We start from the raw sequence: 113,220 nt of genomic DNA on the forward strand, positions 1-113,220 counted from the left end.
GCGGCCCCAAGGAGATCGCGGACAAGCTGGAGGAAATGTTCGTCGAGCGCGGCAGTGACGGCTTTGTCATCGCCGCGACTTACGTGCCCGGCTCCTACGCCGATTTCGTGCAGCATGTCGTGCCGGAGTTGCAGCGCCGCGGCTTGTTCCAGAAAGAATACCGCGGCAAGACGTTGCGGGAGAACCTCGGGCTGAAGCGGCCCGCGGCCGGTGCGTGGAAAGTGCAGCCGCGCGATGCCGCCGAATAACGACGAGGACAAAACATGCGTTGGCTGAAATTCACCACCTCCAGCAAAACATCCTGGGGGATCGTTGAGGGCGACAGGGTGATCGCGGTCGACGGCGATCCCTTTGGCGATTGGCAGCGCACCTCACGCACGCATCCGCTTGGCGAGGTCAAGATAGAGCTGCCGCTGATCCCGCGTACCTTCTATTGCGTCGGCCTGAACTATCTGAAGCATCTGAAGGAAGCCGCCGACAAGGCCGGCACGGTACCCGCCGTGCCTGACCGCCCCGAGATCGGCTATCGCGCCCAGAACGCGCTGATCGCGCATGACGAGGTCGTCGTGATCCCGTCTTTCGCGACGGAGAAGATCCACTACGAGGGTGAGCTCGCCGTCGTCATCGGCAAGAAGGTGAAGCATCTCACCGAAGCGAACGCGATAGATTGCGTGTTCGGCTACACCATCGGCAACGATGTCAGCGAGCGCACCTGGCAGAAGGCCGACCGCGGCCTGTGGCGCTCGAAGAATGCCGACACGTTCAAGCCGATGGGGCCGTGGATCGAGACGGAGGCCGATCTCGCAGCGATGGAAACCATCGTCCGGGTCAACGGCAAGGAGACCAATCGCTTCCACACCAACGACATGATCTTTGGCGTGGTGCCGTTCCTGGTCGAGCTGACGAAGTATTTTACGCTGTGGCCGGGCGACGTGATCTGGATGGGCACCGATGGTGCCTCGCCTGACATCAAGCATGGCGACGTGGTCGAGATCGACATCACTGGTGTCGGCACATTGCGGAACAGGTTTGTGCGAGAGGGGCAGTAGATCAGCTCAAGCCCACCGACCGGCTCTTCACATGGTCGATGAAGGCGCGCAGCTTCGGCATGATTTGCCGATGGCCGGGATAGTAGAGAAACACACCTGGGGTCATCTGCGAGAATTGGTCCAGCACGGGAACGAGTTTTCCCGCCGCGATGGCGCCGGTGGCCAATGGTGCGGGCACTTGCGCAAGACCCACACCCTCGATCGCGGCTCCAAGCATCGTCGGAAAATCGTAGGCGATGAAGGGACCTGACACCACAATCTCGACCGAGCGGCCGTCATCGGTGAGCAACCATGATGCAAGAGCGCCGTTTGATCGTCGCAATCTCAAGCAAGCGTGGGTGCGGAGATCGGCCGGATGTTCGGGCCGGCCGGCACGGCGGAGGTAAGCGGGACTGCCGACGACGATGAGCGGTAGCGGCTTGGTCAGCCGCACCGCAATCATGTCGGGGGTGATGAACTGGCCCATCCTGATGCCGGCATCGAAGCCTCCGGCGGCGAGATCTACAAGTTCCTCGCTGGCAGCGAGCTCGACCTCGATCTCTGGATAAGCCTGGCAGAACGAGGCGATCAGCGGCTCGAGCAGGATCGGAACGACCGAGCGCGGCACGGTCAGACGCAGCAGCCCGGCCGGCCGCTGACCGAGCTCACGTGCAGCCCCGCTGGCCGCGACGAGCTCCTCAAAGGCCGGTCTTGCTCGCGCAAAAAATTTCTCGCCGGCTTCGGTCAGACCAACGCTGCGAGTGGTGCGGATGAAGAGCGCAGCCCCGACACGCGCTTCGAGCGCCCGAACCGCCTGACTGATCGCCGAGGGCGTGACCCCCAGTTCGGCAGCCGCCCGCCTGAAACTGCGGTGCTGGGCGACGCTGAGAAACGCCTCGACACCGTCGAGCGCTCCCTGCCTGACTGTGAAGTTCTGCTTCATGGCCTGTGAACATTATCGCGAATAGTCGCTCACGGAAAGACGCTCTACATCCGGCTTGCAAATGACCGAGCCGGAGAAGCGAAACCGATGAACGCAATCCGCAACGCCGTCCTGACACTCGCCCTCACAATGACAGGGGTTACCGCCATGACTGAACCATCCGCCGCCCAGGCACAAGCGCTGTCACCCACGACCACCGGGGTCATTGTCATCCTGACCGTCAAGGCGGGCATCACGCGCGAGCAAATCATGGCCGTCATGCCTGATGAAGTCAGGCAGACCGTCCAGCTCTATCTCAGCGGAAAAGTCCGTGAATGGTATTCCCGGTCCGATGGGCGGGGCGCCGTCTTCCTGCTGGATGCGAAGGATGATGCCGAAGCGCACGCGATCATGGATGCACTGCCGCTCGCCAGGCAGGATCTCATCGACCACGAATACATCGCCGTCGGCCCACTGATGCCGCTCCGCCTGCTCATGCCGAAACCCTGATCCGTCGCCTGCCTCGCCCTTATTCGACCAGACCAACCATGGCAAGGAGATCCGAACGTGCCACCGGGCTTCAACCTTCCGTTCGTCCTCAGTGTTGCGGGCGCCTTGCTGACCAGTGCTGTCGTGGCCTCGCTCTATGTTTGGCCCTTCGTCCGTGCGATGCCGCGCCATGACGCCCTGAGACTTCTCGCAGCCTTCCATGCGTTCCGTTTCCTGGGGATGAATTTCATGGTCGCCGGGTTCGTTTCCCCGGAATTGAGCCCGGATTTCGCCAGTGAAGTCGGATGGGGAGACCTTACCGCAGCCACTCTCGCACTCATTTCGATGGCGGCGCTCTCCAGGCGATGGTCGATCGCCGTTCCGATGGTCTGGATCTTCAACGTCTGGGGGACGTTCGATCTCCTGAATGCGTATTACGTGGGCGCGACGAAGATTCAAAATCCCGGCCTGTTCGGCGCCGGAATTTATATCCCGGCCCTTTATGTGCCTTTGCTGCTCGTCGGCCACGTTCTCGTCTTCATGCTTCTGCTGAAGCCCGGATCGGAAGCGCAGAGGTCGTGACGCCGCAGGTGTACCAGCGTTGCATCGCGCCCGGCTCAGAACCGCTCAAAACGGCAGCGCTACACCGGTCTTGATTTCCTTCAGCACCACGTTGCTACGGACATGACGGATGCCAGGAATGCGGAACATGAATTCGTCGAGGAAGCGGTTATAGGCGGCCATGTCCTGCACGACGACGCGAAGATGGTAATCGGCATCACCGGTCGTCGCAAAACACTCCAGCACCTCGCGGCGCGTGGTGACGCGCGACACGAACTCGTCGACGAATTTCGTATCGTGCCGCTCCAGCGAGACGTGGAGGATGGCCGACATCGCAAAGCCTGCCTGCTCGCGCGCGACGAGCGCCGCATAGCCGCGGATCACACCACTTTCCTCGAGCGCGCGCACCCGGCGCCAGCAGGCCGACGTCGACATGCCGACCTCGTCAGCAAGCTGCTGGTTAGTGGCACGGCCGTCTGTCTGGAGGTAGGCGAGAATCCGCGTGTCCTGGTCTTCAATCATCGGCTGCCCTCAAATCGATTAAATCTACCAAATTTGCAGCCTCAATGCAAAACTCTACCGTTTCAGCCCTCACATTGGGATGAATAGGTAAGACCTACCAACGCCGCGGGCTTACCCTTGGCCTCCTCGGCAGAATGCCGCGCGAGGTCCGCCATGGACGCCATTTCGTCACTCGACGCCTACGAACTCTCCGACCGCTACGATCGCGAGGAGGGCCGGGTCTTCCTTACGGGCACGCAGGCCATCGTCCGCATCGCACTCGACCAGATCAGGCGCGATCGTGCGAGTGGCTTCAACACCGCAGGCTTCATCTCCGGCTATCGCGGCTCGCCGCTCGGCGGCATCGATCTGGAGCTCTGGCGCATCCAGGAGCGATTGAAGCGCGACCGCATCGAATTCCTCCCGGCCGTGAACGAGGACCTCGCCGCCACCGCCGTGCTCGGCTCGCAGCAGGTCGAGACCCAAGCCGATCGTCAAGTCGATGGCGTGTTCGGGCTCTGGTACGGCAAGGGCCCCGGCGTCGATCGCTCCGGCGACGCGCTCAAGCATGGCAACGCCTACGGCTCCTCGCCGCATGGCGGTGTGCTGGTTGTCGCCGGCGACGACCACGGCTGCGTGTCGTCGTCGATGCCGCACCAATCCGACGTCGCCTTCATGAGCTGGTTCATGCCGACGCTGCACCCCGCCAGCGTCAGCGAATATCTGGAATTCGGCGCGTATGGCTATGCGCTGAGCCGCTTCTCGGGCATGTGGGTCGGCTTCAAGGCCATCTCGGAGATCGTGGAATCAGGCGCCTCCGTCGCACTGCGTTCGCCGCGCCTCTTCAGTACCCCCGACTTCACGCCACCTCCCGGCGGCCTGCACTATCGCTGGCCCGACCTTCCGGGCCCGCAGATCGAGGAGCGGCTGGAGGCAAAGAAGCACGCGGTCTACGCCTTCGCCAAAGCCAATCCGATCGATCGTCACATCTATGACATCCCCAATGCCACCTACGGCATCGTCACCACGGGCAAGGCGCATCTCGATCTGATGGAGGCGCTGCGGCTGATGGGCCTCGACGAAGCGGCCTGCCGCAGCATCGGCATCGATATCTACAAGGTCGGCATGGTCTGGCCGCTGGCGCTGCACGACGCGATGGACTTTGTGAAGGGCAAACGCGAGATCCTCGTGGTTGAGGAAAAGCGCGGCATCATCGAAAGTCAGTTCAAGGAGTACTTTTACGATTATCCCGGCAGCAAGCCCGAGCGCATGGTCGGCAAGCATGACGAAACCGGCGCGCGGCTGATCTCCTGGATCGGCGAATTGTCGCCGCGCGCTCTCGCCTCGGTGTTGGCCCGACGGCTCGATCCGATGTTCCCGGGCCTCAATCTCACTGCGCGTGCAGCCGCGTTGTTGCCGGAAGCCGAGCGCACCATCAATGTCAGCGGCGCGACGCGCACGCCCTATTTCTGCTCGGGGTGTCCGCACAATAGTTCGACGAAGGTGCCCGAAGGCTCGAAAGCGTTGGCCGGCATCGGCTGCCATTTCATGGCGAGCTGGATGGACCGCGAAACATCCTCGCTGATCCAGATGGGCGGCGAAGGGGTAAACTGGGCGGCTTCGTCGCGCTTCACAGGCAACAAGCACATCTTCCAGAACCTCGGCGAAGGCACGTATTACCATTCCGGCTCGATGGCGATCAGGCAGGCGATCGCGGCCAAGGCCAATATCACCTACAAGATCCTGTTCAACGACGCCGTCGCCATGACCGGCGGCCAGCCGGTCGACGGCCCCGTCAGCGTGCATGCCATCGCACACAGCGTCCGCGCCGAGGGCGTAGCGCGCATCGCGCTGGTGTCGGATGATCCCGCGCAATTCCTGCCGGCGGATTTGCCCATTGGCGTCACCATCCATCCGCGCGAGGAGATGGACGCCGTGCAGCGCGAACTGCGCGACGTCAGCGGCGTCTCGGTGCTGATCTATCAGCAGACATGTGCCACCGAAAAGAGGCGCCGGCGCAAGCGCGGACAGATGGCCGATCCCAAACGCTTTGCGTACATCAACGACCTCGTCTGCGAAGGCTGCGGCGATTGCTCGGTCGAGTCCAATTGCCTCAGCGTCGAGCCGAAGGAGACGCCGTTCGGCCGCAAGCGGAAAATCAACCTGTCCGCCTGCAACAAAGACTTCTCCTGCCTCAATGGCTTCTGCCCGAGCTTTGTCACCGTTGAAGGCGCGACGCGTCGCAAGAAGAACGCAAGCGAGATCGATGCGACTGGCCGTGCCGCCACGCTGCCCCTTCCCGCACCTGCAACGCTCGAGCGTCCCTATGATCTGCTCGTGACCGGCGTCGGCGGCACCGGCGTGATCACCGTCGGCGCGTTGATCGGCATGGCCGCGCATCTCGAACGCTGCGGTGTCTCGGTGCTGGACTTTACCGGCTTTGCGCAGAAATTCGGTCCGGTGCTGAGCTACATCCGCCTCGCATCAGGTCCCGATGCGCTGCATCAAGTCCGCATCGACCAGGGCGCGGCCGATGCGCTGATCGGCTGTGATCTCGTCGTCAGCTCTTCTGCAAAGGCGTCCGGCACCTATCGGCGTGGCACGCGCGCGGCCATCAACACCGCGGAGATGCCAACCGGCGACGTCGTCCGCTTCCGTGATGCCGATCTCGCCTCCCCTGCCAGACTGCGTGCGATCCGGCAGGTCATCGGCAATGACAATCTCGACAGTATCAACGCAAACGAACTGGCCGAACGTCTGCTCGGCGACGCCGTCTATGCCAACATCATCATGCTCGGCTTTGCATGGCAACGCGGGCTGGTGCCGGTCTCGCTGCAATCGTTGCTCCGCGCGATCGATCTCAACGGGATAGCGGTCGAGCGCAACAAGCAGGCTTTTGCATGGGGCCGCATCGCCGCTGAAGATCCGGACTTTTTGCCCGGTGTTGCCGCGACGCCGAAGGCCGAGACGCTCGACCAAATCATCAACCGCCGTGCCGAATTCCTCGTCGCCTATCAGGACGAGGCCTACGCGGCTCGCTATCGGGCGCTCGTCGCCAAAGTTCGCGGTGCCGAAGTTGCCCTCAACAGCGAGACGCTCACCGAGGCGGTCGCGCGTGCCCTGTTCAAGCTGATGGCCTACAAGGACGAATACGAAGTCGCGCGCCTGCACATGCAGAGCGGCTTCCGCGATGAGCTGAAGCGCGAGTTCGAGGACGGCTTCAGTCTCCGATATCACATGGCCCCACCGTTCCTGCCGTCCGACCGGGACGCACGCGGCCGCCCGCGCAAACGCGCTTTTGGCCAGTGGATCCAGATGCCGCTCGCGGTCCTTGCACGACTGAAGGTGTTGCGCGGAACGCCGTTCGATCCGTTCGGTACCACCGCTGAACGTCGCGCCGAGCGGGAGCTGATTGCGTGGTACGAAGGCATCATCGCGCAAATGCTTGTTAAGCTCGACAAGGCGCATCTGCCAGATCTCGTCGCCATCGCCAAAGCGCCGATGGAGATCCGCGGTTACGGGCCGGTGAAGGACATCGCGATCGCGAAAGTGAAGCCCGAGGTGGAGCGGCTGTTCGCTGCTCTCACCACACCTGCGCCGGCAAAGATACACGCCACCGGTTGACGCGACGCCGCGGAGGCTTCAGCCTTGCGGATCGAACAGGCTCCCTCGGGGAGCCCTGCAATCGGGTGGCGCATCATGGACTTTGACCAGACGACCCTGACCCAGGCGGCAGCCGAGCTGGCGGCCGGAAAAATCACGAGCCACGCTCTCACCTCCGAGGCGCTCGCCCGCGCCAAGGCCAAGACCGACCTCAACGCCTTCGTCACCCTGGACGAAGAGGGGGCTCTGAAGGCCGCTGTGGCGTTCGATGCGCAGGGTGCAGGCGCGGGGAACAAGCCGCTCGGCGGCGTTCCCATCGTGATCAAGGATAACATCGAGGTTGCCGGCCTGCCCTGCACCGCCGGAACGCCGGGGCTGAAGAGCTTCATTCCGAGCGTTGACGCGCCTGTCGTGGCGAAGCTGCGCGCCGCGGGCGCCGTCATCATCGGCAAGACCAACATGCACGAGCTTGCCTTCGGCATCTCCGGCTACAACACCGCATTCAAGACCGGCGCCGAATTCGGCGTGCGCAACGCCTATGACCGAACACTGATCGCCGGCGGCTCCTCGTCCGGAACGGGGGCCGCGATCGGCGCCCGGATCGTGGCCGGCGGGCTCGGCACCGACACCGGCGGATCGGTGCGCGTCCCCGGCGCGCTGAATGGTTGCGCCTCGCTGCGGCCGACCGTCGGCCGTTATCCGCAAGCCGGCATCGCGCCGATCTCGCATACCCGCGACACCGCAGGCCCGATGGCAGCTATCATGGCGGACGTCGCCCTGCTCGACCGCGTTATCGCGGGTGGTGATGCGATCATGCCAACCGATCTCGGGCAGGTTCGTCTCGGCCTCGTGAAGAGCATGCTGGCGAATCTCGACACAGATACGGAAGCCGCGTTCCACGCCGCGCTCACCCGATTGAAGGCGCAGGGCGTGATCGTGGTCGACATCGAGATGCCGGAGCTCGCCGCCCTCAACGGCCAGGTCGGATTTCCGGTCGCGCTGTTTGAGGCCCATGACGACATGGTCGCTTATCTCGAACGGACCGGCACAGGCGTGACGATCGAGGCGATGGTCGCGCAAATCGCGAGCCCCGACGTCAAGGGCACCTATGAGGGCCTGGTTCTGCCGCGCAAATTGCCCGCGCCCGATGGCAGCTTTGTCGATGCGAAGCCGCTTTACGACCATGCGATCAACGTCGCGAGGCCCGCACTTCAGACGCTCTACGAGCAGACTTTTACAAGCAACAGGATCGACGCCGTCGTCTTTCCGACCACGCCGCAAGTTGCGATTGCTTCCAATCCGGAGTCGAGCAGCCTCGAGAATTTCGGACTGTTCATCCAGAACACCGATCCCGGCAGCAATGCCGGCATTCCCGGGATTCAGATTCCGATTGGATCGGGTGAGACCAGCAAGCTTCCAATCGGGCTCGAACTGGACGGACCAGCGGGGAGTGATGAACGGTTGCTTGCGATTGGCGTAGCGCTTGATGGCGTGTTCGGACGATTACCGCCGCCGCGCTAATGCTCTCGCAGGGTCGGTCTCACGAATACGGATTGATCAGCTTCTGCTGCTCGGCGCTGTGATGCACCAGCATGTCGATGAAGGTTCTCACCTTCGCCGACAGATGATGGCGATGCGGGTAGACCGCGTTCATCGACATCTCGACCGGCCGATATTCCGGCAGCAGCCGCACCAGCCGGCCGGCATCGAGATCCTCGCTCACCAGGAAGCCAGCCGCCAAACTGACGCCTGCGCCTTGCAATGTCGCCTCGCGCAGGGCTTCGCCGCTGTTGGTGATCAGATTGCCCGAGATACGTACCGAGGCTGGCGTTCCCTTGCGATCGAAGAAGCGCCATTCATCGAAGGGGTAGTTGATGTGGCGCACGCAATTATGGCCGGCAAGCTCTTCGAGCGTCTGCACGCGCCCATGCGCCTCGATATAGGAATGCGAACAGCACAGCACGTGCCGCCAGGTCGCAAGGCTCCGCACGATCAGGCTCGAGTCGGGCGGCGCCACCATGCGCAATGCGAGATCAAAACCGTCTTCGATCAGGTCGACATTGGACTCGCCCATGCGCAGGTCGACCTTGACCTCCGGATAGGTCGTAAGGAATTCGACCATCACGGGCGCCACGAACGAAACCATGTGGGTGGCCGTGTGGATACGCAGCGTGCCGCGCGGCGCCGATTGCAGCGCGCCGGCAATGTCGTCGGCCTGTTCGAGATCCGCAAGAATCTGGGTCGAGCGGTCGTAGTAGGCCTTGCCGATTTCGGTGAGGCTCACTTTTCGCGTCGTGCGGTTGAGCAACCGCACGCCAAGCCGGTCCTCCAGGGCCTGGACGTGGTTGCTTACCATGGTCGTCGACATATTGAGACGACGGGCAGCGGCCGAGAAACCCCCGCTTTCGACCACGCGGACGAAGGCCGTGAGGCTGGTGAAGCGGTCCATGGCTTAAGGCTCCGATTATCCGCTATTGCTGGATAATGCTTCCATCAATTCAGGGATTATCACAGCGGCCGGGACAACGCATCTTGCGATGATCAAGCGCGCTCTGCTCGAAACAGGCGCATGGGAATTCCGAGGGCGTCATGTCGAATGCAGCTTATACCACTGAAACAACTGATAAAATCAGCTTGAAGCCGTCCCGGCAGGCGATCAAGCGGGCGGCCTTGGGGCTGGCACTGGCCCTCGGCGTCGCCGCTGCCGGCGACTTTGGCTACAATTACCTGACCACCGGCCGTTACCTGGAAACGACCGATGACGCTTATGTGAAGGCGGATTCCACCATCATCGCACCGAAGGTGTCGGGCTACATCGCCCGGGTGCTGGTCGGCGACAACGAAAAGGTCCGGGCGGGCCAGGTGCTCGCCAGGATCGACGACCGCGATTTCAAGGCCGCTCTCGGCCAGGCTCGCGCCGACGTCGCCGCAGCCGAAGCCTCGGTCCGCAACCTCGATGCCCAGCTCGAGCTGCAACAGCCGATCATCGCGCAGAGCACGGCCGACGTCGCGGCCGCCGATGCAAATCTGAAATTCGCGCAGGAAGAGCGCGCCCGGTACGACGAACTCATGAAGTCGGGCTCCGGCACGATCCAACGCGCGCAACAGACCGATGCGGCACTCCGCGCCAGCAACGCGCAATTGCAACACGCCAAGTCGGGCCTGGTGGCAGCCCAACGCAAGGTCGACGTGCTGACGACCCAGCGCGCCCAGGCCACAGCGCAACTCGATCGCGCCCGCGCTGTCGCCGACCAGGCCGAGCTGAACCTGTCCTATACGGAGATCACCGCGCCGGTGGACGGCACGGTCGGTGCCCGCAGCTTGCGCGTCGGTCAGTTCGTGCAGGCGGGCACGCAACTGATGGCGGTGGTTCCGCTCGACGCGGTCTACGTCGTCGCGAATTTCAAGGAGACCCAGCTCACGCATGTGCGCGCCGGCCAGCCGGTCGAGCTGCATGTCGACAGTTTTCGCAATCGCACGCTGCACGGCCATGTCGACAGCCTTTCGCCGGCCAGCGGACTTGAATTCGCGCTGCTGCCTCCCGACAATGCCACGGGTAACTTCACCAAGATCGTGCAGCGCGTTCCGGTGAAGATTGTGCTCGACGATCACAGCCTCACCGGTCTGTTGCGGCCCGGCATGTCGGCGGTTCCGACCGTTGATACCAAGGCGACCGTGGTGGCCGAGCGCGAGACCACCAAGCGCGTCGCCGACAACGCACCGCGTCCGAACGGGGGCTGACCTCGCGGAGGATCGCGGCAGGATTATCAAGTCCTGCCGGATGATCCTTCCCGGACTTCCCTGGTTACCGAAACCATCCGCCTGACGCATCCTGTCTCCGCATCAGAGACGAGGCTTCCATGAGTACGCTTCAACCGACCCTCAACGCCGCGTCCGCTGCCAATCTCCCCGCGCCGACGGCCGCACCCGCAGCGCCTGTCGTCTCCGCCAAGACCTGGATCGCCGTGATCGGCGCCACGCTCGGCGCCTTCATGGCGGTGCTGAACATCCAGATCGTCAACGCCTCGCTCGCCGACATCCAGGGCGCGATCGGCGCCGGCATCGACGATGGCGGCTGGATCTCGACCTCCTATCTCATTGCCGAGATCGTGGTGATCCCGCTGTCCGGCTGGCTCGCACAGGTGTTTTCGATCCGGATCTATCTGCTCACCAACGCGATCCTGTTCCTGGCTCTCTCCGCAGCCTGTGCGCTGGCGCAGGACCTGCCGCAGATGATCGTGCTGCGCGCCGTGCAGGGTTTTACCGGCGGCGTACTGATCCCGATGGCCTTCACGCTGATCATCACGCTGCTGCCGCGCGCCAAGCAACCGGTCGGTCTTGCGCTGTTCGCGCTGTCGGCGACGTTCGCGCCGGCGATCGGTCCGACCATCGGCGGCTATCTCACCGAAAATCTTGGCTGGCAGTACATTTTCTACGTCAACCTCGTGCCCGGCGCGATCATGGTCGGCATGCTCTGGTATGCGCTCGATGCCAAGCCGATGAAGCTGTCGCTGCTTCGCGAGGGCGACTGGGCCGGCATCATCACCATGGCAATCGGCCTCTCCGCGCTTCAGACCGTGCTGGAGGAAGGCAACAAGGATGACTGGTTCGGCTCGCCCTTCATCGTCAAGCTCAGCGTGATCGCGGCCGTGGCGTTGACTGCGTTCCTGATCATCGAGCTCACCGTGAAGAAGCCGCTGCTCAATTTGCGCCTGCTGGTCCGCCGCAATTTCGGCTTCGGCATGCTCGCCAATTTCCTGCTCGGCATCGCGCTGTACGGATCGGTGTTCATCCTGCCGCAATATCTGTCGCGCATCCAGGGCTACAATGCCGAGCAGATCGGCACCGTGCTGGCCTGGACCGGATTGCCGCAGCTGGTGCTGATCCCGCTGGTGCCGCGCCTGATGCAGAAGTTCGACGCGCGATTCATCATCGGCGTTGGCTTCGTGCTGTTCGCCGGCTCCAACTTCATGAACATATTCATGACCAGCGACTACGCCGCCGATCAGCTGTTATGGCCGAATGTCGTTCGCGCCGTCGGCCAGGCGCTGGTCATGGCGCCGCTGTCGGCGGTCGCGACATCGGGCATCGAGCCGGAGAACGCGGGCTCGGCCTCCGGCCTGTTCAACATGATGCGCAACCTCGGCGGCGCCGTCGGCATCGCGCTGCTGCAGACCGTGCTGACCAAGCGGGAGCAATATCACTCCAACGTGCTGATGCAGTCGGTCTCGGTGTTCGAGCAGGCCACCCGCACGCGGCTGGAGCAGCTCACGCAGTACTTCATCAATCACGGTGTGCTCGATCGTGCCGATGCGTCGCATCGTGCCTATGTCGCGATCGGTCATATCGTGCAGAAGCAGGCCTATATCCTCGCCTTCAGCGACACGTTCTACCTGCTCGGCGTAGCGCTGATCGTGGCCCTGATCGCCGTCCTGTTCCTGAAGAAAGCCGGCCACGCCTCGGCCGGCGGTGCACACTGACCTCAACCCAAGCAAAGGAGAACGACCATGAAGCCCCGCATGAATTTCTACCAAGCCGCCCCCGACACGATGAAGGCGCTGATGGCGCTGGAAGAGCAGATCCAGTCGACCGGCCTCGAGAAGTCGCTGATCGAGCTCGTCAAGATCCGCGCGTCGCAGATCAACGGCTGCGCCTTCTGCATCAACATGCACACCGAGGATGCCCGCAAGCGCGGCGAGACCGAGCAGCGCATCTACCTGCTCAACGCCTGGCGCGAATCCCCGCTCTATACCGATCGCGAGCGCGCCGCGCTGGCCTGGACCGAGTCGGTGACATTGATTGCGGAAACGCGCGCGCCGGACGATGCTTACGAGCAGGTCCGCGCCCAATTCTCCGATGCGGATACGGTGAACCTGACCGCACTGATCGGCGCCATCAATGCCTGGAATAGGCTCGCGATCGCGTTCCGTGCAGTTCATCCGGTGAAGGTGAAGGCGTCGGTGGCGTGAACCACGGGCAGTCTCGTAGGGTGGGCAAAGCGAAGCGTGCCCACCCTTGTCCGCGCATACGCGACGGAAGACGTGGGCACGGCGCAAGCGCGCCTTTTGCCCACCCTACGTTAGCGGAGTTCTTAACTTAAACCGCCGTTGCCTTGGCGAACTCGACGTAAATCTCGCGCAGCCGCGTTGCCATCGGACCGGGCTTGCCGTCGCCGACCTTTTTGCCGTCGATGGCGATCACCGGCTGCACGAACAGCGAAGCCGAGGTGGCGAACGCTTCCTTGGCTGCGAGCGCCTCTTCCACCGTGAAGGAACGCTCCTCGACGCGGAGCTGGCGCTCTTCGGCGAGCGCGACGACAGCCTTGCGGGTGCAGCCCGGCAGGATCGCATTCGAGTTCTTGCGGGTGACGATGACGTCGTCCTTGGTGAGGATAAAGGCCGAGGACGAGCCGCCCTCGGTGACGTAGCCGTCTTCCAGCATCCAGGCCTCGCCGGCGCCGGCCTCGGCCGCAGCTTGCTTCGCCAGCACCTGCGCCAGCAGCGCGACGCTCTTGATGTCGCGCCGTTCCCAGCGGATGTCAGGCACCGTGATCACGTTGATGCCGGTCTTGGCGGAAGCCGCGTTGATGATGTCCTTTTCGGAAGTGAACATCACCAGGCTCGATACGACGTCGCCCTTCGGGAAAGCGAAGTCGCGGCCCTTGTCGGCGCCGCGCGTGACCTGGAGATAGACGAGGCCGTTCGCGACCTTGTTACGGGCGATCAGCTCTTTCTGGATCTCGGTGATGCGCTCGACCGTCTCCGGCAGCCTGAGCTTGATCTCGCCGACCGAGCGCTCCAGCCGCGCCAGATGCGAGGCGTTGTCGACCAGCTTGCCGTCGAGCACGGCCGAGACCTCGTAGATGCCGTCGGCGAACAGGAAGCCGCGATCAAGCACCGAGATTTTCGCGTCCGAGAGCGGGACGAATGAGCCGTTGACGTAGGCGATCGAATCCAAGGCGGGTCTCCTGGCGGGAAAGGGATTAAAGGCGTTATACGCCAGTTGGGGGGAGCGATCACCCCTCGTTTCGTCATTCCGGGGCATTCGCAAAGCGAATGAGCCCGGAATCCATTTAACTCCGGATACTGCCGCCTGATGGATCCCAGGCTCGCGCTACGCGCGCCCCGGGATCATGGTGGGGTCAATGCGACAGGATCTTCGACAGGAACTTCTGAGCGCGGTCGCTGCGGGGCTTGCCGAAAAAGTCGTCCTTCAGCGCGTCCTCGACGATCTCGCCACGGTCCATGAAGATCACGCGGTTGGCGACCTTGCGGGCAAATCCCATCTCGTGGGTCACGACCATCATGGTCATGCCATCACGGGCGAGATCGACCATGACGTCGAGCACCTCGCTGATCATTTCAGGATCGAGCGCCGAGGTCGGCTCGTCGAACAGCATGGCGATCGGGTCCATGGCGAGCGCGCGAGCGATCGCGACGCGCTGCTGCTGGCCGCCGGACAGTTGCGCCGGAAATTTCTGCGCATGCTCCGTCAACCCGACGCGCTCGAGCAGCGCCATGCCCTTGATCTTTGCCTTGTCGTGTGCCCGGCCCAACACCTTCTCCTGGGCGAGGCAGAGATTGTCGATGATCCTGAGATGCGGGAACAACTCGAAATGCTGGAACACCATGCCGACGCGCGAACGCAGCTTCGGTAAATCGGTCTTGGGGTCGTTGACCTTGACGCCGTCGATGCTGATGTCGCCCTTCTGAAACGGCTCCAGCGCGTTGACGCATTTGATCAAGGTCGACTTGCCGGATCCTGAGGGACCGCACACCACCACCACCTCGCCCTTGGCAACGCTGGTGGTGCAATCGGTCAGCACCTGGAAGGTCGGGCTGTACCATTTATCGACGTGACTGATCTCGATCATGACGGGCCCTAGCGAAGGATGGCGATGCGCGCCTGCAGGCGACGGACGCCGAAGGACGCGATACAGGAAATGGTGAAGTAGACGACGGCCGCAAACAGGTACATCTCGACCAGACGACCGTCACGCTGCGCGACCTTGCTGGCCGCCCCGAGGAAATCGGTGATCGACAGCACGTAGACCAGCGAGGTGTCCTGGAACAGCACAATGGTCTGCGTGATCAGCACCGGCAGCATGTTGCGGAAGGCCTGTGGCAGCACGACATAGCGCATGGTCTGCGCGTAGGTCAGGCCGAGCGCGTTGGCCGCAGCCGGTTGTCCCCGCGAGATCGACTGGATGCCGGCACGCATGATCTCGGAGAAGTACGCGGCCTCGAACATGATGAAGGTGATGAGCGAGGATGCGAACGCGCCGACGCTGATGGGGCGCGAAGCCCCCGTCAGCCACTGCCCGATGTAAGGCACCAGGAAGTAGAACCAGAAGATCACCAGCACCAGCGGCAGCGAGCGCATGAAGTCGACATAGAGGCCGGCGATGCGTCCGAGCGTCTTGTAGCCGGAGAGCCGCATCAGCGCGATGGCCGTGCCGAAGATCAGGCCGCCGAGCGCGGACAACGCCGTCAGCAGGATCGTGAAGCTCATGCCCTCGTAAAACAGATAGGGCAGCGCGCGGATGATGACGTCGAAATCAAAATTGCTGAACATGGTGCTATTTCCCCGTGATGTAGCCGGGGATCGCGACGTAACGCTCGAGGAAGCGCATCGCAGTCACGACGACGGCGTTGACGAGGAGATAGAGCAGCGTTGCTGCGGTGAAGGCCTCGAACACCTGGAACGAAAATTCCTGCATCGAGCGCGCCTGTCCGGTCAGCTCCAGCAGGCCAATGGTGATGGCGACCGCGGTGTTCTTGATGGTGTTGAGGAACTCCGATGTCAGCGGGGGCAGGACGATGCGGAAGGCCATCGGCAGCAGCACGTAGCGATAGCCCTGCACCGTGGTCAGCCCGAGCGCGGTCGCGGCCATCTTTTGCCCTCGCGGCAAGGACCCAATGCCGGCTTGCAATTGCACCGCGACGCGCGCCGACATGAAGAAGCCGATGCCGATCGCCGCCGTCCAGAACGGAGCATTCGGCAATTGCTTCAGCCACAGGCCGGCAGACTTCGGCAGCAGCTCCGGCAGCACGAAGAACCACAGGAACAGCTGCACCAGCAGCGGCATGTTCCGGAAGAATTCGACGTAGCAGAAGCCGAACCAGGAGGCCGACTTCGACGGCAGCGTCCGCATCACGCCGACGATCGAGCCGGTGATCAGTGCGATGATCCAGGCCAACACCCCGGTTTCGAGGGTCAGCACCAGTCCCGACAGCAGCAGGTCGAGATAGGTGCCGGTCCCCATCGGGTTCGGCTGGAAAAAGATTCCCCAGTTCCAATGGTAGTTCACGTGTCCCCCGCGCGAACGCGCCAGTCAGAGATGTCCCGGCCCCTATGCAAATGTCCGGCCACTCTGGTGTCAAGAGTGGCCGGACATGATCCCGATCGAAAGATCAGGGTTGTAGCTTACTTGTAATCGTCCGGGTTCGGCGAGTCCGAGGGCTTGGCGAATTCGTGCTTCAGCTCAGCGGAGATCGGAGTGTTGAGATTCAGACCCTTCGGCGGGATCTTCTGGGTGAACCATTTGTCGTAGATCTTCTGGCCTTCACCCGAGGTGTAGAGCGCAGCGGTCGCGGCATCGACCACCTTCTTGAACGGCGCGTCGTCCTTGCGCAGCATGATGCCGTAGGGCTCGGGCTTGGAGAATGCATCCTTGGAGATGACGTAGTCCGACGGCGACTTCGATCCGGCGACGAGGCTCGCCAGCAGGATGTCGTCCATGACGAAGGCCACGGCGCGATCGGTCTCGACCATCAGGAAAGCTTCCGCATGGTCCTTGGCCGGGATGATGTTGGCGCCGAGCTTCTTCTCGACGTTGGCTTCGGTCAGTTGCTTGATGTTGGTGGTGCCGGCGGTGGAGACCACCGTCTTGCCCTTGAGGTCGTCGATCGATTTCAGGCCGCTTGCCTTCTTGAAGACGTAGCGGCTGGCGGTCAGGAAGTGGGTGTTGGTGAAGGCGACCTGCTTCTGGCGCTCGGCATTGTTGGTGGTCGAGCCGCATTCGAGGTCGATGGTGCCGTTCGCCATCAGCGGAATACGCGTCGCCGAGGTCACCGGGTTGAGCTTCACCTCGAGCTTGTCGAGCTTGAGCTCCTTCTTCACGGCGTCGACGATCTTGTAGCAGATGTCCATCGCGAAGCCGACCGGCTTCTGGTTGTCGTCGAGATAGGAGAACGGGATCGAAGAGTCGCGGAAGCCCAGCGTGATGGCGCCGGTGTCCTTGATGTTCTTCAGCGTGCCGGTCAGCTCCTCGGCCCCTGCCTGGCTGACGGCGAAGGTCGCGGCGAGCGCGAGCCCGATGCTACGGAAATGTCTCACTTTTTTGGTCCCCTTTCAGGATGATGCGGGCGGGATGCAAGCACAAATCGGCTTGGATTAGAATGTGACTTTCGACGGGATCGAAGCTCAGGTTAACGGGCGTGGCAATTCCCCGAGATCCCAGAACAGGCCGGCCATCACCGTCAAGGCCTCTTCCGTCAATGGCAGCAGGATGTGCTCATTGGGCGCATGCTGGGAGCAGCCGGGATAGGAGTGCGGGACCCAGATCGTCGGCAGGCCCAGAATCTCGGAAAACACGTCGTTCGGCAGCGAGCCGCCGAAGTTCGGCAGCACCGCCGGCGCCTTGCCGGTGGTGTTTTGGACTGAATCAGCCGCCCATTTGATCCAGGGGCTGTCGAAATCAGTGCGCGATGCGGCAAAGCTCTGGGCCGCCCGCACCTCGACCATCGGAAAGCCCTTTTCGACCAGATGCGCCCTGATCGCATCGATCATGCCATCGACCTTGGTGCCGACCACGAAACGCAGTTGCAGCACGGCACTGGCGTGACCGGGAATGGCGTTGGCCGGCTTCCCGACATTGCCCGACGACATCGCCAGCACTTCCAGCGTGTTCCAGGCGTAGAGCCGTTCGGCCGCGGACAGGCCGTCCTCGCCCCAATTCTCCGCAAGCGCGGGTTCGTCCTCGGTCGGCACCACCTGCACATCAGCCAGATAGCTGCGGATCTGGTTGGTGAGCCGCGGCGGCTTCAGCGCCTCGAGCTGCAGCCGGCCAAGGCCGTCCACCAGCGTCGAGATCGCGTTGACCAGGATGGTCGCGGGATTGGCGAGCACACCGCCCCAATTGCCGGAATGATGGCCGCCATCGCGCAAGTTCACGTCGAGATGGATGCGGATGCCGCCGCGGCATCCCAGGAACAGCGTCGGCCGGTCCGCGGACAGCCGGGGCCCATCGGAGGCCATGAACAGATCGGCCTTGAGCGCGTCGCGATTGAGATCGCAGACCTTGCCGAGATCGGGCGAACCGATCTCCTCGCCCATCTCGACGATGAATTTGGCATTGAAGCCAAGCTTGCCGCCGCGGGCCTCGCGCACCGCGCGGAGCGCGGCCATGTTGATGCTGTGCTGCCCCTTGTTGTCGGCAGTGCCGCGACCGTAGAGACGAATGCCTGCCGCCGTCGTGCGCCAGGGATCGCGACCGTCGCGCCACTCGCCTTCCATGCCGTCGACGACGTCGCCATGGCCGTAGACCAGCACGGTCGGGAGAGACGCGCTCTCATGATGCTCGGCAAACAGGAATGGCGCCTTGTCGCTCGGAGATTCGACCAGGCGGCTGGTGAAATCCAGCGCCGCGAAGGCCGGCATCATCTCCTGTTCCAGATAGGCGCGCAGTTCGGGTCCGCGCGACGGATTCTGGCTTTCGGTCTTGTAGGCGACGCGGCGGTCGAGTTCAGCAAGGAACGCACCGGATTTGAAGTCGTCCCGGGCGCGGGCGATGGCGTCGGCTCTGGTCATGGCTGGTTTTCGAAGCTTTAGGACGAAGGATATTACCCGACACGGGCAAACCTCCGAAAGTGGCGGGGAGCTGGATAGTTCTTCTAGTTCTCTTGTACTTCTCTTGGGATTCCGTTCTTGCGCTCTTGAGATTGGCTTGCCAGGCGCGGGAGCACCGCTGATTTTGGCCTTGCCAATGCCCAACCATATGCAAGAACGTCCGCCAAGTTGGGGCGCACGTCTATCATTCGAAGAGCGCTCAGTACAGGGCGCCGGGGGACCAGCATGGCCAAGCAGATCAGGCTCAACGCATTTGCGATGAATTGCGTCGCGCATCAATCACCGGGCCTGTGGACCCATCCGCGCGACCGCACCGCCGAATATAACCGCCTGCCCTACTGGATTGATCTCGCCAAAACGCTGGAACGCGGCCGTTTCGACGGGCTGTTCCTGGCCGACGTGCTCGGCGTCTACGACGTCTATGGCAACAGCCCTGACGCAGCGTTGCGCAATGCAGCACAGACGCCGTCCAACGAGCCGCTGTTGTTGCTGTCGGCGATGGCCGCGGTGACGAAAAACCTCGGCTTCGGCGTCACCAGCAATCTGTCGTTCGAGCCGCCCTACCCGTTCGCGCGGCGAATGTCGACGCTCGATCATCTCACCGAGGGACGGATCGGCTGGAACGTCGTCACCGGCTATCTCGACAGCGCTGCGCGCGGCGCCGGCAAGGACAAGCAGGCCGGGCACGACGACCGCTACGACATCGCCGACGAATATATGGAGGTCGTCTACAAGCTCTGGGAGGGAAGCTGGGAGGACGAGGCGGTGGTCCGCGACCGCAAGAGCGGCATCTTCACCGATCCCAGCAAGGTTCATCGCGTCAATCACGAGAGCGCAAACTATCGCATCAACAACACCATTCACCTCAGCGAGCCATCGCCGCAACGGACGCCGGTTCTGTACCAGGCCGGCACCTCGCCGCGCGGGCGGCAGTTTGCCGCAAAACATGCCGAATGCGTTTTCATGTCGGGACCGTCGGCCAAGATCATTGCGCCGCGGGTCGCCGCGATCCGCCAGGAGGCCGCGGCCCTCGGCCGCAACCCGGCCGAGATCCTGATGTTCAACATGATGACGATCATCCTCGGCAACACCGAAGCCGAAGCGGCGGCGAAATATGCCGACTATAGGTCGCATATCAATCCGGAAGGCGCGCTCGCGCTGATGTCCGGATGGACCGGCATCGATTTCTCCGGTTACGAGCTCGATCAACAGGTCCGTCACGTCCAGAACGATGCCGGTCGCAGCGCGCTCGACAACGTCACTCGCGGCGACCCCGACCGCGTATGGACCGTGCGCGACGTCATCGAACATGTCGGGATCGGCGGCGCCGGCCCGGTCGTGGTCGGCACGCCCGAGAGCGTCGCGGACAAGATCGAGGACTGGTTCGAGAAGACCGACGTTGATGGTCTCAACGTTGCCTTTGCGATCTCGCCCGGTGATTTCGAGGATATCAGCGACATGCTCGTGCCGGAGTTGACTAGGCGCGGGCGATACAAGCCGGAATACGCCAAGGGCACATTGCGGGAGAAGCTGTTCGGCGACGGCCGCGCCCGGCTCGATGCGCCGCATCCGGCGGCGGGGTATCGGGTGGGGAAGAAGGGGTAGGCTCCCAACTGCCTCCTCCTCGTCATTGCGAGCGAAGCGAAGCAATCCAGGGTCCCGCCGCGGAAGCAGTCTGGATTGCTTCGCCGCTACGCCCCTCGCAAATGACGGCGGCGGCAACCTCCCCTACACCCTCCCATCAACCATCACCTCGATCAGCTTGGTCCCCGGCCGATTGAACGCCGACGCGAGCGTCGCCTTCAGCTCGCGGGGATCGCTGATCTTGATCGCTTCGCAGCCGAGCGCCTTGGCGACACCAGCGAAATCCACCGGCGGATCGACGAAATCCATGCCAACGTAATTGTCGTCACCGTGGAAGGCGAGCAGGCGCTGCTTGATGATGCGGTAGCCACCATTGTTGGCGATGACGACGTTGAGCGGCAGCTTGTGATGCGCCGCGGTCCACAGCGACTGGATCGAATACATCGCGCTGCCATCGCCGGAGAAACACACCACCGGGCGATCCGGGTTGGCGATGCTGGCACCTACGGACGCCGGCAGACCCCAGCCGATGCCGCCGGACGCAAGGCCATGATAGCCATAACGGTCACGGTGCGGACGCAGCGCCGTGACCTGACGGCTGGAGGTGAGGCCTTCGTCGACGAGGATGGCATGATCGGGCATCGCCTCGACCATCTGCAGCACGAGATAGTCGGGATCGATCGGCGCGCGGCTTGCGCTCTGGCCGATCTGCTCGACCAGCGCAGCACGGCGCGAGGTCCAGTTTTTCGGCGCGAGTTCGGCAAGACGCTGTTTCGCGCGGTTCGCGAGTGCGGTGCCGCCCATCTCCTTCAGCACCGGGATCAACGCGCGCAACGTTTCCTTCACATCCGCCTTCAGCGCGATCTCGGCACCGTAGTTCTTGGCGATCTCCCAATCGACAAGGCCGATCTGCACGATGCCGAGCCCATCAGGCAGCGCATCGACCTCGCTGTAGACTGACATCCGCAAGGGATCGCCGCCAAGCGCGATCAGCAGATCATATGGCGCAAGCGTGTCGCGCGCGATCTTCTGAACGCGCGCCAGCGTGCCGACGAAGCTCGGGCTCTCGGAAAGAAAGTGCGAGCCATAGGGCGTCGAAGACTGGTAGGCGGCGGCGCCCAGCAGTTCGGCAAGCTCGGCCGCCTCCTTCAGCGCATCGCTCTTGACCACCTCGTCCATGGTGACGATGACAGGACGCTCTGCCTTCAGCAGCCGCGCGGCAAAAGCTTTGAGCGCCTCTTCCGACGGCTTCGTACGCGCGTCGATCCGGGTGGAGCGGCCGAGATCGATGCCGGCCTCGCTGTTGAGGATGTCGCCGGGCAGCGAGATGAACACCGGCCCGGTCGGCGGCGTCATCGCGACCTTGGCGGCGCGGCGCACGATGCGCGGCAGATCCTCCAGCCGGGTCACCTCGACCGCCCATTTCACCAGCGGCTCGGCCATGCGCACCAGCGGGCCGTAGAGCACCGGCTCCATCAGGCCGTGGCCCTGCTCCTGCTGACCCGCGGTCAAGATCATCGGCGTGCCCGTGAATTGGGCGTTGTAAAGCGAGCCCATGGCGTTGCCGAGGCCAGGTGCGACATGGACATTGCAGGCGACAAGCTTGCCGGAGGCGCGGCTGTAGCCATCGGCGATCGCGACCACCAGGCTCTCCTGCATCGCCATCACATAGGTGAGGTCGGGATGGTCCTTCAGCGCATGCATGATCGGCAGCTCGGTGGTGCCGGGATTGCCGAACAGATGCGTGATGCCCTCGTCCTTGAGCAGCGCGAGAAAGGCGGAACGGCCGGTGATCTTGTTCTTCATGTTTCCTCCGTGCCGCGGACGTTGCCACGGCCGGTCGCATGATGGCCGAAGTCGGAGGCAACGCGCAAGGAAGCGCGGTCATGGCTGCCTTGCGCTGGCGCGCGTAAGCTGGGAACATCGTTTGACCCAGGCGTCAGCCCGCAAGGGGGAAGCACAATGGCGTATGACGAAGTGACTGCGGCACGCGTGCGCAAATTGCTGGCTGGTCAGCGCCACGTGGCCGAGAAGAAGATGATGGGCGGCCTCTGCTTCATGGTTGATAACACCATGTGCTGCACCGTCAGTGGACGCGGCGGGATGCTGATCCGCGTCGGCTCCGAGGCCCATGCGCGCATGCTGGAAGAGCCGCACACAAGCCCTATGGAAATGCGCGGGCGCGTCATGAGCGGATTTGTGCGTGTCGCGCCGGAGGGCTACCGGAGCGATGCCGAGCTGAAACGATGGGTCAAGCGCGGGCTCGACTTCGTTGCATCGATCCCCCGAGAATCCAAACCGAAAAACGCTGCACCGCGCAAAGCGGCTGACAAGACGAAGGCAAAAGCAACCACCAAGGCAAAGCCAACGGCTAAAACTGCTCCTCGCGGCCAAGCTCGAAAGGGTCCTCGCCGCTAGCGCGCTTCTTCTTTTTCGAGCGCTGCCAGACCACGCCGGGAAAACCCTTCAGCGGCACCAGCGGCTCGCCGGTATAGGCCCATTCCTGCAGCTCCTCGATCGCGATGTGATAGAGCGGCTGGCGGCCGGTGCGCTCCTTGAAGAGGGCGCGCGGGATATTGACCATGTGCGGTCCGCGCGGACGTTCGTACGCGATCGGCGTACCGCAATGCGAGCAGAAGCTGCGCGCGGTCTTGGTCGCCTTGTCCTCGTAGCGGGTCAGCGCGGCCTTGCCGGAGGTGATACGAAAACGCTTCTTCCAGCTGCCGACATAGGTTGCGTAGGCCGCGCCATGGGCGCGGCGGCTGGCGGCGGAGTGATCGTGCCATGCCCAGCGTGCGGGGATGTCGATCTCGAAGGTAACCTTGCCGCAGAGGCACTGGCCGGTGGCGGTTCCTGCGGCAACTGCGGCCTTGGCCATGATGCTCTCTCCGTCGTCATTGCGAGGAGGACAATACACGATCGTCATTCCGGGGCGCGACGAAGTCGCGAGCCCGGAATTCATTGGGCGACAAGCCAAAACGTGAGATGGATTCCGGGCTCGACGCGTTGCGTCGTCCCGGAATGACAGAGGGAGCTACGCCGGCGCCAACTCGTCATAAGCAGGATAGTCCGTATATCCCTTCTCCTCGCCGCCATAGAACGTCGCCCTGTTGTACGGCGTGACCGGATAGTCGTGCTCAAGCCGCCGCGGCAGATCGGGGTTGGAGATGAAAATGCGGCCAAAGGCGATGATGTCCGCATGTCCCTCGGCGATCGCGGCATTTGCGGTTTCACCGGTGAAGCCGCCCGCGGTCATCAGCACGCCGCTGTAGTGCGGACGGAACAGCACCATCGCCGAGGGAACGTTCTCCCAATGGACGTCGGCGCGGCCTGCGCCGCTCGAGCGCGGCTCGATGAAATGCAGATAGGCAAGGCCGAGCTTGTCGAGCGCTTTCACCACATGGGTGTAGAGCGGCATCGGTTCAGGCTCGACGGAATCATTGGCGATGCCGTGGGGCGACAGTCGCACAGCGACGCGGTTCGCGCCCCAGACATCAATCGCGGCCTGGGTCACTTCAAGCAGCAGGCGTGTGCGATTCTCGATCGAGCCGCCATATTGATCGGTGCGTTGGTTGCTGCGCGATTGCAGGAACTGCTCGAGCAGATAGCCGTTGGCGCCGTGGATCTCGACACCGTCGAAGCCGGCCGCGAGAGCGTTCTTCGCGCCCTGCCGGAAAGCCTCGACAATGCCCTTGACCTCGTCGGTCTCCAGCGCGCGCGGCGTCTCGTAGTCGGCGAGCTTGCCGTCCGCGGTCATCGCCTTCATGCCTTCGGCCCTGATCGGGATCGCCGACGCCGACACCGGCATTGCGCCGCCGTGATACGAGGAATGCGAGGCCCGGCCGACATGCCAGAGTTGGAGGAAGATGATGCCGCCCTTGGCATGTACGGCGTCAACGACCTTGCGCCAGCCGGCGATCTGCGCCTCCGAATAGATGCCCGGTGTCGCCGGATTGCCGCGGCCCTGCGAGAGCACCGGCGAAGCCTCGGCGATGATCAGGCCATTTTTGGTCGCGCGTTGGCCGTAATATTCGGCGTTGAGTGGACGCGGGGCAAAGCTGTCGCGCTCGGCGCGCATGCGCGTCAGCGGCGCCATCGCGACGCGATGCGCGAGCTTGTACGGACCGACCTGCAACGGTTTGAACAACGCTTCGAATTTCATGTCGGCCCCGATGTCTTTGAAAGGATGCGGATCATATAGCGAGGGGCGGCCGCCGGAAAGGCGCCGCCCCGTAAAAGCAGATATTCCCCCGCGCGGAACGCGGGAGAGATCGGGTCCTAGGCCGTCTTGATCCAGACGGCCTTCACGTTGAGATATTCCTCGACATGCTGCTTGCCGGACTCGCGGCCGTAGCCGCTCATCTTGTAGCCACCGAACGGCACGGCCGGGTCCATCGCCTGGTAGCAATTCACCCACACCGAGCCGGCCCGCAGGCGCTTCGCGACCGCATGCGCCTTGCTGACGTCGCGCGTCCACAGGCCCGAACCGAGGCCGAACGTGGTATTGTTGGCGCGCTTGACCAGCTCATCCATGTCCTTGAATGCGATCGCGGAGATGACGGGACCGAAGATCTCCTCCTGCGCGATGCGCATGTTGTCCTGGACGCCGGCGAACACTGTCGGCGAGACGAAGAAGCCCTTCGACAGCGCACCTTCGGTGACGCGGCCACCACCAACCAGCGCCTTCGCACCTTCCTTCTGGCCGATGTCGAGATAGCCGGTGACGCGCTTGAGTTGCTCCTCGGAAACGAGCGGGCCGATCTGCACGTTGGGATCGAGGCCATTGCCGACTTGCAGCTTCTTGCCGAATTCGGCGACGCGGCCGACGAACTCCTCGTAGACCGACTGCTCGACGAACAGACGGGTGCCGGCGCTGCAGATCTGGCCGGAGTTGGCAAACACCGCCATCGCGGCACCGGGAACCGCCGCATCGAGATCGGCATCGGCGAACACGATGTCCGGCGACTTGCCGCCAAGCTCGAGCGACACACGCTTGAGATTGCCGGCGGAGGCGCGGATGATCGACTGACCCGTCACATGCGAGCCGGTGAACGCGACCTTGTCGACATCATGATGCGAAGCGAGCGCCGCACCCGCGGTCTCGCCATAGCCCGGCACGACGTTGACGACGCCGGGCGGAATGCCGGCTTCCATCGCGAGCTCAGCGATGCGCAGCGAGGTCAGTGGCGCTTCTTCGGCGGGCTTGAGCACCACGGTGCAGCCGGTCGCGATCGCGGGGCCGATCTTCCAGAGTGTCGCGGTGAGCGGGCCGTTCCAGGGGATGATGGCGCCGACGACACCGACGGGCTCCTTCAGCGTGTAGGAGAAGATCTCGCCCGGCAACGAGTTCTCGATGGTCTCGCCGTGGATCGCGGTGGTCTGGCCGGCATAGTAGCGCAGCATGCCGACGGCGCGCAGGCGATAGGCGCGGGTGCGGCTGAGCGGCGCGCCCATGTCGAGCGTGTCGAGCTGCGACAATTCGTCGAAATTCTTCTCGACGAGGTCGGCGAGCTTCAGGAGCAGGTTCTGCCGCTCGAACGGCTTGATCTTGCTCCAGGGGCCTTCGAAGGCGCGGCGGGCAGCAGTGACCGCACGATCGATGTCTTCCTTGTCTCCTTCAGCGACAGTTGCGAGCAGTTCGCCGGTGGCGGGATTGTGGGTCTCGAAGCGCTTGCCTGAGGCAGCGTCCACCCACTTCCCATCGATCAGCATCTGCTTGTAGGACCCGTTCGCAAACGGATGGCGCGTGATCGGAATAGCCTGCGACACAGCCATGGCTGCACTCCCTGGGTAGGTGATTGATTGGGTTCGATCTGGGCGGGATCGTTAGGTCGAGGAGAATACAGCGGCGCCCGGAGGGCGTAAAGTCGGCGCGGAACGAAGACCTCCCATGCCACTTGTGCAGGGTCGAATGGCCGCCATGTTATAGCTCGACCGAGCCCTCCCCCGGAGACGATCCATGCCGCACCCCGCCATCGCCGAAGACAATGTCGCCGTGATCACCGGTGGTGCATCCGGCATCGGATTGGCCGCCGCCATGGCGTTTGCGCGCGCCGGCATGAAAGTGTGCATCGCCGATGTCGACCGGAGACGGCTGGCGGAAGTCGCAACAAAACTGTCATCGATCGCAGGGCCAGCGAATGTGATGACGTCCGCGGTTGACGTCAGCAAGGCCGAGAGCGTGACGGAACTCGAGCACGCCGTGCGCGATCGCTTTGGCGGTACCGACATCCTGATGAACAATGCCGGCATCCAGCCCGGCAGCACGCTGTTCGGCGAGCCCGATAATTGGCAGCGCGTCATCGGCGTCAACATGTGGGGCATCATCAACGGCGCGCGCATCTTCGCACCTCAGATGATCGCGCGCCGCAGGTGCGGCCTCATCATCAACACCGGCTCGAAGCAAGGCATCACCACACCACCCGGCGATCCCGCCTACAACGTATCCAAGGCCGGCGTGAAGGCGTTTACAGAGGCGCTTCAGCACGAGTTGCGCAACACGAAAGACTGCCAGATCAGCGCACATTTGCTGATCCCCGGCTTTGTCTTCACGGGGCTGACAGCCAAGGGCCGCACCGAAAAGCCGGCCGGCGCGTGGACGCCGGAGCAGACCGTGGATTTCATGATCGCGCGGCTCGAGGCCGGCGATTTTTACATTCTCTGCCCGGACAATGATGTGCCCCGCGCCCTCGACGAGAAACGCATGCAATGGGCCGCCGGCGACATCGTCGAAAACCGCCCGCCGCTGTCGCGCTGGCATCCAGGCTACGCGGATGCGTTCGCGAAGTTCGTGAAGGGTGGCTAGGCGATAGCCTAGAGCGTCTCTTGCTTGTGCCCGCAATTCTTGCAGGCGAACTTGACGCGGCTCTGGCCTTTTTCCGCCTGAACCCGGTTTGGCGCGCCGCATTTGCCGCAGACGGCCTCGATACGGGTCGAGCCCTGCTTCACGACGATGGTCTTCTTTTCCATCGATTCGCGGATCAGGCGCTCAGCCTCTTCACGCAGGGATTGTTTCGACAAAGCTCGTCTCCGCCTCTGGAAAGCGCGAGAGCCATATCGCACTTGCGATCGAATCTCAATCGGCAATGCCGGCTCAGACCTCGACAATCACATAGGAGTCTTCGACATGTACCGGAAATGTCTCAGCGACATACGGCCCCTTCTGCAATTCGTCGCCGCGCTCCACCGCAACCGGATAGGACCGGATCTTGAAGCGTTTCGGGTCGAACCAGGACTGGCCGTTACGCATGTCGAATTCCCAGCCATGCCAAGGGCAGCGCAGCATCTCGCCAACGCGTGAGCGCTCATACACGCCGGGCTCGGGCGAAGTCAGCCGCGCCACGCAGGCCGCCTTCTCCAGCGGCGCGCCTTCGTGCGGGCAGCGGTTCAACAGCGCGAAGAACTCGCCGTTGACATGGAACACGACGATATCGCGACCGTCGACATCGACGACCTTGTTGCCGCCGGGCGGAATCTCGCTGGTGCGCGCAACGATATGACGGGCCATGCGCGTCTCAGAACTTGTAGACCGCGCGGGCATTGGTGCTGAAGATCTTCTTCCGCTCAGCCTCGGTCAGCGGCGTCTTGAAGGCGAAGCGCGGGTCGTCGAAATCCCAGTGCGGATAGTCCGACGAAAATAGCAGACGGTCGATGCCGACCCATTCGATCAACGAGCGCAGGTGACGCGCCTCGTCGGGCTCGTCGATCGGCTGGGTCGTGAACCAGAAGCTCTCACGGACATATTCCGATGGCTTGCGCCTGAGATGCGGGACCTCGCTGCGGAATCGCTCGAAATGCTGGTCCATCCGCCAGACCGCAGACGGGATCCAGCCGAAGCCACCCTCGATAAAGACGAATTTCAGCTTTGGAAACCGCTCCGGCACGCCTTCGATCACGAGGCTTGCGAGCTGGGCCGCGATGGTGTGGGCGTTGGACTGGTGTTCCTCGACATAATAAGACGGCCAGCCGCCACCGGTTGGCGCGTGCCCGCCATAGCCGCCAACATGAATGCCGAGCGGCAGGTCGAGCGCCTGGGCGCGCTCGTAGATCGGCCAGTAGCGGCGGCGTCCGAGAGGCTCATTTGCGCGCGGCGAGACGTTGATCTGGATATATTCGCCGATTTTGGCGCAGCGCTCGATCTCGGCGATCGCAAGATCGACCCCATCCTGTCCGACCAGAATTGAAGCCTTCAGGCGCGGATCGCGATGCGACCAGAAGGCCAGCTGCCAGTCGTTGATAGCACGCTGGATCGCCGCGCCGAATTCGAGATTCTGCTGCGAGAAGATGAAGAGATCGAGCACTTGCAGAATGCCGAACTCGACATCGAGCGGATCGAGATGCTGCTTCTGCATAAACGCGAGATCGGAACCGGGCGGCCCGCCGGTCGGCGGCCAGGCATCGCGCCGCGCGATCAGCGGCGAGGAGCGCGGATACGGCGTGGTGAAGAGATAGGGCGTGCGCAGATGGCTGCGGTATTCCTTCAGATGCTGCTGCCATCGCTTCGGCAGGAAGTCGTTGAGATCGTCCGTCGATCTCAGGCTCGGATGCACGTCGCAATCGACGATGCGCAGCCGCGAGGCAGCCGGCTTCTCGTCGTCACGCAGCGGACGGTCGATGACTTCACTCATGCGAACCTCCTGAACTAGTTGAGCGACAGCCGCGGAAACGTCTCCAGCGGATTGTCGACGCACATCTTGTCGATGATGCTCTTCGGCAGATGCGGCGGGATCGGATCGTCACCGTCGAACTGCCAATGCGGATAGTCGGACGCGAACAGGAACATCTTGTCGGAGCCGATCTGGTCGATGATCTCCTCGACGCTTTTGGCATCGCCAGGCGCATCGAACGGTTGCATGGTGACGCGGAAATTGTCGCGGATGATCGCCGCGGGCTCGCGCTCGACCCAGGGCACCTCGACGCGGACGCCGCGCCAGGTCTTGTTGGCGCGCCACATGAAGGCCGGCAGCCAGCTCACGCCGGATTCCATCAGCACGACCTTGAGGTCAGGGTATTTGCCGAACACGCCCTCGTAGATCAGGCTCAATATCTGCGCCTGAAATGCCTGAGCCTCGACGAAATAATACTCGTAGCGGTGCGACGGCCAGCCGGCCGAGCTCGGTGCCTGCCGGTATTGCGTGCCGGCATGGATTGCGAGCGGCAGCTTGTACTTTTCGGCGAGCTGGTAGACCGGCCAGAAGTGGCGCCGGCCCAGCAGCGTCTCGCCTTGCGCCAAGACCAAAATCGAAACGAAGCGATTGTCGCCCGCGCGGCGCTCGATCTCCTCGATCGCCAGATCAGGCGCCTGCATCGGCACGACGATCGAGGCCCGGAGGCGTGGGTCACGCGACAGCCATTCGGCGGCGATCCAGTCGTTGATTGCCTTGCAGAAGTCCGCCGCCATGTAGGAATCGAACACGGCCTGCGCGCCGTAGAGCACGTTGAGAATCGCGTGGCTTGCGCCCAACTGGTCGAAGGCGCCCTTCTGTACCATCGCCAGATCAGAGCCCGGCTTGGCGCCGTTGGATGGCCGCCAGTCGGCGCGGCCCGAGAACGGCATGCTCGGCGGATAGGAGGTAAGATCGAGGCCGTCAATCGCGCGGCTCACCACCTGCTCTTTCCAGTGATCGTTCAGATAAGGCAGCAGCGTCGTGCGCGTGCCACCGACCGCCGGGTGGATATCGCAGTCGATCCGCGTCACCGCCATGGAGCTTCCTCGCACAATCCTTGTTGGCGGCGTTCTTGCCGACCGCCTCGGCAGAGTGCTCCGCCAGGTGCCGACGCGCAAGGGCGCAGGCACGCGCGATCCGTCATGGCTCGGTTGCATTTCGCAGGCGCGATATCAGGTCAGGCGATCATCGCGCGACGTGCAGTATCATCCGCCATGATCAGAAGCCGCTGCACCAGCGCGATCGCAGTCTCGGTGGCGGGATCGGCCGACGTCACGGGAACCGCGAGCGCGAGGATATCGACCGGGTCGGATGAGAGCACCACGAGATGGGTCGCGTTGGCCGCGGCCAGCAGCGACGCCAGCCGCTCCACGGCAGGGTCGATTAGCGGATGGCCCCACGGTGCATCGGCGCGCCGCAGCACGCGGTGGTTCGTGAGACGATTGCGCAACAGAAGCGGATCGTAAGCCGCGAGATCATCCTCGCGATAACGCCTTGCGCTCTCGAACAACGGATGGCGCAGCAATTCCGCGATGAGCTGGTCGCGCGTGGTCGCCGGCGAAATCGCGACTGTGCTCAGCACGCCCGGCGCACGTGATTCGAGGTAGGAGCGCAGAGTATCGGTCATGAGACCGATCGCCAGCACACCTGATACGGCGATGGCGCAGAAGCGCGCGACCTGCGCGGCGTCGACATCAGCGGCAACGAAGGCCGCAGCGAGCCCGAGTAGCGCCGAGCTCACCAGCCGGAGCACGGTGAGCAGCACCGCGTGCCAGCGCGCTTCGCCGCTGCTGCCGGCGATCAGGACTGCGGTGACCACGAGCAGCGCGCCGAGGGCGCCCAGCTTGACCGGCATATCAGGCTTTAGCGCGCTGAAATCGGTAACGATGAAAGGCAGCACGATGACTGCGCCGATGGTCATGCGGTCAATGCCGCGGTTCTCCGAGGCCATCAGCGAAAGACGGTCCCGGCTTGCGAGCAGGATGGCGCAAGCCGCAAAGCCCCCGAGTTGAAACAACGCCAGCGCAACGGCGTAAGGCGTGTCGAAATGCCCGAGGCCCAGGGCGCCGCCGAAGCCGAGCACGACGGCACCGATGATCACCGCAAGCTTGATGGCACGCGGTGCGTGTCGCCGCAGCATGCCCTCGGTCACGATCAATGCGCCGAAAGGAATGGCGGCGGCGGGGATCACAGAGAGGTCATCGAGCAAGCTACTGCCGCTCAGCCACGCCGCGCTTCGTAGCAGGAAGAGCAGCGCGACGATACCGAGCGCAATCAGGAATCGTCCAGTGAGGGGGCTCCGCGCGTCCCGGCGGTGGAGCGCGAGCATCGCAACGACGAGCCCGATGACGCCGCAGACATTGACGATCGTGTTGGCAACCACGGCGGATGTCATCGGCCGCGCTCCTGCCGAGGCCGCAACGTGCCAAAAATCCTGTCATCATCGAGCCAGTGCAAGACCGGCAGTACCAGCCGCTGCAATCCCAGGAGGAGGGAGGCAACCAGCAGGCCGGGCAGCGAGCGGTGCGGAACCTGCTCGAACAGATAGGCGCGCGCAGCGGCGAGATCGATGCGGCCGATCTGGAGAACATCGTCGCCGCGTTCATAGTTCAGCTCACGGGCGCAGAAGTCGGCGTACCGGGAATCGCGATGTTTCGGCGCCTCATCGAACGTCTTCTTCAGCGCATCGGACCCGCCGGTATAGGCAGCCGTGATGACAAAACGGCTCTCGTCGAAACCGGCGTCGTCGCCAACGCCGAACACGCTTCGATGTTGCCGTATGATGCCACGAGCGAGTTGAAGATGCGCAAAACTCTGCCGCGCTTCCGGGCGCGGCGACGGATAAACATCAGAGAAGGTCTCGCTGACCATGCCGACCACGCTTGGCACCTGGGTGACATTGGAGATCCAGCGCGGGCGCAGACCGTCGCGCAGGAAGAGCACCAGCGTGGTCAGGCCGTAGAGCACCCAGGACAACCCCTGCCCGCGCGCATCAGGATCGACCATCACGAGCCCGAGATGGGTCACGTCGGTGGACGCGCCGTCGAGCTCGACCTGCATGACCGACAGCGCGTTGAACGCGATCGGACGTCCGCTGTCTTCCTCGGAGATCAAGGTGACGATCGCGCGGGAGAGACGCTCACGCTCGCCGGAGAAGATGCCGTAGGTCAGTTCGTCCGCCGGAAGCGTCTTGGCCGCGACTGTACGGAGCTGCGCAACCAGATGGTCCAGCTCATCATGCGAAAGCGACAAGCCGGGACTTTCGACGATGCGGGTCACGTGCCCGGGATGGGTGCGTAATGCAAGATCGATGGCCGGCTGCGCAAAAGCCTTGAGCCAGAACGATGCATAACCGGGCAGTCGTCCGGCGACCTCGCGCAGATGTTGCCAGCTTCGTTTGCTCCCAGCCTCTGACATGTCCGCCTGCCCGTGGTCGGAGACGTTTCTCGCGCAAGGCGATTAAAGAGCGATGAGTCTCATTTCGCTCGCCGGTTGCAGGGTAAAGGATATCTTTCGGCCGTCGTGGCAAATGAGCGGAAACGCGGGAGAGCGGCGAATGCTCCTGCATCCGCCGCCCCACTCCGACATGTTCTCCGCTCAAGCGGCCTTGGAGACTTCCATCAGCAACCGCTCGGCCTTGGCGTCCTCGATGCGGTTCACCATCCGGCTGCTTTCGTGATTGTCACGCACAGTTTTGGTCAGGGTGACGCAGGTCTGGATCAGCATCACGATGCCCATGGTGAGGTAGCCCTTCATCCAGAGGTCAATCGGCAGGAAGAAAACGCCGAGGGAAACGAGGAAAGCGGATGCTGCGAAGGACGCATAAGTGAAGGTCACCCAGGCGCCGCTGTGGGGTTGGCCGTTCTGGTTCATGGTTGTCTCCTGTTGGTTTTGATGATGATGAGGTTTGAAATCAGGCAGTCGGTGCGCGCTTGGACTTCAACCGCGCCAAGACATCGTCCGCGGTTGTCTTGAGCCGGGGGCCGAAGCCCTGCTCGGCGAGTTTCTCGGCGGTGGCGAGCGGACCGGTGGCCGCATCGAGTTCGACTAGCGCGTCATCGGCGGCCTGGGCTTCGATCTGACGATCACGCAGGCGCCGCAAGGTGCTCTCGGCTTCCGGCAACGTGGATTCGTAGGGACGGGCTGCCTCGATGCCGCTGCGGCGAAGCGAGCGCACCGCTTCCGAGGCACGGGCGACACGACGACCGCGATCGAGCTCGGTGATACGCGCCTGCGCATTCGCGACATGCCGCTTCAGCCGGGCGATCTCGGTCGCGAACAGCGCGCGTGCCGTCATCGCTGCATCACGATCGGCCTCCAAGCCCGCGATCGCTTCGGCCGCATCCCTGGCGAGATCCTCGCGGCCGCCATCGAGTGCCGAAACCGCGCGGATTTCGAGATCCGCGATGCGGGCGACGGTCGCTTCGAGCCTGCGGCCTTCCTGCTGGTCCTGCGCAATCGCCAGCGCCAGCGTCCGCTTGCTGCGCTCGACGGCAGCGGCCGCATCGCGCATCTGCTGGTCGAGGATCAAAAGGGCAGTGCGGTCCTCCAGCTCCTCGCCGGCGGCGGCCACGCTGCCGCGGAAAAGTGTGACTACGGTCTTGAACATTGGCTGCTCCCTGTTATGAGCATTGCTCACAAACGCTTTGTAGCATATCTTGAGCATCGCTCAAGAAAAATTTGAGCAACGCTCACAATTATGGTTAACGGATGACTAAAGCCTTGGAACGCCGAGAGAAACTTCGGAGCGACCTGATCCTGGCGGCGGAGCAGATGATCGCCACCCGCGGATTGGCTGGCCTGAAAACCCGCGATCTCGCCCGCGAGATCGGTTGCGCCAATGGTGCAGTCTATAATCTCGTCGCTGATGTCGACGAGCTGATCCTGCGGGTCGGCTCGCGCACGCTGCTGCGGCTCGATGCGGCGCTGAGCGCGGCGGAAGGCGCGGACGGGCCTTCCCCGCAGGAGACGCTGGTACGCATCGCGATTGCCTATTGCGATTTCGCCGCGGAAAATCTCGAGCTCTGGCGCGCGCTGTTCGAGCATCGCATGGAAGCCGACAAGATCGTCCCCGACTGGTCGATCGAGGACCAGATGCAGCTGTTCAGGCACATCTATGTGCCGCTCACCGCGCTGTTTCCCAAACGAGGTGCCGAGGAGCTCGGTATCACCGCGCGCAGCCTGTTCTCGGCGGTGCACGGCATGGTGGCGCTCGGACTGGAGCAGAAGCTGGTCGCCGTGCCGCTGCCGGCACTGCGCAAGGAAATCGCGGGCCTCGTGCGCGCGATGATCGACGGATTGATCGCGCGAGCAGCGTGAGCCGGACGACGGTAATCTCTCCGTGTTGCCATCCTTCAATCCGACACGGCCACGGTCGGACTCATCATGCGCCGGGCCGAAAGAGACCGCTCTAGCCGCGCAGCACTCGCGCGGAGCATCGCCGCATCGAGCTTGTCCTGCCGCACCCCGTCGAGCGCGCATCCAAAGATCCGGTAGAATTGCGCACCGTCATAGGCAACCAGCAGCAGATCGACGCCGGCGTTGATGGCCTCGATCACCGCCTTGCAGAGGTCATGCTGGTAGATCGCGCCCATCACGAGGTCGTCGGTCATCACGATGCCCTGGTATTTCCAGGCATCGCGTATGATGCCATCGACGACGCGCTTCGAATGCGAGGCCGCGTGATCGGGATCGACGGCGGTGAGCGTGACATGGCCGACCATGAGCGCGCTGTGTGACTGCGACAGCACTTCGCGAAACGGCAGCCAATCGGTCGCTTCCAGCTCCCTGACCGGTGTGTTGAGGTCGGCGCTGAAATGATGGGTATCCGTGCGCACGCGGCCGATGCCTGGAAAATGCTTGAGCGTTGCGCCGACACCGGACTCTTCGAGTCCACGCACGTAGGCAGTGGCGATCGTGCTGACGACAGCCGGATCGGTGGCAATCGCGCGCTGGCCGATCAACGTGTGGAAATCGAGGCGGTTACGCCGCTGCGGCGGCTTGAGATCGAGCACCGGCGCGAGATTGAGGTTGACGCCAAGGCGAGCGAGCTCGCGACCGTGGATGCGGCCGAACTCTTCCGCCCTGGCCTGCTGGTCGTCAGGCGCAAGTCCGACGAGGGTCGCCAGTGCCGGCACCTTGGTCAGCGGCGGCGAGAGATGCTCGACGATACCTCCCTCCTGGTCCGTAGCAACGATGAGCGGCGGCAGACCGGCGGCGCGCCGCGTGTCCTGAAGCGATGCAATCTCTGCCCGTAGCGCATCGACGCTGCGGCCACGGATGTTGTGGCGGGTGACGTAGATGCCGCCGATCAATCCCTGCCCGGCCAAACGCGCGACCTCGGGAAAGGAGGAATAGCCGACCATGAAGTGCGGCCCGAGCTGGCGCGCTTCGGTCACGCTTGCGCCGAGCACATCGTGCTTGCGCAGTTCGAAGCTGACTTGCGCCACCGCCATCAGCATCGGCGGCAGGCACCAGAGCATGACGAGCAGTTTGCCGGGGAGACTGTGCCAGCGCCCGCGGCGAAGCAGCAGGATAGCAATCGCGATGCTGGCGACGACGAGCGCGATGTTTCCAGCGCCGCGCAGCGGGACCAGATAAGGATCGTTCTTGTTTGCGGCCGCGAATGCAACGAGAGGCGCGGCAGACCAGAGCAGGATGAGGCCGATACGGCGGAGGAATTGCATGATGCATCACGTCCGGGGAGTGGCGGATGCTTCGCACCTATCAAAGCGATTTGCGCTGCGCGAGAGCCAAAGGTGCGCCTGCACGAAATCTGCAAAAGACTCCTGAAACCATGCAGACATTGATCCCGGTTTTTGCACGAGGGCCGTGCAGATTTCGTGGCGCCACCCATCACGAAAGGTCATCTGCACATGACGAGCCTTGCTACGACGATAGCAGCGGACTTCCAGCCGAGCAGGCATTCCTCGATTCCGGCCAAGGTCGGCCTCGCCCTGGCGCTGGCCGCACTCGGCAACTGGTTGTTCTATGGCGAGCGGATCGGGTTATCGTTCTCACTCTTTGCGATCGCGTTGGCCTGCGTGTCGGTGTCGTTCAATCATGCTGCCTTCAATCGCCGACGCGCCGTGATCAGCGCAGCCATCATGGTCGCAGGCCTCGTGCCGGCCATCGAGGAACTCAACACGCTGTCCTTCCTGATCCTCGTCGCCGCATTGCTCGTAGCCCTGCTGATCGCGACCAATCCGGAGACGACCGGCCTCGCGGACAGGCTTCGTGCGCTGCGCAACTTTGTGCTGTTTGGTCCCTTCAGGTTCTTTCTCGAGGCACTCCAGATCTTCAGCATGTCGGCCTTCACCCGCGGCATCGCACTCTGGCTGCTGCCAGCAGCGCTTGGCACCGTTTTCGTCGCACTGTTCGCTGCGGCCAATCCAGTGATCGAGCAGTGGGTGTCCCTGCTCAATCCAAAAGTCATTCTCGACTATGTCAGCATTCCGCGCGTGCTGTTCTGGAGCATGATGCTGGCACTGGTTTGGCCGTTCATCCATGTGCGCTGGCGGCGCAGGAAGGTCGTCACCACAGATGTCGACAATGCCCACGTGCCGCCACCGCTCCCGTCCCTCGTCCCGGCCGAATTCCTCGGGCCGTCGACGATCCTGCGGTCGCTCATCCTGTTCAACCTGCTGTTCGCGGCGCAGTCCGTTCTCGACGGGCTGTACCTCTGGGGCCATGTGGCGCTGCCCGCCAACATGACTTATGCCGCTTACGCTCACCGGGGCGCCTATCCGCTGATCGCAACCACGCTGCTCGCCGCCGCCTTCGTGCTGGTTGCGATGCGCCCGGGCGGTCCGGCCGAGAAGTCGACGGTGATCCGTCCGCTGGTTTATCTCTGGGTGGGGCAGAACGTGCTGCTGGTCGCCTCCTCGATCCTCCGCCTCGACCTTTACGTCGACATTTACATGCTGACCTATTGGCGCATCGCCGCCTTCATCTGGATGGGGCTGGTGGCGTTGGGGTTGATCCTGATCGTCGCCCGTATCGTACTTAGCCGGTCCAACCGGTGGCTTGTCGGCGCCAATCTGTTGGCGTTAACGGTCGTGCTCTATAGCTGCTCGCTGGTGAACTTCGACGCGTTCATTGCAGACTATAATGTTGCCCATAGCCGCGAGATTTCGGGCAAGGGCATGCCGATCGATACCCGCTATCTCGCGCAACTCGGACCGCAGGCCCTACCGGCCATCGAGAGGATGATGCAGATTCGTACCGACAGCGCCCTTGTTGGATGCCACGATCGGCTTATAGAAACTCAACGTCTGGACATGGCCTGGCGTGCCTGGGGCTTTCGGAGCTGGCGGCTGCAACGCAGGCTGGAGGCCGAGGCGAGAGGCCAGGCCAGCAGTCAGCCGGCCGGGTGAGCGGAGAGAGTCTTGGCGCATCGCATTCTCATCGTCGACGACGAGGGCCACATCCGCGAAGTCATCCGCGTTGCGCTGAAGAAGGCCGGCATGGACGTCATCGAGGCGCGCGACGGCAAGGAGGCGCTCAGCCGCTTTGCCGCCGACAAGCCTGATCTGATCGTGCTCGACATCGGCATGCCCGAGTTCGACGGCCTCGATGTCTGCCGCGAGATCCGCAAGACGTCCGACGTCCCCATCCTGTTTCTGTCGGCCCGGGACGATGAGATCGACCGCATTCTCGGCCTCGAGATCGGCGGCGACGACTACGTCACAAAGCCGTTCAGCCCGCGCGAGCTGGTGGCGAGGGTCAATGTCATCCTGCGTCGGCTCGTCCCCCGCAATGGCGAGGCCAAGGCCGGGCCGGGCGCGCTGGCGCAAGGCGGCTTGCTGATCGATCCCGAACAGCATGTCGCAGCCTTCGCCGGCACGCCGCTGAAACTGACCGCGATCGAGTTCGGAATTCTGCGCGCGTTCCTCACCCGCCCGACCTCGGTATTCAACCGCGAGCAACTGATGCGGGCGGCCTATCAGCTCAACATCCAGGTCTCCGACCGCACCATCGACAGTCACATCCGCAACATCCGCGCCAAGCTCGCGGCGCAAAATTGCGAGAACGTGATCGAGACCATCCACGGCGTCGGCTTCAAGCTCGGCCGTTGCGAGAAAGCGGCATGAGCGCCGCACCAGACAAATGGCGGCCGTCGCTCGGACTGGTAATCTTCGCGGTGCTGGCCACCGTCGCCGTGCTGCCGCTGGTCGGCCTGTTCTTCTTCCGCCTCTACGACAATCAGCTGATCCGGCAGACCCAGGCCGAGCTGATCGCGCAGAGCCGCGTGCTGGCGACGATCTACGCGCAGGAGGTCACGGCAAGGCTCGACAGCGGCCTGACGCTCGGCGCCGAGGTAGCGCCCGGCGTGCTGCCCGATCCCGGCGACCAGTTCACGCCGATTCGGCCCGCGCTCGACCTCACTGCCAACGATCTCCTGCGGCGGCGGCCGGATGCGTTGCCTGCGGCCCAGCCGGCACAAACAGCCTATGTCGAGATTGGCGCAAGACTGACGCCGATCATCCGCGAGACGCAGAAGGTAACGCTGGCCGGCTTTCGCATCCTCGATCCGCAGGGCGTGGTGATCGCCGGGCGGCAGGAGGTCGGGCAGTCGCTGGCTCATATCGAGGAGGTGGCCGACGCACTGCATGGGCAGTATCGCGCGACCTTGCGCAACCGCGTGCCGGACAAGCCGCCACCGCCGATCTATTCCTTCAGCCGCGGGCTTGGCGTGCACGTGTTCTCGGCGATGCCCGTCATCGTCAACAACCGCGTCGCAGGCGTGATCTACACCACGCGGACACCAAACAACATCTTTGACCATCTCTACCAGGAGCGGGCCAAGTTCGTGCTGGCCGGGCTTGCCGTGATCCTCGGCACGGTCGCGATTGGGCTCGTGTTCTCCCGCACCATCACGCTGCCGATGCGCGAACTGATCGAGCGCGCCACCAGAATCGGCCGCGGCGATCGCGAGGCGTTCCAGCCGCTGCGGCACTACGGCACGCGCGAGTTCGCCCAGCTCTCGCACAGTTTTCTCGGCATGGCCGAGCAGCTCGCAAGGCGCTCCGACTATATCGCGACATTCTCGGCCCATCTCACCCACGAGCTGAAATCGCCGCTGACCTCGATCAAGGGCGCGGCCGAGCTGTTGCAGGATTCCTTTCAAGGCAAGCCGGAAGGCCTGACGCCATCAGAGCAACGGACGTTCATCGCCAACATCCTCTCCGACACCCAGCGGCTGGAGGCGATGGAGCAGCGGCTGCGCGAGCTCGCCCGTGCCGAAAGCCTGCCACAGAACGAGCGCACCGAGCTTGCGCCCGTCATCGCCGACCTCAGGAGCCTGTTTCCGGCCAGCGCCATCGAGGCCAGCGGCAGCCTCGATCGGGTGATCGGCATGTCCGGCGAGAAGGCGCTGATCGTGCTGTCGCATCTCGCTGACAACGCGATGCGGCACAAGGCAGGGATCATCAGGCTGGAGGCAGTGGACGAGCGGACGACCTTGAGACTGACCGTGAGCAATGACGGCGAGCCGATTTCCGCGCCGAACCGCGACAGGATCTTTGACGCGTTCTTCACGACCCGGCGCGACCAAGGCGGCACCGGCATGGGGCTCGCAATTGCACGTGCGGTGATGGCGAGCCACGGCGGCTCGATCAGGCTCAAGCCGACCGCCGCCGGCGTGGCCTTCGAGCTTCAGTTTCCAGCGGCCTAGATCGCAAACACCCAGGCGGCGACGATGGTGCCGATGGTGACAAGACCGGCGATGGTCCAGCCGGCGGCGTATTCCAGCTCAGGATGACCGGTCGCCCGCATGATCTCTGCCGGATCGGCGGAATGCTTCTCTGCCATGACAGCCTCGCACATTTCTCCCCGCGTCATAGATAAGTCGCAGCACCCGCAATTAGGTTCCATCACGGAAATGCGAGGAATGACGCAGCTTGGTTTGTTCGCCGAACCGGAGGCCGGCCCTGCGGGCCTTCGCCATACTGACAATTTTATCGATGCTGCCACCGAGCAGGAGCTGATCGGCCGCATCGCAGCATTGCCGCTTCAACGCTTCCAGTTCGGCGCCTTCGAGGGCAACCGCCGGGTGGCGTGGTTCGGCTATCGATACGACTATGCGCAGCAGCGGCTGGCCGAGGCCGGTGCGATCCCGGACTGGGTGCAGCCCATCGCGCGACAGGCCGAGGCATGGGCCGGCCTGACCGATGGCAGCGTGCGGCAGGTGCTTTGCACTGAATATGACGCCGGCGTCGGCATCGGCTGGCATCGCGACAAGCCGCACTTCGACAAGGTCTTCGGCCTGTCGCTGGGTTCGGCCTGCAAATTCCGCTTCCGCCGCCGCAGCGGCGACACATGGCAGCGCCACACGCTCGAAGCCCTGCCGCGCTCGCTCTACCTGATGGACGGCGAGGCGCGATCGCAATGGGAGCACAGCATCCCGCCGGTCGAGGCGCGCCGCTATTCCATCACCTTCCGGACGATGAAGCGGACCTGACCAACCAAAACCGCGAAAACAACCCCATGCACAGTAGAACGCCCTATCACGCTTGAGGCGGGGTGGCGCGCGACATCAGTCTGACACAGCGGTGCAAAACGCCCGCTCCGCGCAATCGGCGCGCGGATGGCACCTTGCGTTCCAAATCACCTTGCATGCTAGATTGGCCGCACACCGTTCCGGCAGGAGGGAAGCATGGCCGACAACAAGGCAAAGCGAGGCGGAGCCGATCGCGCCCTGATTGCGCTCACCGAGAAGTATGAAGTCGCCTACTGGTCGAAGAAATTCAAGATCACTCCGGCCAAGCTGAAATACGCCGTCAAGAAGGTCGGCCACTCCGCGCGGAAGGTCGAGGAATACATCAAGCTGCAGAAGCACCGCGCCGCCGACAAGAGCCGGATCGCGCTCAGCGAGCCGTACGAGGTCCGCTACTGGTCGAAGAAATTCAAGATCACGCCGGCCAAGCTGAGGCTCGTCGTGGGGGCCGCCGGCCATTCCTCCAGGAAGGTCGAGGCCTATCTCGCGGCACAGAAGGCAGCGAAGAAGAAAAAGGCCAAAAAGACGACGAAGAAGGCCACCAGGAAGGTCGCTGCGCGCAAGAAAGCCGCCTGAGACGCCGCTCTCCCGGCGAGCGCACCCGGCCGTTCAACGGCCGGGTGGCCTGATCCGCATCAATGCCCCATGCCGGGCTCCACCTTGCCGTCGAAAATTTCCGTGTTTGGCTGTCCTTCGACATGCAGGATGCCCGCGAGCCCCCGCTCGGCCCGCGCCAGTGCGTGGTCAACGAGGGTGTAGTTGCCGGGATAGTCGACCTTGAACTCGGTGATGACAGCGCCGCCCGCAGGAACCGATACGGTCTGGATACCCCGCAACGGCTCGCTGGTCGCGCCGCCGAGGTTATAGACCTTGTCGAAGATCTCTCCGATCACATGAAATGAGGAGGTGAAGTTCGGACCACCGACGCCAAAGAAGATGCGGACGGTCTCGCCCACCTTCGCCTGAAGCGGATGGAAGGTGGACAATGCGCCGACCGATCCGTTGAACACAAAGTATTCCGGACGTTCGTTCAGCAGCTTCTCGACGTTGAACTCCTGGCTGCCGTGCTGGCCGAATGCCCCATCGGTGTAGATCTCTCCCTGCATCACGTAATATTCGTGATCGACCGGCGGCAGACCGCCCTCCGGTTCGACCAGGATCATCCCGTACATGCCGTTGGCGATGTGGTGGGCCACCATCGGCGTGGCGCAGTGATAGACGAACAGGCCCGGGGTCAGCGCCTTGAACCTGAAGCTCTTCTCGTCGCCCGGATTGGTCTGGGTCGAGGCGGCGCCGCCGCCCGGACCGGTGGCCGCGTGGAAATCGACCGAGTGCAGCATCGAGCTGCTGTCGGAGTTTTTCAGGTGCACCTCGACCGTGTCGCCGACCCGCACACGCAGCATTGGACCCGGGACCTTTCCATTGAAGGTCCAGTAACCAAACGTGGTCCCCTCCGCGAGACGCGCTTCGAGTTCGACGGTGACGAGGTCGACGCGCACGGTCTGGGGAGCTCGATTGCCGACCGGCGGCGGCACGTCACTTGGTTTCTGCGAAATATCGGCCTCCACCACGGTCTGCGGCGGTGGCTGAGGCGTCACCAGGAATTTTCCTTCCATGCCCGAGAGACGGTGTCCGGGCACGCTGCAGAAATACGCGTAGTCGCCGGCCTTGGCGGCGGGAAACGCGATGCTGGTGCTCGCGCCCTTCCCGACGATGTGCGCCGAGCTTCCTGCAGGCCCCTGATTGTCAAAAACGACGTCATGCTCGGCGCCCTCGCCGTTGATCAGCGTCACCTGAACGACCTGGCCTTCGGCTGCGGACAGCACGGGGTTGACCTGCTCGTCGATCGTGCCACCGACACCGATGAACACCATGCGACCTTCCGCGATTCCGGTGCGGAGCGTGTAGCGCAATCCCGGCAGATAGCTTGCTCCCGGAACCGCCGCCGAGGCCGAAGGTACCGGTTCGTTCGTCGGCGACACCGGGGCCTGCGCATTCTGCCCTGCCGGTGCAGGCGTGGCCGCCGCCCCGCCCGATTTCGAGGTTTGGGTCAGCAAAGCGATCACGGCGTTGCGTTCGCGCTCCGTCTTCAATCCAGGAAACGGCATCTTGTTGCCGGGCACGACCTTTTGCGGATCGGTGAGATAGGCATCCAGCGTCGCCGCATCCCAGACCAGGTTGCTGGCCTTCATGGCGGGCGAGAAATTATATCCCGGCGCATCGCCAGCCTTCTCGCCGACGATCCTGGCGAGCGAAGGCCCAACCCCGTTCTTGCCTGCATCGAGCGAATGGCAGGCCTGGCACTTCCTGAACACCTGGCGACCTTCTGCGACATCGCCTGTCATCGCGGGCTGAGACACCGCGGCGGGTATGACCTTTGCGCTGGCCGGCGGTGCCGGTGCGTGATCGTGCACCATCGGTGCAGCCGGCGGCGCCATTTGAGCCGTATGAACCGGTGACGGCACCGGAGCCGGCAGTGGTGCAGGCGCAGCCGCAGACGTCTGGTCCGTCCGCGCCGCGGGAGCAGCAGCAGCAACCTTGGCCTTTGCGTCGGAGGCTTGCTTGCTGTCCGGCGTTGCGGCCGGGGCATGCGAGGCCGCCGGCTTGGGCTTGTCATCCTGCCTGGCAGCGGCGACCGCAACTGGCGCCGGCGGCGCCGGGACCGACTGGAACATGGCGGCGACACCGATCACGACCGCAATGACTGCAAGGCCGACGATCAGAACCCCCCATTGCTGAAAAATCTCCCGAATCCATCGCGCCATGTCACTCGCCCCTATTGGGCCGGCTGTCGGCGCAAGCAGTCCGCCACCGGCCGATGCGTCGTGGGATAGATTCGTCCCTCAGTCGTTCAACACTGTCCAAGCACTCGCGACAGCACGCCACCTGCTGAAGCCAGCTCCGGCCGCACGAACCATCGGGCGCTGCGAACTTTTTGTATTTGATCTGGATCAAGCTCCAGTGCGCTCCTGTCGTCTTGACCGGCCCCTTCACAGAAGCCGCGAATGGTGCCTTCCCCCGGATGGGACATCTGTCATAGGCTCAGCGCGCCCCGCGGCTGCGAAGCCGTGACCAGAGAGACAACCATGAAGCTTTCGATGTCGGCCTGCCTCGCCGGTGCCATGCTTGTGGCCGGCGCCACTCATGTCGCGGCTGCCTCCGCCACGCCCGCAAAAGTCTCGGGCTCGACCGCGCTGGCGCTCGCGGGCGTGATCGCACCGCTGTCGCCGATCCTCTCGGGCGCCGAGAAGAAGGCGGTGGCGATGCTGTTCGCCGCCAACGCCGACATTCCCTACAAGAAGCCGGTCGTGGTGACCGCGGACAGAATCGTCTGCCGTACCAGCAATGTCGACATCACGTTACGCAACTGCGAGGTCACCTTCGGCAAGAAGGTCAAGACGGTGAACGGCTCCACGGCCAACGAGATCTTCACAACCGAGGCCCTGGCGGGCATTCCGCCCGATGGCGCGGCGGGATCGAACTTCGAAAGCCTGAGCAAGCTGAGTTGCACGATCGATCCCAACGCCATCAGGCAGAAGGACGGCAGCGGGGCGGATTGCACGTTCCAGCCGGCAAATTGAACTGAAATCGACAGACCACCCCAGGTGCCGCGAAATCGCCGCAACAAGAACCAACAACACCACGTCACAAGGCGAATTGAAAAGACAGGCCAAACCGGCGCTCCAATATGGAGCGCACAAGGCCGGCACCCATGATCATGAAGAGATATCTCGCATTTTTGCTTGCTCTGACCGTGACGGCAGCCTCCGCGCATGGCCCCGTGCCGGCGCGACCGACCGCCCCGTCCGATCTGGTCCTGGCAGGCCTTACCGATAACGACACCACCGCCGGCGGCGTCGCACGGCTCTGCGAGCAGGTCACCTTCGCGCGCGGCCTGCGCTATGGCGACAACGAGGCCAATGTGCTCGACGTCGCGACCAGCGAGACCACTAAGGCAGACACGCCGCGGCCGGTGCTGCTGTTCGTGGCGGGCGACACGTTCACCGGAGACCGCGGCGCACCGGAGCTGTCCCGCGACATCCAGGACGAGGCGATGTGCTTTGCCGCGCGCAACGGCATGATCGGCGTGCGTGTAAGCTATCGGCTGGCGCCGGTCGCCACCTGGCCAATGGGTTCAACCGACGTGGCGGCGGCGCTGTCCTGGATCCACGGCAATATCGACCTGTTCAATGGTGACGCCCGCGAGATCGTCGCGGTCGGCTACGGCGCCGGCGCCTTCCATGTCGCGAGCCTCCTGGCGCATCCCGAACTCCAGGCCGACCGCGCCGATGTCGCCGCCGTGGTGCTGGTGTCCGGCATCTACCGCGCCGGCAAGGACGCTGGAGACAGCGAGAAGGCCTATTTCGGCACCGACACCGCTCAATATGACAAGCGCTCGGTGTTTCCCGGCATCCTCAATGTCGACGCACCGATCCTGCTCGCCTGGGCCACGAACGATCCCCCGAACCTGGTCGCCCAGGGCGAGACGCTGAAGAAGACCCTTTGCGGCGCCGGCCACTGCCCGCGCACCACGCTGCTGCGCAGCCATGACGGCATCGCGGCCGCGTTCGGGCTCGACGGCTCCGGCGACAGTCTTGCCGAGCCGACGCTGTTGCTGGTGCATCAGTTGGAGGCGCGCGGGCTGCCGTAGAGGCTTCGCGGGCAACCACTCGCACTATTTGCTGGGCCACCCCTCTCCCCGCCCTCCCCCGCAAGGGGGAGGGAGCGCAGCGGAGTGCGGGGCTACACTGCTGGCTCATTCCTCGCGCGCTGTCGGATCGAGTCACTCACCCCAAGGAAGGTCTGTTCCCTCCCCCTTGCGGGGGAGGGTTAGGGAGAGGGCTACCGCTCGGGGATTCTCTCCAATAGCCCGTCAATACGTCTGCCGTTTCCGTCGGGCGGCCATGCGCCGCCTCAATGCGCAGCCACAGGATTGCCAAACGCTTGACGTAGATCAACTCGCCTTGATGCAGATCGAGCCGTCCTTTCCGGGGGCCAACGACAAGGTATCGAGCATGGGCGTCATCGGGAGACTGCTGTTCGTTTCGATCGCCGCGCTCGCTTCACTGGGGGCGATGTCGGAGCAGCGTGCGGATCAGCCGACGCCAGACAAGGAAATCCGCATCGGCAACATCGTGCCCTATTCGGGGCCGCTGTCGGAGTTCGGCGCGATCGGCAAGGCCGAGGCCGCCTATTTCGACATGGTCAACGATCGCGGCGGCATCAATGGCCGCAAAATCCGCTTCATCACCCGCGACGATAATTCCGATCCCGCCGCCGCGCTGAACCTGACCCGCGATCTCGTCGAGAAAGACGACGTGCATCTGATGTTCGGGTCGTTCGGCACGCCAGGCAATATCGCCACGCGCTGGTACCTGAACGAGAAGAAAATCCCGCAGCTGTTCGTCGCCTCCGGCGACGAGGAGCTCAGCCAGGCCAAGGCATTTCCCTGGACCATGGGCTGGCAACCGCCGTTCCGCTCGGAGGGGCGCATCTACGCCAACTACATCCAGGCCTATTATCCCCGCAAGAAGATCGTCGTGCTCTGGCAGAATGACCAGTTCGGCCGCATGCTCTACAAGGGCATTCAGGAAGGGCTCGGCGACCTGAACCGTCAGGTCCTCGTCGACGTCGCCTTCGACATCTCGGACGAGCATCTCGAGGGGCACGTCTCGATCCTGAAGCGTGCGGGCGCGGATATCTTCGTCTTTCTCGGCGTGCCCTCGACCGCGTCCAAGGTGATCCAGCTCGCGGCGGCGCTGAACTGGCACCCGGTCTTCATCGTCAACGATGCCTCCGCCTCGATCGCCAATGCGATGGCGCCTGCGGGGCTGGAGAATTCGGTCGGCGTGATCTCGGCGGCCTTCCTGAAGGATCCGAGCGATCCCGCCTGGAAGGACGATCCGTCCATGAAGGACTGGTTCGCCTTTATGGACAGGTACCACAGGGTCGAAAGCACCAACAACAGCGCCGCACTCTACGGCTACGCCGCGGCAGAAGCGTTGACCAAGGTGCTGAGGCAATGTGGCGACGACCTTTCGCGCGAGAACATCATGCGCCAGGCGGCGTCACTGAAGGATTATCACCCGTCGGTCGCGCTGCCCAATATCCGGATGAACACCTCGGCCGACAGCTACCTGCCGATCAGGCAGATGCGGCTGGTGCAGTTCGATGGGCGCTCGTGGCAGCCGTTTGGGGCGGTGATCGAGACCGCGTTCACGGAGGGCGCGGCGCGGTGAGCGTTCTCATCAGCACCATTTGCTAAGCCAGCCTCCCCCGCTGTCGCCAAGGCTACGGCGGACTCGCGCGCGCAGAAAAGCGGTTATGCAGGTTCGCACGGTCACGTTGGCTTCAGCGAGGCGACGGGTCGCGACAGACGCTTTTCGTTTCATGACGAATGTTTATGATCGCGCGTGAACATGCATTTGTCCCGCCGGGAGATCCCATGAACGACACCATCCGCATCAAGCGCTTCAACGCGCGCCCCGTGATCGCGCCGATGAACTTGCCGCTGAAGACCTCGACCGGCGCGGTGGCAAAGGCGCCGCTGGTGCTGATCGACTGCGAGACCAACCAGGGCGCCGTGGGGCATGCCTATCTATTCACGATCACGCCGTCGGCCCTGAAGCCGCTGACCGCGATGGTCACGGAAATGTCAGAGCTGCTTGCCGGCGACGAGCTGCTGCCGTTCGAGATCGAACGCAAGCTGACCCAGCGTTTCACGCTGCTCGGCCTCGCCGGCCTGCAACGACTGGCGCAATCCGGCATCGACATGGCGGCGTGGGATGCGCTGGCGCGAGCCCGCGGCCTGCCGCTGGCGCGACTGCTCGGCGGCGCACCAAAACCGGTGAAGGCCTACAATTCGAAGGGGCTCGGCATCATGCCCGCGGGCGCTGCGGTGGAGGAAGCCCACAAGCTGCTGGCCGAGGGCTTTCACGCCGCCAAGATCCGCCTCGGTCGTCCCGATGCGCGCGACGATCTCGCCGTGGTTCGCGCGGTACGCAAGGCTGTCGGCGACGAGGTCACGCTGATGTGCGACTACAACCAGGCGCTGACGGTGACGGAAGCCATTCGCCGCGGCGAGATGCTCGACGACGAGGGGCTGAGCTGGATCGAGGAGCCGATCCGCCACGACGACTATGCGGGCAATGCGCGCATTGCGGACGCGCTGCGCACACCGGTCCAGATCGGCGAGAATTTCGACAGCGCGTTTTCGATGCAATCCGCGCTGGCAGCGGAAGCCTGCGACTACGTGATGCCCGACGTGCAGCGCATCGGCGGCGTCACCGGCTGGCTCCGGGCCGCCGCGCTCGCGCATGCCGCCGGCATCGAGATGTCGACGCATCTGTTCTCGGAAGTGAGCGCGCACCTGCTCTGCGTGACGCCGACTGGGCATTGGCTGGAATATGTCGATTGGGCGGACGCAGTGCTGGCAACACGACTGAAGATCAAGGATGGGTTTGCGCTGCCGGCCGAGGAGCCGGGCAACGGGATTGAATGGGACGAGGCGGCGGTGAAGAAATATCTGGTTGGGTGATTGTGAAGGCGCGAGCTAGTTGCTTCGCCCCAAACCCTCCGCATCGTCATGGCCGGGCTTGACCCGGCCATCCAGGTCTTAACTTGCGGGACAACGTGGATGCCCGGGACATCTCGCGCGAAGAGGCGCTTCGCGCTTTTGCCCGGGCATGACGACCTCCCGTGGTAAGCGCCCTCACCGCGCCGCGGCGTTGAGGTCCATCGTCTCCAGCAGGCTGTTCTGCCGCCAGTCGATGAAGGCGTCCTTGAGACGGCCCACCTCGCCGGCGTGCTCGGGGATGCCCCAGAGATTGTGCTGCTCGAGCGGGTCGGTCGCGAGATCGAACAACTGCCCGTCCTCGGCACCGTGGATGAACACGACCTTCCACCTGTTATCCCGCACCATGGTGATCAGCCGCGCGCCGGTCATGGCGACGTCGCCGGCCTGCTCGCTGAAGACGAAGTCACGGCCGGTCCAGTCCTCGCCCTTCAGCGCCGGCAGCAGGCTGCGGGCCTGGAACGGCTTGGGATGCTCCGCGCCGGCGAGATCGAGAATGGTGGGCGCGAGATCGAACAGCTGGCACTTCTCGCGGATGCGGCGTCCGTCGGAGAACAGGCCCGGCGACCAGAACAGCAGCGGAATGCGGGTGACGGGCTCATACATCGACCATTTCTGACTGAGGCCATGCTCGCCGAGATTGTCGCCATGGTCCGACATGAAGATGACGACGCAATTGTCGAGATAACCCTTGTTGTCGAGCACCTCGATCAGCCGGCCGATCTGCTCGTCGATCATGGTGACGTTGGCATAGTAATGCGCGCGCAGGCGGCGCATCTCTTCATGCGTGGGCGCGAGCTTCCATGACACGGCGTCGTGGTCGACCTCGGTGTCGTGGCGGCGCTTCTCCTTCAGGTAGGCCGGCAATCCCTCGATCTCGGCTTCGGTCGGCTGCGGCACCGGCAGGTCGTTGCGGGCGAGATAGTGCTCCAGATATTCCGGCAGGGGATCGTAGGGCGGATGCGGACCAGGCAGGCCGATCTGCATGAACAGCGCCTCGGGCTTGGGCCGTGTTTCAAGCCACCACATCGCGGTCTCGGCGACGAAGATGTCCGGATGCAGCGATTTCGGCATGTCCCAGGTGAACGCGCCCATGCGGTCGCCATAATCGGGCAGGCTGCGATAGCCGGCGCGCGACGGCTTGGTCAGCTTGTGCGCGGCGAAGGCCTTGTCCAGCTCGTCGGCAAACCAGCGTCCTTCGAGGAAGCGATCCTTGTTCTCGACCACGAAGCGTTCGTGAAAGCCGGCCTTCGCGTCATAGGGGATGGTGTGCATCTTGCCGACATTGACGCAGTGATAGCCGGCGTCGCCGAGATTGCTCACCCAGGTCTTCTGCCAGTGCTGCCCGTTCCTGAGCACGCCCGAGGCGTGCGGATAGAGGCCGGAAAACAGCGCGGCGCGCGAGGGCACGCAGCTCGGCGCGTTGATGAAGCAATTGTCGAAATAGACGCCCTCGCGCACCAGGCGGTCGAGATTCGGCGTCTTCATGTAGGGGTGGCCCGTCGCCGCGATCGTGTCGAAACGTTGCTGGTCGGTCATGACCAGGATGATGTGGGGCTTTGTCACGGTTGTTTTGTCCTGCGCGGCGTTGAGTCAATAGAAAATATGTCTGACATAATAATTCTTGTCAAACCAGTCCGGATTTGATTATCTGCGATCGGAAGCGCAATTCAGTGCGAATTCCTGTCCTCATCCGCAATAAATCAGACATTTTATTCCACGAATCCGGGATCACCGTGGCAAAATCTCCCAGCAAGGACAGCCAGCAGTCGAGCGCCCATGTCGCCCGTGAAGTGGCGCGGATGATCCTGACCGGCGTCTGGCGCGAGGGCACGACCTTGCCGCGCGAGATCGAGCTCGCGTCCCGCTTCAATGTCAGCCGCGCCTCGATCCGGGAGGCGCTGTCGCTGCTCAAGGCCAAGGGGCTGATCGCCTCGAAGCAGAAGGCCGGCACGCATGTGCGGGCGCGGTTCGACTGGAACATGCTCGACGAAGAGCTGCTGAACTGGACCCTGTCGGCGCTGCCGACGCAGGAGTTCGCCAAGCAGATCCTGGAAGTCCGCCGCATCGTCGAGCCGGAAGCCTGCGCGATCTGCGCGGTGCGCGGCACCGACGAGGACTTTGCGCGGATCGAGCGCGCCTATCGCGGCATGGATGCCGCCGGCATGGACCGCGTCGCCTATGCCGAGCCGGACTTGCAATTCCACCGCGGCATTCTCATCGCCACCGGCAATGATTTCCTGATCGCATTCGGCGCGACGGTCGCGGCCGCGCTACGGATGTCGTTCGACCTGTCGAGCACCAATCCGGGCGCACCGCGCAAGAGCCTACCCTATCACCGCGCCGTGCTCGACGAGATCTGGGCGCGCAATGCCGACGGCGCGCGCCAGGCCATGCACAAGCTGATGGATCTCACCGAACAGAACATCGTCTCGGCGATGTCGCGCCAGAAGAAGAAAGACGTCGAGGACGAGAACGTCCGCACCAGACGGGCGCGTTGAAACCTGCAAACCACGAGTAGAGGGAGAGACAAATGAAGACCGCATCGCGCGTGAGCTCGATCAACCGCCGCACACTGCTCAAGGCGAGCGCCGCAGGCGCAGCACTGGCCGCATTCCCGGCGCCGCTGATCGCACAGACCAAGCCGTTTGCCGGCGTGACGCTGCACGGCGCCTCGTTCCAGCATCGCTTCTTCACGCTGCTGCAGAAGTACATCCCCGAGTTCGAGGAAAAGACCGGCATGAAGGTCGACCTCCAGCTCTCGTCCCTGCCCGTCTACAACCAGCAGGCCAACCTCGAACTGTCCTCGGGCGGCTCGGCCTATGATTTCGTCAACGTCACCTTCACGCTGGCGACGCGCTGGATCGCCGCCGGCCTGCTCGCCAATCTCGACGAATTCACGGGCGACGCCAATCTGACGCCGGCCGAATGGAATCCCAAGGACTTCGTCGACGGCGCGCAGGTGACCTATCGCGATCCCAAGGGCGGCACCTACGGCTTCGCCTGGGAAGGCGGCGCGATGCTGATGGGTCTGTCGCGCATGGATCTGATGGAGAAGAAGGGGTTGAAAATCCCCAAGACCTTCGACGAGCTCCAGCACGTGTGCGCCGAGATCAACGGCACCGATGGCGTCAGCGGCCTGGTGTCGTGGTTCCTGCACAACTGGAATCTGCCGCCCTACATCCAGGGCTTTGGCGGCAACGTCTTCCGTAATCCGCCCGGCGATCCGATGCCGGCGCTGAATACACCCGAAGCGATCCAGGGCGTCGAGTTCTATGCGAAGCTCCTGAAGAGCGCGCCGACTGGCGTTCTGACCTACACCGAAGACCAGGCGCGTCAGGCGATGCTCACCGGCCGCGCCAACATCTTCATCCATTCCAGCGCCTGGGTGACGCCGATCCTGCTCTCCGAGGAGAGCAAGGTGAAGGAGACCTCGCGCGTGGTGCGGTCGCCCGCAGGCCCCGTGCACGACTATCCGGCCTCGAACAGCCAGGGCATCGGCATCCCCAAGAACGCCAAGAACAAGAAGGCGGCGTGGGAGTTCATCAAATGGGCGCTCAGCAAGGAAATCTCGATGAGGCTGGTCAAGGAGCACGGCCACTCCTCGATCTGCCGCCGCTCGATCATCACCAGCGACGATTATCGCAAGCTCAACACGGTGAACGGCCAGGACCTCGGCGCGCTGTATCTCGAGGTGCTCGAGATGCCGGGCAAGGGCGACAACTACATGGCCTATCGGACGACCAAGGAGTTTCCGATCGTCGGCGACATCCTCAACAAGGCGTTCGAACAGGTTGCCACCGGCCAGCTGCCGGCCAAGGACGCGATGAACGCGGCCCAGGACCAGGCCATCGCCGCACTCCGCCGCGCCGGGACGAAGCTTTGAGCGAGAGCGGAATTGACGTTGAGCGCCGCAGGTTCATTGCCTGGGCGCTCACACCAAGCCTGATCGTGCTGTTCGCGGTCGCCGTGCTGCCGGCGATCTATCTCGTCGTGACGAGCCTGACGCCGTTCCAGTTGACGACGCCGGGCTCGGCCACCGATTTCAGCGAGCCGTTCCGCAACTACAGCCTGCTGCCCGGCGATCCCCGCTTCGTCAACTCGCTGGTCGTGCAGGCCAAGCTGTCGGTCGCGAGCGTGCTGTTCCAGGTACTGCTCGGCACGCTGCTGGCGCTGCTTCTCAACGTGCCGTCGCGTTTCGTCGAATTCGCGCGCACCTTCTTTTTGATCCCGATGGTGCTGCCCCCGATCGTGGTTGCGGTGATCTGGAAGCTGATCTACGCGCCCGACATCAGCCCGCTCTATTACGCAGCCCAGGCGCTGCACTTCACGCTACCGGCGCTGACATCGAATGTGGATTTCGCGCTGACCTCGATCATCATCGCCGACACCTGGGAGTGGCTGCCCTTCACCTTCCTGATGGTGCTGGCGGCGCTGCAGACCATCCCGGACGAATATTCGGAAGCCGCCCTCGTCGACGGCGCCAACAAGCTGCAGATCTTCTGGTACGTGACGCTGCCATTCATCACGCCGATCCTGGTCATCTCAGGCATGTTCCGCCTGATCGACAGCGTGAAGGCATTCCCGCTGATCTTCCTCTTGACCGGCGGCGGACCCGGCACCCTCACCGAAGTCACGAACTACTATGCGTATCTGCTCGCCTTCGACACTAACGAGATCGGCTATTCCAGCGCGGTCACCGTGGTGATGCTGCTCCTGGTCTGCGGCATCAGCCTGGGATTGGTCTGGATGGGCCGCCGCAAGGAGGCGCTGGCATGAACGAATCCTCCCTGCGCAAGGCCACGCCTGGCCGGCTGATCGCGATCACGGTCACGCTGCTCATCCTGCTGTCGCCGTTCCTGTGGCTGCTGCAGATGAGCTTCAAGACCAACGACCAGATCCTGCAATTCCCGCCGCCGCTGATCTTCACGCCGACGCTGGAGAATTACATCGCGCTCTGGCACAGCGCGTTCTCGGCGTCCTTCGTCAACAGCCTTCTCAGCGCCTCGCTCTCGACCGCGCTGGCGCTGCTGTTCGGGGTGCCGGCGGCCTATGCGCTCTCGCGCTGGTCCGGCCGCGGCAAGCACGGCTTGAGCTTCGCGATCCTGGTGACGCGCATGGCGCCGCCGATCGCGTTCACGATCCCCTTCTTCCTGTTCTATCGCTGGATCGGGCTGCTCGACACCATCACCGGCCTCGTGCTGGTCTATACCAGCTTCAACCTGCCGCTGGTGATCTGGATGATGCAGCCGTTCTTCGACACGATCCCTTTGTCGCTGGAAGAAGCGGCCCTCGTCGACGGCGCGCGGACGCGCACCGTGTTCACCAAGATCGTGCTGCCGATGGTGACGCCCGGCATCGCCGCGACCGCGATCCTGTGCTTCCTCTACGCCTGGAACGATTTCTTCTTCGCGCTGATCCTGACCCGCACCAATGCGCGCACCGCACCGGTGGCCGTCGTCAACTTCATGAACTACGAGGGCTGGGAATGGGGTAAGATCGCCGCCGGCGGCTCACTGGTGATGGCGCCCGTGCTGATCTTCTCGCTCGCAGTGCGCCGCTATCTCGTCTCAGGACTCACGGCGGGCGCCGTCAAAGGCTGATACCATGAAGTTCCCGACCGGCGCCTCGCGCACCGTCTTCATCTTCGCCCATCCGGCCGGTCATGTCGCCGCGCCGCGCTACTACACGCCCTATTTTTGGGAGCAGGGCCTCGACTGGCACATGACGGCGATGGAGGTCGCGCCGAAGCATCTCGCCGAGACCATCCGTACCCTGGCGAAGTCGCCGAGCACCGCCGGCTTCAATCTGACCATCCCGCACAAGCCTGATGCGTTCGAGCTCTGCGACGAGGTCGGACCTGCCGCCGCGTTTGAGGGCGTGGTCAACACGATCCGCATCGAGGCGGGCGGAAAGCTCGTCGGCGAGTCCTTCGATGGCGAAGGCTTCCTGAACGCCGCGCGCGAGGCCGGCATCTTCGACCCCGATCGCCGCACGGTCGTGATCGGCGCGGGCGGCGCCGGCCGCGCGATCTGCCATGGGCTGGCGGCAGGCGGTTTGAAGCGGCTGCGCATCCTCAACGAGGTTCCCGGTCCGGTCGAGACGCTCGCCGCAAAGCTGCGCGGACAATTTCCTGATCTCGACATCGACCTCGAGGCGCGCTTCGACGATGCCGGACTCTGCGTGAATGCGACCTCGCTCGGCCTGAAGGCGACCGATGCACTGCCGATGGACCCGGCGAAACTCCCGAAGGATTGCGCGGTGTTCGACATCATCGCTGCCCGGCGCACCGGCTTCATGGAAGCCTGTGCAGCCCGCGGGCTGAAGGTCCTCGACGGTGTCGCGATGATCCGGCAGCAACTGCCGCTGCAAACGGCGTTCTGGCGGGGCGACTGAGACAGTCCCGCCTACCAATTCTCCGCGCCGGGGATTTTCTTGCGTACCGCCATGCGCTGGATCCAGATGCAGCGACGGACGGATCTGTTGGAACGGCCGACGGCGGATATGCCTTCGCCGGCCTGAAGCAGCGGCGCCACGCTCCCGCGGAGCTCGCGGCAGCGCTGCAACTCGGCCTGCCAGTCGATGATCGCAGCACCAGCGCTTGATGCCATCAGCGCCGAGATCGCCAAACTAAGACAAATCGTCCGCATCATCCGCATTCCCCTCATCGCGCTCCATCCGTATCACGGCGGTAGCGAAAATCGCAATGATCGGCGCCTTGCATGATGGTCTGCGTGCGCATGAGCCTGATGTCCGGGCCGAACCCTGCCGCGGTCGCAAAGTCGGCGGTGCAGACCATGAGGAAGCCAAGCTCGGGCTCGCCCAGCGCCTTGTAGAACTCGGCGTACGCACATCGCTTGACGTCGAACGCGAATGCGTCCTGCGTCTGCTCGATCACGTCGTATTCAAGCGCGCCGTCGCGCGCATAGGTCTTGAACGCCGACGCGACGGCCTTGCCGAGATCGCTCTCATTCTTGGCCTTCCAGAACTCCTCGCCGAAGCGGCGGTAGAGATCACCGAGCGCCTTGCGCACCAGCGCGTTCGCACGCGCCTCGCCGAGCTCGGCCTGGAGCGCTTTGACCAGCGGCACCAGAACCTGTGCCTGGATCCTGGCCTGTTCGATGACGGATATGCTCATGAGCGGCCTTCTCGTCTGCGGAGTCGCGATGCGCGCCCGATCTGCGGCTCCGTCGGCTGTGAAATGAAACACACTTGAAGCTCCCCTCAGGTTGTATCATACTGAAGATGTAACCAAGACGAACGGGGCGCACGACCCCGTATCTATTTCCCGATTATTTCATTCGTGGACACTGAGTTGGAGTCCCTCCGCGCAGGGTGAGCCAAACGATCCCGGCGCCGGACGCGCGCCCCAAGAGATCGCGATCAGTTTCGAAAAATTCCGACGCCTCGCCGAATTCGGCGATGCGACGGCCGCCTCGCGCTTGCAGCATCGAGAGGAACGCCCCGTGGACGAACCCAAACCGCTCACCAGCGCCTTCAACAAGACCGCGAATTTCGCCATCCACCAGGTCGATAGCGTGTTCAGGGCCGCCGCGGGCGCTGCGGCCGTCCCCGCTGCCGTGCCGGTCTCCCTGCCGCCCACGCTGGGTCCGCTGTCAGCCTTCACCGGCACGTTCACGGGCCAGGGGTTCAACACGATCTTCAGGCCCGACAGCGCGACGACGCCGACCCAGATGCCGGGGCCGATCAACACCACCGACCCGCCCGACAATGTGCTGGAGCTGAACCTCACCGACGAGACGCTGTCGTTCTCGAACAATCTCGGCTCGATCCCCAATCGCGGCTCGGGGCCGCAGGCAGACGCCTTCCTCAACGGCGTGCCGTATCTCCAGACCATCAACGACGTCACCACGGGAACGCCCGTCGGCATTCACTTCGAGCCCGGCATCTGGCTTGCGGTGCCGGCGACCACCAATCCGCACGAACCGTTCACCGTCGCGCGCATGGCCTCGATCCCGCACGGCACGACGATCACGGCGCAAGGCGCCGCCCTGCCGACGATCGCCGGCAAGCCGACCATCGCAGCGATCGACATCACGCCCTTCTTCGGCGGCAATCCGGCCAACAGGTTCACGTTCCAGAATCAGACCGCTGCCAACAAGACGACACGCAGGCTGCCGCAGGACCTCACCGCGCTGATCGCCTCCGGCAAGCTGACGCAGGCCATGATCACCGATCCGAACACGGTGCTGCGCAACCAGATCGCGCATCAGACCATCAGCCAGACCATCATCATCGAGACCTCGACCAGGCCCGGCTCGCCGCTCTCAGGCGGTCCCCTGCCGGCCGTTCCGTCGCCAGGACCACATCCGCAGGCGCCTGATATCGCCGGCGGCATCGCGAACATCGCATTCCTCCAGGGCGTGCCCGTGCCACCCCCGGGCGGCAATGGCGCCAATGCCAACGCATTCCAGATGGATGCCGCGTTCTGGATCGAGACCGTGATCTACGACATCGACGTGCCGCGCATCGCGTCGGGCGAACCGCCGATCATCCTCCAGCCGTTGCAGAGGAGCACGGTGCCGCTGGTGCCGAGCTTCGTCGCCACGCTTCCCTGCGTGCCGGGCAAGGGATTTGCCGGCGGCCGCGTGCGCGTGGCGACGACGCAGATCCAGTACTCGCAGAAGGTGATGCTGGATTTCAACGGACTGACCTGGCCGCACGTGTCCGTCGCCTCACTGGTGCCGGCCGCACCGGTGCCGATCCCGGAGCATTTGCTGCCGCTGACGTGAGTGGGGCTGTGACGGGCGGCACCGGCCGCTCGCATCTCGTCACGAGGTGCCGGGTTGCTCCTGCGCGGGGTAATCGAGCCGGCCGTCGGGCAGGATGTGTGCAGCCGGATTCATCGTGGCTCCGTCGACGTGTCCGGGGCCGAGAATGTGAAACACCGTCTCACCGGCGGCGAGCAGGTAATCCGTGATGATCCGCCGGTGACACCGCCACCACACTGTCTCCGCACACATGATGGCGCAGCGCCGCGCCTGCCCGAGTTCACGCAAATGGGCGAGGCCATCGTGAAACGCAGCGCCCATGGCGTGGTCGGCGTAGTTGTGAAAGCTGTCGTTCTGCCAGAAAGCGTTGGCCTCGCGCGGCACCTCGCGTTTGCGGCTGCGCAGGCCGCCGAGTGAAGCGATGTGCTCGTAGCCGATCGAAACGGCAGCGAGCGTTTGCGGTAAGGTCTCGCGATTGTATTGCGGGTTGGTGCGCGAGCGGGGCACGGTGCGAACATCGGCCACGAAGGTGACCGCGCTGCCGCGCGAGAGCTCAACGAATTCCTCGATCGAACGTGTCGCGTGACCGATCGTGAAGAAGGGATGAGCCATGGAATGCCTCGTCGGCTCGCCTGCGCCGCTCAGCTTTTGAGCCGCCGCAGCGCCTTGCCCTTGTGCATGGCGACGTGATCGGTCTTGTCGCTCTTGATCTCGTATTGCGGATCGTCCGTCGTCGCGTGGTGAGTGTGGCCCTTGTAGTCGACGTCCCTGGTGTGGACGCGCAGGATATGGCCGCGGACGCGGCCGGCCTCGGAATTCCAGCTGACGTGATCACCGCGGCGGAAGGGTTGGGGCATGCGGGAACAATGCCGGAGCGTGGAGGCGTGTTCCAGTGGAGCGGAGGATGATACGCCAGTCCGTCTACGCGCTTTGCGCCACGCCGGATACGCTTCGCCGTGAGTTCCGAGGCTGTGCCACGCGAAGCCGAAGGCGAAGCGTGGTGGGCACGACAGGGATCGAACCTGTGACCCCTACCATGTCAAGGTAGTGCTCTCCCGCTGAGCTACGTGCCCTAAAAGTCCACTTACGTCGGGTGGGGGTCCCTATAACGGCTCAAGGGACCCGGCGCAAGGACGGAACGCGGCGGATTTAGGCCGCCAGCATCTTGTTCACTTCGCTCACCAATTCGCGCAGGTGAACGGGCTTCGACAGCACCTTGGCGTTTTTGGGAGCGTCCGAATCCGAGTTCAGGGCGACCGCAGCGAAGCCGGTGATGAACATGATCTTGATGTCGGGATCGAGTTCCGAGGCCCGGCGGGCGAGCTCGATACCGTCCATCTCCGGCATCACGATGTCGGTGAGCAGCATCTCGAACGGCTCTTCGCGCAACCGCTGATAGGCGGCCATGCCATTGTCATGGGACGAGACCTGAAAACCGGCGTTTTCGAGCGCCTTGACCAGGAAACGGCGCATGTCGTTGTCGTCTTCGGCGAGCAGGATCTTTGGCATGGCAGGAACGTCGAATCCCCAGAGGATATGCAGAGGTCACTAAGCCCGATAGAGGGTAAATTTGGGGTGAAAATCTTAACCCCGGGCTCGCGCTGCCGGGGTGTTGTGAACCGGAATGGGCTACGAATCAATTCCGCCGCAATCACTGATCCCCGCCTGCCTGCCCGCACGGTTAAGACGTGTTCCAGCGCCAATCACATCTTTTCGCTTGGCAGAATGGTTGCGATTCCGGACAATGACGACACATAAGAGCCGCTCGATCGGCCGAATCACTCGATCCGAAACCATGCTGGATCGTGCGGCGTGAAGGGACGAAGCCTTAGAAGATGACCCGGTTTGACGGCGACGCGTCGCCAGCCTTCGAGATCGTGGAGCCCGCCGAGTGGCGCGCGCCTGTTATCTTCAACTCGCCCCATTCCGGCTCGACCTATCCGGACGAATTCCTGAGCGCATCGCGGATCGACCTGCCGCAACTTCGGCGGTCCGAAGATTCCTTCATGGACGAGTTGATCGGCCATTTGAGCGATCGCGGCTTTCCGACCGTGCGGGTCAACTTTCCCCGCTCCTTTGTCGACGTCAATCGCGAGCCCTATGAACTCGATCCCCGGATGTTCGCCGGCCGGCTGCCGAGCTTTGCCAATACGCGCTCGATGCGGGTTGCGGGCGGGCTTGGCACCATTCCGCGCGTGGTCGGAGACGGCCAGGAGATCTATCGCGACCGCATCGCGGTCGACGACGCGCTGGCGCGGATCGAAACGCTGTACAAGCCCTATCATCGGGCGCTGCGCCGGCTGATCAACAAGGTGCACCAGATGTTCGGCACCGTGGTGCTGGTCGACTGCCATTCGATGCCGTCGGTCGGCGTCAGCAGAGACGAGCCGCGCCGGCCCGATATCGTGATCGGCGACCGCTACGGCACGAGCTGCACGCCATTGCTGCCCGACCGGGTCGAGGAGACCATGACCGGACTCGGCTATTCGATCGGCCGCAACAAGCCCTATGCCGGTGGCTTCATCACCGAGCATTACGGCAACCCGGCGAGCGGCCTGCACGCCGTGCAACTCGAACTCAACCGCGCGATCTACATGGACGAGCGCCGCCGCGAGCGCGGCCCGCGCTTTGCGCAGGTGGCGAGCGACTTCGGCGTCCTCGCTGATATCTTGGCGACCACGATCCCGTTCGGCGATCTCGGCCCGTTCCAGGCGGCAGCGGAATAGACTCGACTTTCTCGCGAACGATCGTCTCGTCTGCGAATTGCGCGAATGCGTTTTCGCTTCGCAAGCGTATACGCGCCAAACTGAAACCAGAGACCCCAAGAAAAAAGGGCCGCTTCTAATGAAGAAGCGGCCCAAGTCTAGGGAGGAAACGCCCAAGGAGGGCAGCGGTAACGCAGAGCGCTACCGCACCGCAACAATATGCGGCCGCGACGCACAAAGCGCAAGGGCTTTTGAGCCGTTTCCCATGCAAAAACACATGGCTCAATTGCTTCCGGCGAAATCCGGATTCAGTTCCTTTGATAAGCTATTTCAATGGGTTGATAGTCATTTGCATACAAACAAGACATATGCGGAACTAAGTTCTCAACACTGTGATCGATATTTGGTCAGCAGATGGCTCGCTTGGGGCAATTGGTCACCGGATCCAAAATACCAGGGTGCAAATCAAGACAGCGCTGCACGCGAGAGGCGAATTGAGCTAGGCAGATATGAGCTTCACCCGACTTTCGTTTTGAGGATGCGCCGTGACGGTGATCGACTTCTCAGCCTTCATCGGACGGCTCGCCACCGCGTCCGGCGAAACCATCCTGCCATTCTTCCGGACCTCGCTATCGATCGACGACAAGAGCAAGACCAAGGATTTCGATCCGGTGACGGAAGCCGACCGCGCAGCTGAGGCGGTGATGCGGCGGCTGATCAAGGCCAGCTTCCCCCAACACGGCATCGTCGGCGAGGAATTCGGCAATGAGCGCGAGGACGCCGACTATGTCTGGGTGCTCGACCCCATCGACGGCACAAAATCCTTCATCGGCGGCTTTCCGATCTGGGGCACGCTGATCGCGCTGCTGCACAAGGGCACGCCCGTCTACGGCATGATGCATCAGCCCTTCATCGGCGAGCGCTTTTCCGGCGACAACGGCTCGGCCAACTATAAGGGCCCATCCGGCGAGCGCCGGCTCCAGGTCCGCCGCTGCGCCACGCTATCGGAGGCGACGACCTACACCACCTCCCCATTGTTGATGAACGAGCGCGACCGCGCCATTTTCGGCCGGATCGAACAGGGCGCGCGCCTGTCGCGCTATGGCGGCGATTGCTATTCCTATTGCATGCTGGCGGCCGGCCACGTCGATCTCGTGGTCGAGACCGAGCTGAAACCCTACGACATCGCAGCCTTGATCCCGATCGTGACCGGCGCCGGCGGTGTCGTGACCACTTGGGAAGGCAAGCCGGCCCAGGGCGGCGGCCGCATCGTCGCTGCCGGCGACGCAAGAGTTCACGAAGAAGCACTCAAGCTGCTCAACCAATAACAAACGCGAGCGGGAGGCTTGCATGACCATCGCACGCAGGCCGCTTGTTCGATTGTTCCTTGGATGGCTCCTGCTGCTGCCGTCGCTGGCGGCCGCGCAGAATTTCCCCGCAAAGCCGATCAAGTTGATCGTGCCGTTCCCGGCCGGCGGCCCGAACGACATCATCGCCCGCGTGATCGGCCAGCGCATGTCGGAACTATCAGGGCAGCCGGTGGTGATTGACAATCGCGGCGGCCAGGGCGGCGTGCTCGGCACCGACGCGGTGGCCAAGGCCACGCCCGACGGCTACACAATTGCCATCTCCTCCGCCGGCGCGCTCGCGATCAGCCCGAGCATGGAGAAGGTCGCCTACGACACACTCACAGACCTCACGCCGGTGACGCTGGTTGCGACCGTGCCGGAAATGCTGGTCGTGGCCACCAATGTGCCTGCCAAGAACATCGGCGAATTGATTGCGCTCGCCAAGGCGCAGCCGGGAAAACTCAACTTCGCCTCCTCCGGTCCCGGCAGCCTGCCGCATCTCGCCGGCGAATTGCTCAAGCTGACGGCGAAGATCGACATCGTCCACGTGCCCTATCGCGGCGCCGCGCCGGCCGTGAATGATCTGCTGGGCCAGCAGGTGCAGATGACGTTCCTCGATCTCCCGGTGCTGCTGCCGCAGGTCAAGGCCGGCGCCCTGAAGCCGATCGCAATTGGATCGCCCGAGCGCGCCCCGACCGCTCCCGATGTGCCGACGACGAAGGAGGCCGGCTTTCCTGATCTGCGCATCGAGAACTGGTACGGCATGGTCGCGCCCAAGGGCACGCCGAAGGAGATCGTCATCGCGCTGCATGACCTCGCGACCAAGGCGATGGCGGATCCCGCGGTGAAGGAAAAGCTCGCCCAGCAGGGCGCGACGCTTGTCGGCGACGAACCCGAGCATTTTCGCAGCTTCATCGCGGACGAGACCAAGAAGTGGGCGAAGGTGATCAAGGACGCCGGCGTCGAGACCGCGAAGTAGAAAGCGCTGTTGCTACGCCGTCATGGCCGGGCTTGTCCCGGCCATCCACGTCATTCCAAGCGGCACGAAGAACGTGGATGCCCGGGACAAGCCCGGGCATGACGAGCTTGCCGAACCACCTCACACCGCCGCCGCCCTCAAATGGTCCACCAGCATCTTCGCGGGCCGCGGCAGGGCCTTGAAGCTGCGCGCGCAGATCACAAGTCTGCGGTTGGCCCAGGCATCACGCAGGCGGACGATCGCAAGCGGCATCAGCTTGGCACAGCGGCGGGCGGCGGATTCCGGGACCAGCGCGACGCCGACATCGGCGGCGACCATCTGGCAGATCGCATCGAAGTCGCGCAGGCGCGCGCGGAAATGCGGGCGCATGCCGAGCCGCGCGGCGTGCTTCGAAATATGCATCTGAAGCGCGGTGGCGCTGGTCAGGCCGACGAACTCGCAGGCGTTCGCCTCCTGAAAGTCGATCTGGCGGCGGCCGGCGAACGAGCCGCGCTTCGACGTCACCAGTGTCAGGCGGTCCTCACTGAACACGAAGCGCTCGATATGGTCAGGCAGCGCGTGCTCGGCGGCAAAACCGAGATCGGCGGCGCCGGCGGTGATCGCGGCCGCGATGTCGGTGCTCTCGCGCTCCTCGATATCGATGGCGACATCGCGATGCTCGCGCAGGAAGCCGGCCAGCGCCTTCGGCAGATGCTCCGACAGGCCCGAGGTGTTGGCGAGGAAGTGCACGCTGGAGCGAACGCCACTGGCAAAGCCGGCGAGATCGCCGCGCATGGCGTCAATCTGGTGGATCACGAGCCTCGCATGATCGAGCAGGCTCTCGCCTGCCGCGGTCAGCTCAACGCCGCGCCGACCGCGCTTGAGCAGGGCGACGCCGAGCGCATCCTCGAGCCCCTTGATGCGCGCGCTGGCTGAGGCCAGTGCCAGATGCGAGCGCTCGGCGCCGCGGGTGATGCTGCGCTGGTCGGCGACCGCGATGAAGAGCTGGAGATCGACGAGGTCGAAGCGCATGGCAGGTCTCCTCCAAACGTATTCCTTGAGCATGATCCGGAAAACCGCCGCGCGCTTTTCCGGATCATGCTCCAGCCTTCGTAGCCAGCGAAGGCTATCTCCGTAACCTCCAGATTGTGCCCGGGCGCGGCTTCGGTCAATGTGGCCGTATGATTGATCCGTTTCTCATTCTGATCGCCGCCGTCTTCGTGGTCGCCGGCTTCGTCAAGGGCGTCGTCGGGCTCGGCCTGCCGACCGTGTCGATGGGCCTGCTCGCGGTGAACATGGCGCCCAGCCGGGCGATCGCGATCGTGATCGTGCCCGCCATCGTGACCAACATCTGGCAGACCTTCTCCGGTCCGTATCTGCGCGACATCCTGCGGCGGCTGTGGCCGCTGATGATCGGCACCGTGATCGGCTGCTGGCTCAATGCCGGTGCGTTGACGGGTCCGCATGCCCGCTATGGCACCGTGGTGCTCGGCGTGCTGCTGGTGATCTACGCCATCATCGGGCTGAGCAAGTTCAAATTCCACGTCGCGCCGCAGAACGAGAAATGGGTCGGCGGCGTGGTCGGCGTGATCACCGGCGTGATCTCGGCCTCGACAGGCGTACAGGTGATCCCCTCGATGCCGTTCATGCAGGCGATCGGGATGGAAAAGGACGAGCTGGTGCAGGCGCTCGGCGTGTTCTTCACGACGGCGACGCTGGCACTCGCGTTCAACCTCACCGCCGGCGGTTTGCTGACGTCGGCCAACGCCGTGCCGGGCGCCGTGGCCATGGCGATGGCCTTTGCCGGCATGTACCTCGGCCAGTCGGTGCGGCAGCGGATGCCGGCGGAAGCGTTCCGCCGCTGGTTCCTGATCGCGATGATCTTGCTGGGCCTCTATCTCGCCGGCAGCGCGCTGTTGAAGGAATTCGCCTGACGCAAGGCACTCGTCCGTTGGGGCGAGCTATCGGGTCTCCAGCATGGCGACGCGGATGCCGAGATAGATGAAGAAGCCGCCCAAGGCACGGTTGATCCAGGCGATCACGCCCTCGGAGGTGCGCAGCCGATGGGCGGCTTTCGCCGCGCACACCGCCAGCACCAGGCACCACAGCGTTCCCGTGAAGATGAAGATCAGGCCGAGCGTCAGGAAGGCGAGCGGCTTGTGCGGCGCATCGGCTGCGACGAATTGAGGCAGGAAGGCCAGGAAGAACAGCGCGACCTTGGGATTGAGCGCGTTGGTGAAGACCCCCTGCAGGAAGACCCGCCGCAGCGAGCTCCGCATCGGCTCGTCGATGACCGACGCCAGCACCGGGCGCGACCACAGCATCTGAAGTCCGGTCACGACGAGATAGGCCGCGCCGACCAGCTTCAGGATCGAGAATGCGGTCGAGGAGGCCATCAGCAGGGCCGAAAGGCCGATTGCCGCGCCCGCGACGTGGAATAAGCAGCCGCAACTGATGCCAAATGCCGCCGCGGCGCCGCCACGCCACCCCATCTGCATGCTGCGGCCGATGACATAGACCGAATCCGGGCCCGGCGTGATGTTGAGGAGCACACCCGACAGGACGAAGAGCCAGATTTCGTGAATGCCCAGCATGTGAGGTGCCCCCGTCGGCCTGGAGAGCTGGGCTTAGTCGGTCCGGCCGCCGCCGTCCACCACCGGAATTGCGGAGGATTTACCTCGAATTTGCAATGCGGATCATACTTTCGTTCCGCCTCATCTGCTCTATAAAGGCTGGGTTCTTGAAATGCAGGATTCGAGGCGACTGCCACGCCGTGGCCGGTCCCCGATCCCTTGGAGCTCCGGAAGATGGAAAGACGTCTGGCCGCCATTGTCTGCGCCGATGTCGCCGGCTATTCGCGCATGATGGGCAGCGACGAGGCCGGCACCCATGCCGCCTTCAAGGCCCATCGCAGCGCGATCCATCCCATCATCCTCAATCACGGCGGCCGGGTGGTGAAGAACACCGGCGACGGTTTCCTGCTGGAGTTCGCCTCGATCGTCGGCGCCACCGAGGCCGCGGTCGCGATGCAGCTGCTGATGGTGGAGCGCAACCACCATCTGCCCGCCGACCGCGCCATGCAGTTCCGGCTCGGTATCCACATGGGCGACGTCATCGCCGACGAGGACGAGGTGTTCGGTGACGACGTCAACATCGCTGTCCGCCTGGAATCGGTGGCGAGCCCCGGCGGCTTCGCGATATCGGCCAAGGCCTACCGCGAAGCGATCAAGCATCTCACCGTGGCTTTGATCGATGGCGGCAACCACCGCTTCAAGAACATCAGGGATCCGATCGGGGTCTGGACCTGGACGCCCGACGGCGCGACCGCGCTCGCGCCCGAGCTGAAGGAAGCATCGGCGCTGTCGCAGCCGTACCGCACCGCCATCGTCGGCGTGCTGCCCTTCGCCAATCTCAGCGATGCCCAGGACGAATATTTCTCCGACGGCCTGACCGAGGATCTGATCCACGCGCTATCGCTGCAATCGTTCTACCGTGTGCTGAGCCGCAACTCGACCTTCGCCTTCAAGGGCAAGACTGTCAGCACCCGCGTGATCGCGCGCGAGATCGACGCCACCTATCTGATCCAGGGCTCGGTGCGGCGCGCCGGCGCCAAGCTCCGCGTGACCGCCGAACTGATCGCGCCCGAGACGGGCGAGCAGCTCTGGACCGGCCGCTACGACCGCGACATCGGCGACCTGTTCGCGATGCAGGACGAGATCACGACCAATCTGTCCGCGGCCATCGCCACCGAGATCGTCCGCGCCGAGGCCTCCGCGCCGGCGCGCCCGACCAACGACATCACGGCCTGGGACCGCTTCCTGAAAGGCCTGTCGCATTATTACCGGCAGACCAAGGAAGATCTGGGCACCGCCGTTGAGCTGTTCCGGGAGGCGATCGCGCTCGATCCCAAATTGTCGATCGCGCACGCCTATCTCGCCACGATCCAGATCCAGAGCATCCAGTTCGGCTGGGTCAAGGGCACGCGCGAGATGTGGGCCGAAGCGATGCAGCTTGCCGAAACCAGCGTCCGGCTCGACCCGCGCTCGTCCTTCGCGTTCTCGATCCTGTCCTGGGCGCACGCGATGGAAGGCCATGACGAGGCGGCGATGGATGCCGCCAAGCGCGCGGTTGCCCTCAACCCCTACGACATGGGTGCACGCGGCGTGCTCGGCATCTGCCATTTCGTCACCGGCGAGCACAAGCAGGCGATCGAACTGTTCTCGATGGCCGCCCAGCGCGACAACAGTGACCCCCGCTATCAATGGGCGGCGCTCAACGCCTTCAGCCATTATCTCGTCCGCCAATATGACGCGACGCTGTCGTGGGCCCGCGAGCAGCTCTACATCAACCCCAACCATATGCAGGCGCTCGCGATCCGCGCCGCGGCACTGGCACAATTGGGCCGGGCCGACGAGGCGGCCGAGGCGGCGGGCGTGTTGATGAGCAATTATCCGACCCTGAATATCGACCGCCATTTGCGGAATTTTCACTGGAAGCGGCCCGAGGATATCGCGCATTACCGTGACGGGCTCCTGAAAGCCGGCGTCCCGGCCAGCAAGCTCACTCTGGTCCAGAGCGACCTCCGACGCGCCGCCGAATCCTGACGGCATCGTCCCAGGCGAGCCTTGCGCGTGCGCTGCAGTCTCACGGCGGCGTTATTGACACGAAGGTGAATTCCGCCACACTTCGTCACACCCAGAAGTAGTATAGCTGCGCCGCGTCCGCTGTCTGTTTGTTAGGACTTTCCGCGCTGTATCGGCGCGGCCGCTTTTCGCGATTCGTTTGCTTCAGGAATTTGCCTATGGATGACTCCCGCAAGACGCCGTTCGATCCCTCAATCGCAGTCTCGCCGAACAATCCCTGCCCCTTCCTGCGTGGTCTCGTCGGCGAAGGCTTCGTCGACGGCGGGACCGTCCCGCTCCGGACGCTGTCGCAGACCATCGCGAATGCAAGCGGCGAGACCGGACTGAAGAAGACCTCGGCCCGTATCCAGGTCCGCGGCGTCGCTCTGATCGCCAACGGCGCCTGTCACATCCTGCAAAGCATCTTCTGGGGTGCGCAACTCGATGGCTTGCGCGGCGGCCCGCTCGACAAGCTCGGCGCCGGCTCGCGCATCCTCGGCGTCGACGGCAAGGTCAACGAGGACGAGATCGCGCGGCTCGCCGGTTTCGGCAACACCTATGCCGATCCGGATGGCGGCACCGAGATCGGGCTCAACGCCTCGCAGATCCAAACCTTCATGAACGACAACCTCAAGCGCGCCGGCAATCAAGCGCGCTGGTATTATCCGATCCTGATGAAGTTCGAATGGCCGGTCTTGCTCAAGATCATGGGCAAGGGTCAGGGTGATGATCGCTATCTCAGCGTGGCCGAGGTGAGGACTTTATTCAACGAGCGCAAATTCCCTGACAGGATCACCCAGCGGATGGTCAGCCAGCCGGTCACCCCGCCCTCGCTGATCCTACGCGCCGTCGGCGGTCTCGTCGCCGCGCTGCTCGTCTTTGGTATCGTGGCGCTGCGCTTTCCGGATCAATTCCAGCCGATGCTGCCCGGCATCCTCGGCGACCTCGTGGCGCCGCCGCTGCCGAAGCTTGTCGAACCCAAGGCCGCGTACTGGCTCGAGCAAAACTGGGCGCTGGAAGACCGGCACTGGTTTCATCACGCCAGCCAGGGCACCGCGACCTTCCCGGTGCCCTATAGCTGGTTCATGGCGCTGGAGCAGCCGCGGCTGCACTTCTTCGCAAAGCCGGGAATGCTGCATGACAGTGATCATCTGCAGCGCTTCGGCTTCATCCCGAGCCCGCAGACGATCAACACCGACGACGCCACGCTGCGCCGGTTCGGCTATGCCAATGTCTACGACAAGACGAAGCCGGTGCCGGCGCGGCTTTGGGATCCGCCCGTCAAATGGGGCGCCCAGGCTGAGAACGTCGACGGCCTGCCCGTCGGCTTTGCGCGCATGACCGGCGTGGCCGATCCCGCGACCGGCAAGGTCGGTGAGGACCGGATCGGCCTGACTTGCGCGGCATGCCACACCGGCCAGATCCACTACAAGGGCATCGACATCCGCTTCGACGGCGGCCCCGCGATGACCGATTTGAGGAAGCTCGAGGTCACCACCGGCCTGTCGATCGCCTACACGCTCTACGTACCGGGTCGCTTCAAACGCTTCGCTGACCGTGTGCTCGGTGCCTCCGCAAGCGATGCGGACCGCGATGCACTGAAGCAGAAGCTGAGTGCGATCGGCACATTCCTGGTCGACTGGGAAAAGACCTACGCGAAAACCATCGAGGGCAAGACCAGGTTCAACGAGAAGACGAAGCGGGAGGAGCGGCAGCAGGACACCGAGGAGGGCTATGGCCGTCTCGATGCGCTCAACCGCATCGGCAACCAGGTCTTCGCCCAGGACATGACGCTGAGCGGCCTCAGCGGCTTCGAGAAGAACCTGCATGCCAAGGACGCGCCGGTCAGCTTCCCGCCGATCTGGACCGTGCCCTGGCTCAAATTCGCGCAGTACGACGCGTCGATCGAACAACCGCTGATCCGCAACGCCGGCGAAGCGCTGGGCGTGACCGCGCTGCTCAACCTGTCCGACAATAGCTCCAAGGACACGCTGTTCCGCTCGTCGATGGACGTCAAGAATCTGAACTGGATCGAGGACCTGCTGAAGGGATCGGCGCCCCTTCCGAAAAAGCAGCTCTCCGGACTGACGTCGCCGAAATGGCCGTCGGACATCATCGGCGATGCCGCGTGGAAGATCGATGGCGACCGCGTCAAACGCGGCCGCAAGCTCTATGCGGAGATCTGCGTCGAATGCCATCTCGGTCCGGTCAACGATCCCGTGTTCGACACCGAGTTTCCGGACAAGAGCATCTGGTCGTCGTCACGGTGGGAGGCCATCGGCAACGACAAATTCCTGAACGAGGTCCAGAAAAGCGCCAAAGGCATGGGGACCGACCCCGCTCAGGCCAGCATCCTGGCGACGCGGACGGTTCAGGTGCCGGGCTTCCTCAAGCTCGATCCCACGCAGAATCTCAATGCCTGGTGGAGCTGCAATCTGCCGGACATTTCTTCGACCGATATGCCGTACTCGCTCGGCCTGATGGTGCTCGTCGACATCGTCAGCCGCAAGGCCATGGACGACGCCAAGATCGATCCGAAGATTCAGCAGGCCTGGTGGGGAGGACGCAAGAATTGTCCCAACCCCGGCCCGCAGCCGGCCGAGAAGAACGAGCCCGGGCCATGGTATCGCGCCCGCCCGCTCAACGGGGTCTGGGCCACCGCGCCGTACCTGCACAACGGATCCGTCCCCTCGCTCTACTGGATGCTGAGCCCCGCTGCCGACCGCCCCAAATCGTTCTGCATGGGCGGCGATCGCGATTACGATCCGAAGCAGGTCGGCTTCGCGGTCTCCGATGGCGAGAGCTGCAAGACCGGACAGTCGCGCTTCTCGACGCGGGCGTCCGATGGCACCGAGCTGTTCGGCAACAGCAATGCCGGCCACTCGTTCGACGGCACGCCAGGTCCCGGCAAGGACGGCACCATCGGCCGCGTGCTCAAGGAACAGGAGCGCTACGATCTGATCGAGTATCTGAAAACGCTCTGAGTTGCGCACCGTCATTGCGGGCACAGCGAAGCAATCCAGACCTCGGCCGCGGAGACAGCCTGGATTGCTTGGTCGCAAGAGCTCCTCGCATGACGGAGAGCGGAGCGCGCGCCTTTACTTGAACAGCGGCGTTCCCGGCACGAACGCATCGAATGCCGCCCAGAACTGGGAGCGGTAGCGGTCCTGCTCCTGGAGAATCTCGTGCTTGGAGCCGGCGATCACCAGATGCGAGCCGGCGCGCAAGTGATAGGCGAACTCTTCGATCGCCGCGGTCGAGACCACGGTATCGTTGGACGCCGCCAGCATCAGGATCGGCTGCCGGATCTCGGAGGGGTAGTGCATGCCCTTGAATGTGTGCATCGCCCGAAATGCCGTATCGGCCCAGGCGACCGTCGGTGACGCCAGGCCGAGTGTCGGGTCTTCCTCCAGGATCGCGGCATTGCGCGCATAGCGCACGGGATCGCTGGTCAGGGGATTGTTGATGAACGGCGACAGCCCGGTGAGGCGATCGCTGCCGCCGGGAACGTAGCCACCACCCCGCCCCATCATCCGCATCGTCTTCAACAGCACCCGCACCGGAAACGAGGTGGCGCGGCCGGGCAGATCGATCATCGGCGCCGACAGCACCATGCGGTCGAACCAGCGCTTGCCCGCATGGGCGAGGCGCAACAGCACCGCACCGCCCATGGAATGAGCCAACGCAAAGTACGGCGGCGGACAATCTGGCAGCACCACCTGCTGCACGAAGGCTTCGACGTCGATCTCGTAGTCGGCGAAGTTACGGACATAGCCCTTGCGCAGATCGCGCAGGCGGTGCGCCGAATGGCCCTGTCCGCGCCAGTCGACCATCGCCACCGCAAAGCCGCGGTCGCGCAAATCGCGCACGGTCTCGAAATATTTCTCGATCTGCTCGCTGCGCCCGCTGAAGACGCATACCGTGCCCTTGCGGTTCGCCGGCGGCGCCCAGCGCGCAAAGCGCAGCTCGACCCCGTCAGGCGTCTTGATGGTGCCGCTGACGACATCTTCGGGAACGGGGTTGGACGGAATCGAGACCAGCGTCATGATCGGAAGTGCGTAGGCGCCAATTGCTGTGAATCAAGGGGCGGGAGCGCCGAAAAGGCGATGATGCCGCCCTCTTGAACGCCGTCTTGACTCACCCATATCACCTCAGTGCAGGCCGCTACCAGTGTTTCGGAACCGGAACATCAGGCTGCACACAGACTAAAGCCCGGCCCGATTGGCGGGCGGGTTACCGAAACAGTCGCTCAATGGAGGACTAGACCATGCGTAGCTACGATCTCACCCCCTTCTACCGTTCCACCGTCGGCTTCGACCGCCTCTTCAATCTGCTCGACCAGGCAGGCTCTGACGGCAGCCCCGGATATCCCCCCTATAACATCGAGCGCACCGGCGAGAACGCCTACCGCATCACCGTTGCGGTCTCGGGCTTCGCCAAGGATGAGCTCTCCATCGTCGCGAAGGAAAACACGCTGACGATCAAGGGCGAGAAAGTCGCCAACGAGAACTCGAAAGCCGAAGTGCTTTATCGCGGCATCGCCGCGCGTGCCTTCGAGCGCGCCTTCCAGCTCGCCGACTTCGTGCAGGTGAAGGACGCCTCGCTCGAGAACGGCCTGCTTCACGTCGATCTCGTCCGCGAGATTCCCGAGGCCAAGAAACCGCGCCAGATCGCGATCAACGCCGGCGCAGCGAAGGCGCAAGTGATCGAGAACTCGGCCGCGCAAGCCGCCGCTTAAGTCACCTACCACTTCCAGGTTTGAGAAAACGCCCCGGTGCCCCGGGGCGTTTTTTTTGCGTGTTCGGTTGAACTGGAAATACAGGCTCGATCTCTCATCCTACGTTGAGCCCGGCCCTGCGTAAGCCTGTGCGTCTCGTGGCGCCTGGGCAGGATGCTCGTCACGGATGAGTGACCAAGCGTAACGCCGCTCCCCCGCGCATCGTCCTTTGGCTATCGAACACAAAACGAGACGGAGAACGATCATGTCACTTTGGCGCAGCCTTTTCGTCGCCGCGAGCCTGCTGGCGGCGCCCATCAGCCTCGCTCACGCGCAGACGCCGCAGACGGTGAAGGCGAAGAACGTCGTCCTGGTGCACGGCGCCTGGGCCGACGGCTCGAGCTGGGCCGAAGTGATCCCGATCCTCCAGGCCGCCGGTATTCACGTGACCGCCGTGCAGAATCCGCTGTCGTCTCTTGCCGACTCCGTCGATGCGACCAGGCGCGCGCTCGCCGAGCAGGACGGACCGACAGTGCTGGTCGCGCATTCCTGGGGCGGCACCGTGATCAGCCAGGTCGGCACCGATCCGAAGGTTACCGGTCTCGTCTACATCGCCGCACGCGCGCCCGATGCGAATGAGGATTTCGTTGCGCTCTCGAAGCAGTTTCCGGCCGGACCCGTTCGCGCCGGCGTCGTCGAGCGCGACGGCTACACAAAGCTCTCGGAAGATTCCTTCCTGAAGTATTTTGCCAATGGCGTGAAGCCGGAGCAGGCGAGGGAGCTCTACGCCGTGCAATGGCCGACGGCCGCCTCGATCTTCGCCGGCCGCACCACGGAAGCGGCATGGCGCTCCAAGCCGAGCTGGTACGCAGTGTCGAAGAACGACTACACCATCAATCCCGATTTCGAACGCTTTCTCGCCAAGCGCATGAATGCGACCACCATCGAGCTCGACGCCGGCCACCTCTCGCTGGTGTCACATCCGAAGGACGTCGCGAATTTGATCCTGGAAGCGGCGGGGTCTCCGCGCAGCTGAGCTTCGTCGCAATGACGCAAAAGCGCCCGAGATCCTCGGGCGCTTTTGTTTTTGCCCAGGACCTAATCCAGTCCCTGCGCTGCGGGCATCTCCTGCGTTGGCAGGATTGTTACGGCAGGCTTGGCCTGTCCGATGGTTGGAGCCGCGGCCTCGGCGGGCTTGGCCTGTGCGGCGGCAGCGGTCTGCTGCGCAGGTTGCTGTGGCGTCTGCGCGACGGGCTTGGCGGCCGCCACCGGCGTTTCGGCGCGAGGCGGAGCCGCTTTCGGCAGCGGAACCGTGCGAGATGCGACATGCGGGATCGGCGCCGGCGGGCGCGGCGGGCCACTACGGACCATGGTCGGCGGCGGCAGCGCGCTTTGCGGCCGGTACGGTGCAACCGTGGGCTCTTCATAGGCAGGCGCCATGCCGTAGGCGTCCGCGGCCGGCATGAAGCGGATGATCCGGCCGTCGCGGGCGTCGATCACGAGCCGGCCGTCGTCGCCGCGGCGATCGATCACCGCGATGGTGTAAACCGCGCCACGCAGGCGCGGGATGCCGAGCGGCGAGAAGCCGTTGTCGCGCAGCACCGCGTAGACCTCGGTGGCCGGCAACAGCGCCGGCGCCGGGCTGCGTTCCTCATAGCCATAGCCGTAACCATAGCGCGGCGGTGGCGGCGGAGCGTCCTGCGCCGCGTAGGGCCCATCGAAATCGGACACGGCAAGGTAGGCCCCGCCCGAAGTACCGCTCGCCGGAACTTGTGCCTGAGCAGCGGTTGCAGCCAGCACCAGCGTGGCCGCAGCCACACATCCTGTGAAAAACTTCATGGTCGACACGCTCCTGTCAGGCCCCCCGGATGGTCGCGCTCTTTCGCTTCTTGCGGCTTGGCGCGCCTTTCGAAGGGCTGATCCGAAGCTTCATTCGGGATTTCGGCGGTGCTTGGGCCGGATCAGGGCGCGTTTGCTTCAAAACCGGGGCCGCGCAACTTTCGGAAAGCGATTGATTGACATATCGGGAATCGGGACTTCCGCGCGCTTGTGTGATAGACAAAAATTTGGCAAGGTGGTGGTTAGGACAGGAAGACTGTCTTAATTTTGGTTGCGGCTCCGGCATACGGATTGCAACGAAAGTCGGTGCTTTCGAGCGCCAAGAAGGCAACAGGCAAAGCCGTTCTCGGGGACGAAGAACGCCTTGGCCTGAATTTAAGAAAATGCGGCTCGCAGCGGACGAGCGGTGACCCAGAGGCGGGTGCCGCGGAACGCCCAAAGTGTGCCGAAGACGGCGGTGGGGCAGCTTGCCGCATGGAGAGGATTGGAACAATGAACGGGTCGCAATTCGAGCGCGGAAACATCGTGGCAGAAGAGCTGTCGGCGACGGTCGCCTCGAAAACGACCGACCCGATTCAGGAACACAATTCGCGCCCGCCGGCCGTCGGCCTCTACGATCCGAGCCTGGAGAAGGACTCCTGCGGCGTCGGCTTCATCGCCAACATTAAGGGCAAGAAGTCCCACGAGATCGTCGCGGACGCGCTCAACATCCTCTGCAATCTCGAGCACCGCGGCGCCGTTGGCGCCGACCCGCGCGCCGGTGACGGCGCCGGCATCCTGGTGCAGATCCCGCACGCCTTCTTCAGCCGCAAGGCGAAGGAGAACAAGTTTGAGCTGCCGGCGCCCGGCGAATATGCCATCGGCGCACTGTTCATGCCGCGCGACACCGCCTGGCGCAACGTCATCAAGAGCATCATCGCCGATCAGATCAAGGCGGAAGGCCTGACCCTGCTCGGCTGGCGCGACGTACCGACCGACAATTCCTCGCTCGGCGTCACCGTGAAGCCGACCGAGCCCGCCTGCATGCAGGTGTTCATTGGCCGCAACGGCACCGCCAAGACCGAGGACGAGTTCGAACGCCACCTCTACATCCTGCGCAAGTCGATCTCGCAGGCGATCTACCAGCGCCGCGACCGCGGGCTCGCGGGCTATTACCCCTGCTCGATGTCGTGCCGCACCGTGATCTACAAGGGCATGTTCCTCGCCGACCAGCTCGGCAAGTACTATCCCGACCTGCACGAGAAGGATTTCGAGAGCGCGCTCGCGCTCGTTCACCAGCGCTTCTCGACCAACACCTTCCCGGCGTGGTCGCTGGCGCATCCCTATCGCATGATCGCGCATAACGGCGAGATCAACACGCTGCGCGGCAACACCAACTGGATGGCCGCACGTCAGGCCTCGGTGAGCTCCGAGCTCTACGGCAAGGACATCAGCCGGCTCTGGCCGATCTCTTATGAAGGCCAGTCGGATACCGCCTGCTTCGACAACGCGCTCGAATTCCTGGTGCAGGGCGGCTACTCGCTGCCGCACGCCGTCATGATGATGATCCCGGAGGCGTGGGCCGGAAATCCCTTGATGGATGAGAAGCGCCGCGCCTTCTACGAATATCACGCCGCGCTGATGGAGCCGTGGGACGGCCCCGCCGCGATCGCCTTCACCGACGGCCGGCAGATCGGCGCCACGCTCGACCGCAACGGCCTGCGGCCGGCGCGCTACCTCGTAACCAAGGACGACCGCATCGTCATGGCGTCCGAAATGGGCGTGCTGACGATCCCAGAGGACCAGATCATCACCAAGTGGCGCCTGCAGCCTGGCAAGATGCTGCTGGTCGACCTCGAACAGGGCCGCCTGATCCCTGACGACGAGATCAAGGCCGAGCTCGCCAAGAGCCATCCCTACAAGGAGTGGCTGGAGCGGACCCAGATCGTACTGGAAGATCTGCCGAAGGTGCCGACCACGGGCGTGCGCTCGAACCTGTCGCTGCTCGATCGCCAGCAGGCGTTCGGCTACAGCCAGGAAGACATCGCGATCCTGATGACGCCGATGGCGGCCACCGGTGAGGAAGCCGCGGGCTCGATGGGCAACGACACGCCGATCTCGGCACTGTCGGACAAGGCCAAGCCGCTGTTCACCTACTTCAAGCAGAACTTTGCGCAGGTCACCAACCCGCCGATCGACCCGATCCGCGAGGAGCTGGTGATGAGTCTTGTCTCCATCATCGGACCGCGGCCGAACCTGTTCGACCTGCAGGGTCTTGCCACCACCAAGCGTCTGGAAGCGCGCCAGCCGATCCTGACCGACGCGGATCTGGAAAAGATCCGCTCGATCTCGGACGTGGCCGATTCCCATTTCAGGTCGCGCACGCTGGACACCACCTTCCACGCCGGTCTCGGCGCGGCCGGCATGGACCAGGTGCTCGACGAGCTCTGCGCGCGTGCCGAGAGCGCCGTGCGCGAGGGCGTCAACATCATCATCCTGTCCGACCGCATGGTCGGCAGCGACCGGGTTGCAATCCCGTCGCTGTTGGCCTGCGCCTCCGTGCATCACCATCTGATCCGCACCGGCCTGCGTACCTCGGTCGGTCTCGTCGTCGAATCCGGAGAGCCGCGCGAAGTGCATCACTTCGCCTGCCTCGCGGGCTACGGCGCCGAGGCGATCAACCCCTATCTCGCGTTCGAATCCATCGTCGCGATGAAGGATCGCCTGCCCGGCTCGCTCGACGATTACGAGATCGTCAAGCGCTACATCAAGTCGATCGGCAAAGGTCTGCTCAAGGTGATGTCCAAGATGGGCATCTCGACCTACCAGTCCTATTGCGGCGCGCAGATCTTCGACGCGGTCGGCCTCAAGGCTGATTTCGTCGCAAAATTCTTCGCCGGCACGCACACCCGCGTCGAAGGCGTGGGTCTTGCCGAGATCGCGGAAGAAGCCGTGCGCCGTCATGCCGACGCGTTCGGCGATGCGCTGGTTTACAAGACCGCGCTCGATGTCGGCGGCGAATATGCCTATCGCAGCCGCGGCGAGGACCATGCATGGACCGCTGAATCGGTCGGCCTGCTTCAACACGCGGCCCGCGGCAATTCGCTGGAGCGCTATCGCGCCTTCGCCAAGATCCTCAACGAGCAGTCGGAGCGCCTGCTGACGCTGCGCGGCCTGTTCCGGATCAAGAATGCGGAGGAAGAGAAGCGCAAGCCCATCCCGCTCGAGCAGGTCGAGCCGGCCAAGGACATCGTCAGGCGTTTCGCCACGGGCGCGATGAGCTTCGGCTCGATCTCGCGCGAGGCACACACCACGCTCGCGATCGCCATGAACCGGATCGGCGGCAAGTCGAACACCGGCGAAGGCGGCGAGGAAGCCGACCGCTTCAAGCCGATGCCGAACGGCGATTCCATGCGTTCGGCGATCAAGCAGGTCGCCTCGGGCCGCTTCGGCGTCACCACGGAGTATCTCGTCAACTCCGACATGATGCAGATCAAGATGGCGCAGGGTGCCAAGCCCGGCGAAGGCGGCCAGCTGCCCGGCCACAAGGTCGACGCGACCATCGCCAAGGTCCGGCATTCGACGCCGGGCGTCGGCCTGATCTCGCCACCGCCGCACCACGACATCTACTCGATCGAGGATCTGGCGCAGCTCATTTACGACCTCAAGAACGTCAACCCGACGGGCGACGTTTCGGTCAAGCTCGTCTCCGAAATCGGCGTCGGCACGGTGGCCGCGGGCGTTGCCAAGGCGCGCGCCGACCATGTCACCATCGCGGGTTTCGAAGGCGGCACCGGCGCTTCGCCGCTGACCTCGATCAAGCACGCCGGCTCGCCGTGGGAGATCGGCCTTGCCGAAACCCACCAGACGCTGGTGCGCGAGCGGCTGCGCAGCCGCATCGTGGTCCAGGTCGACGGCGGCTTCCGCACCGGCCGTGACGTCGTGATCGGCGCGCTTCTCGGTGCCGACGAGTTCGGCTTCGCCACCGCGCCGTTGATCGCGGCCGGCTGCATCATGATGCGCAAGTGCCATCTCAACACCTGCCCGGTCGGCGTCGCCACGCAGGACCCCGTCCTGCGCAAGCGCTTCACCGGCCAGCCCGAGCACGTGATCAATTACTTCTTCTTCGTCGCGGAGGAAGTCCGCGAGATCATGGCTTCGCTCGGCTTCCGCACCTTCAACGAGATGGTCGGCCAGGTTCAGCTGCTCGACCAGACCAAGCTGGTCGCGCACTGGAAGGCCAAGGGCCTCGATTTCTCAAAACTGTTCGTCAAGCAGAAGGAAGAGAAGGGCCAGAAGATCTATCACTCCGAGCGCCAGAACCATCATCTGGAGGCGGTGCTCGACCGCACGCTGATCGAGAAGGCGCAGCCTTCACTCGACCGCGGCGCGCCGGTGAAGATCGAGGCCAGGATCAACAGTACCAACCGCTCTGCGGGCGCGATGCTGTCGGGCGCGGTCGCCAAGATCTACGGTCATGCCGGTCTGCCGCAGGACACCATCCATGTCAGCCTCAAGGGCACGGCCGGCCAGGCCTTCGGCGCCTGGCTCGCCAACGGCGTCACCTTCGAGCTCGAGGGTGAAGCCAATGACTATGTCGGCAAGGGCCTCTCGGGCGGCAAGATCATCGTCAAGCCGCCGGCCAACAGCGGCATCGTGCCGGAAGAAAGCATCATCGTCGGGAACACCGTGATGTACGGCGCCATCCAGGGCGAGTGCTACTTCCGCGGCGTCGCCGGCGAACGCTTCGCCGTGCGCAACTCGGGCGCGGTCGCCGTCGTCGAAGGCGCGGGCGATCATTGCTGCGAATACATGACCGGCGGCATCGTGGTCGTGCTCGGCAAGACCGGTCGCAATTTCGCGGCCGGCATGTCCGGCGGCATCGCCTATGTGCTGGACGAGACGGGCGACTTCAACAAGCTCTGCAATATGGCCATGGTCGAGCTCGAGCCGGTGCTGTCGGAAGAGATGATCAACGCCAACACCTACCATCACGCCGGCGATCTCGAGGCGCATGGCCGGGTCGACGTGTTCAAGGACCTGCTCGACTCCGACGTCGAGCGCCTGCACGTTCTGATCACGCGTCATGCCAAGGCGACCGGCTCCAAGCGCGCCGCCGACATCCTTGCCAATTGGAAGGAATGGCTGCCCAAATTCCGCAAGGTGATGCCGGTCGAGTACCGGCGCGCGCTGCGCGAAATGGCCGCCAACGCGGACGCCGAGCCGAAAATCGCGATCGGGGCGTGAGGCACAAGGCATCACACCCCGTCATCGCGAGCGCAGCGAAGCAATCCAGACTTTCTTCCTTGATGCAGACTGGATTGCTTCGGAGCTCACGCTCCTCGCAATGACGGCAGGTAAGAAACAAACGACTAAGCGGCAGGGACTTCGGGTTTAATGGGCAAGATCACGGGTTTTCTCGAAATCGAACGGCATGACCGCAAGTACACCCCGGTCGCCGAGCGCGTGAAGCATTACAACGAGTTCGTCGTTCCCTTGACCGAGAAGGAAACGCGCGACCAGGCCGCGCGCTGCATGAATTGCGGCATTCCCTATTGCCACGGTACCGGCTCGGTCGCGCCGGGCACGCCCGGCTGCCCGGTCAACAACCAGATCCCCGATTTCAACGACCTCGTCTATCAGGGCAATTGGGAAGAAGCCTCGCGCAATCTGCACTCGACCAACAACTTCCCGGAGTTCACCGGTCGCATTTGTCCTGCGCCGTGCGAAGCGTCCTGCACGCTCAACATCGACGACAACCCTGTCACCATCAAGACCATCGAATGCGCGATCGTCGACCGCGCCTGGGACAATGGCTGGCTGAAGCCTGAAGTGGCGGCCGTGAAGACCGGCAAGAAGGTCGCGGTGATCGGCTCCGGTCCGGCCGGCATGGCCTGCGCGCAGCAACTCGCGCGCGCCGGCCACGACGTGCATCTGTTCGAGAAGTTCGCCAAGGCCGGCGGCCTGCTTCGCTACGGCATCCCCGACTTCAAGATGGAGAAGGGCGTCATCGACCGCCGCGTCAAGCAGATGGAAGGCGAAGGCGTCACCTTCCACTACAACAGCCATGTCGGCGTCGACGGCAATGTCGATCCGCGCGAGATGCTCAACCAGTACGACGCGATCGCGCTGACCGGCGGCGCGGAAGCCCCGCGCGACCTGCCGATCCCCGGTCGCGAGTTCGACGGCATCCACTACGCCATGGACTTCCTGCCCCAGCAAAACCGCCGCGTCTCCAGCGAGCCGCTGAACGGCGTCACCGAGATTCTGGCCGGCGGCAAGCACGTCGTCGTCATCGGCGGCGGCGACACCGGCTCCGACTGCATCGGCACCTCGCTGCGCCAGGGCGCGCTCTCGGTGACCCAGCTCGAGATCATGCCCGCCCCGCCCGAGCGCGAGAACAAGGGCCTGACCTGGCCGAACTGGCCGCTGAAGATGCGCACGTCGTCGAGCCAGGCCGAAGGCGCCGCCCGCGAATTCGCCGTGCTGACGCAGAAGTTTTCCGCCGAGAACGGCAAGGTCAAGAAACTGCACTGCGTGCGCGTCGATGACAAGTTCAAGCCGATCGAAGGCACCGAGTTCGAGCTCGACGCCGAGCTCGTCCTGCTCGCGATGGGTTTTGTGCACCCCGTGCACGAGGGCCTTTTGAAGCAACTCGCAGTCGACCTCGACCCGCGCGGCAACGTCAAGGCCAACACGCTCGACTACCAGACCTCGCGCCCGAACGTGTTCTCCGCCGGCGACATGCGCCGCGGCCAGTCGCTGGTGGTCTGGGCCATCCGCGAAGGCCGGCTGTGCGCGCGGTCGATCGATACGTTCCTGATGGGGAAGACGGATCTGCCGCGGTAACAACTGTCGTCCTGGCGAAAGCCAGGACCCATACCGCGGAATCTATCGATGCCAGCCGGTCGTAGCACCGGACTGTCAGTCTTCGCCAAACTACTCCCTGGGGTAATGGGTCCTGGCTTTCGCCAGGACGACACCTGAGGGCTTGGCAGCGCCGAGCCCAACTGCCGCACGCTAGTTCTGCAATCTCACGCCGACCATTGCCACCGTCCCCTGCGAGCTCGAGCCCGGCTGGTTCGAATCCAGGATGTCGTGGCGCAGCGTGCCCTTGATCCAGACATTGCGGTTGAGCTTGTAGATCAGATTGCCTTCGAGCGAGTAGGTCTTGTCGTTGCGATTCTGGCCCTGATAGTCGTAGGTGCCGTAGGTGAACTTGCCGATCGCGGTGAGCCAGCGGCGGAAGTCGTGGTCGACTTCGGCGGCGTAGGTGTGGACCAGCACGCCGGAGGAGCCGGGGATCGTGGTTTCCGCGATCTGCGTGTCGGTGTTGAATTTCACCGTCGTCAGCCCGCTCGCATTCCAGATCAGCGAGCCCGAGGTGAGGAAGCCGGCGAGCTGGCTCAGCCGCGGGTCGACATAGTTGCGCGCGGAATAGCCGACCGAGACCTCGCCGGTGAGGATGCGCGAGAACTCGAAGGACGAGCCGACCTTGGCATAGCCGCCGTTTGAATCGCGCAGATAGCCGTTGCGGTCGGCAGCCTGGTCGTGGACGCGGTTGTCACCCTGGATCTCGACGAACGGCTTCAGGCCCGGCTTGAGTTCGTAGGAGAAGCGCCCGACGCCGCCATACTGGTTGAAGTCGCGGTCGTCGTTGCTGAAGATCGAGCCGTCGGTGAGCTTTGAATCCGTGTAGGCGGTGCGATCGACCGTCGCGCCGGCCGCGACCTGGAAGCGGTTGAACGTCTGGTCGACACCGAAGGTGCCGCCATAGGTGGCGTAGACAGGGTATTTCTGCAGGCCGGCCTGCACGTTCGGGCTGCCGGGATTGTCGGTGGCGAGCCGCAGGCGCAACTGCGAGGTCAGCTTGAGATCGCGATCGACGTCGAACCGGCCGTCGACATGGCCGGTGAAATCAGGCCGGTTGATCTCAACCGGCGACGGCGAGGCAAGGCCGTCGATCGTCGCCGGCATGTTGTTGGTGTAGCCCGAGAACGAGCCGCGCAAGTCCGCGACCAGCGCGTGGCGCTCCCAGTCCGACATCACGAGCAGATCGGGCGCGACGACATAGACTGGTGAGCCGACCGGCTTCTGCAGACGTGCGGGGTTGCTGTCGTAACCGGTGGAGAGCTCGAGCCCACCCTTGATCAGAAAGCTGCCGGCGTAATCGCCGACCGCGCCGAACGCATCGTCATCGGCCTTGAGGCGGCGGCGCAGCGGCTGACCGGGCACGTTGCCCGCCATCGCCGGAGGCACCGGCGTCTTGTGCGCGGTCTCCGACGGCGGCGGCGCGATGCGCGGTGCGCCGAGAGGGGACAGCGCTGGTGTTGCCGATGGCACCGGGGAGCCGGGGCCCGCGGCGCGCTTCGGCTTCGGCTGCCCCGGATAGAGCTTAGGCTGCTGGCGCTTGCGATTGAGCGAGTCGTAACCGGAACTGCTCGCGCCGTTGGCCGCGGGCAGGCCGTAGGTTGGCATCTGGCCGACGCGCGTCGTTGCGGGCGCATCGCTCTTCTTGCGCGGATCGTCATTGGGATCCGGCGCCTGCGGGATCGCATCCGAGGGAGCTTGCCGCACGCCGGCCGTGCGGCGCGTCGGCAGCGTGTCAGGCGCGGCAAAGCCGCCCCGCGTGGGATTGAACAGGTCTGGCGTGAGGCTCTGGGCGGCCGCGGGCGCGCTTTCGAGCGCGGTCAGCAGCAGGCATGGCAAGACAGCGCGGAAAGCGTACGCGCATTTGCTCCGGCCCCTGCCTGGAGGCAACCCCACGATGGAATAACTCCAACAAAATCAGATACTTCATCGACAACTTCCGCGGACCCGCGGGAACCATCGTTAATGGAGTTAAAACAATTATGGTTAATGACCGGTTGAGGGCATTGGCGCCCGCGTCGCCTCTCGACCCGGGGCGTGCTAAGCAGACGCCAATGGGCCGACGCCCCTCCTCCCTGGACCATGACATGCCGAGTTCGAAACCGCTGATGACCCAATCATCCGGCCCCACCCCCGACAGCGTCGAATCCGCGCTCCGCACGCTGGAGACGGAGAGCGGCGGCATCAACGCACTCGCGGCCGCCTTGCGCGGCCCGCTCGGCGAAGCGTTCGCCAAGGCGGTCGACCTGATCCGCAACGCCAAGGGCCGCGTCATCGTCACCGGGCTCGGCAAGTCCGGCCACATGGCCCGCAAGATCGCCGCAACCCTGGCCTCGACAGGCACGCCGGCCTTCTTCGTTCACACCGCTGAAGCCGCCCATGGCGACCTCGGGATGATCACCACCGACGACGTCATCATGGCGCTATCCTGGTCCGGCGAGCAGCCGGAGATGAAGACGCTCGTCAACTACTCGGCGCGCTTTGCGATCCCGATGATCGCGGTGACGTCGAACGCGGCGTCCTCGCTCGGCCAGGCGGCCGACATCGTGATCGAGTTGCCGAGGGCGCGCGAGGCCTGCCCGCACAATCTGGCGCCGACCACGTCGACGATGATGCAGGTGGCAATCGGCGACGCCATCGCGATCGCGCTGCTCGAAGGCCGCGGCTTCACCGCGCTGGAATTCGCCCATTTCCATCCCGGCGGCAAGCTGGGTGCGATGCTGAAATTCGTCCGCGACTACATGCGCACCGGCGCGGAGATCCCGGTGAAGCCTGAAGGCACCAAGATGTCGGATGCGGTGATGGAGATGTCGGCCAAAGGGCTCGGCTGCGTCTGCATCGTCAACGCCGCGAACGAGGCTGTCGGCATCATCACCGACGGCGATCTGCGCCGCCACATGCGGCCGGACCTGCTGACGGTGTCCGTCGACGACATCATGACGAAGCAGCCGAAGACGGTGCCGCCCTCGATGCTCGCGAGCGAGATGATCGAGGTGCTGAACACCCGCAAGATCACCACGCTGGTCGTGACCGAGGCGGACAAGGTGGTCGGCATCGTGCATCTGCACGATCTGTTGCGGGCGGGCGTGGCTTAAACCCAGCTCTCTCCGCTCGTCATTGCGAGCGCTGCGAAGCAATCCAGACTGTTTCCACGGAGGCAGCCTGGATTGCTTCGTCGCTTCGCGCCTCGCAATGACGGCTGGCTAGATCTGCGGAAACCGGGCAGCCGTCTCCTCCAGCGGCAGCTTCAGTCCGTTCGCCAGATACGACACCGTGCGATAGAAGCCGCAGAGCAGCATGATCTCCAGAATCTGCGCCTCGTCGTAATGCGCCGACAGCGCTGCGAACTCGGCGTCCGTGAACGTCGCGCAGTGATGCAGCGCGTCGATTGCAGCGATCAGGGCCTGCTCGGCCGGCGACCAGCAGGATGAACTCGCATCACCCGCCACAGTCGCGCGGACCTCATCCTCGGTGAGCTTTGCCGGTGCGGCGAAGACCGCGACATGGACACCCCACTCATATTCGCAACGGTTGAGCGCGCAGGTGCGATCGATCACGATCTCGCGCTGGCGCAACGACAGCGGCCCGGGATCGAGCAGACCGCCGGCACGAAACTTGTCCCAGGCGCGGCCGTGGCCGGCCATCACCCGGAACAGCACCAGCGGCGGCGCGCCGCGCATGATGCGGTCGAACTGCGCCTGGATCTCCGGGGGATAAGGCTGATCGAGCGGGGCGATACGCGGCGTGGGGGATGACATGGGCGCCTTCTTTGCTACAATTATCGTAGCAATACGCTACATTATCTGTAGCAAGAAGCAAGGGGGGCGTGATGGCAAGACAGGCAGCATCAGGGGAACGTCGCGTGCGCGGCTCGCGCACCGGTCGGCCAATCATGGCGCTGCTCGACCTGCTCGGCCGGCGCTGGAGCCTGCGGATATTATGGGAGCTGCGCGAGGATCCGCTCACCTCGCGCGCGCTGCGCACGGCCTGTGACGAGGCTTCGCCAACGGTGCTGCAGGCGCGGCTGACGGAGCTGCGCGAGGCGGGGTTCGTCGAGTTGGGTGACAGCGGGGGTTATGGATTAACGGCGCTGGGGCGGGAATTGTGCGAGACGTTCATGCCGCTGCACCGGTTTGCGGAGAGATGGAAGAGGTGAAAGCAAGAGCCAGCCGCACACGCTGAGCTTCCTTCTCCCCTTGTGGGAGAAGGTGGCGCGAAGCGCCGGATGAGGGGTATGCCTCACCAACACAGCATCGCGTGAGGAGAGATACCCCTCGCCCGTCTCGCCGCTACGCGGCGAGCCACCCTCTCCCACAAGGGGAGAGGGTAAGAAAGCTCACGCCGCGGCCACCGTCAGATTGGCGCCATCCACCTGCACCACTTTCACCTTCGTTCCCGCCGGCGTATCCGGGCCTGCCACGCGCCATACCGTGTCGCCGATGCGGACGGTACCATTGCCGTCGATGATCGGCTTCTCCAGCGTGAACTCTCGACCCAACAGCGCCTCGGTGCGCTTGTTGAGGAAGGGGCTGGCGCTGGCATCCGGCTTCGGCCGGGCGAGCCGGCGCCACACCGGCACCGCAGCAGCCGCGAACAGCGCGAACATCACGAGCTGGATCTGCCACGATACAGCAACGCCGAACGAGATCAGGCCGACCAGCAGTGCTGCGAGCCCGAGCCAGAACAGGAACACGCCCGGCGCAAGTACCTCCAGCGCCATCAGGATGAAGCCGAAGATCAGCCAGTTCCAGGTGCCGAGCGATATGAACATGTCGGTCATGACACGACCTCTCTATGTGAGCGCGTGACCCCTAGCAGAAGGTCACGCGCCGTTCCTTACCCCTGCCGCGGCGGGACCGTGGGCGGTGTGCCGCCCGTCGGAGGCACTGAGCCGGGACGCCGAGCGGCTGCAGCCGCAGAGGCCGCGCTTTCGCCAAATGTCGCCTTCGCGATCTCGCCAATGCCGGCGAGCGAGCCCAGCAGGCTCATCGCCTCCATCGGCAGCATGATGATCTTCTGGTTCGGCGCGTCCGCGAACTGGCCGAATGCCTTGATATACTTGTCGGCAATAAAATAGTTCAGCGCGGCGACGTCGCCCTTCGCGATCGCTTCCGACACCGCCGTCGTCGCCTTGGCCTCGGCTTCGGCCAGACGCTCGCGCGCCTCGGCGTCGCGGAAGGCGGCTTCGCGACGGCCTTCGGCCTGGAGGATCTGGCCCTGCTTGGCGCCCTCGGCGCGCAGGATCTCGGACTGGCGCTGGCCTTCGGCGGAGAGAATGTCGGCGCGCTTGACGCGCTCAGCCTTCATCTGCCGGCCCATGGCCTCGACGAGGTCGGCGGGCGGCACGATGTCCTTGATCTCGATACGGTTGACCTTGACGCCCCAGGGCGAGACCGCGGCATCGACGACGCGCAGCAGGCGCTCGTTGATCTCGTCGCGATGCGACAGCACCTGGTCGAGATCCATCGAGCCCATCACCGAGCGGATGTTGGTCATGGTCAGCACCGTGATCGCCTGGGTCAGATTGGCGACCTCGTAGCTCGCCTTCGCCGCATCGAACACCTGGAAGAAGGCGACGCCGTCCACCGTCACGGTGGCGTTGTCCTTGGTGATGACCTCCTGCTCGGGAATGTCGATCACCTGCTCCATCATGTTGATCTTGCGCCCGACGCGATCGAAATAGGGCACGATCAGGTTGAGCCCGGGGCTCAGCGTCTGGGTGTATTTTCCGAACCGCTCGATGGTCCAGTCGTAGCCCTGCGGCACCGTCTTCACGCCGGCAATCAGCGTGACGATGACGAGCAACACCAGAACAATCGCGAAAATATCGAAACCGCTCATATTTCCTCCAAGGCGGGAAGCCCCTTCCCGCGCTGCCATTGGTCGGGACCAGGACCCCACCGGTTCAGCGGTCGCCCTTTCACGTCGGCATCCGCCCCATTCTGCACAAGACGGCCGGCGAGGGAACGGTCACGTTTATGTATTTGCGAAGGGCTCTTGAAAGCCTGACGGCAAACACCTAGCGACAATCGTTAAGAAATTGCGACGCTACTCGATGACGTCGTTCGCGGTTGCGAGCAGGCTTGGGGGAAGCGTGACGCCGATCGCCTTGGCCGTCTTCAGATTGACGGCGAGCTCGAATTTGGTCGGATTCTGGACCGGAAGATCCGCAGGCAGCGCACCCTTCAGAATGCGATCGATGTAGCCGGCGGCGCGGCGCAGCTGCTCGGCGCTGTCGGTGCTGTAGGACATCAGCCCACCCTCGTCGACGAACATGCGGCTCCAGAACATCGCCGGCGCCTGCGCCTGCACAATGGCCGCGAGCAGCGGCGCACGATTGGCCATGGTGAAGAAGTCGGGCAGCACCAGGAAGCCGCCATCCGTGCGGGAGGCCAGCGCGGCAAGCGAAGCCGCATCGTGGACCGGCGCGGGCTCGACTGTCACATGAAGCGTGCGTCCTGCCTCCTCGATGGTGCGCAACATGAGGTCGGCGAAGGGCGCGGTCGCCGGATTGTAGACGACGAGGACGCGAGAGACCCTTGGGTGAATCTGCGTCAGCAGGTCCAGCCACTTGCCGGCCAGGGGGCCATCATAATCGGTGAACCCGGTGAGGTTGCCGCCGGGATGGGCGAGGTTCTTGGCAAAGCCCTGGCTGACAGGGTCGGTGATCACGGCAAAGACGATCGGCGTCGACGTCGTGCGCTTCTGCAGCTCCTCGACCGAAGGCGTACCGATCGCGAACAGGACATCGGGCTTGAGCCCGACCAGCTCCTCTGCGAACTGCGCGATGCGCTGCCTGTCGCCGGCACCACTGCGCCAGTCGATCTGAAGATTGGCCTGTTCCTTCCAGCCAAGGGCTGAGAGCGCCTCGGCAAGGGGGGCCTGCCCGATCACGTCATCATCGGTGACCGTGAGCACGCCCACCCGGCGCATCGTCGTCGGCTGCTGTGCCAGAGCGGAGGGCGCAAACGCCGTGATCGTCCCAAGAAGCGCCAAACATTCCCGGCGGTTCATGGAGCGCTCCTCAGACCCAACCCTGCAACTCGCGCAGCACCAGCGTGCGGATCACGTCCATCCCGGGATCGCTGTCATTGAGGCAGGGGATCGCAGAAAACTGCTCGCCGCCATTGTGCCTGAAGATCTCGGCGTTCTCCTGCGCGATCTCCTCCAGCGTCTCCAGGCAGTCGGCGGAAAAGCCCGGCGTCACCACCGCGATACGGCGCACGCCTTCCTTCGCGAGACGCTCCATCGTCTTGTCGGTGTAGGGCTGCAGCCATTCATCGTTGCCGAAGCGCGACTGGAAGGTCAGCAGCAATTTCGTCTCGTCCATCCCGAGCCGGCGGCGCAGCGCTTCTGTCGTGGCGACGCAGTGGCTCTGATAGGGATCGCCCTTGTCGACATAGGATTTCGGCATGCCGTGGAACGAGGCGACGATCAGCTCCGGCTTGAACGGCAGCGTCGCCAGATGCGCCTCGATCGAGACGGCCAGCGCCTCGATATAGGCCGCGTCCTCATAGTAGGGCGGCGTCACCCGCAATGTCGGTTGATTGCGCAGGCGGGCGAGCACGCGGAACACCTCGTCGCAGACGGTCGCCGACGTCGGGGCAGAATATTGCGGATAAAGGGGAACGGCGAGGATGCGGTCGCATCCCTTGGCGATCAGCGCATCGATGCCCGCCTTGATCGAGGGGTTGCCGTAGCGCATCGCCCAATCCACCACGACATGCGCGCTATCGGACAGCGCGGCGGCGAGCTTGTCGCTCTGCGAGCGCGTGATGGTCTTCAGCGGCGACTCGTTCCGCACATTATTCCAGATCTTGCGGTAGTCGAGCGCCTTGGTGCGGGGACGACTGCGCAGGATGATGCCGTTCAGCACCAGCTGCCAGATCAGGCCCTGGTCCTCGATGACGCGGGCGTCCGACAGGAATTCCTTGAGATAGACCCGCACGCCCGGCGCATCGGCCGTATCGGGCGTCCCGAGATTGACCAGCAGCACGCCGACACGCGGCTGGGCCGATGGTGCAGCCGATTTCGTGACCTCAATAGGGGCGATGGTCGTCATGGCCTCGTGGGTCGCGCGTTGCTCCGAACTTGTCAAGATGAGCCCGCTTTGGCTAGGGTCGCCCCCAAGCGGGGGAGGGAAGATGACGCTCGCGGAATTCTGCGTTCTCGGAGCGCTGCTGCTCTATCTCGTAACGATCGCCTCGATCAAATGGATCAGGTTTCGCGGCTTCGACAATTCCCGACCGCGCGACCCCGCCTTCTATGAGGACGCCATCGCGCAGCGCGCGCTCGGCGCGCACCAGAACGGCATCGAGACCTTTCCGTTCTTTGCGTTCGCCGTGCTGCTCGCCGAATACAGGGACTCACCGCAGCGCCTGATCGACGAGCTTGCAGCGCTGTTCCTGATCGTGCGGATCGCCTATGTGCTGACCTATCTCGGCAACCGCCCGACGCTGCGCTCCATCCTCTGGAGCATCGGCTTTGCGATCAATCTCGGGATCTTCTTCATGCCGATGCTGAAGAAGTTGCTGCCGGTGTGAAGATGGCGTGTCCCGGACGCGGTGCAGCGTGAAACGCTGCGTCCGCGGCACGAGAGCTGGGCCTAGAAACACGTCGTCCTTTCAGCCGCGATATAGCCGAACAACAGCCCCGCCCCGAACAGCAGCACGAGCGCGGCAGCGCCAAGCTCGATACCGCGCATGAACAGCGCACCGCCACCGTCGCGTCCTGCGCTGAGGCGAGCAGCGACGTCCTTGGCGGAGACGGCGATCACCGCGATCGCCGCCACCGTGATTGCGGTACCCAGGCCCATCAGGAAGGTCGCGGCAATGCCGGCCCAGAACAGGCCCTGAGCGAGCGCAAACACCAACACCAGGATCGCGCCCGAGCAGGGACGGATGCCGACGGTCAGGATCGCGGCAAAGCCGCGCCGCCAGCCGCCGGGGCCGGCCAGCTCGCTCGGAGTCGGGCCGTGGGAATGGCCGCAATGCTCGTCATGGACGTGGTCGTGCCCGTGATGGGCATGCGCATGATCGTGGCTGTGATCGTGATCATCGCCGTGGTGATCGTGCGCATCATGATGATGGTGATGACCGTGACCATGATGGTCATGCGGCACGCCTGCGATCGCCGGCACCGGCTGCGCCGCCTGGAGCGCGCGGATGAAGGTACGGCCTTTGACCCAGACCAGCCGCAGGCCGAACAGCGCGATCAACGCGTAGCTTGCGATCTCTATCGCGCCTTCGGCCTTGCACATGGTCCTGGCGGTGGCGTTCAGAATCCACGCCGAGATGCCGACGATCAGGATCGCCACCAGCGACTGCATCAGCGCGGAGGCAAACGACAGCGCGATGCCGCGCCGGGCGGTCTCGCGGTTGGCGACGAGATAGGAGGCGATCACCGCCTTGCCGTGGCCAGGGCCGGCGGCATGGAAGATGCCATAGGCAAATGAGATGAAGAGCAGCGTCCACACCGCCGAGCCATCGGTTTTGGCAGCGCGGATGGTCGACGATATCTGGCGATAGAATTCCGACTGCTTGGCCAAAAGCCAGCCGATGAGACCGCTAGCCCCGGGCTCCGCCGCCTGCGCCGGCTTCGGTGCGCCGAACGGATTTTGCGCGAAGACATCATGAAGCGCGGCGTCGGCCAGGCCAACGACGAGGAGGACAGCGGCGCAGACGATAAGCGCCCGCCCAAGCGGCGTACGATGCAGCTTCAAGGGCAATCCACCGTGATCTTGTTGGCGAACATCATGCCGAAATTGGCGTTCGGGCCGTCCATAAAGGTCTGTTCGTTGAGCTTCTGCGCGGTCGCGGTGCCGTCGCTGGGACGATCGAGCTTCATCTGGCAGCCCGAGGGAGCGCCGACCAGCTTGACGGGATTGTCCTTGGCCATCTGGAAGTCGATGAAATAAGAGCGGTCAAACACTTCGAGCACCAATTGCTTGGACTTGACCGGATTCTTCAGCGGCAGCGTGAAGTGCAGGGTCAGCACCGCATCCTTGTAGTCGAGAAAGTAGTCGACCGGCTCGTTGAAGCGCTCCTTCTTGCCGTCGGCTCGCGCAAAGGTGAAGTAGGCATATTCCTTCAGCGACTCGACATTGGTCTGCGCCAGCGGCCCCAGCTCCTCGCGCGTATAGGCCCCTTTCTTCTTGGCCTCGAGCCCCTGAACCGCATAGGCCGAGAACATGTCGTCGAAAGTCCAGGCGTGGCGAACACCGGTGATCGAACCATCCTCGGCGTAGAGCAACTCGCTGGTCGCGGTGATCCAGACATGCGGATGCGCGCTCGCTGCGCCTGATGCGAGCATCATGGCGACGGCGAGCAGCCATCCCGGCAGGGCGCGCATGCCGATCAGGCCGCCTTTTCGTCGAGCAGGCCGCGGCGACGGAGCAGCGCGTCGGGCTCGGGCGGCCGGCCGCGGAACGCCTCGTAGGCGGCTTCCGGATCGACCGATCCGCCGCTCGAATAGATGTCGTCATGCAGGCGCTTGGCCACCGCGGGATCGAAGATGTTGCCGGCTTCCTCGAAGGCGCCGAAGGCATCGGCGTCCATCACCTCCGACCACATGTAGCTGTAATAGCCTGCAGCATAGTGATCGCCGGAGAAGATATGACCGAACTGGGTCGGGCGGTGCCGCATCGAGATTTCCTGGGGCATGCCGATCTTCTCCAACTCCTTCTTCTCGAAGGCGCGGACATCTTGCGCGGCGGCGGCAGGCTGGGAGTGGAATTCGAGGTCGACCAGCGCCGAAGAGACGAACTCGATCGTGGCAAAGCCCTGGTTGAACTTGCGCGCAGCAATGAACCGCTTGAGCAGATCGTCCGGCAGCGGCTCCCCGGTCTGGTAGTGGCGAGCGAACTGCTGGAGCACTTCGGGGCGCTCCTGCCAGTGCTCGTAGAGCTGCGAGGGCAGCTCGACGAAGTCGGTGAAGACGGAGGTGCCCGAGAGAGACGGGTAGGTCACGTTGGACAACATGCCGTGCAGGCCGTGGCCAAACTCATGGAACAGGGTGCGGGCGTCGTCGGGCGACAGCAGCGAGGGCTCGGTGCCGGTGCCCTTGGCGAAATTGCAGACATTGATGACGAGCGGCGCGATCTCGCCATCGAGCTTCTGCTGGTCGCGCAGCGAGGTCATCCAGGCGCCGGAGCGCTTCGATGGCCGGGCATAGTAGTCACCATAGAACAGCGCCTTGTGCTTGCCGTCGGGACCCTTCACGTCCCAGACCCGGACGTCGGGATGCCAGACCGGCACATCCTTTCGCTCCTCGAAGGTGATGCCGAACAGGCGCGTGGCGCAGTCGAAGGCCGCCGCAATCATGTGGTCGAGCGTGAGATACGGCTTGATCGCCGCGTCGTCGAAATTGGCGCGCTGAAGGCGGAGTTTTTCGGCGTAGAAGCGCCAGTCCCAGGGCGCGAGCTTGAAATTGCCGCCCTCCTCCGTGATCAGCGCCTGCATCTCGTCGCGATCGGCAAGCGCCCGGACGCGCGCCGGCTTCCAGACCCGCTCCAGCAGGCCCCGCACCGCATCCGGCGTCTTGGCCATGGAATCCTCGAGCCGGTAGGCGGCGAAGGTCGGGTACCCCAACAGCTTGGCGCTCTCCTCACGCAGCTTCAGGATCTCGCCGATGGCCGTGTTGTTGTCGTTGGAATTGCCGTTGTCGCCGCGCGCCGTGAAGGCCTTGTAGACCTTCTCGCGCAGGTCACGCCGGGCCGAGCTCTTCAGGAACGGCTCGGTCGAGGAGCGCGACAGCGTGACGATCGCCTTGCCTTCCATGCCGCGGTCTTCTGCCGCAGCCTTGGCGGCGGCAACGAAGCTCTCCGGCAGGCCCTGGCGGTCGGCCTCCCCGAGCTCCATGAACCAGTCCTGCTCGTCGCCGAGCAGATGATGGCTGAAGCCGGTCGCGAGCTGGGCCAGCTTCTCGTTGATCTCGGCCATGCGCGTCTTGGCTTCGTCGGACAGGCCGGCGCCGGCGCGGTGGAAGCGGGTGTAGGTGCGCTCCAGGAGGCGGAGCTGCTCCGGGTCAAGGCCGAGATTGGCGCGGTTCTCGTGCAGGTGGGCGATGCGACCAAACAGCACGGCATTCATCATGATCGGATTCCAGTGCCGTGCCATCCGCAAGGAGACCTCCTTGTCGATATCCAGGATGGCCGGGTTGGAATGCGCCGAGACCAGGTCGTAGAAGACCGCGGCGACCTTGTTCAGCAGCTTGCCGGATCGCTCCAGCGCCGTGACGGTGTTGGCGAAGTCGGGCGCGGCGGGATCATTGGTGATCGCAGCGATCTCCGCGGAATGGTCTGCGAAGGCCTGCTCGAAGGCGGGCAGGAAGTGCTCCGGCGTGATCTCGTCGAAGGGCGGGGTCGCAAACGGCGTCACCCAGGCCTTGAGCAGCGGATTGGTCTCGGAGTCCGTAGTTTGGCGGGGTTCTGACATCGCAAGTCCCGATTTTCGAGGCAATTTGTTGGGGCCAGCTATAGCACGCGATGGGGCTTTTTTGGGCCATTTGGCCTTGCTCCCGCCCGGCTTTTCGGGGAGATTGCGGCCCTCGAAACACCGGACCCCATCGCCCATGAACGCGCCCTCCTCGTCTTCCCGTCAGATCGTCTGGCCGAGCGTCATCACCATTGTCAGCGCGGCCATCCTGATCGGCGCCGAGGTGTTCGGCGCGGCGTTCGCCGGCGGCTGGGCACTCGCGATTCTGTTCGGGCTCGGCGACCAGGGCGCGCACATCCTTCAGGCCGTGCTGTTCGCGCTCGGCGTGCTCGTCATGACCGCCTTCATCCGCGCAGCTCAGCGCGTCGAGCCGTTCTTCAAGCGCGGCTGACGTCTCCCGCGCACGCGAGTCGCGCGCACGACACGAAAAACTTAACGCCTGTTCATCTTCCGCGTCGCTCGCGCAACACTGCGCAAGCAGATGTTAGGCAAATCTGTTCTCAGCCTAAAAAAATTCTTGCGAAGGCGAGTCAAAACCCTTATGTGCGCTCTTGCCCAATTTCGCACGTGCCTGTGGTCGTGTGTCAGTCGGTAGGTATCCGGACAAGAGGCCGGACAGCCGCCAAGGGGTGAAGAAGCCGAGGGGCTCTTCGGAAGTGCGGAAGTCAAAGACCGAAAGGTCGGACGACGAAGCAAACCCGGAGCGTCCAGCATCTCTCTCAAAGAGATGCCTTGTCGAAGGTGACTTCACTTTTTGCAACCGTGACTGGCAGCCGGAGGCGAACCGGCGCACCCCGCTCTCAACGGGGGACGCGACTTAAAGCAACGACGGATCGGGCTTTTTTGGTCTCTACCGGCATTCCACCGCCGGCGCGGGCTACTGAAAAGGCTTGTCCTTCATTGCCAGGTGTGCGGGCGGGAAGCTCTCCCAACCAATCCACGGCAGCACAGTCTGGTTTGAGTCTTTTGGCTTCAACGCGCCTCCATCGCGCGGTTTGGCCGAAGCGCTCTTATCCGACGTCACGTTGATGCGGATCCCGTCGCTGGGACCGTTGGAGAGTGCCATGACCGAACGTATCCAGGAATTCCTGCGTAACCGCCGCAAGGAAGGTCTCGACACCGAGCCGTGCCTCGTCGTCGATCTCGAGGTCGTGCGCGACAATTACCAGACCTTCGCCAAGGCGCTGCCCGACAGCCGCGTGTTCTACGCCGTCAAGGCGAACCCGGCGCCGGAAGTGCTGGCGCTGCTGGCCTCCATGGGCTCCTGCTTCGACACCGCGACCGTTGCCGAGATCGAGATGGCGCTGGCTGCCGGTGCGACGCCCGACCGCATCTCCTTCGGCAACACGATCAAGAAGGAGCGCGACATCGCGCGGGCTTTCGCGCTCGGCATTCGCCTGTTCGCGGTCGACTGCGTCGCCGAAGTCGAGAAGATCGGCCGTGCCGCTCCCGGCGCGAAGGTGTTCTGCCGCATCCTCTATGACTGCGCCGGCGCCGAATGGCCGCTGTCGCGCAAGTTCGGCTGCGACCCGGAGATGGCCGTCGAGGTGCTCGACGTCGCCAAGCGCCTGGGCCTGGAGCCGTGCGGCATCTCCTTCCATGTCGGCTCGCAGCAGCGCAAGGTGAAGGCGTGGGACCGTGCGCTGGCGATGGCCTCGCAGGTGTTCCGTGACTGCGCCGAGCGCGGCATCAACCTCTCCATGGTCAACATGGGCGGTGGCTTTCCGACCAAGTACCTGAAGGACGTGCCGCCGGTCGTGACCTACGGCCGCTCGATCTTCCGCGCGCTGCGCAAGCACTTCGGCAACCAGATTCCGGAGACCATCATCGAGCCGGGTCGCGGCATGGTGGGTAACGCCGGCATCATCGAATCCGAGGTCGTGCTCATCTCGAAGAAGAGCGACGAGGACGAGGTGCGCTGGGTGTATCTCGACATCGGCAAGTTCGGCGGTCTCGCCGAGACGATGGACGAGTCGATCCGCTACGCCATCCGCACGCCGCATGACGGTGCGGACATGACGCCGTGCGTGCTCGCGGGCCCGACCTGCGACAGCGCCGACGTGCTGTACGAGAAGAACCCGTATCCGCTCCCCGTCACGCTCGAGATCGGCGACAAGCTGCTGATCGAAGGCACCGGGGCCTATACGTCGACTTACTCGGCGGTGGCGTTCAACGGCATCCCGCCGCTGCGGACGTACCACATCTGATCCGCCTCTCTCTTTCTGAGGCCTGACGAACCCGGGAGCCGGCTTGCCGGCTCCCCATCCGACATTGCCATTCTGACGACGCCTTGAGACCTGCGTGCCGTACGCACGCAGGTCTCAAGCGGGGACTGACGCGCCATGACCACTTTTCGGAAGCCACAAGTCGCCCTCACTTCGGAAGCCGCTCCGTTCGCGATCCGTGCGGAACGTGCTGCCGACGTCGCGTCGCGTGAAGCGCTGCTGGATGCCAGCTTTGGCGAGGACCGCCACGGCCGCACCTGCCAGCGCCTGCGCGACGGACGCGCGCCCGCCACAGGCCTTGCCCTGTCGGCGATGCGCGAGGGCAAGCTCGTGGGAACCGTGCGGCTGTGGCACGTCAGCGCCGGCGGCAGGCCCGCCCTGGTCCTCGGACCACTGGCGGTGGACCCTGCCTGCCGCGAGCTCGGGATCGGCGCCGCGCTGATGAACCAAGCGCTGGCCGCCGCCCGGGCGCGCGGGCATGTCGCCGTAATCCTGCTCGGCGATGCGCCTTACTATGCCCGCTTCGGCTTCTCAGCCGAGAAGACCAGTGCACTGGTGCTGCCCGGCCCATTCGAGCGCGACCGCCTGCTGGCGATCGAACTCGAGGCCGGCGCGCTCGATGGCGCCGAGGGGATGATCATCCCGACCGGAGCGGCCCTGCCTAAACGGAGGGTAGTTCGCGCCCTCCAAGCGCACGCGGCCTAAGGGATAGCCATGATGGCGACGACCGAAGCCGCGTTCCGCGGCAGCGCGCGACCGTGTCCGCGTTAAGCTATTCCTTTGGGGTTGCGTGAGCCCCGGAAACGCCCTTTAACCCCACGAAATTCCCCCTTCAGTCGAGGCCGAACCCATGTCCCGTCGCCTGATTTCCACCGGCTCCCCCTTCGAGAAGACCGCAGGCTACAGCCGCGCCGTGGTCGACGGCGACTTCTGCTTCGTTGCGGGAACCACCGGCTATGACTACGCGACGATGACGATGCCGGCGGACGTCACGAGCCAGTCACGCAACTGCTTCAAGACCATCGCGGCGGCCCTGACGGAGGGCGGGTTCGAGATGGCCGACATCATTCGTGCGACCTACTACCTCACCGACGCTGGGGATGCCGACGCCCACTTCGCAGTCTGCGGCGAGGTCCTCGGCAATATCCGCCCGGCGGCCACGCTGCTCGTCGTCTCGGCGCTCTACAAGCCCGAGATGAAGGTCGAGATCGAAGTCACCGCCAAGCGCCGCAGCGTCTAACAAGCGCCGCAGCGCCTGATCCACCCATCCCCAATTGTCCGACAGCACGTTCCGGAGAAACCATCCCATGAGCCCTCCCTCGCAGATCTACGCGAAGATCACCGGTCCCATCGTCATGGTCGGCTTCGGCTCCATCGGCAAAGGCACCTTGCCGATGATCGAGCGGCACCTCGATTACGACAAGTCGCGCGTCACCGTGATCGATCCCAAGGACGAAGGCCGCAAGGCGCATTGCGAGAAGCAGAATGTGCGCTTCATCCAGAAGGCCGTGACCAAGGACAATTATCGGGAGCTGCTGACCCCGCTGCTCACCGAAGGCGGCGGCCAGGGCTTTTGCGTCAACCTGTCGGTCGACACCGGCTCGACCGACATCATGGAGCTCTGCAACGAGCTCGGCGCGCTCTACATCGACACGGTCAACGAGCCCTGGCTCGGCTTCTATTTCGATTCCACGAAGGGCCCGGAAGCCCGCTCCAACTACGCGCTGCGCGAAGTGACGCTGGCCGCCAAGAAAGCGCGTCCCGCAGGCTCGACCACGGCCGTCTCCTGCTGCGGCGCCAACCCCGGCATGGTCTCCTTCTTCGTCAAGCAGGCGCTGCTCAATGTCGCCGCGGACCTGAAGCTCAACGCCCCCAAGCCAAAGACCAAGGCCGAATGGGCGGATCTGATGCGGCAGGCCGGCATCAAGGGCATCCACATCGCCGAACGCGACACCCAGCGCTCCAAGACACCGAAGGAGCCTGATGTGTTCGTCAACACCTGGTCGGTGGAAGGTTTCCTGTCGGAAGGCGTGCAGCCGTCCGAACTCGGCTGGGGCACCCATGAAAAATGGATGCCCGAGAATGCGCACACTCACGAGGCCGGCTGCGGCGCCGCCATCTACCTGATGCAGCCCGGCGCCAACACGCGCGTGCGGACCTGGTGCCCGACCCGCGGGGCGCAATACGGCTTCCTCGTCACCCACAACGAGTCGATCTCGATCTCGGATTACTTCACGGTGCGTGACGCATCGGGCAAGGCGGTCTACCGGCCGACCTGCCACTATGCCTATCACCCGGCCGACGACGCCGTGCTGTCGCTGCACGAAATGTTCGGCCGCGCCGCGAAGATGCAGGAGAAGCACCACATCCTCGACGAGAACGAGATCGTCGACGGCATCGACGAACTCGGCGTGCTGCTGTTCGGCCACGACAACAACGCCTATTGGTTCGGCTCGCAGCTCTCGATCGAAGAGACCCGCGCGCTCGCGCCCTATCAGAACGCGACCGGCCTGCAGGTGACCTCCGCCGTGCTCGGCGGCATGGTGTGGGCACTGGAGAACCCCAGGGAAGGCATCGTCGAAGCCGACGAGATGGATTTCGATCGCCTGCTGGAAATCCAGTTGCCCTACCTCGGCCCGGTGAAGGGTTTCTATACCGACTGGACCCCGCTGACGGATCGCCCGGGCCTGTTCCCGGAGGATATCGACACCAGCGATCCCTGGCAGTTCAAGAACGTCCTGGTGCGCTGACAGAGACCTGTCCGAGCCGCAATGGACGGGAGGCTAATAGCCTTCCGCCAGCGCGGGTGCTAACCAACCGCCCGGTCGCATGGCAACCGGGAGGTCCGCATGAAGCATATCGCCTGCATCGCGGGAGGCATCAGCCTCCTGATCGCATCCCACGCATTGGCCGCGGACACCGGTCAGTTGCCCTGCAAGACCACGCAGGAATGCAACGAAAACGCCGCCAAGATCGGCGCCAACGCCCCCAGCGGCGCGCTGCTCTCGACCAGCAAATCGGATGCGGCAGAGGACCAGTTCTACTGGCTCAACAAGATCAACAAGGCCTCCACCGTGATGCTGGTGGAGGAGGGCATCTTCCCGAAGGATACCGGCCAGCTGATCGCCGGGGGCGTGGACTACACCATCCGCCAGGCGCGTGAACCCGACGGCAAGCGCCCGAGCGACGTCCTGCAGATCGAGAAGATCATGACCGACAAGGTCGGCGAGGAGGCCTCCGTCATCCACGCCGGGCGCAGCCGCCAGGACATGTACGCAACCTATCGCGCGGCCAAACTGCGGAACCAGACGCTGGATTTTGCCGACGCGCTGCTCGGCTTGCGTGCCAAGCTGCTCGCCAAGGCGGCCGACAATCTCGATGCACTGATGCCCGGCTATACCAACGGCGTGCAGGCGGTGCCGATCACCTATGGTCATTACCTGCTGGGCTATGAGGAATCGTTCGAGCGCGACCAGCAGCGCATCAGCGAGGCCTATCGCCGCCTCAACCTCAGCCCGATGGGCGTCGGCGTCATGTCCGACTCGATCTGGCCGCTGAACCGCGCGCGGCTCGCCGAGCTGCTCGGCTTTGACGGCATCGTCGAGAATTCGATGGACGCGAACCAGGTGATCCCATTCGACAACCAGCTTGAGGCAGCCGCGATCGCCAACTCGGCCGCCATCCGCATCGGCGTGATGATGCAGGACCTGCACACGCAATATGCCGAGGTGCGACCGTGGCTCTTGCTGCAGGAGGGCTCGACCTACACCAGCAGCTCGATGCCACAGAAGCGCAATCCGGGCCTGATCATGCAGGCGAGGATTGCCGCTTCAGATGTGGTGGGACTGTCGGGGGCGGTGTCGATCCGCACTCACAACGTCATGTCGGGCATGGTCGACTACAAGTTCGAATTCGAGGACCTCGGCTTGTTTCCGCGTGCCGTCAAGATGGTCACCGCCACCGACCGGGTGTTCGATGCGATCGTGGTCAACAAGCCGCGCGCCAGGGAAGAGCTGGAGAGCGACTGGACCTCGACAATGAACCTCGCCGAGCTGCTGTTGCAGGCCCACCAGATCCCGTTCCGGGTCGGACACGGCTTTGCGTCACAGATGGTCAGCTATGCGCGGCCGCTGGATCTCACGCCCAAGACCATCCCCTTCAGCGAGGTGACTGACCTCTTCGCCAAGACGCTTGCCAAATTCAACATGCCGGCAAGGCCCTTCCCGATGAGCGAGGCCGAATTCAGGGAAGTGATGTCACCGGAATGGATCGTGGCGCACACCAAGGGCGTCGGCGGTCCGCAGCCGGAGGAGACTGCACGCATGCTCAAGGTGGCCCAGCAGCGCCTCGATGCCGACAAGCTCTGGCTTGCCGCCCAGCGCGACAAGATCGCGAAGGCCGACACCGCGCTCGATCAGGCGTTTGCGGCGCTCTTGCCGAACGCCGCGGCGCATTAAGAACGACGGATCGGGGCGCGCCATGCCGCGCCCCGCCCACTCGCGTTACTTCGCCAGGTAATCAAACGCCACGCTGCCGAGCCCGAGCGTCAGGTCAGCTTTGAAGTGCAGCGCCGAGACCACCTCGCACACCGGCAGCCGGGCGACATCGCAGAGCGCGTGGGGAAACAGGCCGAGCGCGGCGGGGCCGGTCCAGGCTTCCTTCAGCGTGATGTCCTCGAGATGGAAGCGCACCAACTCGCAGATCCGGGGGCTACCGTCGACATGCGGGATGATCTTCAGGATGAAGTTCGGTGCCTTCATCGGCTGCAGCACCGCGTCGAGGTCGACCTTGCGGTGCTTGTAGCCCATGGTCGCGGAGGCGCAGAGCACAGAGCCATAATGCAGTGAGCCGACCAGCACGTCGCTCTCGACCTCGATCTTCGGCCGCGCCAGCTTCTTCGGAAAGCCCCACAGCTCGCGGCCGCCGGCGATCGGCCCCTCGTCGTCGAGATACATCGCGTGGGTGTAGGCGCCGAGCTCGCCCTTGAAGCGGACCGGAATCACCTGCCCGGTCTCGGTGTAGTCGCCAAAGCCGGTCGAGTCGGGCATGCGGATGAATTCGTACTTCACCACCGGCTCCGCCACCTCGAGCGGCTCGGGCACGATGGCGGCAAGCGCTTCGGGATCGGTCCTGTAGGTGATGATGAAATATTCGCGGTTGAAAAAGCGATATGGCCCCGGCGGGAACGACGGGTTGGTGAGCGGCATCGAATATGCGGTACGGCGGACATCCTCGATCTTCATGGCAGGCCCCATCTGTCGTTGGTTCGACGGATTATGGAGCGAGCCGCGCGCCGAGGCGAGATCGTTAAATCGGCATCGATTGTCACATACGCGTCAAGATGCGCGAGCGTCGAGGCTATTTCTTCTCGAGCGGCGGCGCGATCTTCTCGGCCGGGGCCGGTGGCAATGCCGGCTTGGCGGCCCCCGCCGCGCCTTGGGTCTGCGGATCGGGGCGCGCGGGCTCGGGCGCCGGCGTCGTCGGGCGCTCGCCACCAGGCTTGGCTTCGGCGGGCGTCTTGTCCTGATTGGTGGACGGCGTGCCCTGCAGCGGCTGCGTGGCCTGCGCCAGCTCCATCCGGTTTTCAGCGCGGATTTGCGCCAGTGACATCACCGACACCAGCACGCCTGCTGCGAACAGCGAACAGGCGATTGTGAGGTCGAGCTTCAGGTTTCGCTTGTCGTTCTGGCCGGGCATGTGGATCACCGCCTTTATCTGCGGGATCAACGAATTTCCACGACTGCGGTTCCGTTTATTGAAAGGCGGGAACCGCGCGCTTGCGCGCCAAAAGACCGCATCTACTCCGTGGTGCTGACTTCCCAGGTGGCGTGACGGACGCCGGGCAGGTGCTGCAGATCGGTCGCCACCGCATTCAGCTCGTTGGGATCGACCGCGGTCGCGACCAGCTTGGCGACGATCTCCAGAAGATCATCATCGCCAATCTCGACAACGTCGACGTCGGCCACCGGATATTTGGCGGCCTCGAGCTTGTCGACGAGCCGGTCGCGCATGTCGGGCAAGGCGTCGGTCGTGACCGCAAGCTTGAAGTAGTAGGTCGCCTCCAGCGCCTTCTCATTCAGCGGGATACGGTTGATGGCATTGACCAGCGGGCGCAGCATGGTGTTGCCGGCAATGACGAACACCGTGAGCGCGGCCGCCTGCGCCACCATGTCAGCGCCAGCACAGGAGCCCACCGCGGCCGAGGACCACAGCGTCGCCGCGGTATTGAGGCCGCGCACGTCCATACCCTGCTTCATGATGACGCCGGCGCCGAGGAAACCGATGCCGGAGACGACATAGGCGATCACCCGCACCGCGCCGTCGGCGCCCGCCAGATGCATCGCGAGATCAACGAAAGCTGCGGCGCCAACCGCGACCAGCACATTGGTGCGCAGTCCGGCAGTGCGTTGCCTATATTGCCGCTCCGCGCCGATCAGCGTGCCCAGCACGAAGGCCGTGAACAGGCTGACCAGCGTGTCGGCGAAATCAGCGAGCTGGAAGGTCGTCAGGAACCGCATGGTCCCCTATACGGCCGGAACGATGACAGATCAAAGCTCCAGCAGACCGCCGTCCCCATTTTCGTCAGCGAAGGCCAACAGCGTGCCCTTGGCGTTCCAGGCCAGCCCAGCCACCGGCGGCGTGCCGTTGCGGCGGACCAGGATCTCCGCGCCATCCTCCAAGCGTATCATCAGCACGGTGCCGTCGCTGTAGCCGCAGGCCAGAATGTCGTTCTTCGGATGGCAGGCCACCACGGCCACACGCGCCTGGAGCGGCGCGAGCATCGCGGGCTCCTTGCCCATCGGGCCGTCCTTGCTGGCGAACGGCCAGATGATGACGGTGTCGGCGCCCGAGGTCGCCAGCCCCTTGCCGCCCACGCTCCAGGACATCGAGCGGACCCGACCGGGATAGCCGGTCATGCGCATGTGCCTGTTGTCGGCGAGCCGCCAGCCGTGCAGCGCCGATTCATGCATCGAGGTGACTAGGAATTTGTTGTCCGGGCTGAAGGTGACGCCGAGGTGCGAGCCGGCCCAGGGCAGGAATTCGGCTGACCCTTCCATGTTGGGAAACCACAGCGTCGCGCCATTGTAATGCGCGATCGCAAGCCGCAATCCCTTCGGCGCGAAGGCGAGACCGCCGACGGTCGAGGGGACATCGAGCGACTTTTCCTCGGCCTTGCCGCTCTTGACGGTCGCGGTCTTGCCGGCCGACCAGGCGTAGGCGCCGTCGGGATGCAGTGCGACCGCATCGATCCAGCGGCGCTTCGGATCGGTGGCGAGCAGCGTCACCTCGCCCTTGGCATCGAGCGAGACGACCTTGCCGTCGTCGCCGCCCATCACGAGGCGCTTGCCGTCGGAGGCAGCCGAGAGAATGCCGCCGCTGTGCACGGCAACCGAGGTGATCTCGCCCTTGGCGTCGACGAACGCGACGTTCTCTTCGCCGCCAACGAAGGCGGCGCGGGGGCCGAGGAAATGCACCGAGGTCACGCCCATGCCAAGCTTGACAGGCTTGACGCGGTCGGTGACGGAGACGATCGAGGCGGAATCGGGGGCGGGCGTAAACTCTTTCATCACGAGACGATGCAGCTCTCGAAGCCGGTGCGAATGAGCTCTTCGGGCAATTCGCGGCCGATGAAGACGAGGCGGCTCTCGCGCGGCTCGCCGTCCTTCCACTTCCGCTGGTGGTTGCCTTCCAGCATCATGTGGACGCCCTGGAAGACGTAGCGGTCGTCGTCGTCGTGGAAGGCGAGGATGCCCTTCGAGCGCAGGATCTTGCCGCCCTCGACCTGCACCAGATTCTGCAGCCAGGGCATGAACACGTTCGGATCGAGCGGCTTGTCGGTCTTGAGCGACAGCGACTGCATGTCCTCGTCGTGATAGTGCTTCAGACCGTGGCCGTGATCATGGTGGTGATGGTCGTGATCGTGATGATGATCATGGTCGTGGTCATGATCATCGGCCTCCAGGAAAGATGGCTCGATGTCGAGGATCCGGTCGAGGTCGAACGCACCGCGATCGAGCACGTCGGCCAGCGCCACCGAGCAGCGCTCGGTGCGGTGGAGCTTGGCGTAAGGATTGATGCCGCGGATGCGGGCCTCAACCTCGGCAAGCTCGCCCTTGGTGACGAGATCGGTCTTGTTCAGCACGATGACGTCGGCGAACGCGATCTGGTTCTTGGCCTCGGGCGCGTCCTTGAGCCGGTCGGACAGCCATTTGGCGTCCGCAACAGTCACTACCGCATCGAGGCGCGCGTTCTTCTGCACGTCCTCGTCGACGAAGAAGGTCTGGGCGACCGGCGCCGGATCGGCAAGGCCGGTGGTTTCGACGATGATCGCGTCGAACTTGCCCTTGCGCTTCATCAGGCCGTCCATGATGCGGACGAGGTCGCCGCGCACGGTACAGCAGATGCAACCGTTGTTCATTTCGAACACTTCCTCATCGGCGCCGATGATGAGGTCATTGTCGATGCCGATCTCGCCAAACTCGTTGACGATGACGGCGTATTTCTTGCCGTGGTTTTCCGACAGGATGCGGTTCAGCAGCGTGGTCTTGCCAGCACCGAGATAGCCGGTCAGCACGGTCACGGGAATTTTCTGGGAGGTCGCTTCAGACATAACAACTCCGGACTATCGGGCTTTTCGCGCGACGCCAGGCAGGGTGGCCCCTGCCCTATTGGTCAAGCGCGCTGGTCAGGGCCTTTATATTGTGCCTGACCATGTCAATGTAAGTGGGTGCGAGCCCCTTTTCGCCGGTCAAACCGTCCGAAATCAGGGTCCCGCCGACCTTTGCGCCGGTCTCGGCCGCGATCCGCCGGATCAGGCGGTCATCGCTGATATTTTCCAGAAATACCGCCGGGATCCTCTCAGCCCTGATCTGGCCGATGATGGTGGCGATGTCCCGCGCGCTGGGCTCGGTTTCGGTGGAGACCCCCAGGGGAGCCACGAACCGGACGCCGTATTCGGCAGCGAAATAGCCGAAGGCGTCATGGGTCGAGATCACCTTGCGCCGCTCGGCCGGGATCTTGGCCACGGCCTCACGGACCTCACGGTCGAGCGTTTCGAGCTTTTCCAGATAGGCTTTCGACTGGGTGCGGAAAAACTCCATGTCATCCGGGTCGGCGACCGCCAGCGCGTTGGTGATGTCCGCTACATAGATCCTGGCGTTGGGGACCGACTGCCAGGCATGCGGATCTGCGGCCGACCCGAACTTCAGGGGCGCGATGCCAGCGCTTGCGGTGACCACCTGCGCCTTGCTGCCCGCAGACTGCACCAGGCGGGGTAGCCAACCTTCCAGCCCAAGCCCGTTGACTATGACGAGTTTGGCCTCAGCGATCCGCTTCGCATCCCCTGGCGCAGGCGTATAGACGTGGACGTCGCTATCAGGACCGACCAGCGTCGTCAGATTGACTCGGTCGCCAGCGATTGTGCGGACGAAGTCAGCAATGATCGAGAAGCTCGCGACCACGTTGAGCCGCTCCGCGGCATGCAGCGGCGAACCGATCAGCAGCGCGGCAAGGAGCAGAAGGAAGCGCATCGTCACGCCTCCAGATGCCGGCCGGGAAACATCTGCCTGACGACGCCACCGACGCGGCCGAACAGGACCGAGACAATGTAGAACACGGTCGCCACCAGAATGACCGCAGGCCCCGAGGGCACGCGGGTCTGAAACGACAGCACGAGCCCGGCATAACCGGAGAGCGCGGCAGCGACCACCGCGATGCAGATCATGACCGTGAGATCGCGCGACCAGAACCGCGCGATGCCCGCCGGCAGGATCATCAGGCCCACCGCGAGCAGCGTGCCGAGCGCCTGAAAGCCGTTGACGAGATTGATGACGACGAGTGCCAGGAAGGCGAGATGCGCCGGGCCCCCGGCACGGCTGACGGTGCGCAGGAAGAGTGGATCGACGCTCTCGATCACGAGGGGGCGATAGATCACGGCGAGCACCAGCAGTGTCACCGTGGCGTTGAAGGCAACGACCAGCAGCGTCTGGTCGTCCATGGCGAGGATGTTGCCGAACAGCACGTGCAGCAGGTCGATATTGGTGCCTTTGATCGAAACGATGGTGACGCCCAGCGCCAGCGAGGCCAGATAGAAGGTCGCGAGCGAGGCGTCCTCCTTCAGCCCGGTCGAGCGCGCGACCACGCCGGCAAGGATTGCAACCGCAAAGCCGGCGATCAGGCCACCGGCCGTCATAGCAAAAAGATTGAGGCCGGAGAGCAGGAAGCCGACGGCCGCGCCCGGCAGGATTGCATGTGCCATGGCATCGCCGACAAGGCTCATCCGCCGCAGCATCAGGAACACGCCGATCGGCGCGCCGGCGAGCGACAGCGCGATCACAGCGGCGAGCGCCCGCCGCATGAACTCGAATTCGGTGAACGGGCCGATCAGCGCGTCATAGATCATCAGGTATCACGCCGCCCGCGAGGGGACATCGTCGGCCGCGCAGGCGGCGGCGCCGTCGTCGAAGGCCTCGCACATCCGCATCGCGACCACCAGGTTCTCGGGCGTCAGCGCCTCGGCCGTCGGTCCCCACGCCACCGGGCCACGCGCCAGCACCAGCGTCTCGCTGAAATGGGTGCGCACCATCTCCATGTCGTGCAGCGCGGCCAGCACGGTGCGACCCTCGCCGTGCCAGTGCTTCACCAGCGCGAGCAGATCCGTCGTGGTCTTGCTGTCGATGGCGTTGAAGGGCTCGTCGAGCACGATCAGGCGCGCATCCTGCAGCAGCACCCGCGCGAACAGCACGCGCTGCATCTGCCCACCCGAGAGCGTGCCGATTGGGCGGTTCTCGAAACCGTTGAGGCCGACAGCGGCGATCGCGCGGAGGATTTTTTCGCGCGCGGGCCGGCCGATGCCGCCGAACAAGCCAATCCCGCGCCACAAACCGGTGCCGACGAAATCGAACACCGAGATCGGGAAGGTGCGGTCGATGTCCGCGCTCTGCGGCAGATAGGCAATGTCGCGGCTATCAAGCCCGCCGAGATGGATGCTGCCGTCGAGCGGCCGCAGGATGCCGACGATGCCGCGCAGCAGCGTCGACTTGCCGGCACCGTTGGGGCCGATCACCGCGACCAGGGCGCCTGATGCAATCTCGCCGTTGAGGTGGTGCACGGCCGGATGGCGGTCATAACCGAGCGTGACGTTGTGAAAGTGAAGTGCTGCCATGGTCACCTCATCGCCAGCCAGACGACGCCCCAGAGAAGGGCACAGACGGCGACGGCGGCCGAGAGGCGGCCTGCCATGGTCATACGCAGGATCGACCAGGGCGCAGCCTGGGCCGGGTGCGGCGAGGCCGCATCGTGGACATGCGCGTGGCTATGGTCGTGCCCGTGCGAATGCCCGTGGTCGTGGGAATGGCCGTGAGAGTGGCCATGAGCAGGGTCGTGATGGTGGGCGTGGGACGCGGCGGGAACCATGCCAGGACGTTATATTATAACATTACGCCTGTCCACGGCGGCGCAGGGCTTGCCGATCATCATCGCAATGGCGGAGTGGCCACAATTCCCCACAGCAAAGAGGCGGCCGCGCGAGCGACCGCCTCTGTTGTTGTGTCATTTCGGGCCAGTGCGGCCGGACGACGAGACTAAATTAGGCCTTCTCGAACAGGGACTCGACGTATTCCCAGTTCACGAGGTTCTCGACGAACGCCTTGAGATAGTCAGGACGGCGGTTGCGATAGTCGATGTAGTAGGAGTGCTCCCAGACGTCGCAGCCGAGGATCGGGGTGGCGCCATGCACCAGCGGATTCTCGCCGTTCGGGGTCTTGGAGATCTCGAGCTTGCCGTTCTTGACCTGGAGCCAGCACCAGCCGGAGCCGAACTGGCCGACGCCAGCCGCCTGGAAGTCGGTCTTGAACTTCTCGAAGCCGCCGAGGTCCTCGTTGATCTTCTTCTCGATCTTGCCCGGCAGCTTGGTGCCGCCGCCGTTGGGCTTCATCCAGCTCCAGAAGTGGATGTGGTTGTAGTGCTGGCCGGCGTTGTTGAACACCGCGGGGTTCTTGCCGAACGAGCCCTTGACGATCTCCTCAAGGGATTTGCCTTCCCATTCGGTGCCCTTGAGCGCGTTGTTGCCGTTGGTGACGTAGGCCTGATGATGCTTGTCGTGGTGGAATTCCAGCGTCTCCTTCGACATGAACTGGCCGAGGGCATCATAGGCGTAAGGGAGAGGGGGCAGCGTAAAGGTCATGGGATGTTGTCCGCGACTGATGGGGAACTGGCTTAACGAGAACTCTTATAGAAGGTTCCTGCGCCGTTAAATACCGCCAATTTGCGAAAAGGCGCGATGCGACCGCATGGCCCATTTGCGTCCGGCCCGCGGATGGAATTAACTTCTCAGACCATTATTGCGAATGAAATGTTTGACTTAAGGGGGGTTGAAATGTCCAAATTCAAGTCCGCCTGTATCTTCACCACGCTCGCCAGTCTCGTCCTGTTGATGTCGGCCAAGAGCGAAGCCGCCAACGTCACGGCGCGCGCCAAATTCTCATTTGACGCGCTGGCCGATTGCCAGGAGCCTTCCGTGAAGGATTTTCCTGTTCATGCCGAGGGCACTGGCATGCTGTCGACGGATCGCACCGCGACGCTCGACATGCAGTCCAATATCGAGGGCCATACGCAATACACAGCAAAGCTCGGCGCCAAGCCGACGGAAGCCACAGGCGGGTCGGCCGCGCTGCGCGTGGCGGGCAAGCACACGCTGAAAGCCGTGCGCGAATATCCAAACAATTACATCATCGTCTACATGACGGTGATTGGGAATGCATGCTCGCTGCGAATCGAGAACCGGCTAAAGCCGGGCAAGCGGCAATACGCCTTCGAGGGCAAGATAGGGACTGCCCTGTGCTCGAAACCGCGGATCGTGCGTAGCGAGTGTACGCCGTATTGAACGGCTCCTACTCGCAGAAGGAGTTGCCGCCATAGACGAAGCAATGCCGGCCGCCACCTCCCGTGGAACGCCGCGGGGTTGTCGTCGCCTTGCGTTCGGGCCGCTTCTCGCAGCTGTTCTTGGCACCGAGCACATAGCCTTCGTCGCAGACGATCCTGACGCAAGCTTCGCCGCTGGCGCGGAAACCGCGGTCGCACTCGAGCGGGCAAACGCGCCCGGCCTTGGCGCGGACGCTGTCCAGCGCATCGAGGCTTGCAAGCTTGACGTCGAATTTGGTGCCGGCATTGTCGTTGAACGCGGTGAGCGCCCGCCGCGCGGACGCATCCCATTCGCCGCCAACATCGCCCGTCTTGCAACCGACCCGCTTCAATTCGGCCTGAAGCAGACGGGGAAGGTCGGGCGGCGGCGATGGCTCCGGCCTGGTTTCGGCCGGCGCGCGCGAGGCCACGGTCACTTCGACAGACTTGGCCGGCTCTGTCGCCGGGGGCGTCGGCTTCGCCTCGACCTCCGGCGCCGAGGCCGTCAGCCTGCCCTGTTCCAGCTTGTTGCGCTGGGCCTTGGCAAGATCGGCATAGAAGCCGCTCGGATGTGCCGCGATGAAGGACTGCCACGCCTCCCGCGTGCCGACACGTTCGGCAAGCTCGTAGTCCGCGCGGATATCGGCGTTGGCGGCCGGGGCCGGCGCCACCGTCGGTACCAGCACGACGTCGTTGCCACCGAGCGAGCCATAGACGAACGGCTCCTGCTTGTTGCCGGTCGCATTCATCACGTCATCACGAACCAGCCTGAACGCCTTGCCGAGCTCGAGGCCCGGCGTCCCCAGATGCTTCAGCAGGGCGGTCGTGAAGGGGCTGTTCCTGGTGTCGCCATCCTGGGCGGTCGATCCGCCCTTCGCCGCGAACGCAATGAGGGTGTTCGGCCGTGACGGCTCGACGCCCGCAAGACCCCTGCCGAGCGAACGCGAGGCCACCGTTCGCTTCATGCTCTTGACGAAGGGATTGTCCCGGCAGGCATCGAGGATGACGAGACGCAACTGCTTGGCCGGCTCGATGGCTTGCAGGATCCGGTCGAGCGAGATCGCCTCGTCATAGGCATCCGTGTCACGCTCCAGAACGGCATCGACCGGAATAAGATAGTTGGTCCCGTCGACCTCCATGCCGTGGCCGGCATAATAGATGACGGCTACATCGGCATCGCGCGTCTTCTCGGTGAAGTCGCGCAGCGCGCGCCGCATATCCGTGTTCTTCAGGTCACGGCGGCTCTCCACGACGTCGAAGGCGGCCTTCCTGAACAAGTCTGCAATGGCGCCGGCGTCATTGGCCGGATTGGCAAGCGCCACGACATTCTGGTAGTTGGAATTGCCGACCACGAACGCCACGCGCTTGTCGGCCATCGCGGGGCCGCTGGCGCAGCAAACCAGCAAGACTGTCAGCAGAGGAGTGACCAGCCGGCGCATCGAAACTCCCGCGTGTCAACGGGGGAAGCATACCATTCACCTGTATCCCGGCAACTGAGCGACGTCTGTGATAGAGATCACCGATCTCCCTACCGCCCCGCAACAAATCCGCGACCGCCATGAGCATCGAAATCGACATTCTGAACGGCGACGCCTCGTGGCGGATCGCGGAGCCGCTGCATCAGGCCGTCTGGGGACCGCAGATGATCGCGGACAAGCCCTGGGGGCATCTCAAATGGGCAAATGCCGATCTGCGCGTGCTGATCGAGACGCCCGAGGACGGCCTCGTCTGCCATGTCGGCATCTACTTCCGCACCATCACCTGGAACGGGCAGAAGGTGCATGTCGGCGGCATCGGCGGCGTTTGCACGCGCGAAGATCGGCGCGGCCGCGGTTATGCGACGGTGGCAATCGACGCGGCCGTGCATACCATGCGCGCCAACGAGGCCGTTCGCTTCGCGTTGCTCTTCTGCGAGCCACACAATTTCTCGTTCTACGAGACCCGCAGCTGGCTGCCCTTCAAAGGCGAGGTCTATTGCGAGCAACCGGAGGGGCGGATCCACTTCACCCACCTGGCGCCCTACGTCTTCCACATCGTCCGGGCGCCGACGCTCGGCACGATCGACCTGTGCGGCCTTCCCTGGTGAAGGCGTTGCTGGGGCAAATGAGCGCAGGAATGTGATTCCATCAGGCGTTGCACGATTCTGATTTGCTGCTATGGAGACGCCCTCCATTCCGAGGCCCTTCCATGTCCCGCAGATTCGCCGTTCTCGTCGTCTTCTTCGCTGCGCTGTCCGGCGCGACGGCCGCGCACGCGCAAAGCGCCGACGCGAGCGGGACCTGGCTCACTCAGGCCGGCGATGCGCGTGTGAAAATCAGCAAATGTGGCGGCGGCATCTGCGGCCATATCGTCTGGCTGCGCGAGCCCATGGACACCGCGACCGGCCAGCCCGCGACCGACAGCAAGAATCCCAATCCCGCGCTCGCCAGGCGTCCGATGATCGGCTTGCCGCTATTCTCCGGCATGCAGCCCGCAGGCCCGAACAAATGGTCGGGCCAGATCTACAATGCCGATGACGGCAGCACCTATGCAAGCAGCGTCACCGCAACGGGCGCAGAGACCTTACGGGTCGAGGGTTGCGTCGGCGCGCTCTGCGGCGGCGAGACCTGGACACGGGCGGGCCGCTAGGGCGCGGCCGCCGCCATCGCCTTCAGCGCCGTTGCCGCCGAGGCGTAGCCGCCGCGTGCGCCGTCGATGAAGTGCACGTGATCGCTGCGCAGCGCCGAGGGCGTGAAGCAGGTCATCATCGCGGCATCCTGCGGATAAAGGCCGTAGCGTACGACGCCGTCGCGCGCAGCGGCGACGAGACGATCGCTCAGCGCTCGCTCGAGTTCCGGCGTGCAGTCGAGGATCATGCGCAGGCCGTCGTCATATTTGCGGAAGTCGGAATTCTCGACCACCTGGCGCTTGTAGACCTTTGGCAGGAAGCCGCCGGCCTTGATGTCGAAGCGCATCAGGACATAGGCGAAGAACGTGTAAGCGAGCAGGCCGACGCGGCGCCTAAACAACGAGCCGCCACGGATCGCCCGCGCCTCATAGTCTAGCCCTTGCGGCGGCCATTTCAACGGCGGTCCCTGCGGCGGCACCGGACGCCCCGCGTCCGGACTGCGCTCAACAAGATGGATGATGTCCTCGATCACCTTGCGGAACGCGAGCGGATCGGTGCCGGCGGCCGGCATCACCAGCACCGACAGGATCAGCCCGCGCGAAGCCGGCATCACCTCGAAGCGACAGGACAAACCCGAGAGATCGGGCTGAGCCCCTGACGGCGCTTCCGCAACGGCGAACTCGCCGCGCTTCATCGCGGCGTCAGCGAAGGCGAGCCCGCCGCCGGAGAACATCGCATAGGACAGATTGGCCGACGGACCGAAGCGCGCGACGCGCACATCGAGACGTTGCGCCCTTATGGCACTCATCGGCACCAGCGCAACGCGCATCTTCAGATCGAGGTCTTCCCGCACCCAGGTCGCGGTCGCGGCCAACGCGTCGCGCGCAGCATCGAGGTCGCCGGGTGCGACCGCAAAACTCGCGCCGTCGCCGCCGAACACGAAAGGGAATTCGCGTCCCTCCAGCGCATTCGTCACCGCTGCGATCACGGCGGCTCCGGCCATGTTGACGGCCTTGTAGCGCTGCGCTGCGATCGCCTTGGTGGAATCGACGATGTCGGCGACGCCGACGCTCCAGTCTTCCGGCAGCGGCGAATAGAGCTTTGGCTCCATCAGCCGGGTGAAGCCGCGGAAGACAGGGATGCTGCCGTAGAAGGATTCGGCTGTCATCGCAGGAAGCCGGTCAAGTTTGCACGAGAACAGATACGGGGCGGGATCGATCGGGGTTCACCTTCCGGCTTTCCCGACCAACGGCGCATCATTGGCTGAAATGGACGACAACAACAAGATGCCGGAGCGGCCTCGCCCGGCGCCGTTCGTCAGCGATAGCGGGATGCGACGCTAATGCAGCTTCTCGTCCTGGCGCTTGCGCAATGCGGGTGACGGCGTGACATGACAGCCGATCAGGCGCACGAATTGCTGCGGATACATTTCGTGGCCGTGGCTGCCGGAATTTTGATGCGACATCGGCGGGCAGCGCGCATCGTCCAGCCTCGCAGGCGATGGCTCCGCAGGTGTCCGGCCCTGACTTGCAACGGTCGCATGAGGAGTGGCCATAGACTGCTCCCTGTCGTTTAGGGCAGTTCAATTGACATAATCAATCAATGACGAGGCATCTTACGACCAAATCCGGTTCGATGCTATGCGCCGGATCGACCCATTGCGACGGCCGAGGTCCCGTTACGCCGTATTCCCGGCGTCGATCGTGAAAACCGTGCCGGTGACGTTGCGACCGCCCTCGCCGAGCAGGTATTCCACCATGCGCGCGACGTCATCGGTCTCCGGCAAGCGGCGCAGCGCGCTGCGGCCGGCGATGCGCCTGCGGGCGTCGTCAGAGAGATTGTGCGTCAGCTCGGTGTCGATGAAGCCGGGCGCAATCGCGTTCACGGTGATGCCGAGCTTGCCGACTTCACGCGCCAGCGAGCGGGTGAAGCCGGTGGCGGCAGCCTTGGTCGCGCCATAGACCGAGAGGCCGTTATAACCGGTCGTCGCAATGATCGAGGAGATGTTGATGATGCGGCCGGCACCATCCGCCATCATCTGGCGCGCGACATATTTGGTGAGGATGATCGGAGACAGCACATTAAGCTGCACCAGCGCCTCGATCTCCGAATTGTGCATGGTCGCGAGCAGGCCCTCGGTACCGAGGCCGGCATTGTTGATGAGGCCATAGGTCGGGCCAAACTCATCGCGGACGAGTTTTGCGAAAGCGGGGATCGCATCGATCACCGCGAGGTCGCAGGCGCGGAAATGCAGACGACCTTCCGACTCCGCGATCGCAGCCTTGAGCTCGTCGCTCTCGCGTCGCGCGGCCGCAATCACGTTGTAGCCGGCGCCGACCAGGCGCCTGCCGATCGCGAGACCGATGCCGCGGCTGCCGCCGGTGACGAGGACATTATGCATCGGTACGCGCCAGTTTGCCGGCCGGGGTGACGTCGAGCGCCTCGACGAAGCGGATCACCGCCGGCACCTTGTGCGAGGCGAGCTGCGCGCGGCACTGATCCAGGATCTGATCGCGGATCTCCTTCGCGCGCGCCTGGTCGGTGCCATCTGCAAGGATCACATCGGCGACGACGATGCCGCCGGTGATCGGGCTCTTCCGCGACTTCGCCCGCGACATCCGCACATCAGGGTGGCGGTTGATCGCCGCCTCGATCTCCTCGGGATGAACCTTCAAGCCGCCGATATTGATGATGCCGCCGCGACGGCCGACGAAATAATAGCGGTCGCCGCGCAATTCGACGATGTCGCCGCTGTCGACAAACCCGTCGCCATCGGTGAGCGCCGCCGCATTGCGGCCGACATAGGCGTGCGCGGTCCGAGTCGAGCGGATGCGCAGCGAGCCGTCGACGACCTTCATCTCGACGCCGTTGCGGTTGCCGAGATAGTTGGCCGGAAAACCTTCGAGCCCGTCATTGACGGCGAAGCCGACGCCGGCTTCGGTCGAGGCATAGGCATGGCCGACGGAGGAATTGGGGAATGCAGCCTTGAGGCCGTCGAGCACCGCCTG

108 protein-coding genes and 1 tRNA gene (2 of these 109 only partly in view) are annotated in these 113,220 nt (G+C 64.0%); 50 read left to right on the forward strand and 59 right to left on the reverse strand.

What is annotated here, in order from left to right; all coding sequences use genetic code 11:
• Window positions 1-248 carry the 3' portion of an LLM class flavin-dependent oxidoreductase gene (locus JQ631_RS14855; protein WP_212327206.1) on the forward strand. Its footprint begins 1,120 nt before the window's first position, so 248 of the gene's 1,368 nt are visible here — the last part of the coding sequence; the start codon falls outside the window, past its left edge; the stop codon is at window positions 246-248.
• 15 nt (window positions 249-263) lie between these two features.
• Complete coding sequence (locus JQ631_RS14860; protein ID WP_212327208.1) at window positions 264-1,049, forward strand: fumarylacetoacetate hydrolase family protein; 786 nt, start codon at window positions 264-266, stop codon at window positions 1,047-1,049.
• A 1-nt stretch (window position 1,050) separates the two neighbouring features.
• Here the strand turns inward: JQ631_RS14860 and JQ631_RS14865 are convergent, their stop codons facing one another.
• A complete protein-coding gene (locus JQ631_RS14865) occupies window positions 1,051-1,971 on the reverse strand; it encodes a LysR family transcriptional regulator (RefSeq protein WP_212327210.1) in 921 nt (306 codons plus the stop codon).
• Between the two features lie 87 nt (window positions 1,972-2,058).
• Here JQ631_RS14865 and JQ631_RS14870 point away from each other — a divergent pair, with 87 nt between their 5' ends.
• Window positions 2,059-2,460 (forward strand): hypothetical protein, encoded by a 402-nt coding sequence (locus JQ631_RS14870; protein ID WP_249160297.1) that lies wholly within the window; start codon window positions 2,059-2,061, stop codon window positions 2,458-2,460.
• A gap of 57 nt (window positions 2,461-2,517) precedes the next feature.
• On the forward strand, window positions 2,518-3,021 hold the full coding sequence (locus JQ631_RS14875) for a DUF8737 domain-containing protein (protein WP_212327211.1): 504 nt from the start codon (window positions 2,518-2,520) through the stop codon (window positions 3,019-3,021).
• A gap of 45 nt (window positions 3,022-3,066) precedes the next feature.
• On the opposite strand, the gene JQ631_RS14880 is transcribed toward JQ631_RS14875, so the two are convergent.
• Window positions 3,067-3,522 (reverse strand): Lrp/AsnC family transcriptional regulator, encoded by a 456-nt coding sequence (locus JQ631_RS14880; protein ID WP_212327212.1) that lies wholly within the window; start codon window positions 3,520-3,522, stop codon window positions 3,067-3,069.
• Window positions 3,523-3,675: 153 nt separating this feature from the next.
• Between JQ631_RS14880 and JQ631_RS14885 the strand changes: the two genes are divergently transcribed.
• Together JQ631_RS14885 and iaaH are read left to right on the forward strand one after the other, a co-directional pair.
• Window positions 3,676-7,125, forward strand: a complete 3,450-nt coding sequence (locus JQ631_RS14885; protein ID WP_212327213.1) for an indolepyruvate ferredoxin oxidoreductase family protein — start codon at window positions 3,676-3,678, stop codon at window positions 7,123-7,125.
• A gap of 75 nt (window positions 7,126-7,200) precedes the next feature.
• A complete protein-coding gene (iaaH, locus tag JQ631_RS14890; RefSeq protein ID WP_212327214.1) occupies window positions 7,201-8,625 on the forward strand; it encodes an indoleacetamide hydrolase in 1,425 nt (474 codons plus the stop codon).
• Between the two features lie 19 nt (window positions 8,626-8,644).
• Here iaaH and JQ631_RS14895 read toward each other — a convergent pair whose 3' ends face one another.
• The gene (locus JQ631_RS14895; protein ID WP_212327215.1) at window positions 8,645-9,553 is read right to left on the reverse strand and encodes a LysR family transcriptional regulator; all 909 of its coding nucleotides are present in this window, start codon (window positions 9,551-9,553) and stop codon (window positions 8,645-8,647) included.
• 140 nt (window positions 9,554-9,693) lie between these two features.
• Here JQ631_RS14895 and JQ631_RS14900 point away from each other — a divergent pair, with 140 nt between their 5' ends.
• The 3 genes from JQ631_RS14900 to JQ631_RS14910 all read left to right on the forward strand — a co-directional run bounded on the left by JQ631_RS14900 (window position 9,694) and on the right by JQ631_RS14910 (window position 13,073).
• A complete protein-coding gene (locus JQ631_RS14900; RefSeq protein WP_212327217.1) occupies window positions 9,694-10,845 on the forward strand; it encodes an HlyD family secretion protein in 1,152 nt (383 codons plus the stop codon).
• A gap of 119 nt (window positions 10,846-10,964) precedes the next feature.
• The gene (locus tag JQ631_RS14905) at window positions 10,965-12,584 is read left to right on the forward strand and encodes an MDR family MFS transporter (protein WP_212327219.1); all 1,620 of its coding nucleotides are present in this window, start codon (window positions 10,965-10,967) and stop codon (window positions 12,582-12,584) included.
• A gap of 27 nt (window positions 12,585-12,611) precedes the next feature.
• Window positions 12,612-13,073 carry a carboxymuconolactone decarboxylase family protein gene (locus tag JQ631_RS14910; protein ID WP_212327221.1) on the forward strand — a complete coding sequence of 154 codons (462 nt, stop codon included), beginning with the start codon at window positions 12,612-12,614 and terminating at the stop codon, window positions 13,071-13,073.
• Window positions 13,074-13,200: 127 nt separating this feature from the next.
• Here JQ631_RS14910 and JQ631_RS14915 read toward each other — a convergent pair whose 3' ends face one another.
• The 6 genes from JQ631_RS14915 to JQ631_RS14940 form a co-directional block, all read right to left on the reverse strand.
• A complete protein-coding gene (locus tag JQ631_RS14915; RefSeq protein WP_212327223.1) occupies window positions 13,201-14,061 on the reverse strand; it encodes a D-amino-acid transaminase in 861 nt (286 codons plus the stop codon).
• Window positions 14,062-14,245: 184 nt separating this feature from the next.
• Window positions 14,246-14,977 (reverse strand): amino acid ABC transporter ATP-binding protein, encoded by a 732-nt coding sequence (locus JQ631_RS14920; RefSeq protein WP_212327225.1) that lies wholly within the window; start codon window positions 14,975-14,977, stop codon window positions 14,246-14,248.
• 8 nt (window positions 14,978-14,985) lie between these two features.
• Window positions 14,986-15,678, reverse strand: a complete 693-nt coding sequence (locus tag JQ631_RS14925; protein WP_212327227.1) for an amino acid ABC transporter permease — start codon at window positions 15,676-15,678, stop codon at window positions 14,986-14,988.
• A gap of 4 nt (window positions 15,679-15,682) precedes the next feature.
• Window positions 15,683-16,414 carry an amino acid ABC transporter permease gene (locus JQ631_RS14930; RefSeq protein ID WP_212327229.1) on the reverse strand — a complete coding sequence of 244 codons (732 nt, stop codon included), beginning with the start codon at window positions 16,412-16,414 and terminating at the stop codon, window positions 15,683-15,685.
• Between the two features lie 116 nt (window positions 16,415-16,530).
• Window positions 16,531-17,442, reverse strand: a complete 912-nt coding sequence (locus JQ631_RS14935; protein ID WP_212327231.1) for an amino acid ABC transporter substrate-binding protein — start codon at window positions 17,440-17,442, stop codon at window positions 16,531-16,533.
• An 87-nt stretch (window positions 17,443-17,529) separates the two neighbouring features.
• Entirely contained in the window at window positions 17,530-18,915 is a 1,386-nt protein-coding gene (locus tag JQ631_RS14940; RefSeq protein ID WP_212327233.1) for a M20 family metallopeptidase, read from the reverse strand.
• Window positions 18,916-19,179: 264 nt separating this feature from the next.
• Here JQ631_RS14940 and JQ631_RS14945 point away from each other — a divergent pair, with 264 nt between their 5' ends.
• On the forward strand, window positions 19,180-20,559 hold the full coding sequence (locus JQ631_RS14945; RefSeq protein WP_212327235.1) for an LLM class flavin-dependent oxidoreductase: 1,380 nt from the start codon (window positions 19,180-19,182) through the stop codon (window positions 20,557-20,559).
• Between the two features lie 123 nt (window positions 20,560-20,682).
• On the opposite strand, the gene JQ631_RS14950 is transcribed toward JQ631_RS14945, so the two are convergent.
• Window positions 20,683-22,344 (reverse strand): thiamine pyrophosphate-binding protein, encoded by a 1,662-nt coding sequence (locus JQ631_RS14950; protein ID WP_212327245.1) that lies wholly within the window; start codon window positions 22,342-22,344, stop codon window positions 20,683-20,685.
• A 156-nt stretch (window positions 22,345-22,500) separates the two neighbouring features.
• On the opposite strand from JQ631_RS14950, the gene JQ631_RS14955 reads away from it, so the two are divergent.
• Window positions 22,501-22,956, forward strand: a complete 456-nt coding sequence (locus tag JQ631_RS14955) for a TfoX/Sxy family protein (RefSeq protein ID WP_212327247.1) — start codon at window positions 22,501-22,503, stop codon at window positions 22,954-22,956.
• Here JQ631_RS14955 and JQ631_RS14960 read toward each other — a convergent pair.
• The 3 genes from JQ631_RS14960 to JQ631_RS14970 all read right to left on the reverse strand — a co-directional run bounded on the left by JQ631_RS14960 (window position 22,910) and on the right by JQ631_RS14970 (window position 26,313).
• Complete coding sequence (locus tag JQ631_RS14960) at window positions 22,910-23,416, reverse strand: GFA family protein (RefSeq protein WP_212327249.1); 507 nt, start codon at window positions 23,414-23,416, stop codon at window positions 22,910-22,912. The genes JQ631_RS14955 and JQ631_RS14960 overlap by 47 nt on opposite strands.
• A 156-nt stretch (window positions 23,417-23,572) precedes the next feature.
• A complete protein-coding gene (locus JQ631_RS14965; RefSeq protein ID WP_212327251.1) occupies window positions 23,573-24,700 on the reverse strand; it encodes an alkene reductase in 1,128 nt (375 codons plus the stop codon).
• Between the two features lie 116 nt (window positions 24,701-24,816).
• Window positions 24,817-26,313, reverse strand: a complete 1,497-nt coding sequence (locus JQ631_RS14970; RefSeq protein ID WP_212327253.1) for an aldehyde dehydrogenase family protein — start codon at window positions 26,311-26,313, stop codon at window positions 24,817-24,819.
• Window positions 26,314-26,497: 184 nt separating this feature from the next.
• Here JQ631_RS14970 and JQ631_RS14975 point away from each other — a divergent pair, with 184 nt between their 5' ends.
• Window positions 26,498-27,343 (forward strand): SDR family NAD(P)-dependent oxidoreductase, encoded by an 846-nt coding sequence (locus tag JQ631_RS14975; RefSeq protein ID WP_212327254.1) that lies wholly within the window; start codon window positions 26,498-26,500, stop codon window positions 27,341-27,343.
• An 8-nt stretch (window positions 27,344-27,351) separates the two neighbouring features.
• Here the strand turns inward: JQ631_RS14975 and JQ631_RS14980 are convergent, their stop codons facing one another.
• From JQ631_RS14980 to JQ631_RS15015, 8 genes are all read right to left on the reverse strand, one after another.
• The gene (locus JQ631_RS14980) at window positions 27,352-27,558 is read right to left on the reverse strand and encodes a hypothetical protein (RefSeq protein WP_212327255.1); all 207 of its coding nucleotides are present in this window, start codon (window positions 27,556-27,558) and stop codon (window positions 27,352-27,354) included.
• Window positions 27,559-27,631: 73 nt separating this feature from the next.
• Complete coding sequence (locus JQ631_RS14985) at window positions 27,632-28,045, reverse strand: Rieske (2Fe-2S) protein (RefSeq protein ID WP_212327256.1); 414 nt, start codon at window positions 28,043-28,045, stop codon at window positions 27,632-27,634.
• Between the two features lie 7 nt (window positions 28,046-28,052).
• Window positions 28,053-29,165 (reverse strand): amidohydrolase family protein, encoded by a 1,113-nt coding sequence (locus tag JQ631_RS14990; RefSeq protein WP_212327257.1) that lies wholly within the window; start codon window positions 29,163-29,165, stop codon window positions 28,053-28,055.
• Window positions 29,166-29,179: 14 nt separating this feature from the next.
• On the reverse strand, window positions 29,180-30,241 hold the full coding sequence (locus JQ631_RS14995; protein WP_212327258.1) for an amidohydrolase family protein: 1,062 nt from the start codon (window positions 30,239-30,241) through the stop codon (window positions 29,180-29,182).
• A 140-nt stretch (window positions 30,242-30,381) separates the two neighbouring features.
• Window positions 30,382-31,599 (reverse strand): hypothetical protein, encoded by a 1,218-nt coding sequence (locus JQ631_RS15000; RefSeq protein WP_212327260.1) that lies wholly within the window; start codon window positions 31,597-31,599, stop codon window positions 30,382-30,384.
• A complete protein-coding gene (locus JQ631_RS15005) occupies window positions 31,596-32,621 on the reverse strand; it encodes a hypothetical protein (protein WP_212327262.1) in 1,026 nt (341 codons plus the stop codon). The genes JQ631_RS15000 and JQ631_RS15005 overlap by 4 nt, the downstream gene beginning before the upstream one ends.
• Window positions 32,622-32,801: 180 nt before the next feature.
• A complete protein-coding gene (locus JQ631_RS15010; protein ID WP_212327264.1) occupies window positions 32,802-33,077 on the reverse strand; it encodes a YiaA/YiaB family inner membrane protein in 276 nt (91 codons plus the stop codon).
• A 40-nt stretch (window positions 33,078-33,117) separates the two neighbouring features.
• On the reverse strand, window positions 33,118-33,813 hold the full coding sequence (locus tag JQ631_RS15015) for a PspA/IM30 family protein (protein ID WP_212327266.1): 696 nt from the start codon (window positions 33,811-33,813) through the stop codon (window positions 33,118-33,120).
• A 101-nt stretch (window positions 33,814-33,914) separates the two neighbouring features.
• Between JQ631_RS15015 and JQ631_RS15020 the strand changes: the two genes are divergently transcribed.
• Window positions 33,915-34,523 carry a TetR/AcrR family transcriptional regulator gene (locus JQ631_RS15020; protein WP_212327268.1) on the forward strand — a complete coding sequence of 203 codons (609 nt, stop codon included), beginning with the start codon at window positions 33,915-33,917 and terminating at the stop codon, window positions 34,521-34,523.
• Between the two features lie 35 nt (window positions 34,524-34,558).
• Here JQ631_RS15020 and JQ631_RS15025 read toward each other — a convergent pair whose 3' ends face one another.
• On the reverse strand, window positions 34,559-35,890 hold the full coding sequence (locus tag JQ631_RS15025) for a glycoside hydrolase family 3 N-terminal domain-containing protein (protein WP_212327270.1): 1,332 nt from the start codon (window positions 35,888-35,890) through the stop codon (window positions 34,559-34,561).
• Between the two features lie 189 nt (window positions 35,891-36,079).
• Here JQ631_RS15025 and JQ631_RS15030 point away from each other — a divergent pair, with 189 nt between their 5' ends.
• From JQ631_RS15030 to JQ631_RS15040, 3 genes are read left to right on the forward strand one after another with little or no spacing between them, the layout of a single operon-like run.
• Window positions 36,080-37,579: a DUF4153 domain-containing protein gene (locus JQ631_RS15030; protein WP_212327272.1), complete on the forward strand. Its 1,500-nt coding sequence runs from the start codon at window positions 36,080-36,082 to the stop codon at window positions 37,577-37,579.
• 12 nt (window positions 37,580-37,591) lie between these two features.
• Complete coding sequence (locus JQ631_RS15035) at window positions 37,592-38,296, forward strand: response regulator (RefSeq protein WP_212327274.1); 705 nt, start codon at window positions 37,592-37,594, stop codon at window positions 38,294-38,296.
• Window positions 38,293-39,879: an ATP-binding protein gene (locus JQ631_RS15040; protein WP_212327276.1), complete on the forward strand. Its 1,587-nt coding sequence runs from the start codon at window positions 38,293-38,295 to the stop codon at window positions 39,877-39,879. Before JQ631_RS15035 ends, JQ631_RS15040 begins: the two co-directional genes overlap by 4 nt.
• Here the strand turns inward: JQ631_RS15040 and JQ631_RS15045 are convergent.
• On the reverse strand, window positions 39,876-40,016 hold the full coding sequence (locus JQ631_RS15045; protein ID WP_212327277.1) for a hypothetical protein: 141 nt from the start codon (window positions 40,014-40,016) through the stop codon (window positions 39,876-39,878). The genes JQ631_RS15040 and JQ631_RS15045 overlap by 4 nt on opposite strands.
• Window positions 40,017-40,095: 79 nt before the next feature.
• Here JQ631_RS15045 and JQ631_RS15050 point away from each other — a divergent pair, with 79 nt between their 5' ends.
• A complete protein-coding gene (locus JQ631_RS15050) occupies window positions 40,096-40,665 on the forward strand; it encodes an alpha-ketoglutarate-dependent dioxygenase AlkB (RefSeq protein ID WP_212328606.1) in 570 nt (189 codons plus the stop codon).
• A gap of 195 nt (window positions 40,666-40,860) precedes the next feature.
• Complete coding sequence (locus tag JQ631_RS15055) at window positions 40,861-41,277, forward strand: DUF3606 domain-containing protein (protein ID WP_212327279.1); 417 nt, start codon at window positions 40,861-40,863, stop codon at window positions 41,275-41,277.
• A gap of 59 nt (window positions 41,278-41,336) precedes the next feature.
• Here JQ631_RS15055 and nirK read toward each other — a convergent pair whose 3' ends face one another.
• Window positions 41,337-43,466, reverse strand: a complete 2,130-nt coding sequence (gene nirK / locus JQ631_RS15060) for a copper-containing nitrite reductase (RefSeq protein WP_212327281.1) — start codon at window positions 43,464-43,466, stop codon at window positions 41,337-41,339.
• A gap of 333 nt (window positions 43,467-43,799) precedes the next feature.
• On the opposite strand from nirK, the gene JQ631_RS15065 reads away from it, so the two are divergent.
• From JQ631_RS15065 to JQ631_RS15080, 4 genes are all read left to right on the forward strand, one after another.
• Window positions 43,800-44,282, forward strand: coding sequence for a hypothetical protein (locus JQ631_RS15065; RefSeq protein WP_212328607.1), 483 nt, complete (start codon window positions 43,800-43,802; stop codon window positions 44,280-44,282).
• Between the two features lie 137 nt (window positions 44,283-44,419).
• Window positions 44,420-45,352 (forward strand): alpha/beta hydrolase, encoded by a 933-nt coding sequence (locus tag JQ631_RS15070; protein ID WP_212328608.1) that lies wholly within the window; start codon window positions 44,420-44,422, stop codon window positions 45,350-45,352.
• A 364-nt stretch (window positions 45,353-45,716) separates the two neighbouring features.
• Window positions 45,717-46,940 carry an ABC transporter substrate-binding protein gene (locus tag JQ631_RS15075; protein WP_212328609.1) on the forward strand — a complete coding sequence of 408 codons (1,224 nt, stop codon included), beginning with the start codon at window positions 45,717-45,719 and terminating at the stop codon, window positions 46,938-46,940.
• Between the two features lie 206 nt (window positions 46,941-47,146).
• Window positions 47,147-48,238 carry an enolase C-terminal domain-like protein gene (locus JQ631_RS15080; RefSeq protein WP_212327283.1) on the forward strand — a complete coding sequence of 364 codons (1,092 nt, stop codon included), beginning with the start codon at window positions 47,147-47,149 and terminating at the stop codon, window positions 48,236-48,238.
• Window positions 48,239-48,412: 174 nt separating this feature from the next.
• On the opposite strand, the gene JQ631_RS15085 is transcribed toward JQ631_RS15080, so the two are convergent.
• Window positions 48,413-49,840, reverse strand: coding sequence for a sulfatase family protein (locus JQ631_RS15085; RefSeq protein WP_349644982.1), 1,428 nt, complete (start codon window positions 49,838-49,840; stop codon window positions 48,413-48,415).
• A 170-nt stretch (window positions 49,841-50,010) separates the two neighbouring features.
• Here JQ631_RS15085 and JQ631_RS15090 point away from each other — a divergent pair, with 170 nt between their 5' ends.
• From JQ631_RS15090 to JQ631_RS15110, 5 genes are read left to right on the forward strand one after another with little or no spacing between them, the layout of a single operon-like run.
• Window positions 50,011-50,775: a FadR/GntR family transcriptional regulator gene (locus tag JQ631_RS15090; protein WP_212327285.1), complete on the forward strand. Its 765-nt coding sequence runs from the start codon at window positions 50,011-50,013 to the stop codon at window positions 50,773-50,775.
• 32 nt (window positions 50,776-50,807) lie between these two features.
• Window positions 50,808-52,160, forward strand: coding sequence for an ABC transporter substrate-binding protein (locus JQ631_RS15095; protein WP_212327287.1), 1,353 nt, complete (start codon window positions 50,808-50,810; stop codon window positions 52,158-52,160).
• Window positions 52,157-53,053, forward strand: coding sequence for a carbohydrate ABC transporter permease (locus JQ631_RS15100; protein WP_212327289.1), 897 nt, complete (start codon window positions 52,157-52,159; stop codon window positions 53,051-53,053). The genes JQ631_RS15095 and JQ631_RS15100 overlap by 4 nt, the downstream gene beginning before the upstream one ends.
• Window positions 53,050-53,877: a carbohydrate ABC transporter permease gene (locus JQ631_RS15105; protein WP_212327291.1), complete on the forward strand. Its 828-nt coding sequence runs from the start codon at window positions 53,050-53,052 to the stop codon at window positions 53,875-53,877. The genes JQ631_RS15100 and JQ631_RS15105 overlap by 4 nt, the downstream gene beginning before the upstream one ends.
• A 4-nt stretch (window positions 53,878-53,881) precedes the next feature.
• Entirely contained in the window at window positions 53,882-54,670 is a 789-nt protein-coding gene (locus JQ631_RS15110; RefSeq protein WP_212327293.1) for a shikimate dehydrogenase family protein, read from the forward strand.
• Window positions 54,671-54,681: 11 nt separating this feature from the next.
• Here JQ631_RS15110 and JQ631_RS15115 read toward each other — a convergent pair whose 3' ends face one another.
• Complete coding sequence (locus JQ631_RS15115; protein WP_212328611.1) at window positions 54,682-54,924, reverse strand: hypothetical protein; 243 nt, start codon at window positions 54,922-54,924, stop codon at window positions 54,682-54,684.
• A gap of 14 nt (window positions 54,925-54,938) precedes the next feature.
• Window positions 54,939-55,412, reverse strand: coding sequence for an L-2-amino-thiazoline-4-carboxylic acid hydrolase (locus JQ631_RS15120; protein WP_212327295.1), 474 nt, complete (start codon window positions 55,410-55,412; stop codon window positions 54,939-54,941).
• A gap of 328 nt (window positions 55,413-55,740) precedes the next feature.
• Here JQ631_RS15120 and JQ631_RS15125 point away from each other — a divergent pair, with 328 nt between their 5' ends.
• A complete protein-coding gene (locus JQ631_RS15125; RefSeq protein WP_212327296.1) occupies window positions 55,741-57,027 on the forward strand; it encodes a heme-binding protein in 1,287 nt (428 codons plus the stop codon).
• 39 nt (window positions 57,028-57,066) lie between these two features.
• On the opposite strand, the gene JQ631_RS15130 is transcribed toward JQ631_RS15125, so the two are convergent.
• The 4 genes from JQ631_RS15130 to cpdR all read right to left on the reverse strand — a co-directional run bounded on the left by JQ631_RS15130 (window position 57,067) and on the right by cpdR (window position 58,515).
• Window positions 57,067-57,618, reverse strand: coding sequence for a DUF488 domain-containing protein (locus JQ631_RS15130; protein ID WP_212327297.1), 552 nt, complete (start codon window positions 57,616-57,618; stop codon window positions 57,067-57,069).
• Between the two features lie 29 nt (window positions 57,619-57,647).
• Window positions 57,648-57,863, reverse strand: a complete 216-nt coding sequence (locus JQ631_RS15135; protein WP_212327298.1) for a hypervirulence associated TUDOR domain-containing protein — start codon at window positions 57,861-57,863, stop codon at window positions 57,648-57,650.
• Between the two features lie 141 nt (window positions 57,864-58,004).
• A tRNA-Val gene (locus JQ631_RS15140) sits at window positions 58,005-58,079 on the reverse strand.
• A 76-nt stretch (window positions 58,080-58,155) separates the two neighbouring features.
• Window positions 58,156-58,515, reverse strand: coding sequence for a cell cycle two-component system response regulator CpdR (gene cpdR, locus JQ631_RS15145; protein ID WP_007597092.1), 360 nt, complete (start codon window positions 58,513-58,515; stop codon window positions 58,156-58,158).
• 326 nt (window positions 58,516-58,841) lie between these two features.
• Here cpdR and JQ631_RS15150 point away from each other — a divergent pair, with 326 nt between their 5' ends.
• The 3 genes from JQ631_RS15150 to JQ631_RS15160 all read left to right on the forward strand — a co-directional run bounded on the left by JQ631_RS15150 (window position 58,842) and on the right by JQ631_RS15160 (window position 62,039).
• The gene (locus JQ631_RS15150; protein ID WP_212327299.1) at window positions 58,842-59,732 is read left to right on the forward strand and encodes an N-formylglutamate amidohydrolase; all 891 of its coding nucleotides are present in this window, start codon (window positions 58,842-58,844) and stop codon (window positions 59,730-59,732) included.
• 524 nt (window positions 59,733-60,256) lie between these two features.
• On the forward strand, window positions 60,257-61,039 hold the full coding sequence (hisN, locus tag JQ631_RS15155; RefSeq protein ID WP_212327300.1) for a histidinol-phosphatase: 783 nt from the start codon (window positions 60,257-60,259) through the stop codon (window positions 61,037-61,039).
• A gap of 22 nt (window positions 61,040-61,061) precedes the next feature.
• A complete protein-coding gene (locus JQ631_RS15160) occupies window positions 61,062-62,039 on the forward strand; it encodes a Bug family tripartite tricarboxylate transporter substrate binding protein (protein WP_212327301.1) in 978 nt (325 codons plus the stop codon).
• 120 nt (window positions 62,040-62,159) lie between these two features.
• Here the strand turns inward: JQ631_RS15160 and JQ631_RS15165 are convergent, their stop codons facing one another.
• Window positions 62,160-63,050, reverse strand: coding sequence for a LysR substrate-binding domain-containing protein (locus JQ631_RS15165; RefSeq protein WP_212327303.1), 891 nt, complete (start codon window positions 63,048-63,050; stop codon window positions 62,160-62,162).
• 149 nt (window positions 63,051-63,199) lie between these two features.
• On the opposite strand from JQ631_RS15165, the gene JQ631_RS15170 reads away from it, so the two are divergent.
• Entirely contained in the window at window positions 63,200-63,952 is a 753-nt protein-coding gene (locus JQ631_RS15170; RefSeq protein ID WP_212327304.1) for a sulfite exporter TauE/SafE family protein, read from the forward strand.
• A gap of 27 nt (window positions 63,953-63,979) precedes the next feature.
• On the opposite strand, the gene JQ631_RS15175 is transcribed toward JQ631_RS15170, so the two are convergent.
• On the reverse strand, window positions 63,980-64,612 hold the full coding sequence (locus tag JQ631_RS15175; protein WP_212327305.1) for a LysE family translocator: 633 nt from the start codon (window positions 64,610-64,612) through the stop codon (window positions 63,980-63,982).
• A 213-nt stretch (window positions 64,613-64,825) separates the two neighbouring features.
• Between JQ631_RS15175 and JQ631_RS15180 the strand changes: the two genes are divergently transcribed.
• A complete protein-coding gene (locus tag JQ631_RS15180; RefSeq protein ID WP_212327306.1) occupies window positions 64,826-66,622 on the forward strand; it encodes an adenylate/guanylate cyclase domain-containing protein in 1,797 nt (598 codons plus the stop codon).
• 197 nt (window positions 66,623-66,819) lie between these two features.
• Complete coding sequence (locus JQ631_RS15185) at window positions 66,820-69,624, forward strand: di-heme-cytochrome C peroxidase (RefSeq protein WP_212327307.1); 2,805 nt, start codon at window positions 66,820-66,822, stop codon at window positions 69,622-69,624.
• Window positions 69,625-69,738: 114 nt separating this feature from the next.
• On the opposite strand, the gene JQ631_RS15190 is transcribed toward JQ631_RS15185, so the two are convergent.
• Window positions 69,739-70,686, reverse strand: a complete 948-nt coding sequence (locus tag JQ631_RS15190; protein ID WP_212327308.1) for an alpha/beta fold hydrolase — start codon at window positions 70,684-70,686, stop codon at window positions 69,739-69,741.
• A gap of 221 nt (window positions 70,687-70,907) precedes the next feature.
• On the opposite strand from JQ631_RS15190, the gene JQ631_RS15195 reads away from it, so the two are divergent.
• Window positions 70,908-71,378 carry an Hsp20 family protein gene (locus JQ631_RS15195; RefSeq protein WP_212327309.1) on the forward strand — a complete coding sequence of 157 codons (471 nt, stop codon included), beginning with the start codon at window positions 70,908-70,910 and terminating at the stop codon, window positions 71,376-71,378.
• A 244-nt stretch (window positions 71,379-71,622) separates the two neighbouring features.
• A complete protein-coding gene (locus JQ631_RS15200; RefSeq protein ID WP_212327311.1) occupies window positions 71,623-72,393 on the forward strand; it encodes an alpha/beta fold hydrolase in 771 nt (256 codons plus the stop codon).
• Between the two features lie 62 nt (window positions 72,394-72,455).
• Here JQ631_RS15200 and JQ631_RS15205 read toward each other — a convergent pair whose 3' ends face one another.
• Window positions 72,456-73,196 carry a hypothetical protein gene (locus JQ631_RS15205; protein ID WP_212327313.1) on the reverse strand — a complete coding sequence of 247 codons (741 nt, stop codon included), beginning with the start codon at window positions 73,194-73,196 and terminating at the stop codon, window positions 72,456-72,458.
• Window positions 73,197-73,688: 492 nt separating this feature from the next.
• Between JQ631_RS15205 and gltB the strand changes: the two genes are divergently transcribed.
• Together gltB and JQ631_RS15215 are read left to right on the forward strand one after the other, a co-directional pair.
• Window positions 73,689-78,422, forward strand: a complete 4,734-nt coding sequence (gltB, locus tag JQ631_RS15210; protein WP_212327315.1) for a glutamate synthase large subunit — start codon at window positions 73,689-73,691, stop codon at window positions 78,420-78,422.
• A gap of 150 nt (window positions 78,423-78,572) precedes the next feature.
• A complete protein-coding gene (locus tag JQ631_RS15215; RefSeq protein WP_212327317.1) occupies window positions 78,573-80,024 on the forward strand; it encodes a glutamate synthase subunit beta in 1,452 nt (483 codons plus the stop codon).
• Window positions 80,025-80,195: 171 nt separating this feature from the next.
• Here the strand turns inward: JQ631_RS15215 and JQ631_RS15220 are convergent, their stop codons facing one another.
• Window positions 80,196-81,941, reverse strand: coding sequence for an outer membrane beta-barrel protein (locus tag JQ631_RS15220; RefSeq protein WP_212327319.1), 1,746 nt, complete (start codon window positions 81,939-81,941; stop codon window positions 80,196-80,198).
• A 191-nt stretch (window positions 81,942-82,132) separates the two neighbouring features.
• Between JQ631_RS15220 and JQ631_RS15225 the strand changes: the two genes are divergently transcribed.
• On the forward strand, window positions 82,133-83,140 hold the full coding sequence (locus tag JQ631_RS15225) for a KpsF/GutQ family sugar-phosphate isomerase (protein ID WP_212327321.1): 1,008 nt from the start codon (window positions 82,133-82,135) through the stop codon (window positions 83,138-83,140).
• 108 nt (window positions 83,141-83,248) lie between these two features.
• On the opposite strand, the gene JQ631_RS15230 is transcribed toward JQ631_RS15225, so the two are convergent.
• The gene (locus JQ631_RS15230; RefSeq protein WP_212327323.1) at window positions 83,249-83,803 is read right to left on the reverse strand and encodes a carboxymuconolactone decarboxylase family protein; all 555 of its coding nucleotides are present in this window, start codon (window positions 83,801-83,803) and stop codon (window positions 83,249-83,251) included.
• Window positions 83,804-83,874: 71 nt separating this feature from the next.
• Here JQ631_RS15230 and JQ631_RS15235 point away from each other — a divergent pair, with 71 nt between their 5' ends.
• Window positions 83,875-84,201 (forward strand): winged helix-turn-helix transcriptional regulator, encoded by a 327-nt coding sequence (locus JQ631_RS15235; protein ID WP_212327325.1) that lies wholly within the window; start codon window positions 83,875-83,877, stop codon window positions 84,199-84,201.
• Window positions 84,202-84,381: 180 nt separating this feature from the next.
• On the opposite strand, the gene JQ631_RS15240 is transcribed toward JQ631_RS15235, so the two are convergent.
• The 4 genes from JQ631_RS15240 to hemH form a co-directional block, all read right to left on the reverse strand.
• Window positions 84,382-84,825 carry an NfeD family protein gene (locus JQ631_RS15240; RefSeq protein ID WP_212327327.1) on the reverse strand — a complete coding sequence of 148 codons (444 nt, stop codon included), beginning with the start codon at window positions 84,823-84,825 and terminating at the stop codon, window positions 84,382-84,384.
• A 56-nt stretch (window positions 84,826-84,881) separates the two neighbouring features.
• A complete protein-coding gene (locus JQ631_RS15245; RefSeq protein ID WP_212327329.1) occupies window positions 84,882-85,886 on the reverse strand; it encodes an SPFH domain-containing protein in 1,005 nt (334 codons plus the stop codon).
• A gap of 207 nt (window positions 85,887-86,093) precedes the next feature.
• Window positions 86,094-87,059, reverse strand: coding sequence for an ABC transporter substrate-binding protein (locus JQ631_RS15250; protein ID WP_212327331.1), 966 nt, complete (start codon window positions 87,057-87,059; stop codon window positions 86,094-86,096).
• Window positions 87,060-87,069: 10 nt separating this feature from the next.
• Window positions 87,070-88,107 (reverse strand): ferrochelatase, encoded by a 1,038-nt coding sequence (hemH, locus tag JQ631_RS15255; protein ID WP_212327333.1) that lies wholly within the window; start codon window positions 88,105-88,107, stop codon window positions 87,070-87,072.
• An 82-nt stretch (window positions 88,108-88,189) separates the two neighbouring features.
• On the opposite strand from hemH, the gene JQ631_RS15260 reads away from it, so the two are divergent.
• A complete protein-coding gene (locus tag JQ631_RS15260) occupies window positions 88,190-88,588 on the forward strand; it encodes an MAPEG family protein (protein ID WP_212327335.1) in 399 nt (132 codons plus the stop codon).
• A 62-nt stretch (window positions 88,589-88,650) separates the two neighbouring features.
• Here JQ631_RS15260 and JQ631_RS15265 read toward each other — a convergent pair whose 3' ends face one another.
• From JQ631_RS15265 to JQ631_RS15275, 3 genes are read right to left on the reverse strand one after another with little or no spacing between them, the layout of a single operon-like run.
• Window positions 88,651-89,766 carry a nickel/cobalt transporter gene (locus JQ631_RS15265; protein ID WP_212327337.1) on the reverse strand — a complete coding sequence of 372 codons (1,116 nt, stop codon included), beginning with the start codon at window positions 89,764-89,766 and terminating at the stop codon, window positions 88,651-88,653.
• A complete protein-coding gene (locus tag JQ631_RS15270; protein WP_212328612.1) occupies window positions 89,763-90,401 on the reverse strand; it encodes a DUF1007 family protein in 639 nt (212 codons plus the stop codon). The genes JQ631_RS15265 and JQ631_RS15270 overlap by 4 nt, the downstream gene beginning before the upstream one ends.
• Window positions 90,401-92,479 carry a M3 family metallopeptidase gene (locus JQ631_RS15275; RefSeq protein ID WP_212327339.1) on the reverse strand — a complete coding sequence of 693 codons (2,079 nt, stop codon included), beginning with the start codon at window positions 92,477-92,479 and terminating at the stop codon, window positions 90,401-90,403. The genes JQ631_RS15270 and JQ631_RS15275 overlap by 1 nt, the downstream gene beginning before the upstream one ends.
• A gap of 136 nt (window positions 92,480-92,615) precedes the next feature.
• Here JQ631_RS15275 and JQ631_RS15280 point away from each other — a divergent pair, with 136 nt between their 5' ends.
• On the forward strand, window positions 92,616-92,870 hold the full coding sequence (locus JQ631_RS15280; protein ID WP_212327341.1) for a hypothetical protein: 255 nt from the start codon (window positions 92,616-92,618) through the stop codon (window positions 92,868-92,870).
• Window positions 92,871-93,356: 486 nt separating this feature from the next.
• On the opposite strand, the gene JQ631_RS15285 is transcribed toward JQ631_RS15280, so the two are convergent.
• On the reverse strand, window positions 93,357-93,545 hold the full coding sequence (locus JQ631_RS15285; protein WP_212327342.1) for a hypothetical protein: 189 nt from the start codon (window positions 93,543-93,545) through the stop codon (window positions 93,357-93,359).
• Here JQ631_RS15285 and JQ631_RS15290 point away from each other — a divergent pair.
• The 5 genes from JQ631_RS15290 to JQ631_RS15310 all read left to right on the forward strand — a co-directional run bounded on the left by JQ631_RS15290 (window position 93,544) and on the right by JQ631_RS15310 (window position 99,161).
• Complete coding sequence (locus JQ631_RS15290) at window positions 93,544-94,686, forward strand: type III PLP-dependent enzyme (RefSeq protein ID WP_212327343.1); 1,143 nt, start codon at window positions 93,544-93,546, stop codon at window positions 94,684-94,686. The genes JQ631_RS15285 and JQ631_RS15290 overlap by 2 nt on opposite strands.
• Window positions 94,687-94,821: 135 nt before the next feature.
• Window positions 94,822-95,409, forward strand: coding sequence for a GNAT family N-acetyltransferase (locus tag JQ631_RS15295; protein WP_212327344.1), 588 nt, complete (start codon window positions 94,822-94,824; stop codon window positions 95,407-95,409).
• A 145-nt stretch (window positions 95,410-95,554) separates the two neighbouring features.
• On the forward strand, window positions 95,555-95,944 hold the full coding sequence (locus tag JQ631_RS15300) for a RidA family protein (RefSeq protein ID WP_212327345.1): 390 nt from the start codon (window positions 95,555-95,557) through the stop codon (window positions 95,942-95,944).
• Between the two features lie 67 nt (window positions 95,945-96,011).
• Window positions 96,012-97,454, forward strand: coding sequence for a homospermidine synthase (locus JQ631_RS15305; RefSeq protein WP_212327346.1), 1,443 nt, complete (start codon window positions 96,012-96,014; stop codon window positions 97,452-97,454).
• A gap of 99 nt (window positions 97,455-97,553) precedes the next feature.
• The gene (locus JQ631_RS15310; RefSeq protein ID WP_212327347.1) at window positions 97,554-99,161 is read left to right on the forward strand and encodes a lyase family protein; all 1,608 of its coding nucleotides are present in this window, start codon (window positions 97,554-97,556) and stop codon (window positions 99,159-99,161) included.
• 45 nt (window positions 99,162-99,206) lie between these two features.
• On the opposite strand, the gene JQ631_RS15315 is transcribed toward JQ631_RS15310, so the two are convergent.
• The 9 genes from JQ631_RS15315 to JQ631_RS15355 all read right to left on the reverse strand — a co-directional run bounded on the left by JQ631_RS15315 (window position 99,207) and on the right by JQ631_RS15355 (window position 106,888).
• Complete coding sequence (locus JQ631_RS15315) at window positions 99,207-99,947, reverse strand: acetoacetate decarboxylase (RefSeq protein ID WP_212327348.1); 741 nt, start codon at window positions 99,945-99,947, stop codon at window positions 99,207-99,209.
• 115 nt (window positions 99,948-100,062) lie between these two features.
• Window positions 100,063-100,401 (reverse strand): hypothetical protein, encoded by a 339-nt coding sequence (locus JQ631_RS15320; protein WP_212328613.1) that lies wholly within the window; start codon window positions 100,399-100,401, stop codon window positions 100,063-100,065.
• 101 nt (window positions 100,402-100,502) lie between these two features.
• Window positions 100,503-101,222, reverse strand: coding sequence for an MgtC/SapB family protein (locus tag JQ631_RS15325; protein ID WP_212327349.1), 720 nt, complete (start codon window positions 101,220-101,222; stop codon window positions 100,503-100,505).
• A 30-nt stretch (window positions 101,223-101,252) separates the two neighbouring features.
• Window positions 101,253-102,272: a WD40 repeat domain-containing protein gene (locus JQ631_RS15330; protein ID WP_212327350.1), complete on the reverse strand. Its 1,020-nt coding sequence runs from the start codon at window positions 102,270-102,272 to the stop codon at window positions 101,253-101,255.
• On the reverse strand, window positions 102,272-103,315 hold the full coding sequence (locus JQ631_RS15335; protein ID WP_212327351.1) for a CobW family GTP-binding protein: 1,044 nt from the start codon (window positions 103,313-103,315) through the stop codon (window positions 102,272-102,274). The genes JQ631_RS15330 and JQ631_RS15335 overlap by 1 nt, the downstream gene beginning before the upstream one ends.
• 55 nt (window positions 103,316-103,370) lie before the next feature.
• Entirely contained in the window at window positions 103,371-104,234 is an 864-nt protein-coding gene (locus JQ631_RS15340; RefSeq protein ID WP_212327352.1) for a metal ABC transporter substrate-binding protein, read from the reverse strand.
• Between the two features lie 2 nt (window positions 104,235-104,236).
• Entirely contained in the window at window positions 104,237-105,106 is an 870-nt protein-coding gene (locus tag JQ631_RS15345; protein WP_212327353.1) for a metal ABC transporter permease, read from the reverse strand.
• Between the two features lie 6 nt (window positions 105,107-105,112).
• A complete protein-coding gene (locus JQ631_RS15350) occupies window positions 105,113-105,868 on the reverse strand; it encodes a metal ABC transporter ATP-binding protein (protein WP_212327354.1) in 756 nt (251 codons plus the stop codon).
• Between the two features lie 423 nt (window positions 105,869-106,291).
• A complete protein-coding gene (locus JQ631_RS15355; protein ID WP_028139981.1) occupies window positions 106,292-106,888 on the reverse strand; it encodes a superoxide dismutase in 597 nt (198 codons plus the stop codon).
• 192 nt (window positions 106,889-107,080) lie between these two features.
• Here JQ631_RS15355 and JQ631_RS15360 point away from each other — a divergent pair, with 192 nt between their 5' ends.
• Complete coding sequence (locus JQ631_RS15360) at window positions 107,081-107,587, forward strand: hypothetical protein (RefSeq protein ID WP_212327357.1); 507 nt, start codon at window positions 107,081-107,083, stop codon at window positions 107,585-107,587.
• Between the two features lie 7 nt (window positions 107,588-107,594).
• Here the strand turns inward: JQ631_RS15360 and JQ631_RS15365 are convergent, their stop codons facing one another.
• Entirely contained in the window at window positions 107,595-109,043 is a 1,449-nt protein-coding gene (locus JQ631_RS15365) for a caspase family protein (protein WP_212327358.1), read from the reverse strand.
• A gap of 119 nt (window positions 109,044-109,162) precedes the next feature.
• Between JQ631_RS15365 and JQ631_RS15370 the strand changes: the two genes are divergently transcribed.
• Both JQ631_RS15370 and JQ631_RS15375 read left to right on the forward strand, forming a co-directional pair.
• Window positions 109,163-109,690, forward strand: a complete 528-nt coding sequence (locus JQ631_RS15370) for a GNAT family N-acetyltransferase (protein WP_212327359.1) — start codon at window positions 109,163-109,165, stop codon at window positions 109,688-109,690.
• 101 nt (window positions 109,691-109,791) lie between these two features.
• Complete coding sequence (locus JQ631_RS15375) at window positions 109,792-110,232, forward strand: DUF2147 domain-containing protein (RefSeq protein WP_212327360.1); 441 nt, start codon at window positions 109,792-109,794, stop codon at window positions 110,230-110,232.
• Here the strand turns inward: JQ631_RS15375 and JQ631_RS15380 are convergent.
• The 4 genes from JQ631_RS15380 to JQ631_RS15395 all read right to left on the reverse strand — a co-directional run.
• The gene (locus JQ631_RS15380; RefSeq protein ID WP_212327361.1) at window positions 110,229-111,380 is read right to left on the reverse strand and encodes a DUF3095 domain-containing protein; all 1,152 of its coding nucleotides are present in this window, start codon (window positions 111,378-111,380) and stop codon (window positions 110,229-110,231) included. The genes JQ631_RS15375 and JQ631_RS15380 overlap by 4 nt on opposite strands.
• Before the next feature lie 171 nt (window positions 111,381-111,551).
• The gene (locus tag JQ631_RS32635; protein WP_433995507.1) at window positions 111,552-111,677 is read right to left on the reverse strand and encodes a hypothetical protein; all 126 of its coding nucleotides are present in this window, start codon (window positions 111,675-111,677) and stop codon (window positions 111,552-111,554) included.
• A 213-nt stretch (window positions 111,678-111,890) separates the two neighbouring features.
• Window positions 111,891-112,613: an SDR family NAD(P)-dependent oxidoreductase gene (locus tag JQ631_RS15390; RefSeq protein WP_212327363.1), complete on the reverse strand. Its 723-nt coding sequence runs from the start codon at window positions 112,611-112,613 to the stop codon at window positions 111,891-111,893.
• Window positions 112,606-113,220 carry the final stretch of a class I adenylate-forming enzyme family protein gene (locus JQ631_RS15395; RefSeq protein ID WP_212327364.1) on the reverse strand. 768 nt of this gene lie beyond the right edge of the window, so 615 of the gene's 1,383 nt are visible here — the last part of the coding sequence; the start codon falls outside the window, past its right edge; the stop codon is at window positions 112,606-112,608. The genes JQ631_RS15390 and JQ631_RS15395 overlap by 8 nt, the downstream gene beginning before the upstream one ends.

Source organism: Bradyrhizobium manausense (assembly GCF_018131105.1).
Lineage (GTDB): Bacteria > Pseudomonadota > Alphaproteobacteria > Rhizobiales > Xanthobacteraceae > Bradyrhizobium > Bradyrhizobium manausense_B.

Bases quoted from the DNA above. Each gene is read 5' to 3' on its own strand.
- JQ631_RS14905 (WP_212327219.1), top strand. From the start codon at position 10,965: ATGAGTACGCTTCAACCGACCCTCAACGCCGCGTCCGCTGCCAATCTC.
- JQ631_RS15360 (WP_212327357.1), top strand. From the start codon at position 107,081: ATGTCCAAATTCAAGTCCGCCTGTATCTTCACCACGCTCGCCAGTCTC.
- JQ631_RS14990 (WP_212327257.1), bottom strand. From the start codon at position 29,165: ATGAGTGAAGTCATCGACCGTCCGCTGCGTGACGACGAGAAGCCGGCT.
- JQ631_RS15280 (WP_212327341.1), top strand. From the start codon at position 92,616: ATGAACGCGCCCTCCTCGTCTTCCCGTCAGATCGTCTGGCCGAGCGTC.
- JQ631_RS15290 (WP_212327343.1), top strand. From the start codon at position 93,544: ATGACCGAACGTATCCAGGAATTCCTGCGTAACCGCCGCAAGGAAGGT.
- JQ631_RS15080 (WP_212327283.1), top strand. From the start codon at position 47,147: ATGAACGACACCATCCGCATCAAGCGCTTCAACGCGCGCCCCGTGATC.
- JQ631_RS15115 (WP_212328611.1), bottom strand. From the start codon at position 54,924: ATGCGGACGATTTGTCTTAGTTTGGCGATCTCGGCGCTGATGGCATCA.
- JQ631_RS15135 (WP_212327298.1), bottom strand. From the start codon at position 57,863: ATGCCCCAACCCTTCCGCCGCGGTGATCACGTCAGCTGGAATTCCGAG.
- JQ631_RS15020 (WP_212327268.1), top strand. From the start codon at position 33,915: ATGACTAAAGCCTTGGAACGCCGAGAGAAACTTCGGAGCGACCTGATC.
- JQ631_RS15200 (WP_212327311.1), top strand. From the start codon at position 71,623: ATGTCACTTTGGCGCAGCCTTTTCGTCGCCGCGAGCCTGCTGGCGGCG.
- JQ631_RS15205 (WP_212327313.1), bottom strand. From the start codon at position 73,196: ATGAAGTTTTTCACAGGATGTGTGGCTGCGGCCACGCTGGTGCTGGCT.
- JQ631_RS15355 (WP_028139981.1), bottom strand. From the start codon at position 106,888: ATGACCTTTACGCTGCCCCCTCTCCCTTACGCCTATGATGCCCTCGGC.
- JQ631_RS15075 (WP_212328609.1), top strand. From the start codon at position 45,717: ATGGGCGTCATCGGGAGACTGCTGTTCGTTTCGATCGCCGCGCTCGCT.
- JQ631_RS15230 (WP_212327323.1), bottom strand. From the start codon at position 83,803: ATGTCATCCCCCACGCCGCGTATCGCCCCGCTCGATCAGCCTTATCCC.
- JQ631_RS15195 (WP_212327309.1), top strand. From the start codon at position 70,908: ATGCGTAGCTACGATCTCACCCCCTTCTACCGTTCCACCGTCGGCTTC.
- JQ631_RS15015 (WP_212327266.1), bottom strand. From the start codon at position 33,813: ATGTTCAAGACCGTAGTCACACTTTTCCGCGGCAGCGTGGCCGCCGCC.
- JQ631_RS15055 (WP_212327279.1), top strand. From the start codon at position 40,861: ATGGCCGACAACAAGGCAAAGCGAGGCGGAGCCGATCGCGCCCTGATT.
- JQ631_RS15150 (WP_212327299.1), top strand. From the start codon at position 58,842: ATGACCCGGTTTGACGGCGACGCGTCGCCAGCCTTCGAGATCGTGGAG.
- JQ631_RS14885 (WP_212327213.1), top strand. From the start codon at position 3,676: ATGGACGCCATTTCGTCACTCGACGCCTACGAACTCTCCGACCGCTAC.
- JQ631_RS14865 (WP_212327210.1), bottom strand. From the start codon at position 1,971: ATGAAGCAGAACTTCACAGTCAGGCAGGGAGCGCTCGACGGTGTCGAG.
- JQ631_RS14945 (WP_212327235.1), top strand. From the start codon at position 19,180: ATGGCCAAGCAGATCAGGCTCAACGCATTTGCGATGAATTGCGTCGCG.
- JQ631_RS15110 (WP_212327293.1), top strand. From the start codon at position 53,882: ATGAAGTTCCCGACCGGCGCCTCGCGCACCGTCTTCATCTTCGCCCAT.
- JQ631_RS15105 (WP_212327291.1), top strand. From the start codon at position 53,050: ATGAACGAATCCTCCCTGCGCAAGGCCACGCCTGGCCGGCTGATCGCG.
- JQ631_RS14940 (WP_212327233.1), bottom strand. From the start codon at position 18,915: ATGACCAGAGCCGACGCCATCGCCCGCGCCCGGGACGACTTCAAATCC.
- JQ631_RS15325 (WP_212327349.1), bottom strand. From the start codon at position 101,222: ATGCGGTTCCTGACGACCTTCCAGCTCGCTGATTTCGCCGACACGCTG.
- JQ631_RS15215 (WP_212327317.1), top strand. From the start codon at position 78,573: ATGGGCAAGATCACGGGTTTTCTCGAAATCGAACGGCATGACCGCAAG.
- JQ631_RS14925 (WP_212327227.1), bottom strand. From the start codon at position 15,678: ATGTTCAGCAATTTTGATTTCGACGTCATCATCCGCGCGCTGCCCTAT.
- JQ631_RS15275 (WP_212327339.1), bottom strand. From the start codon at position 92,479: ATGTCAGAACCCCGCCAAACTACGGACTCCGAGACCAATCCGCTGCTC.
- JQ631_RS14960 (WP_212327249.1), bottom strand. From the start codon at position 23,416: ATGGCCAAGGCCGCAGTTGCCGCAGGAACCGCCACCGGCCAGTGCCTC.
- hemH (WP_212327333.1), bottom strand. From the start codon at position 88,107: ATGACGACCATCGCCCCTATTGAGGTCACGAAATCGGCTGCACCATCG.
- JQ631_RS15245 (WP_212327329.1), bottom strand. From the start codon at position 85,886: ATGAGCGGTTTCGATATTTTCGCGATTGTTCTGGTGTTGCTCGTCATC.
- JQ631_RS14860 (WP_212327208.1), top strand. From the start codon at position 264: ATGCGTTGGCTGAAATTCACCACCTCCAGCAAAACATCCTGGGGGATC.
- JQ631_RS15310 (WP_212327347.1), top strand. From the start codon at position 97,554: ATGAAGCATATCGCCTGCATCGCGGGAGGCATCAGCCTCCTGATCGCA.
- JQ631_RS14965 (WP_212327251.1), bottom strand. From the start codon at position 24,700: ATGAAATTCGAAGCGTTGTTCAAACCGTTGCAGGTCGGTCCGTACAAG.
- JQ631_RS15320 (WP_212328613.1), bottom strand. From the start codon at position 100,401: ATGCCCGGCCAGAACGACAAGCGAAACCTGAAGCTCGACCTCACAATC.
- JQ631_RS15180 (WP_212327306.1), top strand. From the start codon at position 64,826: ATGGAAAGACGTCTGGCCGCCATTGTCTGCGCCGATGTCGCCGGCTAT.
- JQ631_RS15350 (WP_212327354.1), bottom strand. From the start codon at position 105,868: ATGGCAGCACTTCACTTTCACAACGTCACGCTCGGTTATGACCGCCAT.
- JQ631_RS32635 (WP_433995507.1), bottom strand. From the start codon at position 111,677: ATGTCGCATCAAAATTCCGGCAGCCACGGCCACGAAATGTATCCGCAG.
- JQ631_RS14950 (WP_212327245.1), bottom strand. From the start codon at position 22,344: ATGAAGAACAAGATCACCGGCCGTTCCGCCTTTCTCGCGCTGCTCAAG.
- JQ631_RS15185 (WP_212327307.1), top strand. From the start codon at position 66,820: ATGGATGACTCCCGCAAGACGCCGTTCGATCCCTCAATCGCAGTCTCG.
- JQ631_RS15050 (WP_212328606.1), top strand. From the start codon at position 40,096: ATGACGCAGCTTGGTTTGTTCGCCGAACCGGAGGCCGGCCCTGCGGGC.
- JQ631_RS15190 (WP_212327308.1), bottom strand. From the start codon at position 70,686: ATGACGCTGGTCTCGATTCCGTCCAACCCCGTTCCCGAAGATGTCGTC.
- JQ631_RS15375 (WP_212327360.1), top strand. From the start codon at position 109,792: ATGTCCCGCAGATTCGCCGTTCTCGTCGTCTTCTTCGCTGCGCTGTCC.
- JQ631_RS15380 (WP_212327361.1), bottom strand. From the start codon at position 111,380: ATGACAGCCGAATCCTTCTACGGCAGCATCCCTGTCTTCCGCGGCTTC.
- JQ631_RS15295 (WP_212327344.1), top strand. From the start codon at position 94,822: ATGACCACTTTTCGGAAGCCACAAGTCGCCCTCACTTCGGAAGCCGCT.
- JQ631_RS15370 (WP_212327359.1), top strand. From the start codon at position 109,163: ATGAGCATCGAAATCGACATTCTGAACGGCGACGCCTCGTGGCGGATC.
- JQ631_RS15330 (WP_212327350.1), bottom strand. From the start codon at position 102,272: ATGAAAGAGTTTACGCCCGCCCCCGATTCCGCCTCGATCGTCTCCGTC.
- JQ631_RS15170 (WP_212327304.1), top strand. From the start codon at position 63,200: ATGATTGATCCGTTTCTCATTCTGATCGCCGCCGTCTTCGTGGTCGCC.
- JQ631_RS14920 (WP_212327225.1), bottom strand. From the start codon at position 14,977: ATGATCGAGATCAGTCACGTCGATAAATGGTACAGCCCGACCTTCCAG.
- JQ631_RS14975 (WP_212327254.1), top strand. From the start codon at position 26,498: ATGCCGCACCCCGCCATCGCCGAAGACAATGTCGCCGTGATCACCGGT.
- JQ631_RS15335 (WP_212327351.1), bottom strand. From the start codon at position 103,315: ATGTCTGAAGCGACCTCCCAGAAAATTCCCGTGACCGTGCTGACCGGC.
- JQ631_RS15025 (WP_212327270.1), bottom strand. From the start codon at position 35,890: ATGCAATTCCTCCGCCGTATCGGCCTCATCCTGCTCTGGTCTGCCGCG.
- JQ631_RS15000 (WP_212327260.1), bottom strand. From the start codon at position 31,599: ATGACATCCGCCGTGGTTGCCAACACGATCGTCAATGTCTGCGGCGTC.
- JQ631_RS15165 (WP_212327303.1), bottom strand. From the start codon at position 63,050: ATGCGCTTCGACCTCGTCGATCTCCAGCTCTTCATCGCGGTCGCCGAC.
- JQ631_RS15175 (WP_212327305.1), bottom strand. From the start codon at position 64,612: ATGCTGGGCATTCACGAAATCTGGCTCTTCGTCCTGTCGGGTGTGCTC.
- JQ631_RS14995 (WP_212327258.1), bottom strand. From the start codon at position 30,241: ATGGCGGTGACGCGGATCGACTGCGATATCCACCCGGCGGTCGGTGGC.
- JQ631_RS15285 (WP_212327342.1), bottom strand. From the start codon at position 93,545: ATGGCACTCTCCAACGGTCCCAGCGACGGGATCCGCATCAACGTGACG.
- JQ631_RS15340 (WP_212327352.1), bottom strand. From the start codon at position 104,234: ATGCGCTTCCTTCTGCTCCTTGCCGCGCTGCTGATCGGTTCGCCGCTG.
- JQ631_RS15030 (WP_212327272.1), top strand. From the start codon at position 36,080: ATGACGAGCCTTGCTACGACGATAGCAGCGGACTTCCAGCCGAGCAGG.
- JQ631_RS15305 (WP_212327346.1), top strand. From the start codon at position 96,012: ATGAGCCCTCCCTCGCAGATCTACGCGAAGATCACCGGTCCCATCGTC.
- JQ631_RS15345 (WP_212327353.1), bottom strand. From the start codon at position 105,106: ATGATCTATGACGCGCTGATCGGCCCGTTCACCGAATTCGAGTTCATG.
- JQ631_RS15260 (WP_212327335.1), top strand. From the start codon at position 88,190: ATGACGCTCGCGGAATTCTGCGTTCTCGGAGCGCTGCTGCTCTATCTC.
- JQ631_RS15065 (WP_212328607.1), top strand. From the start codon at position 43,800: ATGTCGGCCTGCCTCGCCGGTGCCATGCTTGTGGCCGGCGCCACTCAT.
- JQ631_RS15160 (WP_212327301.1), top strand. From the start codon at position 61,062: ATGACCATCGCACGCAGGCCGCTTGTTCGATTGTTCCTTGGATGGCTC.
- JQ631_RS15040 (WP_212327276.1), top strand. From the start codon at position 38,293: ATGAGCGCCGCACCAGACAAATGGCGGCCGTCGCTCGGACTGGTAATC.
- JQ631_RS15240 (WP_212327327.1), bottom strand. From the start codon at position 84,825: ATGACCGACATGTTCATATCGCTCGGCACCTGGAACTGGCTGATCTTC.
- JQ631_RS15005 (WP_212327262.1), bottom strand. From the start codon at position 32,621: ATGTCAGAGGCTGGGAGCAAACGAAGCTGGCAACATCTGCGCGAGGTC.
- JQ631_RS15045 (WP_212327277.1), bottom strand. From the start codon at position 40,016: ATGGCAGAGAAGCATTCCGCCGATCCGGCAGAGATCATGCGGGCGACC.
- gltB (WP_212327315.1), top strand. From the start codon at position 73,689: ATGAACGGGTCGCAATTCGAGCGCGGAAACATCGTGGCAGAAGAGCTG.
- JQ631_RS14955 (WP_212327247.1), top strand. From the start codon at position 22,501: ATGGCGTATGACGAAGTGACTGCGGCACGCGTGCGCAAATTGCTGGCT.
- JQ631_RS14880 (WP_212327212.1), bottom strand. From the start codon at position 3,522: ATGATTGAAGACCAGGACACGCGGATTCTCGCCTACCTCCAGACAGAC.
- JQ631_RS14970 (WP_212327253.1), bottom strand. From the start codon at position 26,313: ATGGCTGTGTCGCAGGCTATTCCGATCACGCGCCATCCGTTTGCGAAC.
- JQ631_RS14895 (WP_212327215.1), bottom strand. From the start codon at position 9,553: ATGGACCGCTTCACCAGCCTCACGGCCTTCGTCCGCGTGGTCGAAAGC.
- JQ631_RS15250 (WP_212327331.1), bottom strand. From the start codon at position 87,059: ATGAACCGCCGGGAATGTTTGGCGCTTCTTGGGACGATCACGGCGTTT.
- JQ631_RS15235 (WP_212327325.1), top strand. From the start codon at position 83,875: ATGGCAAGACAGGCAGCATCAGGGGAACGTCGCGTGCGCGGCTCGCGC.
- JQ631_RS15120 (WP_212327295.1), bottom strand. From the start codon at position 55,412: ATGAGCATATCCGTCATCGAACAGGCCAGGATCCAGGCACAGGTTCTG.
- nirK (WP_212327281.1), bottom strand. From the start codon at position 43,466: ATGGCGCGATGGATTCGGGAGATTTTTCAGCAATGGGGGGTTCTGATC.
- JQ631_RS15365 (WP_212327358.1), bottom strand. From the start codon at position 109,043: ATGCGCCGGCTGGTCACTCCTCTGCTGACAGTCTTGCTGGTTTGCTGC.
- JQ631_RS14985 (WP_212327256.1), bottom strand. From the start codon at position 28,045: ATGGCCCGTCATATCGTTGCGCGCACCAGCGAGATTCCGCCCGGCGGC.
- JQ631_RS15070 (WP_212328608.1), top strand. From the start codon at position 44,420: ATGAAGAGATATCTCGCATTTTTGCTTGCTCTGACCGTGACGGCAGCC.
- iaaH (WP_212327214.1), top strand. From the start codon at position 7,201: ATGGACTTTGACCAGACGACCCTGACCCAGGCGGCAGCCGAGCTGGCG.
- JQ631_RS14900 (WP_212327217.1), top strand. From the start codon at position 9,694: ATGTCGAATGCAGCTTATACCACTGAAACAACTGATAAAATCAGCTTG.
- JQ631_RS15130 (WP_212327297.1), bottom strand. From the start codon at position 57,618: ATGGCTCATCCCTTCTTCACGATCGGTCACGCGACACGTTCGATCGAG.
- cpdR (WP_007597092.1), bottom strand. From the start codon at position 58,515: ATGCCAAAGATCCTGCTCGCCGAAGACGACAACGACATGCGCCGTTTC.
- JQ631_RS14910 (WP_212327221.1), top strand. From the start codon at position 12,612: ATGAAGCCCCGCATGAATTTCTACCAAGCCGCCCCCGACACGATGAAG.
- JQ631_RS15010 (WP_212327264.1), bottom strand. From the start codon at position 33,077: ATGAACCAGAACGGCCAACCCCACAGCGGCGCCTGGGTGACCTTCACT.
- JQ631_RS15300 (WP_212327345.1), top strand. From the start codon at position 95,555: ATGTCCCGTCGCCTGATTTCCACCGGCTCCCCCTTCGAGAAGACCGCA.
- JQ631_RS15315 (WP_212327348.1), bottom strand. From the start codon at position 99,947: ATGAAGATCGAGGATGTCCGCCGTACCGCATATTCGATGCCGCTCACC.
- JQ631_RS15095 (WP_212327287.1), top strand. From the start codon at position 50,808: ATGAAGACCGCATCGCGCGTGAGCTCGATCAACCGCCGCACACTGCTC.
- JQ631_RS15225 (WP_212327321.1), top strand. From the start codon at position 82,133: ATGCCGAGTTCGAAACCGCTGATGACCCAATCATCCGGCCCCACCCCC.
- JQ631_RS15390 (WP_212327363.1), bottom strand. From the start codon at position 112,613: ATGCATAATGTCCTCGTCACCGGCGGCAGCCGCGGCATCGGTCTCGCG.
- JQ631_RS14870 (WP_249160297.1), top strand. From the start codon at position 2,059: ATGAACGCAATCCGCAACGCCGTCCTGACACTCGCCCTCACAATGACA.